Origin of the sequence: Ruminococcus sp. XPD3002, from assembly GCA_900119535.1 — a bacterium.
Lineage (GTDB): Bacteria > Bacillota > Clostridia > Oscillospirales > Ruminococcaceae > Ruminococcus > Ruminococcus flavefaciens_H.
On record FPJT01000001.1, the window covers coordinates 38,367 to 153,709 of the forward strand.

Below are 115,343 nucleotides of genomic sequence, written 5' to 3' on the forward strand. Positions count from 1 at the left end.
GGAAACATCTCCCCTCTGTCAAAATGATATAGGATAAAATTTTTGGAGGTATTAATTATGAAGATGAAACGTTTTATTGCGGCAGTGTTTGCTTTACTGATGATAGGCGGCGCAGCAGGCTACAGTGCTCCTGCGTTCAGCGACTTTTCGATAACTGCCAATGCGGAGGAAAGCTGCTATACATTCGACAGCGAAACCGGCGTACTGACGCTGAGCGGTAACGTGGTACTTGAAGAGATAACAGGCTTTAAGCAGAAAGAAGATGTCAAGAACATAAAAGCAGATCCGGGAACTGTTTTCCCTAAAAGCTGCAATTCTCTGTTCTCAGAGTATTCTAACTGCGAATCAATTGATCTTTCAAATGCAGACACAAGCAGTGTCACAGACATGGGTGGTATGTTCTACCACTGCTCTTCCCTTCAATCGCTTGATCTGAACAATTTTGATACAAGCAGTGTCACAAATATGCACAGTATGTTCGAAAAGTGTTCTGCTCTTTCATCGCTGGACTTGAGCGGTTTTGATACAAGTAATGTCACAAATATGCACAGTATGTTCGAAAAGTGTTCTGCTCTTTCATCGCTGGACTTGAGCAGCTTTGATACAAGCAAGGCCACAGATATGATAGGAATGTTCAACTATTGTTCATCTCTTGAATTCCTTGACCTGAGCAATTTTAATACAAGCACGGTCACAAATATGTTCAGTATGTTCGGCGACTGTTATTCTCTTACAGCTATTGACCTGAGCAATTTTGATACAAGCAATGTCACAGATATGAGAAGGATGTTCAAAGACTGTTCTTCCCTTACATCCCTTGATCTAAGCAGCTTTGATACAGGCAAGGTCGAAGAAATGGGGAATATGTTCAGTAGCTGCCGTTCCCTTACATCGGTTGACCTTAGCAGTTTTGATACAAGCAATGTCATAGATATGACTGGTATGTTTGAGCACTGCTATTCCCTTACATCAGTTGACCTTAGCAGTTTTGATACAAGCAGTGTCACAAGTATGCGTGGCATGTTCTGTGACTGTGATTCTGCATCCCTTGACCTGAGTAGCTTTGATACAAGCAAGGTCACAAATATGAGTTACATGTTCAGGGACTGTGCTTATACATCCCTTGACCTGAGTAGTTTTGATACAAGCAGTGTCACAGATATGGAAGGAATGTTCTACGACTGCTCTTCACTTACATCCATTGATCTTAGCAGCTTTGATACAAGCAATGTTACAAATATGAATGTAATGTTCATCAACTGCTTTTCCCTTACATCCCTTGATCTTAGCAATTTTGATACAAGCAATGTCACAGATATGAGTTTGATGTTCTACGCCTGCTCTTCACTTACATCAGTTGATATGAGCAGTTTTGATACAAGCAAGGTCACCAATATTGGTAATATGTTCACGCGCTGTTCTTCCCTTACATCGGTTGACCTGAGTAGTTTTGATACAAGCAATGTCACAGGTATGAGAGGTGTGTTCATCGGCTGCTCTTCACTTACCTCACTTGACTTGAGTAATTTTGATACAAGCAATGTCGCAGATATGGCTAGTATGTTCAACGGGTGTGCTTCCCTTACATCCCTTGATCTTAGCAATTTTGATACAAGTAAAGCCGAGGATATGAAATGGATGTTCAGTGACTGTTCTTCCCTTACATCGCTTGATTTGAGCAGCTTTGATACAAGCAAGGTCAAAGATATTAGGTGGATGTTTGAAAACTGTGATCTCCTTGCAACACTGAGCCTCGGAAAGAATTTCAATGATATAACAGGTTCTCTTGAATTGCCGAACGATGGTGGCTGGGCGAATAAGGACGCTCCCGAAGTCCTTATCAGCGGCAGCAAAGAGCACGCCGTTTTCAAAAACAAAGGCACAGGCGGCACATACATCCGCATGGTTGAACCGACCAGGACTGATGTTGTGTACGGTGACGCAAACCTCGACGGAGATGTCAGCCTTTCAGATGCGCTTCTGATACTCCAGCATGTAGCAAACGGACAGAAGTACGAGATGTCCGAACAGGCAGAGCTCAACGCAGACGTTTATAACAGGGGAGACGGTCTGACAGCAATGGACGCTCTCACAATACAGAAATACGATGCAAAACTGGTAACTACTCTTCCCGAGTCATACCAGAAATAAAGCTTAAAACAGAGGGGAAACATATCCCCTCTGTCCAAATGATATAGGATAAAATTTTTGGAGGTATTATTATGAAAATAAGAAAATTAACAGCATTCGCCCTTGCACTCGCTTCACTCGCAGGTACCGCTCCCGTAACGGGACTCGTAACACCGCAGACAAGTGTAATCGCCGCAGAGACAAAGTTTGAAAAGACAGGAAAATGCGGCGAGAACGTTACATACGAACTTTCCGATGACGGAACTCTCACTGTCAGCGGTACGGGACCGATGTACAATTACGAGCGTCCCTCGGTCAATATCTCTATCAGCGGCGAAAATATAGACGGTAAACTCATAACGGACGGTACTTCACCTTTTATGGGACAGAGCGACATAAAAAAGGTCGTTATTGAAGAAGGGGTAACTACAGTAGGTGCAGCAACTTTCCTTTATTGTGTCGGACTTCAGGAGGTTAAGCTTCCTTCTACTGTTCAGGCAATATATGACCGTGCATTTGTCAGCGCTCCGATAACTGAACTTGATATTCCCGCAGGCACAAAAATATTCGCTCCTACTGCACTGGACTGCTGTGTACTGCTTGAAAACGTGAATGTAGACGAAAAGAATGAGAACTACAGGAGTATTGGCGGAGTAGTTTTCAGCAAGGACATGAAGCAGCTGATATGCTATCCTTTCGGAAAACAGGATGATATCTATCAGATACCAACAGGCGTAGAAACTATATGCTCATGCGCTTTCGGAAGCACTCTCCCTGTAAAGGACGGGGACAATTATTACGGTCCGCTTAAGGAACTGTATCTGCCTTCCTCTTTGAAGACTATCGAGGAAGACGGTCTGAATAATATGATGAACCTTGAAAAGCTTACTTTCCCCGAAGGTATGGAGTCTGTATCTCTTTCCGGTCTCAGGGAATGCAAGGGACTTAAGGAAGTAACATTCCTGAATCCTTACTGTCAGCTTACAGGCATATCATTCTTCTCGTCGGATTATAATTTCAAGGTAAAGAGCTATGATGTATCATATGCACACGAGTTTGCGGCAGAGGAAGGACTTGAGTTCGAGTCGCTCGGCAGTTATAACGGAACAAATACCCAGCCTTTGCCCGAGATAAAAGAGGGCACTGAGGAGGTAAAGTGCGGCGACGATGTTACATGCTATGTTCTGGATGATACCCTTGTATTCAAGGGAAGCGGTCCCATGTACGATTTCAAGTCATCGGATGAACAGCCGTTCATTGACCAGTTTTTCGATTGTCCGAAGCGTATGATATTTGATGAGGGCATAACATATATAGGAAGCTACGTAGGCTACGACTGTTCAAAGCTTGAATACGTTTACCTGCCTTCTACACTTACAGGACTCGGCGAATACGCTTTCTATGACAGCAGTTCTATAATAGGATTTGAACTGCCAAAGGGCTTCACAAAGCTCGGAACAAATGCACTTGCAGACTGTGCAGGACTTACAGCTATACATGTTGCTCCCGAGAATAAGAACTTCAAGAGCGTGGACGGCGTACTCTTTGACAAGTCTGGCAAGACACTTCTTCGTTTCCCTGTGAGAAAGTGTGATAAGTACGACATACCCGAGGGTACAGAAATAATTGCGGACTATGCATTCTATAACAACATGCAGAGGTTTAAAGATGCAGACGGCAGCAGTGAAGATATGAAACAGTACGGCGAGGTTAAAGAGATAACCATACCCGACAGCGTTGTAAGCATCGGCGACGGTGCTTTCAAGGGACTTGAAATGCTCGGAAATATAGTTATTCCTGATAAGGTCACACATATAGGCAAGGGTGCGTTTTCAAACGATTCGGGACTTGTATCCATAACTATCCCCGCATCTGTGACAGAACTCGATGCTGAAATGTTCAGCGGATGCAGTGCCCTAAAGGAGATATGCGGATATAAGGGTTCAGCCGCAGAGGCATTTGCTAAGGACAACGGCTACACATTCAAGGAGCTGAAAGGCGGCAGCACTGAACCTACAAAGCCCGTATCAAACAAGGTCGGTGACGCTAACCTCGACGGCGATGTTACCCTTTCGGATGCACTGGTGATACTCCAGTACGTTGCAAACGGCAGCAAATACAAGCTTGAAGGACAGGCGCTTGCCAATGCGGACTGCTGCGATACAGGCGACGGCGTAACTGCTATGGACGCCCTTTCCATCCAGCGCCTTGACGCTAAAATAATCAAAAGTCTTCCCGACTCTACAGCAACCGACAAGAAATGACATACCTGATGTGAAACCATAAGGTCTGCTTGTATAGAATAGTTATATGTGGTTTATCGGGGAAAACCTTTCTGAGGAAAGGTTCTTCCCCGAACCCCTTTCCAAAGACTTTCTTATCCAAATTTACAGCCTTACAGTTCGTTAAACAAAAAACTGCCGCATTATTTATCTGCGGCAGAACGAACTGTAAGGCTGTAAATTTCAATAGAAGGCTTAAAAAGAAATCAGGTGGACCTTTATCAAAAAGATCCACCCAAATAAACACATATGATTTTCTATGCGATCATACTTACGGTTCCGCATCAGTATGATACTTCTTCACGGTGATACAGACGGGAATCCTCTCCGAAGAAGCGGGAAAGGCATGAATCGTCGGCTATTAGTTCAAGCTTCTGAGTTTTAGTCAGGTGCTTTATGACGTATTCAAGCTTTGATGCCGTACTTCTGTCCGAAGCGCTCCAGACTGCTTCTATACTCTCGGGAGGATGAGAACGGGTGAATTTCGCACCGCCTGCAAGTCTGCCCGAATGTTCGGCGAAGCGTCTCTCAATATCGGTGGTTATGCCCGTATAGAGAAGTCCGCCTTTGCATTTTATGATATATACATAGTACATTACTTCTGCTTGATGCGGAAGCTGCTGTTTCTGAGTCTTGAAGGATCGAATCCCTTCTGCTCACGCTTTTCCTTCTTCTTTGGACGCTGCTGACGCTGTTCCTTCTTTTCAGCTTCATCGTCAAGACGCATGGTAAGTGAGATACGGTTTCTCTTTACGTCTACATCCAGGACTCTTACCTTTACTACCTCTCCCACCTTGACAGCTTCAAGAGGGTGCTTGATGAATCTGCTGCATATCTGTGATACGTGAACAAGACCGTCCTCGTGAACGCCGATGTCTACGAATGCGCCGAAGTCGATGATGTTGCGGACTGTACCAACAAGCTCCATACCGGGCTTAAGGTCCTTTATTTCCATAACGTCGCCGCTTCTCATGAGCGGAGGAGGAAGCTCGTCACGGAGGTCACGTCCCGGCTTTTTAAGCTCTCCGATGATGTCTGTGAGGGTAGGTACGCCTATACCGAGAGAGCTGCTTATCTTTTCGATACCAATGCTCTCTGCCTTATCGTTTATTCCCGAAGCTCCGCCCTCTGCAACGTCTGCAAGGGTGAATCCGCACTCGCTGAGGAGCGAGGATGCTGCTGCGTAGCTTTCTGGGTGAACTGCTGTATTATCAAGAGGGTTCTTGCCGTCACGTACTCTCAGGAAGCCTGCACACTGCTCGAAGGCCTTTTTGCCGAGCTTAGGCACTTTCATAAGCTCCTTACGGTCTGTGAACCTGCCGTTTTCCTCACGGTAAGCGACGATGTTCTTTGCAACTGATGCATTGATGCCTGCGATGTAGGAGAGGAGGGAGTAGGAAGCTGTATTCAGGTCAACGCCGACAGAGTTAACGCAGTCCTCAACGACACCGCCGAGAGCTTCGCTCATACGTGCCTGGGGCATATCGTGCTGATACTGTCCGACACCGATAGCCTTTGGTTCTATCTTTACCAGTTCGGCAAGGGGATCCTGAAGACGTCTTGCGATAGAGATAGCGCCTCTGATAGAAACGTCATACTCGGGGAACTCCTCAGCTGCGAGCTTTGAAGCGGAGTATACCGAAGCGCCTGCCTCGTTGACTATCATGTAGCTTACCTTTCCGCCTGTTTCCTTGACTATATCGGCAGTGAAAGCCTCGGTCTCCCTTGAAGCTGTACCGTTGCCGATAGATATAGCTGTAACGCCGTACTGTTCGATGAACTGCTTGACCTTTTTCCTTGCGGCTTCAACGGCACCTGCCGAGCCTGTAGGGTAGATGATAGCTGTATCCAGCACCTTGCCTGTGCTGTCTATAACAGCGGACTTGCAGCCGTGAGCGTAACCTGGGTCCAGACCGAGGATGACGCTGTTCTTCATAGGGGGCTGGAGGAGCATCTGACGGAGGTTAGCTGCGAATACCTTTATGGATTCCTCAGCAGCCTTTGCGCTCATCTCAGAGCGTATCTCACGCTCGATAGATGGGAATATGAGACGCTTGTAGCTGTCCTCTGCGGCAGCTCTTACCAGTTCGCCGCAAGCGTTGTTGTTCTTTATGTATTTGCCGAGGATTATGTCTGTTGCACCTGATTCCTCAAGAACTACAGATACCTTGAGGGCACCCTCCTTCTCACCTCTGTCAAGAGCGAGAACACGGTGGTTAGCTACCTTCGGGATAGGCTCGCTGTAGTCGTAGTAGGTCATGTATACAGTTTCAGCCTCGGGATCGGAAGCCTTTGATACAAGTTCGCCCTTTTCGCCTGCGAGGGCACGGAGCTTCTTACGGATGTCCGCATCGTCGGAGATATCCTCTGCGATGATGTCCATAGCGCCCTGTAATGCAGTCTTTACGTCGGGAACGTTCTTTTCCTCGTTTATGAAAGCCTCGGCTTCCTTCTCGGGGTCCGTAGCGTTATCCTGTGCAAGAAGAAGCTCTGCAAGTGGTTCGAGACCGTTCTCTCTTGCGATGCTTGCACGGGTACGTCTCTTCGGTTTGAAGGGACGGTAAATATCCTCAACCTCCACAAGTGTAGCAGCTGCGCTTATTGCGGCTTCTATCTCGGGAGTCATCTTCTCCTGTTCTGTAATGGAGTTTGTTATTTCCTCCTTGCGCTTTTCAAGGTTTCGGAGGTACATAAGTCTGTCATATAGCTCACGGAGTATCTGGTCATCCAGTGAACCTGTAAGCTCCTTACGGTAACGTGCGATAAAGGGGATAGTCTTGTCGTCGTCGATGAGGGCAACGGTATTATCCACCTGTTCCTGTTTAAGTCCGAATTCTTTTGCAAGAGTTTTGTTAATATCCATTTCTTATCCTTTCATTACTGAGGCATGATGCCTGATTCTGCTGCTTCTATGAGGTCCAGAACCTCTGCGGCTGCTGCCTTTACCTGTTCCGCAGGTTCAAGCTTGGGTTCTTCCTGCGGTATATCGGTGTGGTCTGATTCGGGTACGGATTCGAGTATCTCCAGAACTTCCGAGCCGACCTTGCTTTCGGCAGGTGCTTCAGCAGGTATATCGATGTTTATGGAGGAAGGTGCAGGAGCAGCTTCCATTATAGGTGCAGTGCCGTCAGGCTGAACAGCTTCGAGGATATCGAATACATCAGCATCCGCAGGGATAGCGGTCTGTTGAGCAGGTCTCTGTTCTGCCGCAGGTCTTGCTTCGGGGACAGCCTCCTGTACGGGTGCAGGCACTCCATTTACCGCAGGTACAGCTTCGCCCTCTGTGGGCACCTGTATCTCGACAGCAAGCTCCTGAAGACGGTCTATCCACGAATAGAGAGTCTTGGCGATATCCTTGTAAACATTCATGTTGTTTTTCTCGTTGAGTATCTCGTGGCGCATACCGTCGAAGAAGCGGTGAGAGATACTTGTATATCCGACATTTTCGAGGACTGACATAGCCTCGAAGAACTTCTTCTCGCTGAGCATACAGGGGTCGTCCCTGCCCGAGATGAAGCGTATAGGCAGCTTTGGATTCGATACTCTCCAGCCTTTTTTCGAGTAGGTCTCACGCATGAGCCAGAGAAGGCTCTCATAGCCGTTAAGGGTATATCTGAAGCTGCAAAGGGGATCGCTGTTGAATGCGTTCACTACTTCTTTATCGCTGCATATCCATGAACGGGGAGTAGTTTCGCCTGCTTTGGTGAAGCGCTTGTTGAGAGTTTTTTCCGATATCTCATATATCTTCTCGCTTCTGAATCTGCTTCCGAGACGCTTTGAAACTGCGGAATCCACGCTTCTTGCGAATCCCGAGAACCTGCTGTAGCAGGGGCATCCCATTACGATAAGACCGTTTATCTCGGCATCGTGTTCCTTAAGGAAGCATCTTGCGCCCAGCGAACCCATACTGTGTCCCACAAGGAAATAGGGGTATGTAGGGTAATTCGCCCTTACTCTGCGTGTGAGCTGAGCTATATCCTCAACGAAACCCATACCGCCGTTTCGGTACATGAATCCGAGGTCCTCTTCCTTGACAATACTTTTTCCGTGACCTCTGTTATCGTGTATAACTGATACGAATCCCTCGCTTGCAAGGTAATCCATAAAGGGGAAGTATCTTTCCTTATATTCGTTCATGCCGTGAACGATCTGCACAACGCCGTTGATATTGCCCGAAGGTACAGCTATTACGGCTGATATTTCGAGTCCGTCGAATTCGGAAGTAAAGGTGAACTCACGAGTATCTGCATTCAGCATGAAAAAACCTCCTCTGAAAATTATGCTCCGCCTGAACGTTTCGCGGAAGCAATTGAAACAAATTGATTATACCACATTTTGCAGAAAAAAGCAAGTATTCCCGTCAAACGGCGTATTTACGGGAGTAAGCGGCATTTCAGAAACCGAAATCCTCATAGTCCTCGGGGATGAAGCGGTGATAGGTTATGTGGCATCCGCCGTCCATGCAGGGTTCGAGGGTAAGGCAGTAGCGGTAGTCATCGGGGATACCGTCGGCGAAGTAAACAAGGTAATCGAATTCCTCGTTGTGCAGTTCCTCGATAGTAACGCTTCCCGAGTGGCGGTTAAAGACCGCAAAGACATCCTCTATGGTATTGTGGTGATTGCGGACTGTCTCTATGAAGTCGATAAGGAAGCGGCTTTTATCGGGGTGCGAGTGGACGTAGGCAGTGCCCTCGGCAGAGACCGTTACGCAGTAGCCGTCCCTTATGGGAGAGAACGAGACCTTTCCCAGACGCGGGTAAGTGTAGGTAAGGAAGTCCAGCAGTTCGCCGCCCTCGATATCCTCAGTACCCAGCAGGTGACAGAGGGAGGAGGTAAGGTAATTGAAGCTTATGGGACGCTCCTCATAGCCGAGTTTCAGCTGACCTTCACGTATATTATCCATGATGTTTTTTTCGAGTCTCTGATGATCCATGTTGATACCTCCGTGTTATATATTGATGCTTTGCATTAATTATATCACACTTTCCCGAAATAAGCAAATTAGTGTAGGGACGGCGATTCGCCGTCCGCACAGTAATCAGAGCACAGAAAGCAGAAAGCAGTAGGGGCGCATTCCGTGCGCCCGTCATTACACGTACAACCACCTGTAACCCTGATACCGTGTAGGGGGCGATGCCTACATCGCCCCTTTAGTTTTCAGAAATCAGAAAGTAGAAAGCAGTAGGGGCGCATTCCGTGCGCCCGTCATTACACGTACATCCACCTGTAACCCTGATACCCTGTAGGGGCCGCCTTCGGCGGTCCGTTGTATATGACCGTATATATTGGATCATGCGGGCTGCCAAAGGCAGCCCCTACAATTGATTCATCATAATTTGGTTATCACGGGCGCACGGAATGCGCCCCTACAATTGTTTTACCATAAATGTACGGTTATCTGCGGACGGCCAATGGCCGTCCCTACACTGCTTTCTGATTTCTGAGTTCTTATCTCACAATTGACATTTGCAGGAAATTGAAGTATAATAGAATCACAAACTGACCGCGAACCTTTAAGGAGGTAATTAAAATGAAGAACACAAAACTCTTATCACTGGCTCTTTCTGCGTCATTCGCTGTCTGTGCAGTTTCACCTGTTACAGCTCTCGTTTCACAGGCTGAGGAGGATTCCGCAGTATCTCTCGGCGATGCAGACGGCGACGGAAAAGTCGATGCATCAGATGCTACATCCATTCTTGTAAACTACTCGATACTCTCTACAGGCGGTGAACTCGAACTGGCAGAGACACTCCTCAAAGCTGCCGACGTAAACGAGGACGGCAAGATAGATTCCTCTGATGCTTCATACGCCCTGCAATACTACTCCTACACCTCAACAGGCGGTCTGGAGACTATAGAGGAGTTTCTTGATAAGCTCCTTAACACCGATATATCGGAGCTTTTCCCATTCAATTTTGACTTAGAGTGGCCTGAGACCGAACCCTTTGACATTAATACTATCCTTAACAGTCCATTCAATCTTCCTGCATGGAACGGCTTTCCCACATGGCCGTCTATGCCTTCGGATGCAGATCCCGAGGAGTTTCATAACTGGCTTGCATCCCTTCCTCCTGTTGATTCACCCGAAGATGAGGAGGCGCTTCTTGAATGGTGGAAGACTGTTTCCGAGCAGTCACATGAAAACTTGACCGAAGAAGCAGAGCAGTAAGCAAAAATCAGTGTAGGGGACGGCGTCCACGACGTCCCGTTGGTAATCGTACATATATGTGTAGGGGCGTACTCATTGTGCGCCCTTTTCTTTTGCAGGGAACATTTCAACTGCTCAACTGCTCAACTGCTCACACTGTAAAGATGAGCAGGACGTTCATAAATCGTTAACATTTAACTTGTAGGGGGCGACTCCTAACCGTCGCCCGTCCCCTCTGTCAGCTTCGCTGACATCTCCCCACACTGGGGGGAGTCACCCACATCGCCCCGATAATTTACATATTGTAAGGCAGGGCTGATGTAGGCATCAGCCCCTACATGGTATCAGGGTTGCATGTGGATGTACGTGCGCCCTTTTCTTTTGCAAGGAACAATTCAACTGCTCAACTGCTCAACTGCTCACACTGTAAAGATGAGCAGGACGTTCATAAATCGTTCACATTTGATTTGTAGGGAACGCCACCCTTGGCGTTCCGCAGATAACCATATAATTATGGTAAAACAATCGTAGGGGCGCATTCCGTGCGCCCGATGTTAACCCTAATAATATGAATAAAACATTGTAGGGGCTGTCTTTGGCAGCCCGCATGATCCAATATATACGGTCATATACAACGGACCGCCGAAGGCGGCCCCTACAGGGTATCAGGGTTGCGGACTATTGTACGTTTGCCAATGGGACGGCGATTCGCCGTCCGTTTTCATACATATTTGCATTATACATGCGGACGACCAATGGTCGTCCCTACATGGTATCAGGGTTACAGGTGATTGTACGGTTAACACACATTCAGATTCGTCCCCGACAGGGGACACAATAATTCCGAATTCCACATTCCGAATTCCAAATTAAAAAGGGCGCACGGAATGCGCCCCTACTGCTTTCTACTTTCTGATTTCTGAAAACTAAAGGGGCGATGTAGGCATCGCCCCCTACTTATAATTTCCAGATATTCTCGGCGTAGTCAGCTATTGTCCTGTCGGAGCTGAACTTTCCTGCGTTGCACATATTGAGCCACTGCTTACGTGCAAATGCTGCACGGTCGTTGCTGTAGTCGCTTATAGCTTTGAGTTTCGCCTCGACGTATGAACGCATATCCCCAAGAAGGTAATAGTGGTCGGGTTCATGCCAGCTTGCGCCGTCCAGAAGGGCGGTATAGAGTTCACGGAAATCACCGCTTCCGCCGTCCGAGACAGTACCGTCTATCAGCGAGGAAACCACCCTGCGTATCATAGAGTTGCCTGCAAAAACGCTTCTGCTGTCATATTCGGGGACTATCTCCTTAAGCTCCTCAACTCTTGCGCCGAAGATGTAGTTGTTCTCCTCGCCTGCCTCCTGAACTATCTCGATATTCGCACCGTCATAGGTACCGAGTGTAACTGCGCCGTTCAGCATAAGCTTCATATTGCCCGTACCCGATGCCTCTGTACCTGCGGTAGATATCTGCTCTGATATATCGGCTGCGGCAACGAGTTTCTCCGCATAGCTGACATTGTAGTTCTGCACGAATACCACCTTGATAAGGTCCCTTGTATCGGGATCGGATGAGACAACTCTGCCGACTTCGTTTATATACTTGATGATAGCCTTTGCCCTGCGGTAGCCCGGGGCTGACTTTGCTCCGAAGATGAACGCTGTGGGACGGAAATTCTTTATGCTTCCGTCCTTGATGCCGTAGTATATCCACAGTATCGAGAAGGCGTTCAGAAGCTGACGTTTATACTCGTGAAGGCGCTTTATCTGTATATCGAATATCAGGTCGGGACTGAGGTCGATGCCCTCCTTGTTGTAGATATAGTGCGTAAGGAGAGTCTTGTTGTAGTTCTTTTCACGGACGAACCTGCTGAGAACTTCTTTATCGTCTGCATATTTTTCAAGCTCTTTAAGCCTGCTGAGGTCGGTCATCCAGCCGTCACCTTCAAGAAGCTCGGTTATCTGTTCCGCCAGACGTGGGTTGCAGAGCGCAAGCCAGCGGCGCTGAGTTATACCGTTGGTCTCGTTGCGGAAGCGTTCGGGGTAAAGGCTGAACCAGTCAGCAAGAACAGTGTCCTTCAGTATCTGTGTGTGTATCTCGGCAACTCCGTTGATATGTGAAGAAGCGTAGCAAGCCATATCAGCCATGTGGATGCGTCCGTCCTTTATTATGCGGATGCGGTCGGTCTTTTCCTTCGGAACTCCCGAAGCGTACATATCCGCAATGAGAGTTTCGCTAATCTGTATGATAATGCTGTATATCCTCGGAAGAAGCTCGTCAACCAGTGAGCAGTCCCACTTTTCAAGGGCTTCCTGCATAACGGTATGGTTGGTGTAGTTGAATACCTTCTTTGCGGTATCAAGAGCCTTATCGAAGCTCCAGCCCTCGTTGTCCACAAGCTGACGTATAAGCTCGGGGATAGATATAACAGGGTGGGTATCGTTGAGCTGGATGGTGATATGTTCTGCAAGGTCATCAAGACCGCCGAAAACAGCCTTGTGCTTGCGTATGATATCCGTAAGTGAAGCGCAGCTGAAGAAATACTGCTGTTTAAGGCGGAGTTTCTTTCCCTCGTTCGTATCGTCATTGGGGTAGAGTACACGTGAGATATCCTCGGCGAATATCTTCTCCTTTGAAGCTTCAAGGTAGTTCTGCTGATTGAAGATATCGAAATCGAACTCCTTTACAGGTTCAGCCTGCCAGAGGCGGAGAGTTCCGACGTTATCGGTCTTGCATCCGAAAACGGGCATATCATAGGGAACTGCCTTGACTGTCTGACCGTTATACTCAACAAGGACTGTATCCTCGTCGCAGCGCTTTGACCAGGGGTCTCCGTATCTGGTCCAGTCGTCGATATCCTCTTTCTGGAAGCCGTCCACTATGGACTGTCTGAACAGACCGTACTTATAGCGTATACCGTAGCCGTCAAGGGGAAGTCCGAGAGTTGCGGCTGAATCAAGGAAGCATGCGGCAAGACGTCCGAGACCGCCGTTGCCGAGAGCGGCGTCCTCTATAACTTCAAGGTCAGCAAGGGATACACCGAGCTGACGGAATACTTCGTCCACCTCGTGATAGATGCCAAGGCACACAAGGTTATCGTAAACGGCACGTCCCACAAGGAACTCCATTGAAAGGTAAGCGGCACGTCTGCCTGAAAGGTGCTTCTGACGGCTGTTGTTCCAGCGCTCCGAGTACATCTCCATTATGGTATCGCCCAGTGCGTTGTGAAGCTGCTGGGGCGTTGCAGACTTTATATCTTTTGGAAGTCTGCCTGTGAATTTCTCTGTAAATACTCTCTTATCCATATTATCCTCCATCATTCATTTTTGCTTTATTGATTTGCTTCTTTCATATGCTCGCGGTTGATATCTAAATCGCCGCATCCCGTAAGCATGAGTAATTCCGTCAGTGTGGGAATCAGTTTTTTCATCGGTTGTACATCCTGTTGAGTTTCTTTATTTTTCTTGCAAGCTGGGGAGTGAAGTCCTCCTTATGTGTGCGGAACTGCCAGTTATTTCCGAGGGTGGAGGGAGTATTCATCCTGCCCTCACGGGGACTTTCAAGGAAATCCTGTATCTGTGCGGCAGCCACCATTGCAACGCTGCCCCATGTCTGACGTATGACCGCCATAGGGATGTCCTTTTTCTTCTTCACGTCAAGGTACTTCATGGCGAATTTAAGGGACTTCTTGTCCATTTTCTCCACCCAGCCCCGAAGGGTATCGTTATCGTGGGTACCTGTATAGGCGTAGCAGTTGGTAGTTGTGAAGTTATGTGGGAGATACTCGTTTTCGCCGTCCGAGAAGCCGAACTGCAATACCTTCATGCCGGGGTATCCGCACTTTGCAAGCATATCACGGACTTCCTGTGTAAGGAATCCGAGATCCTCTGCTATGATATCAAGCTTGCCCAGTTTTTCCTCAGCCATGCGGAAAAGCTCGTAGTCGGGACCTTTTTTCCACTCGCCTACAGTTGCATCCTCGTTTCCGTAGGGGATAGTGTAGAAGCTCTCGAAGCCGCGGAAGTGGTCTATGCGGACGGTATCGTAAAGCTCAGAGGCTTTCCTTATGCGGTCTATCCACCATTTATAGCCTGTTTTCTTATGCTGTGCCCAGTCATAGAGAGGGTTGCCCCATAGCTGTCCCGTAGGTGAAAAATCGTCGGGAGGACAGCCTGCAACAGCTGTAGGAAGGTGTTTTCTGTCCAGCATGAAGAGCTTAGGCGAAGCCCATACCTCGACGCTGTCCAGAGCGCAGTATATCGGTATATCACCGATGATGGAGATGCCGTTGTCATTGGCGTATTTTTTCAGTGCCTTCCACTGGCGGTAGAACTCGAACTGTACGAACTTGTGGAAGCCTATTTCCTTTTTAAGTTCCTTTTTGGCCTCGGCTACAGCCTTGGGACGGTGCATGGCAATATCGTTTTTCCACTCATACCAGGGCGCACCGCCGTTCTGCTCCTTAAGAGCCATGAACAGTGCGTACTCCTCGAGCCAGTCCTTGTTGTCATTGCAGAAGCGTCTGTAGGCAGGGAATTTCGTCGCACGGAAGCGTGAATAAGCCGCCCTCAGAACTCCGAAGCAGCGGTCGTAGATAAGACTGTAATCCACCTTGTCCGCATCTGTTTCCCAGACCGTATCGGCGTAGTCCTCTCTTTCAAGGAGACCGTCACCCTCAAGCACTTCAAAGTCGATGAAATAGGGGTTGCCTGCGTTCACCGAGAAGGACTGATAGGGCGAATCACCGTAGCTTGTAGGTGAAAGGGGGAGTATCTGCCAGCACTTTGTCTCCGAGCTTTTAAGGAAGTCCACGAAAGCAAATGCGTGTTTTCCCATTTTGCCTATGCCGTACTCGGAAGGCAGGCTTGAAATATGCATCAGTATACAGCTTTTTCTCATGTTTGCACCTCGATATGTATATAGCTTCTTCCTCCGCAGATAATAGAAGCGGAGGTCTTTCAATGAAGCTTTATGAATGTGTTTTTACTTTTTTTATGGGATTTTTTCTCTATGGCCTTGTGGAGATACTTCTCCGTGGCTACACCCACTGGACTATGACTCTTACAGGGGGCATACTCCTTGCCGTACTCTACGTTACGGACCTTACAAGCAGGTTATCGCTGCCTGTGAGCTGTCTTGCGGGAGCGCTTATAATAACCTCTGCGGAGCTTCCCGTAGGCATCATAGATAATATTATAATGGACTGGAATGTGTGGGATTATTCGGATATGCCGCTGAATCTCATGGGACAGATATGTCTGCCCTTCTCCTGCTTCTGGAGCATATTATGCCTTCCTGCCTTCGGAGTATGCAGCGGTATACGCAGTATCTTCCGTCAGAATCCCTCCTGTGCAAGCCTGCGTACCATATCCACATAGAACTCACGTACATCGTAGTTCTCGATATTCTCACGCATAAGGTCGATAACATCGCCGTGGCTTATGCCTCGCTTCTGGGGAGTGGTTATGAGCTGATAGCTTCCGTGTTTAGCGGACTCCTCCCACACAAGACCGTCATTTGCACCGTTGAGCTTCTTTATCAGCATATAACTGATGTTCAGCGGAAAGCTTGCGGAACCTGCACTGCTCATGACTGACATGACGCTTCGGTAGGATACATCGGGAGAATCAGGCATTTCCTCATCGTAAGCCTTAGCACGTATCGCACTGAGGTCGTGGACGCCTGCAAGGAAATCGGGATCCTTGTCGCCGAGCTTTGAGAATATCTTATTGTAACGCCTTGCAAGGAACTCCGCAAAGCTGTCCGGGAGCTTATCAAGGAGGAAATCAACCATATCGCATCCCTTGTGCGGAGTGTTTATGGTAGTGAGGGTAGCAACGTACTTGTCCATACCGAGACAGCTGATGGCATAGCGTGAATCCAGTCCGCCCTTTGAGTGGGCGATGATGTTGACTTTCTCGGCGCCTGTTTCTTCAAGCACCTTCATGATAGCGTCCCTTACCTCTTTGCCGCAGTCCGCAACAGCACGGGCTGACTGCTGTTTGCCGTAGTATATTACAGCGCCGTTGCGCTTAAGAGATGCAGGAACTCTGCCCCAGTAGTTAAGGTACTGCCAGTCACGGAAGAATATGCCGTGTACCATGAGGACGGGGTATTTTGTCTTGCATATCTCGTTTTCCGCACGGGCGTTTTCAAGCTCTATTTTGTCCGATTCCACGATGAATTCACGCCTTGCGGTCTTATAGAACTTTCGTATCAGGAATATATTTACTATGGGGAACCACCACATCATCATCATAAGGATATGGTCGGTAAGCTTTATCTGTTTCGAGCTTGAAGCGACTCTGATACCGCCTGCAATGACGACCAGTCCCACAGCGAGTATCGGCATTATAACGGCGAAAGTCTTTGCAAGGGGAGAGGCTTCTGTAATGATGAACCACACTGTCAGTATTACGATCTCTGCGGCAGCAGCGAAGCCTCCCAGCCTGAGCTGACTGCATCCCCGTTTCATGCGTCTGAGGCGGCTGTTATCGATCTCTGTCTTTTCACGCCTTATGAGTATCCACAGGAAAGCAAGCGACAGGAATACGGTGATAAGCACCATTACGGCAGTCGGCAGGGAAGATACATTCCAAAGTGGGATAGTATTGCAGAACAGCAGAAAGAGTATCAGTTCTGCGAGGTATGACAGTTTTTTCATAGTCCCTCCTAAAAAAACAGGCTGTTCCGTATGACCGGAACAGCCTTGTGATTAATAATTCTTGTTAGAATCCGCATTGAAGAAGTTATTGCTGCTTTCGGTATAGTAATCGTTGGGTTCAAGCGACATAAAATCATCGTCCTCAACATCGGGAAGTCTTGCGCCGCAGCGCCCGCAGAACTGGAAGCGCTCGTTGACCTCGGCGTCGCACTTAGGACATATCTTGTAGCCTCTGATGCCGTTAAGCTCGAATCTCATCTTCTTTATACGTCTGCGTCTTGTATCGATATCGTCGCAAAGCACCTTAAGTGTAGCAGGATCCTCATTGGGGTTCTTGTAGTACTTTTTGCCGATATCAGTGAATATCTCAACGATTCTTTCTTCCTCGTAAAGGATCTTCCTTTTAAGGTTGTTAGCCTCTGAAATGCTTTTAGCCTTATCGGACGCACCCTTACTTACGCTGCCGATAGTATCGAGAATACTCATCTCTCATCACTCCCATTGAATATTTTTCTCGCATAAAGCTATATAATAATTAATGTCTGCTCAACAACTAAAAAATGGCTTATTATAGCTTCCAAAGCCATTTTTTAGTTGTCAAAGTGCAAGAAAATAATGATATTAAAGTTTTTTCTTGCACTTTGTTTTGCCCTTTCGGGCAAAATGAGCTTGACATAAAGAAATGTGACGCACAAATTCTTTATATTTTAGGGAATTTGCGCTCCCCGAACAAAGTTCGGGGCAGTAACCGCCCAAAGGCGGTTACTGAGTACACATTAATTATACAATCGAATAATATTATTGTCAAGCGTTTTCAAAAAATGTTCAAAATAGGGTGAACGATTTGTGAATTATTTACATTTCTGATATATCATTTTCGGTAAGCTGAATAATACCGCCCTTGTTGAGAGCAGCTGAAGCATTGTCATTGTCGTCAACACGGATAACGAAGGAAACTGCTCTGTCGGATGTACCCAGGAATGCATAGAGGTATTCAAGGTTAACTCCCTCGGCGCCCAGTATATCGAGTACACGGCTGAGCTGTCCCGGAGTGTCGGGGATAGAGATCGCAACGATCTCTGTAACTGTAACTGCATATGAAGCTTCTTTGAGAGTTTCACATGCCTTATCCGTATCGTTGACTATCATCCTGAGGATACCGAAATCCTTTGTATCCGCAAGGCTGAGGGCTCTAACATTGATGCCTGAGTCCTTGAGTATCTTCATTACACCTGTGAGCTGGTTCGGTTTATTGTCTACAAAAACCGATATCTGTCTTACATTTGACATAATATTCCTCCTTTATGCTTTATTGTGTGGTTTATCAGTCGTGGAGCTTTCTGCGGTCGATAACGCGGACAGCCTTGCCCTCGCTTCTTGTTATGGACTTTGGTGTTACAAGGTGAACCTTCGGATTGATACCGAGCATAGCCTTCATAGCTTCTGCAAGGGATCTTTCCTGAGCCTGCATGTCCTTAACCTTGTCGGAGAGCTGATCGGGGTTCATTTCAACATTGATATCGATAGTATCTGTATTGTTTACACGGTCCACCTCGATAAGGTAGTTCGGAGAATAGCCCTGTTCGATGAGAACTGTCTCGATCTGGCTCGGGAAAACGTTAACTCCGCGGATTATCATCATATCGTCGCTTCTGCCCATAGGCTTTGCCATTTTCACGAGAGTACGTCCGCATGAGCACTTTTTGCGTGAAAGGACGCAGAGGTCACGGGTGCGGTAGCGGAGAAGCGGGAAAGCCTCTTTGGTGATGCTTGTGAATACAAGCTCGCCTACCTCGCCCTCGGGGAGAACTTCGCCTGTTTCGGGGTTGATTATCTCGGCGATGAAGTTATCCTCGTTGATATGCATACCGCTCTGCTCGCTGCACTCAAAGGCAACGCCGGGACCGCTTATCTCGGTAAGTCCGTAGATATCGTAAGCCTTGATGCCAAGTGAATTCTCGATAGAACGGCGCATTTCCTCGGTCCAGGGCTCTGCACCGAAGATACCTGCCTTAAGCTTTATATCGTCGGGAGTAAGTCCCATATCGTGGAGAGTCTCGCCGATGTAAGCGGCATATGAAGGAGTACAGCAGAGAATGGTAGCACCGAGGTCACGCATAAATGTGATCTGACGGTCTGTATTTCCGCTGCTCATAGGAAGGGTGAGACATCCTACCTTGTGTGAACCGCCGTTGAGACCTGCACCGCCTGTGAAAAGTCCGAAACCGTAAGCTATCTGTACAACGTCCTCGTTAGTACCGCCTGCTGCGGTGATAGCTCTTGCACAGCACTCATCCCATATGTCTATATCGTGCTGAGTATAGAATGCAACTACTCGTTTGCCTGTTGTTCCGCTTGTCGAGTGGATCCTTACGCAGTCTCCGAGAGGCTTTGCAAGGAGTCCGTAGGGGTAAGCTTCGCGGAGGTCAGCCTTGCTGATGAAGGGCAGCTTGTGCAGATCGTCAGTAGACTTGATGTCCTCGGGCTTGACACCCTTTTCGTCCATGAGGTCACGGTAATACTTCACGTTCTCGTAAACGTGTTTTACCTGAGCCACAAGACGTTCGTCCTGGAGCTTTTTCATGTCCTCACGGGGCATACATTCGATTTCCTGGTTCCAATACTTTTCCATTGGATCTTCATACTCCTTTACATTTTAGATATTTATGTAACTTCATTCTTGTACGTTGACTGAATATACGATGCTGTTGCTGACCTGAGTTATATCATTGCCGTCGGCATCAGCAAGGTAAATTGTGAATTCGCCAGCTTTACTTGCAGTATCCGATTGCATCATTCCCTTGAGCAGATTGAACTGCTCATTGTCACTGTATGTCAGGATATACACTCTTGTGCCTTCATATTCCATTATCCAGCAAAGGTTATCATAATTGCCTTCCGCTATCTTATCGGGATCGGTACAGACTATCCTTTTCCTTTCATCCTCGCCGATGGAAAGGGGATACTCTTTATTTCCTTCGTAATAGAAGGCGCATACATTGCTGCAGGGAAGGCGGAAGCCTTCAGCTTCTGCCTCGATATAGACCGAATAACTGCCTCCCTCGGAAATAAGTTCACTGCTGAGACTGAGCGGTTCGCCCTGTATGAAGTCCTGGCGGAGTTTCTCATTTCCTTCATAGCATAATACCCACTGGGGAGCTTTGAATTCGGGTGAATGCTTAACACTCATACATCCGGCATCGTTATCCAGGTCTACGCGGAAGAATCTCTCATCATCGGGGTTCTGAAGGATATAGTCCTCACGGCTGCCGAATACGGCTCTCTCGCCGTTCAGCTCCACATAAGAGCCTGCTGATATTATATTGATCTTCGGAGCTGCTCCGAAAAATGCACCGCTGAGAACAGATGCGCCGGTGGTTATTTTTCCCGTACAGTCAAGACCTTCGCAGCCTCCTGTGCCGTCAACTTTTCCGCAGTACATTCCTGCAAGACCAGAAGGTGCATTGATCTCGGCATCAGTAATAATAACATTTTTAGTTGAAAAGGATTCGGCACGTCCCACAAGTCCATAGCAGTCGCCTGAATAGTACTTTATGCTCATATTGCTTATGGTATGGCCATTACCGATGATCGAACCGTTGAAGCGTCTGTCCGTACCGTCCTTGTCGATGCGTCCCATAGGCTCCCAAACCCAGTTTGACAGGTCGATATCATTGTAAATGTTGATCGTAAGCTGAGTATCGGGAGAATAGGTGTAAATGTTATTGACGTAGTAAACTACGCCCGCAAGCTGTTCGGCAGTTGATACATTGAAGTCGGGAGCCGAATTTTTTGCCCATTCAATGTCGCCGTCCTCGTCAATATAGTAGACAGGTTCGCCCTCTTCCTCCTCGCTTCCGTAGGAAGTATCATCTCCCGAGGTATATAAAACGGAGATACTGCTGTCTTCCTTCTCATCATTAAAGAAGGCGCCGAATAAACCGCCGACTTCACAGGAGGTCAGTGTCGCAGTGCAGAGAACTGCACATACAACAGTCAAAGTTCTTTTCATCCTTTATACCTTTCTATGGCTTTCAGCCGTCTGTATTAATATCATAAGTGATCACATTGCTCAGTCTGAGAGCCTGTATATTGCTGTTATCGCCTTTGTTTTCCGCAAGCCAGACTTTATATTCGCCTGATTCAAGATTCAGGTCGCTGAGTGCCTTTGTAAGCGAAAAAGCGGGCATATCTTTATAGTCAACTATCTTCAGCAGATCGTCATTGAGATAGATCATCCACATAAGCTTGTCCGTATCGTAATGATCGGCAAGTGAAGGATCCTCGCAGACGACATTTCCAGCCTGATCGCGTGTTATCTCCAGCGGTATCTCGTTATCACTGCCCATATGTTTTGCAAACTGCGGTATATCGCTGTCAGCATCATATTCCGAGGGATCGTAGACAAGCCGGAACTTTATAGTATTGCTGCACGGAGCATAAGTCGAATTGAGGTAAGCCTCGATGTATATCTCATACTCTCCTAAGTCATCATCGATTATGCTGAACAGATCAAGAGTCAACTCGTCATCGCAGCCTCTGCCGAGTATGCGTTCCCCGTTCCTGATTATCACCCATGAAGGGTTAATATAGTCGGGAGTTGATGAACGTGTTATGGTAAGGTCATCATTAAGGGTAAGGGTATATTGTTCGTAGTCACTCTTTGCAACGTCATCCCTCAGCTTATCCTCTCCGGTAAAAAAGTTGTATGACTGAGTATCATAGAAAACATTGCATGTGCAGTTGACGAAATCGCCGTTGGGATTGTAACCCGACAGCGCTCCCACATGCTTTGAAGGAGCAACAGACCACATAGTACCGCTAACGGTCACGTTAGTGAAGTCCTTCGGACTTGCGTCTCCGCCGCCGCAGATAATACCTGTATCTCCTCTTGCAGCGACCTTGGCATCCTTGAAGGTAATATCCTTTACAGTGACGCTTCCGCCTGCGCCGATGAAGCCTGTATCCGAGCCCGAAGGCTTGGATATATTCATGTTGCTGATAGTATGACCGTTGCCGTTTATCATGCCGGTAAACGAATGATCGGCATTAGTGCTTTGTGTACCCATAGGCTCCCATATCCAGCCGCTGAGGTCGATATCGTTCTGAAGCTCGATAGTGAGGTATTGGTAATCGCCGTAAAGATAGTTCTGGGTGACATAGCGGTTGACATACGCAGCGACACCGGCAAGCTGTTCGGGAGTTGACACCTTGAAATCAGGAGCATTTGCCTTTGCCCAGTTCAGGTCGCCTCCTGCAATGGTCTTGTATTCCGTTATGACGGATGGATCCGGCTCGCTTTCCGTATCGGCATATTTCGGATTACCTAAAAGTGCGCCCAGTACGCCCTCATTGCCAAGCTCAAAATTTCTTTTCGCACCTAAGAACACAACTGCAAGCGCACCGGCAAGAAATACCGCAGCTGCTGCGGCTTTTTTGGGATCAGACAGCATTCCTTCCCAGCTCGAAAGCCTTCTTGTTCAGTTCAAGGAATTTAGGAGGAACGCACTGCTCTATAGCCTTCTGCCAAAGTTCCTCGGGGAAGTCTGTTCTTGCGGAAAGAACGCCCATAAGTACAACGTTTGAAGCCTTTGCGGAACCTGCTTCCTCTGCGAGTTTGAGTGCGTCTACAGCTACGAGGTCTGCACCTGCAGCCCTGAGCTTGTCCTCGAGGTTCTCGGGGTACTCAGCTGCACCGATGATAACGGGCATAGGATCTATCTGCTGAGTTGATGTTATGAGATGACCGCCCTTCTTCAGGAACGGAAGACATCTTGCAGCTTCGAGAAGCTCGAATGAGATAACAGCATCAGCCTCTCCCTTTTCGATCACGGGAGAGTACACCTTATCGCCGTATTTAACGTAAGTTACAACGGAACCTCCGCGCTGTGACATTCCGTGTACTTCGCTGACCTTTACATCATAGCCCTGTGCGAGCAGAACATTTCCGAGAAGTCTTGAAGCGAGCAGTGAACCCTGTCCGCCTACACCGACTATCATTATCGATTTAGTTTCCATTTATATTTACTCCTTATTACTTGCTTTATATATAATGTTGATATCTCCGTCAACAAATCCGATGCCTATGCCCTTTGCCGAACGCAGTACACCGCTTGATCTGCCTTTTTCCAGATACTCTGCACACAGTTCGGTGAAGGCTTCTTCAACGCGCTCATAGCCTACCTCTCCCTCGTCGGAGAAATTGAGGCTGAACAGGTCTTCTTCAGAGGACCATACTTCATAGCAAGCCCAGTCGCCTTCCTCGTCATCGGGATCGAACCTGTCCGAAGCGATGAGCTGTATGCAGTACATCTTTTCGCCTGTTTCCTCGGAGCGGTCCTCGTATAGATTGAAGTTGTATGCCATTGTATCCTCGGGCATCTTATTGTTTTCAAGCAGAGCATCGAGCCATGCGGCAAAATGCTCGTAAACTTCTGTATTTACCATGCTCAGTCACCTATAGCGTCCAGTCTGCACTGCTCCTGACAGATTCCGCAGCCGACACACTGTGTATGGTCGATAACAGCCTTGCCGTCTCTCATGGATATAGCGGGACATCCGAGCTTCATGCACATTCCGCATCCTACGCACTTATCGTGGTCAACCTTAAGCGGAGGATTGTGCTTAACGTACTTAAGAAGAGCACATGGACGGCGTGAGATGATAACAGAAGCCTCGTCAGCAGCAAGCTCCTCCTTGATAGCAGCCTCTGTCTCGGCAAGCTTATAAGGATCTGTAACACGTACACGCTTGATACCGATAGCCTTGCAGAGCTCCTCGAGGTTAACTGCCGCAGCAGGATCGCCCTTGAGGTTCTTACCTGTAGTCGGGTTCTGCTGATGACCTGTCATACCTGTAATGGAGTTATCGAGAATGATAACGGTTGAATTCGAGTTATTGTAAGCGATATTCACAAGACCTGTCATACCGCTGTGCATGAATGTAGAGTCGCCGATAACTGCAACGGAATTGTGCTCGGACTCTGTACCTCTTGCCTTGTTGAAGCCGTGGAGTCCCGAAATGGAAGCGCCCATGCAGATTGTAGTATCGATAGCGTTGAGAGGTGCAGCAGAGCCGAGAGTGTAGCATCCGATATCACCTGAAACTGTTACGCCGAGTTTCTTCAGGCAGTAGAACAGTCCGCGGTGTGGACATCCTGCACACATTACAGGAGGACGTACAGGGATGTTGTCATCGAGAGCAACGAACTCCTTCTTCTCGCCGAGGAGCTTCTCAGCGATAACTGACTGTGGTATCTCACCGATATAGCCGAATATGTTCTTGCCTTCAACGTTGTTAACGCCGATGTTGCGGCAGTGTTCCTCGATGATTCCGTCCAGTTCCTCGATAACCACGATGCGGTCATACTTAGCAGCGAAGTCCTTGATGAGTTTTACTGGAAGTGGATTTACCATACCGAGTTTGAGTACGGATACCTTATCTCCGAGAGCTTCCTTTGTGTACTGGTAGCATGCACCGTTTGTGATAACACCGAACTCAGCCTTGTCGGATATCTCAACCCTGTTGAGGGGAGTTGTCTCAGCGTACTCTATGAGCTTCTTGGTACGTTCTTCAACGAAAACGTGTCTGCCCTTTGCGAAAGCAGGTACCATTACGAATTTCTGTGGATTCTTCTCATAGGGCTTAAGGTCGAGTTCATTTCTGTCCTCAAGCTCAACGATGCTCTGTGAGTGAGCTACACGGGTTGACATTCTTACGATGAAAGGAGCGTCGAACTGCTCGGAAAGCTCGAATGCAAGCTTTACGAACTCCTTACATTCGCCTGAATCAGAAGGCTCCAGCATTGGAGTCTTTGAAGCGATAGCGTGGTGACGGCTGTCCTGTTCGTTCTGTGATGAGTGCATACCCTGGTCGTCTGCAACAGCAATGACCATACCTGCGTTTACACCTGTATATGAAGCTGTATAAAGCGGATCGGCAGCAACATTGAGTCCAACGTGCTTCATTCCGCAGAAACTTCTTGCGCCTGCGATAGATGCGCCAAGAGCAGTCTCCATAGCGACTTTCTCGTTCGGAGCCCACTCTGCGTAGACCTCATCGTACTTTGCTACCTCTTCGGTTATCTCTGTTGACGGAGTTCCGGGATAGCTGGATACAACACGGCATCCTGCTTCAAATAAGCCTCTTGCGAAGGCTTCGTTTCCCAACATGATCTTCTTCATTTTATGTATTTCCTTTCGTGTTTTATAAGTCTGCGGAAGCTTATCCGCAGTTGCTGTTGTTTGTTGTAAGCCATTCCGCCACACCGTCATTATCGTTGGTGCCGATAACATAGTCGGCGGCATCTTTTACCTCGTCCCTTGCGTTGCCTACGGCTACTTTAACATCAGCCTGTTCAAACATAGGCAGGTCGTTCAGGTTATCCCCGAATGCCACGACCTTACTGAAGCCGTAATGCTCACGTATGAAACGTATGCCGTTTGCCTTTGAGGCCTTGTGTGAGAATATCTCCAGATACCATGCGCCGTTGTAAACGTCAAGGTAAAAGGCAATGTCCACACCTGCGATATGCTCGATCTCCTGCTTTACGGGAAGGAGCTTTTCGTACTCTCCCGTAGTGGTGAAGTAGACGGCCTTTTCGTCGGCGTGGTCTGCAAGGCGGCACTGTACAAATGGTTTTTTGTACTCATACTTTCGTACCTCTGCGAAGCTTCTCATGACATTCGTGGTGAGCTCGGAGTAGTAACAGGTGAGTATGCCCTTGTCGATGCGGTACATGAAGCAGTGTACCCCATGTTTTTCAAATGCACGGAGCACCCCGGCAGATGCCGCAGGATCAATGAACTCGTTCTTTACGTACTGCTCGTTTTTAATGTCATAGATGCTTACGCCGTTCATGAGGATGCAGGGGACTCTTATATCCATTTCCGCAGTTTTCGGAACTGCCGAATAGATAGATCTTGCAGTGGCAAAGGTGAAATATCCTCCGCCCTTTATGAACGAATTGATCGTTTTTACTGTTTTTTCCGATACAGCGGCATCACTGTTCATAAGAGTGCCGTCCAGGTCGGAAATGAATAAAGTACGGTCTATGAAAGTTCACCTCCGTAAAATACAACCTCTTATCATTATAACATATCAGATATAAAAAGTGAAGAAGTTATTTTTAGCAATATCGATTTTTGTTTATTCTGCTCAAAAAAGTGAATAGCGGATGTATATACTGCATAACCGTTAACGGCTGCACAAGCGTTTCACAATTTGTATAGTGGGAACTTTTCCACATTTTCCGCAGGATTTTCCACAATCATGGGCTTCTTGGAGGTTGAAACAGGCTGATTTGTAAACTATCTGTAATATTTGTTGCAGATTATCCAGATATACTGTGGAAAATACTGTTGATTAGGTGGAAAATTACAAAATTGCTCCCGACTCTTGACATCCCGTACTTCCGATTGTATAATAAAGGTGTTGAAGAGTAAAAACACGTGCGTTACACTTCGGATGAGCGTCCGGAGAGTACAGTGTCGGCTGAACGGGGAGTTGTCAGCTGAACGAAAAGCCAGAGGCTTGCGGTTCGTGTTTTGCATCCCGCTTCATAGGACAATCAAATAGAAGCTGCGCCTTCTTTTCCTTGTCGTATGATGTGGAAAAGGAGGTTTTTTTATGACAGTAAATGAACAGAAAAAAACAATGGCAGGTTCCCTTAAATTATTCGGGAGCATAAGAGTTATGGTGGCAGCCGCTCTCTTTATAGCTATGAGTATCATACTCGGTAAATTCCTTGCTATAAACGTCGGCGGAAGCATCCGTATCAGCCTTGAGAATCTTCCTGTACTTATGGCAGGCATCTTCTTCGGACCTTTTGTAGGTGCTGCTGTAGGTATCGGTGCCGATGTTATCGGAAGCCTTATGAAGGGATATGCTATAAATCCGTTCATTACACTTGGTGCGGCTTCCATAGGTCTGGTATCCGGAATAGTATCAATGAAGTTCCTCAGGGATAAGAAACTGCTCAATACTGCTGCTGCAGTAATGTCTGCACATACTATAGGCTCTATGATCATCAAATCACTCGGACTCTATATCTACTACGGAACTCCGCTGAATGTGCTTCTGCTTCGTATACCACTGTATATCTGCATCGGCGCACTGGAGTTCTACATCATATATCTGCTGCTGAAGAACAAGGCTTTTTCAGCGCAGCTGGAAAGAATGTGTAATAAAAATGCCAGACTATAACGGCTCGGTGGATTACCTTAAAAAAGCCGCCCTCAGAGGAAGCAGGCTCGGTCTCGAGCGCATATCCGAACTTATGGAGCGCCTTGATAATCCGCAGAACAGAGTCAAAACCATACACGTTGCAGGTACTAACGGAAAAGGTTCTTTCGGTGCCATGCTGACCTCTATACTCACAGAGGCAGGCTATACGGTGGGAGGCTTCTCTTCTCCTGCCCTTACGGGAATAACCGACAGCTTCCGCATAAACTGCAGGGAAATAACAAAAAAGGACTTCGCAGAGGTCATGACCGAGATCATTCCTCACTGCGAAGCTATGGAAGATAAACCAACTGAATTCGAGGTCCTTACTGCTGCCGCATACCTGCTGTTTTTCCGCAAGGGATGCAATATATCGGTAGTAGAGTGCGGAATGGGCGGAGATACCGATTCCACGAACGTTCTCTGTTTTCCGCTGCTCTCTGTCATTACCAATGTGCAGAAGGATCATACTGCCTTCCTCGGCGAAACTATCGAGGAGATAGCCCGTCATAAGGCAGGCATAATAAAGTGCAGCCGTCCCGTTATCTACGGAGGTACCGATCTTACGGTCAGCGACCTAATCCTCAGAGAGGCAAAGAAAAAGTGCTCGGAGTTCTATTCGACCGATTACTTCCGTGTTTCGGATACTTCTTCGGACCTTTCGGGTACTGAGTTCAGCTTCGACGGAATGGGAGATTTCAGGATGCAGCTGCTTGGCAAGTATCAGGTGATGAATGCTGCTACTGTACTTACGGCAGTTGAAGTCCTGCGCGGTCAGAGGATAAATATCCCCGATGAGGCAGTCCGCCGCGGTCTTGAAAAGGCAAGGTGGCACGGACGCTTTGAAGTTGTACGCCGTGAGCCATATGTTATATATGACGGCGCTCATAACCCCGACGGTATACGTTCTGCGGCAGAGAGTATCGAACTGTATTTCCGCGGCTCTGATATAGTTCTCTTGATAGGTGTAATGGCGGATAAGGAGTACGGACTCTATACCGATATGCTGGGAAGCAGGATACGCAAGGCATTTACCGTTACCCCTGATAATCCCCGCGCACTTGCTTCGGATAAGCTTGCGGAGGTATTCAGAGCGGCTGATATCGATGCCGAACCTTTCGACGACCTTGCCAAGGGAGTCTGTTCCGCATACGAGTACGCAAAGGCAAACGGCCTTCCGCTTATTGCGCTGGGTTCCCTTTATATGTACGGCGACTTTATGGACGCACTGAACAACATAACAGAATAACAGCAACAGCCCCCGGGACTGCTCGTAAGAGCGCCTTCAGGGGCTGTTTTTTAGTATATATCAAGTGTTGACAGGATAGAATCGATATCGGAGGAATACTCGCTGAAATCACCGCTTTCGCCGAAGGTGCTTGTGACAGCAGCGTTTTCCAAGTCGGGGAAGAGTATAACTGACCATACTTCGCTTCCCTTTGGAGTGTAGATCACCGACTTCATTCCGCCTGTTGTATCGGTACGTGCATCCATGTCCGCACCGAGTCCGAGTATCATGCTGTGCCAGCTTATAGTGATGCTTCCCTCTGAACCGACAGGGGAAAGTGTTATGCCGAAATCCGTAACTTCATCGCCGTCTATCGGGGGAGGGTACTCCGTGTCGCTGTATTCCCAGCCGTCAGGTACAAGCATAGAGACTGTGCAAACTCCGAGAGTACGCTCGACACAAGTGTATTCCCTGTCTGCTTTTTCGATGACTTCCAGACTTTCTCCGCCGTATATCAATGAGGGGTACATCTCCAGTATCTCACCGCTGTAGGTTATATCTGCAAGGTCGCCCGGGTGTATGTCCGCAAGAGATAACTCATCGCCGAAGCTTACGGTATACTGCGTGTTATTGTCCTCAGTGCCTATGCGGACAGCGTTTCCACTCACGATGCGGACTATTCCCCGAATGTGTCCGATATCCGCATTATTGTTTTCGGTCAGGGACTCTGCGGAGGAAGTTCTGTACTCCTCCGCAAAATCTGTTACCATGCTGACCGATGAGCTTTCCCTGCTTCCGCAGGCTGTAAGCAGCATTGCCGATGCGGCAAGTGCTGTAAGCTTAGTCCTCGTAAAAATTCTCTGTGAATTCATTTTCAAATGTTATGCTGTCTGTCTCTTCCATGGTATTCATGTCGAGAGCTGTGAATTTGCACTGTGAGAGAACGTAGATATGATCGCCGATATAGAGTGCGCGGTCGGGAGTCAGATAATAGCTGTACTTGTTCTCGCCCTCTGCTTCGGATATGGAGCCTATCTCTGTGAACTTGCCGTTTTCAAATGACAGGAACACGTATTTGTAAGCTGTATCATGGTAATCAAAATGATCGGGTTCACCGTTAACGTCTTCAAGTGTTACGTAATTTGTATCAACATAGCCAAGCTTTCCGTTGTAATCTATCTGATAGAAGTCACCCCAGTTATCAAGGACAGTAACTTCAGCGCCCTTATCGATAGTTCCGATGATCTCAGCCTCTTTGTAAGCCCATTCACGTACATTCAGCGGATCGTTCTCGGTAGTTACCCTGCCCTTGAGTGGAGTAACTTTGTCGGAGTAAAGCGGGAAGCCTATGATGTTCTTTTCGGGAGCGATAAGGAGTGCCTTGCGCTCGTATGCACCTGCTGAGTAGAAACTATCTGCGATAGTATTTCTTTCAGGTGTCCACTTGTCTATCTCGCTGAGATTTTCGGGATCGCTGTTGTCGAACATTGAAGCCTTGATGCCTGTTGTTACTCCGTCATCGTCTGCGTCTATACCGAATCCGAGGAGAGTGTTCTCGTCCCATTTCTGCATATATGTGCTGAAACCGTTGATTTTCAGTTCGCTGGTTATAACAGGGTTTGCAGGATCGGAAAGGTCTATTGCATAGAGGGGATCGGTACGTCTGAATGTTACCACATATGCCATATCGCCGTTGAAGTTTACGGACTGTATGGATTCGTCGATGCCGAAATCGGTTATGCATCCTAATTCGTTAAGGTCCATATCGAAGACGTAGAGGTAGTTGTTCTGTACGTTCTCGCTGTCCTCGCCGTTAGTCATTGTGCTTTCAGCGGCGAACAGGAAGTTGAACTGTGAATCGGTTGAAGCTACACGGAATGTGTCATTGTATTCGCTCATAGAGAACTGATCGTTGACAAATCCCTTTATAGTGCAGCTTGCAGCAGGAGTTACAGAGCCTCCGCTGATGCTGAAACGGGTGATATCTGTTGATTCCCAGCCGTAAGCGGTGTAGAGGTTCTCCTCCGAGCAGTATACGATGCCCGAATAGCCTGCAAGCGCCTTTACGTCGGAAACAGTTACGGAATCGCTGCCGTTGAGGTCCAGAGCGCCTATAACGGTAAAGGAGGGGTAATAGTAATCAGAGAATCCTTCATCGGGAAGGAGGATATTTCCTGCATCTACGCACTTTGGCTCGTCCATTCCGCACCATGGTATCATGCTTTCGTTATACTCTTCCGTTTCGGGGATATACGTGCCGAAATTGGTTATCAGGTAGAGGTAGCCTTCGGGAGATATCCTTGTATCACTGCAATAGCCGTCCTGATAGTAAACGTCAACAAGCTGAGGATCGATACCTGTTGTCAGCACAGAAACTCTTGTCAGGTCGTTGTAATACATATTGGAATCATCTTCAGCATCCGGATTTTTGGCATAGCTTAAAGTGCTTATTACTATCAGTTTGTCATTGTAGAGGAACATTTTATTGCTCCATGCATACTGGTCATCGAAGAGCGGATTATCGGGGATAAGCGAGTTTATATCAACGCTGCTGCTGTTTATGAATTTGCCGTTTTCTGTCTCGGCTATCATAAGCTCGCTGTTATCGGTCAGACGGTAGATAAAGTGTCCGTCGGTCTGGTATACATCGGATTCGAGAACGTTTTCCTCCTGATTGAATACAGTGGAGTAGTCATCTCCGCCGCCGCCCATGCCGCCTGACTGTCCGGCTGCCATGTCTAAACCATTGGTTTGTGGCATATCGGCAGAAGACTCTGCGTTGTCACCGTATTCATATTTAGTAAGATTGTCTCGTCTGTTTGTTCTGGCTTCTGACATCATGTCGTATATCTGCTGATAGCTTTCGGCACTTTCCATGAATGCGCCTTTCGGAGAAACTACCGTGTTTGCAAAGGAATCTGTCTCGGGATCTGCGGCAGTACTCATCGCAGATGAACTTTCAATTGTATCAACGCCGTTGTGAGGGGTAAGAAGTCCTGCCTTGTTTACAGCGGCAGCTCCGCCTACGATGACTGCACATGCTGCAGCTGCGGCAGTTATCCTGCCTGCTGAATGTTTTATACCGCCGCGCTTTTCTTCGGCAGCCTTTTCGTCGAGCATGAGCTTTATGTTATCGGGCTCAAGCTCTTCGGGTATCTCAACGTTGTTCATGAGCTCTTTTACTTTCTCATCGTTGTTTTTCATAAGCTCTTCTCCTTTCATCGGTCACAATTATCAAGGTCTCTCAGACATATAACATTGCCTATACCTCCGTTAGCCTTGTAGTAGTATACTGCTGAACTCTCGGTATATCTTATTGTATCCTTTATTATAAGACCTTCTTCCTCACACTTTCTGAGGACTTCACCGACCGCTTCTTTTCTTTCCTCTATGGACATGGTCTTGTATTCATCGCTGTCGAGTATTGCATTTACAGCTGTATGGATTGTTTCAAGCTGTGAGAATTCTTTCTCTGTTATCGGCTCGTAAGCCTTTACCGTAACGACCTCGGAGCGTGTACCGTCGGGCATCAGCGCACAGAAATTGAATTCCTTCTGCTCGGATACATCGGGATCTGTACCGTAATCAAGGTCTATCTTGCAAGTGCCTTTGAACTGACCGTCACCTGCGATGCCGTCGTTGCCGTCGAAAAGAACGGAAACTGTTTCGCCTGTGTCTGCGTTGATGAGCTGTATCTCGTTGAGTTTTCCTTTTGTTTCAGCCATGAAGGTTATAACTCCGTTGCTCTCGTTTGTCATTACTTCGGTGGGCTCTGCGTAAAGCGAGACCTCATAGTGTTCAAGCTCTGCACCCTCGGGGTACTCTACATATGGTATCTCATTGGGCGATTTGTTTTCTGATTCTCTTTCTGATACAGCCATTACGTTTCCTTCTTTCACGCCTTCTTCTGCAAGGAGAGCTGATGTTGTAGGAGCTTCTGTTTCAGCCTCGGTCTGAACTGACGATGCTGTTTCTGCTGAAGGTGCTGAAGTCATGGGATCGAGACGTCCGCATGATGAAAACATTACTGTTGCTGTAAGCATTATAGGGTAAACTCTCTTTTTCATATATATCATCTCCGTTATTGAAGTTCAAGTCTCAGTTTTTCTTTGATTCGCACCAGCCGTGATCTTACAGTTGATGCCTTTACAGAGCATATAGATGCGATCTCTTCACTTGTGTAGCCCTGTATCACTGCAAGTGAAAGTATAAGTCTTGAAGTGCTGTCGAGCTTGTCCATTGCCTCATGTAATTCTGCTGATTCGCAGTCGAAAGAAACTGCGGGACTGTTATCCTCGGAAAGTTCCTCGATATTTGAAAAATACTCCTTTTGTTTCTGTTTTATCTTGGCTGAGAGTATTTTCATTATCCAGCCGCGGAACGCATTTTCGTCCCTTAGATTTCCTATGCTTCTGAATGCGTCGAGAACTGTATCACTTACTGCATCAGCTGCATCGTGTGAGCTTCTCAGGCTATACAGAGCTATGTGGTACATATCTTTATAGACAAGAGAATATAATCTTGCAAAAGCAGCAGTGTCACCTTTACGGGCGAGTCGGACGTCTGCCGAGAAGCTGTTGTTGTCAGTCATGTCTGATCCCTCCTTTGATTTTTGAATCGATTCATACATAAGGTGTTATCTGAGACCTGAATTGCTGCACGGAATAATAAAAATCAGCCACATGCACAAATAACGTTATGTTTTTTTGTGCATATGGCTGTAGTAGTTAATGGGAAATATTATTTCTCGTTTGCTTTTCCGAGGAATGCTGCACCGATGATTCCTGCATCATTTCCGAGCTTAGCGATAACTATTTCGGTGTTCTTTGCGGAATTACGGGTATATACCTCCTGCTTTACGAGCTCCTTCATCGGGAGAAGGAGAGGATCGCCCTCGTTGCATACGCCTCCGCCGATGCAGAGGATATCAGGCTGGAATATATTTATAGTATTTGTGATACCTGCTGCGAGGTACTTTATGTACTTGTCAACTACAGCCTTTGCGTACTTGTCACCTGCGCGCATACAGTCGAATGATGTACGTGCTGTGACTTTGCCCTTTTCCTCAGCCTCTTTGTTCATAAGGCTGTCGGGATGTTCCTCCATAGCCTCCTTTGACATACGGATGAGACCTGTAGCAGATGAATAAGCCTCGAAGCAGCCCTTGCGTCCGCATGAGCACTGTGCGCCGTCAACCTGAACAACAGTATGGCCTATCTCTGCACCTGCGAAGTTTGAACCTGAATAGATCTTGCCGTCGATGATGATTCCGCCGCCGACGCCTGTTCCGAGTGTGATGCATACTGCATTCTTAGCGCCCTTTGCAGCACCTGCCACGTATTCGCCGTAAGCAGCTGCATTTGCGTCATTCTCGATGTAAACGGGCTTGTTGATAGTTTCCTGTATGTACTTTACCATAGGAGTGTTCTTGAAGCCGAGGTTGTTTGAATACTCAATGATACCTGTTTCGCTGTTTGCGATACCCGGAGTTCCAACGCCTATCCACTCGATATCGTCGATAGTGAGCTTAGCGTTCTTTACAGCTTCAAGAGCCATTTTTGCCATATCGTCAGCGATCTCCTTTTCGGGACGCGGACAGTTGGTCTTTGTGCTTGCCTTAGCGATGATGTTGTATTCCTCGTCAACTACACCTGCAACGATGTTGGTGCCGCCGAGGTCGATGCCTACATAATATTTCATTGAATGATCCTCCTTATATTAAACAGCAGTTATTATCATGCTGCATTTGCCTGTGATAGTGAATGGTTCGGTGCCTGCGGGTACGAACAGACTGGAACCCTTTGTAAGCTGAGTCATAGTGCCGCCGCATGTAAGGATGCAGCTTCCGTCTATGACCAGTATATGCTGGAAAGTGCGGTATTCCTCGTTGAACCAGAGCTCGCCGTCCTCTTCCTTCATGTCAAAGCTGAAAACGCGGAAGAACTCGCAGTCCGCAAGATTCTGTATAACGAGTTCGTCTCCCTGACCGAAGGGTTCGGGGAGAATATGCTTCTCGGCAGGTGTTAGACTTGTTACCTCCAGAGCCTTTTCAATGTGGAGGGGACGGGGTTTGCCGTCCGTACCGAGCCTGCCGTAGTCATATACACGGTAGGTAACGTTTGAGCTCTGCTGTATCTCGGCAATGAGTATGCCCTTGCCGATAGCGTGGAGAGTGCCGGGTTTGATGAAGAAAACGTCGCCCTTCTTTACGGGTACCTTATTGACCTTGTCCATAAGAGTATTTTCCTCGATAGCTTTGCGGAATTCCTCTATCGTTATATTCTCTTTGAAGCCGTATACCAGTTCAGCGCCTTCTTCGGCGTCGATGATGTACCACATTTCGGTCTTGCCGTTGTCGCCCTCGTACTTATGAGCGTACTCGTCATCGGGATGCACCTGAACAGAAAGGTCGTTCTTGGCGTCGATTAGCTTTACCAGTACTGGGAAGCTGTCTCCGCTTCTGAATGTGGTGCTTACTGCTTCGGGGTGGAGCGATACGAATTCGCTGAGCTTCATGCCGCTGAATTCACCGCTTGCGATAATGCATTCTCCGTCGGGATGGCAGCTGAGCTCCCAGCTTTCCGCAAGGCGTTCAAGGTCGCTTTCCTTGCCGAAGAGTTCACGCAGTTTGGTTCCGCCCCATATATAGTCCTTTATTGGAGCATTAAGTAAAAATGGTGTCATATATCCTCCGTTATCAGATAAATTCTTTTTCAAACTCTTCCTCGCTTCCGCAGTACACATTGAGATCTATGTACTGCTCGTCACCCGAATAGCCTTTCAACAATCCGTGGTCGCTATACTGCCAGAACTTCCACTCTATCAGGTCGGGCTCGAACTTTACGCTTCTTATCCACAGGGGATAGTCGGAGTAGTTCTTTCTGACGTATCTCAGATATACGGGAAGAGTTGTATAAATTATCGGCTTTTTGCCGTAATGTTCTTCAAGACGCTGAAGAAGGGGAGAGAGTATCTCCTCCGCCTCGGCAGGTGAGGGTTTGTTTATTGCCTTGTCGCCGTAGTATTCTATATCTACCACAGGGGGCATATCTATCTCGTCTTTACCTACAGATGCAATGAAGTTATCAGCCTGAGTCTCTCCGGGACTGTCGAAACTGAAGAAATGGTAGCATGAGAGTTTTATATCAGTTTCAGCACCGTTTGTAAGGTTATCCCTGACCGATTCATCGATATGTCCGCTTCCCTCGGTAGCCTTGATAAAGGCGAATCTAACGCCCTGATCTTCAAGTTCTTTCCAGTTTATGTCGCCCTGATAATGTGAAACGTCAACGCCGAATACGGGATACTGTGAAGTATTCACTACAGCGTCCGACAACAGGCAGGAGCTTCCTGCACAGAAAAGCGTCATCATCGTACCGATGGCTGCCGCCGCAGCTCGTCTGAATCTACTCATTATAAATTAACTCCATTTACAAACTCTCAAAAAATGTTACTACTATATAATACATTATAAATCGGGATTAGTCAACAGTTTTTTTGAGATCAGTTCTGGTGGCGGACTACTCCGTATTCGTCGTCGAGTCTGTAATAGGGACAGGCGTAGTTGGTTCCCTGAAGGAAACGTGCCATTTCGTCCTCGTCGAGGTTCACCATACAGACATAGCAGTCGTAATCATCATCATACACGTAATTTGTACATGTTTCGCAGTTTGTAGCACTTTTTCCGTACATATTATCCTCCGTTATGTAACCCCGCAGGGGGCACTCAGATCACTGTATTTCCGCAGAAGCCTTCATCGGAGACAAGAGGCACATAAGCTTCACCGTCACGGATGAGCGAGGAAAGGACTGTTATTATGTCGCATTTTTCCGTCAGCTTCTGTTTTTCTGCCTGTTTTACCGAACCTTCAAGCTGTTCGGCTGAGCATTTCCGCAGGTCGGGACTTCCGCAGGCTGTGAGACAATCGGGCGATACTTTTAACTCGTTGAACATATGCACGAGGGTTTCGCGGTCATCGCAGTTATCGAGAACTATAAGCTCGGTATAGCCTGTGAAAATCTCATTGCCCAGTAAGAGCTCCGCATTGCCGAAAGCATCGTCTATATCGTATCCGCAGGCGGATATGCTTTCTTCATTGCCGAAGAACTCCATAGTCAGGCAGACTTTTTTACTGCCGTTTACGGTCAGGGCTCTCAGGTAGCTTTTATCGTTTACCTTTCCCGAGCTTTCGCAGCCTGTAAGCGTAAAGGCAGTCAACATTACTATTATACCACGTTTTATCTTCATATTTCAATCCTTTTTTTCTGAATGGGGCAGGGCATTTATATCATTACAGGTCGAGATGAGAACTGACGATATAAAATTAATTAAGAAACGAATAAGCGGGGTGCAGGGTTACTCCCTGTTGTACAGGGAGATGTCAGCGAAGCTGACAGAGGGTACGGGCGACCGTTGGGAGCAGCTCGCTTCCTGCCGGAGTCCAGAGGCAGAGCCTTTGGTGGGGTGTGGGGCAAAGCCCCGCGAACCGAAGGCGCTCTGCAATGGGTGAATCTCAAAACAGTCCGGTGGACTGTTTTGGGAGAGGGAACGCTCTGCAAGAGAGAGCGTTCCCTTTTAACAGCTAAAGAACAATTATCCTGCGGACTGTGTTCGGTTCAAATTAAATGCCCTTATCTTTGTGTACGGCAGGAACTTTTGCGGAAAATGTGTGCTGTGGGGATAACAAGAAGTATCAGCAGTGATGCGGCGGCTGTAAACATCACAGGGATGCGGTAAGCTGTAACTGCGGCGGCAGTCATCAGGACGGAGACAGTCAGGTGTCGGTACTTTTTAAAAACAGGGAAGATACTGCACAGCAGTTCCCCTCCGAGTACAGTGTGGAGGGAAAGTGCAAATACCGCAAAGCATGAGAATACTATCAGGAACAGGGCATCTGTACGCTGTGAAGAGAAAGGCTGAATCAGCCGTGCGGCGGTCAGTACGGGGAAATCCGATATATCCATTATCCCTCCTGCCGCAAGGAGCGAAGCGGCAATTACTGCAAGTGAGAGGACGAGTCTTCCCGTAAAGTAAGCTGCCGTATTCCGCAGAGGTCTACCCCTGACGCATGATATCATCAGCGTGAAACAGCCTGTTTCTCCGCTTAGTGCAAGTCCACGGGCGGTCTCACCGAGAAAGGTGCCGTTGCTGTGTGAAAGCGTTATACTGTTGAGTGGATGTCCGAGAAGAGCTATTATAAGCATAACTGCGATGCATACTGCACCTGCGGCGGCAGTTATTACAGCTGAACGTGCAAGAGCCTTGTATCCGAGAAAGGCGATATATATGCATACTGCGGCGATTAGTGCAGCTATGAGGAGCTTTCCCGTGATACCACGGCTTTCGTATGGGATGTATACTGCCGATGAGGTTTCCCATAATGTACCGAACAGCAGTCCGCCCCTTACTATTATATATATAAGGAGAACTGCTTTTACAGGTGCGCCGAAGCTGTCGGTACCGATGCCCCTGCCGCACAGCCTTACAAGGGGCAGTGCAAAAACCAGCTGTATAAGTGTACCCAGAAGGAAAGCGGCGGCAGTTTTAAGGGAGATACTGCCGCGTATGCAGATAAGCGAGAAAGCATCGTTTATCAGGAGCAGAGAGAGGAATTGTCCCCTTGAAAGTCTATTCATGGTAATCCTCCACTGTGAATCCACGGGACTGCATCCGCCTTATGCCTGCACGGAAAGCTGTATCCTCCATTCCCGAGGACGAAAAGGGCGACAGCGGCGCTGTGAAAGGGAATCTGTAGGTCTCTGTGGCGCAAATGTTTGCGAGTACGGCGCAGGCTGCGAGACTTATACCGAAGAGTCCGAGAAAAGCTCCCGAGACGAGAAATGCAAGGCGGAGTACGGTTATCTGCGGAGACAGGTCGGGGACCACAAGTCCGCTCAGTACCGAAAGTGCGGCAACGGTCAGCAGGGGAGTGCTTACAAGTCCCGATTTTACGGCGGCGTCACCTATTATGAGTCCGCTTATTATCCCCACTGCACCGCCTGCGGGCTTCGGCATCCTTATGCCTGCCTCACGTATCATCTCGTACATTATCAGCACGAAAAAGGCTTCTGTGACTACGGAGAGAGGTGCTTCCTTTTCCGCATCTGCAAGGAGCGTGAGAAGGGTACTGTTCAGCAGTTCGGGGTGATACATGATTATGGCAAGATATACGGCAGGAAGGAGTACCGCAGTAAGGAATGAAGCGTATTTCAGCCAGCGGATGAAAACGGCGTAGTAAGGCTTGTAAGCGTAGTCGTCAACAGTCTGGAAGCTCTCGCAGAAAAGTCGGGGAACTGTTATTGCGTAAGGGACTCCGTCCACAAGTAGTCCTGCACGTCCCTCAATGAGCCGTGAGCATAGTACGTCGGGACGCTCTGTAGTGCCTGTGGAGCTGAAAAGCTCGCCCCTGTCCCTTTGCAGGAAGGGACGGATGTAGCCTGTGGTCAGTACCGCTTCGGTATCGAGTTCATCAAGGGAACGGCGGATGTCCCTCATAAGCTGTGGGGGGACTCTGTCCTTCATGTAGCAAAGACAGATGTCCGTACTGCTCTTACTGCCCTTTGTGATAAGCTCCATTACCAGTTCGGGGGACTTCATCCGCCTTCTGAGCATGGACATGTTCACACGTACTGTCTCCGTGAAACCCTCATGGCTTCCCATGATATTGCTTTCGCCTGAAGGCTCCTGTATTCCCCGTGAGGGGTAGCCCTGTATGCCGAAACCCAGTGCCGTTTCCGAACCCTCTGCGATTAGTACGGCGAATCCCGAGTATACAAGGCGGAACAGTGTGTCATAGTCTCTTGCTTCGGGACGGTCCGTTGAGAGGAGCAGATAGCTGTTTATATGGTGGAAAAGCTCCGACGGGGAGGACTTCCGTTCAATGTCCGTTATGGGAGAAAGTACCATTTCCGCAAGCGTCTGTGAGGATATCATCCCTTCACAGCATATCAGCGCACAGGGGATGCCTCCTGCGGTGAATTCGTTTATCAGTATGTCCGATGAACCGCCTGAGATGCGGCGTATCGTGTTTATGTTTTCTTTCAGATCGGTTAAAAGACTCTTTTCCATTTACTCACCTCGCTAATATTATGTGCAGAATTGAGTTTTTCATTCAGAAAGCAGTTATCAGAACCAAGAGCTCAGAGCGCAGAAAGTAGTAGGGAACGCCGCACTTTACACGTGCCCTTCCCCTCTGTCAGCTTCGCTGACATCTCCTAACAGGAGCGATGACCCTCTGTCAGCTTTGCTGACATCTCCCTACACTGTAGGGAGTTACCCCACACTGTGGGGAGTCACCCGGCGTTCCGTTGGCACACGTACATCCACCTGTAACCTTGATATTGTAGGGACGACCATTGGTCGTCCGCATAATTCAATACATACGGTCAAATGCAACGGACCGCCAAAGGCGGCCCCTACACGGTATCATGTTTGCATGTGGATGTACGTGTATTAAAGGACGGCCAATGGCCGTCCCTACAATGTTCTATTCATATTATTAGGGTTACCAACGGGCGCACGGAATGCGCCCCTACAATTGTTTTACCATAATTATATTGTTATCTGCGGAACGCCGAGGAGGCGTTCCCTACAAATCAAATATGAACAAATCATGAACATCCTGTCCATTCTTACAGTGTAGACAGTTGACATAAAATGCCGAACATATTATAATATATATGCAGGGGATCATCTGCGGAAAAAAACGGTCTCACTCATCAGGGGACGGAAATGAGGAAATATGAATACATCGGCTGTTATCGTATGTGCAGGAAGTTCTTCAAGAATGGGCGGAGTAAACAAGATTCTCCTTCCGCTGGGTGACAGACTGGTAATCGGCGTTACCATGCAGGCTTTCCAGAACTGCGAAAGCATAGGGGAGATAGTGATAGTTGCCCGTGAGAGCGACATACCTGTCATAAAAGCTGAGGCAGAAGCCGCAGGCATCACCAAGCTTGCTTCCTGTACCACAGGCGGAGCTACAAGACAGGAAAGCGTTATCAACGGTATACGCTGCATCTCAAAGGATGCTGAGCTCGTAGCTATCCACGACGGCGCACGTCCGCTGGTAAAGACCGAACATATAGAGCAGGTAATAAAAGATGCATCAGTGTTCGGCGGCGCTACTCTCGGAGTTCCCGTCAAGGACACTATCAAGACAGTGGACGACGGACTTATTGTTGATACTCCTCCGAGAAGCTCACTGTATATAACTCAGACTCCGCAGATATTCAGACGTTCGCTTTACTTCGAGGGCATAGACTTCGCCCTTGAACACAGACTCGATTTCACCGACGACTGCCAGCTCGTTGAAGCGATAGGCGGCAAGGTGTATATGACAAAGGGAGATTATACCAATATCAAGATAACAACTCCCGAGGATATAAGACTTGCGGAAACACTTCTCGCAATGGAGAAAGAAAAGAGGTAAATATGTTCAGAATTGGTCACGGTTACGATGTACACAAGCTTACCGAGGGCAGAAAGCTCATTCTCGGCGGTGTTGAAGTTCCTCACACTGTGGGACTTCTCGGACATTCCGATGCGGATGTTCTCGCACACGCCATAATGGACGCAATGCTCGGCGCTCTTGCACTGGGTGATATAGGGCATCTGTTCCCCGATACAGACGAGCGCTTCAAGGGTGCGGACAGTATGAAGCTCATGGCGGAAGTTGTGAGGGTTTGCGGAGAGAATGGCTATGCTATCGGAAATATAGATGCTACAGTTATCGCTCAGGCTCCCAAGCTTGCACCTTTTATACAGCAGATGAGGGAGAATATAGCAAGGGTATGCGGATGCGACGTTTCACAGATAAGCGTTAAGGCAACAACAGAGGAGCATCTCGGCTTCACAGGTGAAAAGCTGGGAATGTCCGCCCATGCAGTCGCACTCATGGTCAAGAGCAGTCAGTGAGCAGAAAGTAGAAAGCAGTTATTAGAAATCAGAAAGCAGTGTAGGGGCGCATTCCGTGCGCCCGTGATATCCCCGATAAATATGAATAGAACATTGTAGGGACGGCCATTGGCCGTCCGTTTTCATCCATATTTGCATTATACATGCGGACGACCAATGGTCGTCCCTACAGGGTATCAGGGTTGCAGGTGATTGTACGAATTCCCACATTCAAATCCGTCCCCGACATGGGACACATTAATTCCGCATTCCGAATTCCGAATTAAAACGGGCGCACGGAATGTGCCCCTACATGGTATCAGGGTTGCATGTGGTTTTACGTGTAATGACGGGCGCACGGAATGCGCCCCTACACTACTTTCTACTTTCTGATTTCTGAAAACTAAAGGGGCGATGTAGGCATCGCCCCCTTTCTGATGATCGATAATTTAAGTTCAATTTAAGCGACATTTTACTTGTTTAAACAAATCCTGACCTGACGTTTTGTCAATGAGGACGAAATTCTGTTTTTCATGAATATTTCGCTGTTTTATTCTTGAAAAGTTCATAATTCGGAGGTATAATTAAAGTGAAGTAATAGAAATATTACAGATAGAAGAAAACATGGTAAATATTACAAAGGAGGATAATTAATATGAACAGTAAACTTAAAAGAAGCGTTTCTGCAGCTGCGGCTTCAGTCCTTGCAGCAGTTTCTATGACGGCTGCTGTACCTGCTGCAACAGTCAATGCTGCCGATACTTCTTTCCCTTACACGATAGAGGGTGAAGATATGGAAGGTGCAGAGCTCTGGGAGAAGATCTACGAGAACGAACTCCCCGGTTATTCGGGAAAAGGCTTCGCTTACCTCACAGGCGGAGAGCTTTCTTTCACCGTAACTGTCCCCGAGGACGGTATGTATACAGTATCAGCAAGGGCGGCTCAGATACTGAACGAAGAAGGACGTTTCCAGACTATGGCGGTCAACGGAAGTGAATTCTCCAAGACCATACCCTATACAAAGGAGTGGAAGGACTTTGAATTCGGTGTTGTACGTCTCAACAAGGGCGAAAATACCATTTCTTTCCTTAATAAGTACGGATACATGGCTATCGATTCAGTAACCGTAAAGGTCGCTGAACCCCATGATTACTCCAAGGCTACCGATGTATGCGTTGATCCGAAGGCTACTGCCGAGACTCAGGCTCTTATGAAGTACCTCAAGAGCGTTTACGGAAAGCACGTTATCGCAGGTCAGCAGGAGATATACGGCGGCGGTCACAAAAATAACTACGAGTGGGAGAATGAGTATATCCAGGATCTTACAGGCAAGCTTCCTGCTATCCGTGCCCTCGATTTCATGAACTATAACCCACTTTACGGCTGGGACGACAATACCACAGAACGTGCTATTGCATGGGTTAAGGAGAAAAACGGAATCATTTCCGCTTCATGGCATATCAATGTGCCTATCGATTTTGAAGGCTACGAACTGGGCGACGAAGTGGACTGGCAGAAGTGTACATACAAGAACTATCAGGCTTCAAACAGCACTTTCAATACAGCAAACGTACTCAAAGAGGGTACCAAGGAGAGAGCTTATTTTGATGAGGCTATGAAGATGCTTGCTGAACAGCTTAAGCGCCTTCAGGATGAGAATGTGCCGATAATCTTCCGTCCTCTCCACGAGGCTCAGGGTAATGACGGACTCTACGGTGACGGTACCGCATGGTTCTGGTGGGGCGACAGAGGTCCCGAGGTATATAAGGGACTCTGGAAGCTGCTTTACACCACACTCACCGAGAAGTATGAGCTCCACAACATAATCTGGGAGTTCAACAGCTACGACTATGAGACTTCTCCGCTGTGGTATCCCGGAGACGAGTATGTTGATATAGTTGCATACGATAAGTACAACGTTGAATATAACCGCGGCGACGGCAAGACAAGCGGTCCTAACCTGCTTGCTATCCCTGCAAAGTTTGATTACCTCTTCAATCTCACAAACGGTAAGAAAATGGTATCAATGTCCGAAAACGACACTATCCCTGCTGTTGACAACATGATAGTTGAGGACGCTTACTGGCTTTACGTCTGCCCGTGGTATGACGGCGGCGAGGACGGCGGAACTGCTTTCCTCAGCGAGAAGTATCAGGACCTTGACGAGTTCAAGAAGTTCTATCAGAGCGACCTTGCAATAACTCTTGATGAGCTTCCCGAGGACCTCTACAAGGGCGGTTCAGCAACTCCTGCACCTGCAACTACAGCTCCTGCAACAAAGCCTGCCGAGACCAAGCCGGCTGTAACTACTGCTACGGCTGTCAGTAGCACTACTGCTCCTGCTGACGGTGATATACGTTACGGTGACGCGAACCTCGACAAAGATGTAACTCTTGCAGATGCGCTTCTGATACTCCAGTATGTTGCTAACTCGAAGAAATACCCAATAGAACCGCAGGGAATCATCAATGCCGACTGCTTCAACAGCGGCGACGGTGTAACTGCAAAGGACGCCCTTTCAATACAGCGCCTTGATGCAAAGGTGATAAGCTCACTTCCCGAAAAGGCATAAACAATACTCTTAAAGCTGTATAGAATAATTTACGTGTGTTATTGAGGAGAACCATTCTGAATATGGTTTTCCTCAATTTCTTTTTAAAGCCTTAACTTTAAATTTTAAGCCTGACATGACACTCCTGTAAAACTACTGTTTTAGTGATACTGTGAGTGAGTGCCATGTCAGGCTTAAAATTTGGGGCATAAAGTCTTTGAAAGGGGGGAAACCTTTCCTCAGAAAGGTTTCCCCCGATAATACATGTAAAGTTGTTTATCCCATTGTAACAACGAAGCAGATGCCCCTGCCCTCGTTGTTCTCGATATGCACCTTGAATTTGTGTCTGTCGATTATTGATTTTGCTATTGCAAGTCCGAGTCCGTAGCCGCCTGTTGAACGGTTTCTCGACTCGTCGCTTCTGTAGAATCGCTCGAATACCTTTTCCTTCTCGGATTCCTTTATGCCCTTGCCCGAGTTATATACATAAAGCATCTTTTTATCGCCCTGCTTTGCAAGCGTTACACGTACTATACCGCCTTCGTTGGAGTATTTCAGTGCATTGTCGATGAATATTGCAGCCATTTGCTTGATGTGCTGTTCGCTTCCGACTATGTGCAGTCCCTCGACTATATTCAGCTCGAAGGTCTTGTTGCTTTCAAAAGCCTGACACTCGAAGGGAAGGGCGGTGTTCGTTATTGCCTGACTGAGGTCAAAGTCCGCCATTATGAAATTGGAAGTATTGTTTTCGAGTCGTGTAAGGTTGAGAAGCTCGTTTACAAGAACGTTCATACGTTCGGTCTGATCCTGTATGTAGTTCAGCCACTTGTTTTCGCCTATCTCACCTGATAGAACGTCTGCATTTGCAGATATTACGGTAAGCGGAGTTTTAAGCTCGTGGCTCGCATCGGATATGAACTGCTTCTGCTTGTTGAAGGCTTCCTGTATCGGTCTTACGATGAGTCCGCTGAGGAAGTATGAAGCCGCCGAAAGAGCGATGATGCTGAGTATACCGATCATTATTGTGGTACGCATCAGCTTGTTGAGCATATCGATCTCTGCGCTCTTGTCGGTGAAGACCATAAGTGTACCGTTGCTTTTGGGTTCACTGCAGAACTGGTAGTTGTTAAGGGTACCGCTTGGCTCGTTCTTTTTGAGTATCTCGGTTATGTAGACCTGAGCGACCTCGTTTTCAAGGTCGTCGTTATTGCGCTTTGCAACGAATTTGCCGTTCTTGTCGGACATGATTATGAAGAATTCGATAGAATCAAGCGACTTCGGAACGGGTTCGCGTATTATCCTGCTGTCTGCGGGACGTGGTTTTGTAGCTTCGGGGACTGCTTCTTCGGTATCTTTCTTTTCGGAAAGAGTCACTATCGTGAAACCGTCCAGAACGGGAGCCATTTCGGTGTTGGCTGTACGCATTATAGCGCCTTGCTGGTTGCCCCAGTCATAGCCGCCGCCGTTGCCCCAGCCTGCGCCCCAGGAGTTGTCCTTTGAGCCCTGGCTGTTCATCCACCACCACCACCAGTAAGGATCCACAGGTCCCATTGGATAGGGAGGTATCTGATACTGACCGTTATCGCCGTGGTGATGTTCGCCCTGATCGCCTTCATTGCCGCCTTCGGAAGGTTCGTTGCCCGGTACTTCTCCGCCGCCTGTTTCGGGAACGGTAGGTTCAGGCTGAACAGGTTCCTGAGGTGCAGGATTCTCCGGCTGAGGAGTTTCCGGTTCGGGTGCAGGCTGATCGGGTATTTCTTCCTGAGGAGTTTCGGGTTCCTGTACAACGGGTTCTTCGGGAACTTCTTCAACAGGAGCCGCAGTTTCTTCCTGAACTGTCGGAGCTTCTGTCTGCGCGGAAGTTGAAGGTGCAGCAGTCTCGGCAGCAGTTGCCTGTGTCTCGGTATCTTCCTCTGTAGGAGGATCGGTAACAGCAGCATCCGTTTTGGTCGGAGGTTCGGGAGGTGCGGTATGGTTCTCCGGACGCTTCCTGATCTCTCCGTCGGGAGGCATATAGGTGAAATCGTTTAGGTTCTCGTCGTACTCTATCCCTGCGGCAATCTGCTTCAGAGCGACTTTGGAAGTACGCTCCATGATGTGATCCATTATCAGGTTGATAGAGCCCAGCACAGCGATAAATATAGCTATCAGGGTGCCGGTTATGATAGCAAAGAATTTAAGCTGAACTTTTCTGAACAAAGGATATCACCTCCTATTCGAGTGAATAACCTATGCCGCGGGCAGTCTTGATCTGCACGGGCGCAGATATAACAGCAAGTTTCTTTCTGAGGAATGATATGTATACCTCTATATTATTGTATTCAACGTCGCTTTCATAGCCCCATATCTTCTCGATGATCCTCTCTTTCGGGAGTATCTGCTTCGGGTTTGCTATGAGAAGTTCCATTATCTGGTATTCCTTAAGGCTGAGCTTAACATCGTTTCCGCCCCAGCTTATGGAACAGGTGTTCTTCTGGAGGGCGAGTCCGTTGAAATCCATTTTGTTTTCGTTTACTATTTCACCCTTGCGGCGTGTAAGCGCTCTTACGCGGGCAAGAAGCTCACCTGTAACAAAGGGCTTGGTAAGGTAGTCGTCGGCGCCTATATCGAGTCCCTTTATCTTGTCCTCTACCTCACTTCGTGCGGTAAGCAGCAGGACAGGTGTATGTATCTTGGCTGCGCGCATATTCCTCAGAACATCGAGTCCGTTCATTCCCGGAAGCATGATGTCGAGTATGATACAGTCATAAAGTCCCGTAAGAGCGTTATCGAGTCCTGCAATGCCGTCGTAAGCGGTATCCACGGAATACATGTTTCGTTTAAGTATTTCAGTGAGGGCGTCTGCAAGCTGCATTTCGTCCTCAACAACAAGAAGCTTCATAATATAATAACCCCTTTCTGCCATAACGAGGTATTCACCGTTCATGTCAGAAATATCCCCATTTGAATAATAATACAAAGCGGTGAAATGATACAATTACCTCATCTTACTTTCATTATATCACATATTATTGAAATAATCTTAAAGGAAATAAAAGGTATGATATTTAATTAATAAAAAAAGAAGTAAGATTTTTGTGCATTTCAACAGTTTTAAACTAAACTTTCTCGGGAATATTGACTATGTTTCAGATTTATGCTAAAATATTTTGTAAGAAGTATAATCTATTGTAAAGGGGGCGCTGGTCATGCAGTCGACACAGGAATACAGGAAAAACCGTTTTGCAAAGGTGCTTCTGCCTGCACATAATTCAGACCTTAAAAGATATGATTCGCTTTATCAGCTTTTCTGCGATAACGGCTATACAAAGGAATTATGCGATCTCTATGCAGATGCTTTTGTAAATGATCAGAAAAAACCTTCTGCCTGCGATATTGTCCAGCTTTGTCATTTATATGATCGTATACATGATCTGAAAAGTGTAACTTTCTACCTTGAAACTCTCAAGGACAAAAAGCTCAGCGGAGACGAAAGATTCGGGTATTGTATCGAATCGCTGAAGAATATGAGCAAGATAGGTCACTGGCGTGATGCTGTGGATTTCAGAACGGATAATATCAATTTCATGCAGAACCACTCTTCAAAGGTCTCTGCTCAGAGAAATGCTGATCTTTATATTGCCCTTGCACTGACCGACTGCGCTTCAAAGAAATACGATCAGGCGTTCAGACTGCTTACAGGAATGGGATATAAGCCTAAGGGCAAGAGCGATACAAAACTCATCGAGATACTGATAACAGGCGTGTATATATGGGCATGCAAAGGAGATCAGGAAGGACTTGAAGATGCTGTACAGAATGCTTACAGCGGACTTAAGATAATAAGTTTTCCTCATAAATGGAACAAGGAGTATTATGAACAATGCATCGAGGATGCAATAAATAAGATCATATGAGCTTATTCAGGGACTGTTTACGGTCCCTGAAATTTTTTAAAATGATATTTTTTTCGCAAATCGAATTGATAAATAAATTTAATCCAACTTTTCAACATTTAAAGTGTACATAATGACTATAAAATCGCAAAAAATGATTATTTAAGCAAGAAATGCCAAGATATAGGGACTTCGTCGGCATTTGCCAACTCGTAAACTTGGGATTGAATACTACTTTTTGTATATTTAATCTTCTGCAAAAACCGTACAACTCCAATCCGTATATGTCAAAACAAAATTTATGTTAATCAAATATTAATATAAATATTATGCTTTAATAAAGCAATATAGTTCGGCATCTTAGCAATATAATCAATTGATTGTGGGACAAGTTTAGATTATAATACAATTGTTGAAGGCTTTATATTCCGATTTATCGGTGTTTGGCTTTCATCACACAATTTGTATTTAATATTGTGTCCTGTGAAAACGGCAATTATAGTCTGTTGTGCTTGACGCGGTTTAAACTCCGCCGTGTCCGAATCCACCCTTCGTCGCACCAATCGTTCCAGATCTTGGACTGTTTATCAACATTAATGCCTATAATATGTTTGATCGCCTAAACTCAGTCCATTAACATGATTTAAGCGCCTTTTACCGGTCTCACTTCAGCATACAGCTATAAGACACTTCGTATAGTGTCTGCCGTAGGTACAAGCGTATAGAGGGTGCGCTTGTGCTTAACGAAATAGCGTCCTTTACCAACTATTGAGAGGGTGTTGGTGAGGGCGTTATTTTTTTGTCCATTTTTACGTATATACAGCCATTTCCCGGGAATAGTACTCTCAGGGAGTTGATGAAAATGAATATATCACCAAAGGAATACAGCGAAATGGAACGCCGTGCTGCACCTGCTTCGGGAGTTGCCGCAGATACCCTCGCCGCTTTCGTATCGGGAGGGTGCATCTGCCTTATCGGACATATCATCCGTTCGATTCTGCTTGCCGCAGGTGCAGAGTCCGATGCCGCAGGTACATGGACCTCCGTTATACTCATAGCTGCAGGAGCGCTTCTTACGGGACTCGGCTGGTATCAGCGCCTTGCAAAACATGCGGGTGCAGGTACTCTTGTGCCGATAACAGGCTTTTCAAACGCTATAAGCTCATCCGCTGTGGAAGCGCAGACGGAAGGTCTCGTTCTTGGAGTTGGCACAAAGATATTCACCATTGCAGGACCTGTCATACTGTACGGCTGTGCCGCTTCTGTGGTCTACGGACTTATCTATTATCTGCTTAAATCCATGTAAGCGGGGTGCAGGGAGCAGCTCGCTCCCTGCCGGAGTCCAGAGGCAGCGCCTCTGGTGGAGTGTGGGGCAAAGCCCCACGAACCGAAGGCGCTCTGCAATGGGTGAATCCCCAAACAGTCCGGTGGACTGTTTGGGGAGAGGGAACGCTCTGCAAGAGAGAGCGTTCCCTTCTAATATCTGTAAAACATTATTTTTAAAAAATTCATTCAGACCAAAGTTAATGCTTTTAATGTGCGATATTCAGCGCTTTGCGTTGACAAACAACAGCGTGTGGTATATAATTAATGTAGGACGAAAGTCCGAATAACAGCAAAGGATGAGAAAAACATGAAAAACAGAAAAATTGCTGCATTTGCAGCGGCTTTATGCCTTATGGGAGGAGCACTTCCTCTGCAGACATTCAACCTTCAGGACATCACAACAGCCTGTGCAGCAGATGAAAGTTCAACTGTTATCAAGGTAGAACTTGAACAGGCAGGGGACATTTCGGAAGTATCTGTAGGCAATACGACTGAAACTCCGCAGTGGTACAGCGATGACGAAAAAATAGCTACAGTCAAGTCAGTTGGCGGACTGAAAGCGCAGATAACCGCTGTAAGCAAGGGTACTACTACCGTATATGCAGTTCTCAGCAGTCAGCTCCTCAAATTTGAGGTAACTGTAAAGGCTGACGCAGATACAACCCCGAAAGAGGTACATATCGGCGATATCAAGCTTACAAACAGCAGTTCGGCAGCACAGCCGGAGCTCAACGGTGTTGACAGCTCTAAGGCAAAGTGGACTTCCTCGGATGAGAAGGTTGCAAAGGTCAGCAGTGACGGTATCATAACCGCTGTCGGAAAAGGCACCTGCACCGTGTTCGTGGAATATAACGGAACAAAGTATACGATAGGAATTACATCCACTTACGATCCACAGACCGCTGCTGAGGCGACTGCCGCAGGTGAGACTCCTATAGGCGAGATAAAGCTGACTAATTCAGAGCCTAAGCGCAAGATAGAAGCTACTCTTCCTGCCGGAGCGAAAATAACATGGAGCTCCACAGATGAAACTGTTGCAACAGTTGACAGTGACGGAACAGTTACCGCAGTAGGCAAGGGAAAATGCCGTATTTATGCAGTCATCGCAAAGCAGAGGTACTTCGCAGAAGTAGTTTCCGAGTATGATCCCGCAGAAGTTGTAAAGCCTTCGGTTATCGGAACTATAAACCTTTCGGATGAGTCTCCTTCACAGGCAATAACTCTCAAAAATGTAAATACCGACTCGGGAGTTGAGTGGAGCTGTTCCGACGAAAAGGTAGCAAAAGTCGATGATAAGGGAATCGTTACAGCAGTCGGAAGCGGCAGTGCAGTAGTGACCGCAAAGGTTGGGACTACCGAATACCTTATAAATATCAACTCCACATACACCGCAAAGAGCAGTGAACCAAAGGAAGTTACCATAACAGGCATCGGAAACACAACACAGCTCTCTTCCGCAGGACTGGGCGACAAGGTAGAATGGATATCCATGAACAAGAAAGTTGCAACAGTCGATGACAAGGGACTCGTTACAGCTGTATCAGAGGGCGAGGCTCTTATCGTAGCAAATTCGGGCAAGGTCTCCACATCTATAAAGGTCACGGTCAAGGCAAAGGAGATTGTGGGAGATGCTAACTGTGACGGCGAGGTTTCGCTTACGGATTCTCTGCTGATACTTCAGCATGTTGCCAACGCTTCAAAGCATCCGCTTTCTGAACAGGGTAAGAACAATGCCGACTGCTTCAACAGAGGTGACGGTATAACCGCCAAGGACGCTCTTGCTATCCAGATGCTGGATGCAAAGGTCATCACCGCTCTTCCTGTTACCGAGAAATAACTCAGTCATAAATTCAAGGAGAAGACTATGAAAAACATAGCTTTTGACCGTTCTTCTGCAAAGATAACAGGCAGAAATTACTCAGAAAACAACATCCTTTATCTTTTGCACTCGGGTTCGGGAGCGGAATTTGATTTCTTCGGAAAGGAACTCTTTATTTCCGTAGGCTGTGATGCGGATTCACTCAGCGGCGGCAGGGTTTGCAATTATCCGAGGATAGCTGTGCTTGTGGACGGCAGACCGATTGTCAGGAAGGTCGTTTTCAAAGAAAGGGAACGCTATAAGGTCATTTGTACAGATGAGGCGTCAAAACACAGAGTCAGCATAATAAAGCTTTCGGAAGCCGCTTTCTCAATGGCGCTCCTTTACGAAGCTGAAACGGACGATGATGCGGTAATGACTCCCACAGATGAGAATAATCTGAAGATAGAGTTCATAGGTGATTCCATAACCTGCGGATTCGGTGTGGACGATAACAACGTTGAGGGAGAATTCTCCACCGCGGCAGAAAACTTCATGAAATCCTACGCCTATCTCACCGCAAGTCAGCTTGATGCGGATTACAGTGTATTTTCCTACAGCGGATACGGACTCATCAGCGGTTATACTGCCGACGGAGTACGCAATACCGACGAGATACTTCCGCAGTATTACGAAAGTCTCGGATATTCCCACTGTTCGGCAGATGGTGTAAGGATGCAGGACATACCGTGGGATTTTTCCTGCTTCAGACCTGATATCATCGTAATAAACCTCGGTACAAACGATAACAGCTTCTGTATAAAGAACGAAGGCGCTTTTGATGAACTGGAGAAAGAATATCTTCGTTTCATCGGTACAGTCAGGAAAAATTCACCGCAGGCAAAAATAATCTGCGCTATAGGACTTATAGATGTCGAGACGTCTGAGAGCGTAAAAAAAGCCGCAGAAAGCTTCGGCGGAGAAAATGTATACACCTTCTTCTTCCGACCGCAGGACGGACTTCTCGGATACGGCGCACAATGGCATCCTTCCGAGGATACACACAGCTACGCAGCGGATGAGCTTTCGGACTTCATAAGAAGTATAGTATCTGAATGAATAATGCCGTACACGACTCGCAATGAGCTGATGTACGGCATTTTGTTATAACTTAGTTATGCTCGAAGTATTTGTTTACACGGCTTCCAAGCTTTGTGACACATTCCTCAACGGAGGACTGTCCTGTGCAGAAAAGGTCACATTCCTCAGCTACGATACGTTCGAGAGCGTCATCGTGCCACGGATCAACGGGCACTGTGCGGATGTACTCTACAAGCTGATCTACAGCCTCGGGAGTTATGGTGTATTTTTCGCTGCTTGAAGGGAAATCGCATACAGTTCTTATTGAGCCCTCAACTGTGTCGGGAGTATCATAGGCAAGCTTGTCTATTACTTTGTTAAGGACAGGTATCTTTCCGCCTGTAAGTCCGAGCTGTACCTGTGAATCCTCATTGAACAGGGTGTTCACGAACATCCACGCTGCTGATTTTTCCTTGCATGCTGCCGAGATGCCTACCATAGTCTCTACGTTTGTCTTGATACCGCATCCGTTATACGAGGGGAATCCCACGAAGGTTATATCGCTTCCGCCGAAGCGTGAAAAGTCAACAGGATACCACTGGTTCACGCCGTTTATTGTTATGCGTTCCACAAGTGCCTGATCGTTCGCCAGCTTGCTCTGCAATGTCTTGAGAAACTCATCCGACTCCTCGGGAGTCATTGAAGCCATTTCTGTAGTTCTGTCACCAATGTGATCCATGCCCTTAAGAAATACCAGTACACTGCGGAGCTGACTGAAATCACAGGTCTTTCCTGCACGGTCCACACACTCCATAGGTACGATATTCGTCATGTATCGGAATGCTTCTTCATCGTTCCACTGTTCGCACATAAGATCGCTGTGATAGGGACGATTATTATAGGCATCTATAGCCTGTTCGGGAGTCCAGTTAGTGAAATCGGAGCCGTATCTGCTCGCCTTGACTGCCGCAGTATCGATAGTGAAACCGTTGAACAGGGTGTAAACTGCGCCGTTTTCGGTAAAGCTTGCAGCTACATTTTCCATGAAGTCCGACATTTTAACGCCGTCCTCACGTTCCATTATGGGGGCAAGGTCTGTGAAGAAGTCCTTGGCCTTGAGCTCGGCAGCCTTTGCAGGCGGAGCGATGACTATATCCGCTTTGAAACCTGCTTCAAGGTCGCTGTTGAAGGCTTCAAAAGCCGAATCACCGTAAGTATCGGCAGGATCGCCGTACTGTTTGTAAGAGAGCTGGAAAAGCTCCTCCTTGCTGTTGAAATCCTGTACAAGTTCTTCGTAATTTGTGTCAGAAGTGCCTATCTGCACAACGGTAAGGAACTGTTTTTCGGCAGATGATGACGATGATCCTGATTGATCATTCTGTCCGATAACTCCTGAATTTCCGCAGGAAACGAGACTTCCGCACATAATTGCCGAAGAAAGTAAAACTGCGACTGATCTTTTCATATTTTCCTCCTGAATCAATTCTGTTATATATATTATACGATAAAAAGTGATGCTTGGTCAAGTGCTGAACAAAAAAAGAGCAAAATTTGCTATGATATACAGAACAATGCCGTAATCAGTCGCAATTTTGGTCAGACTTTTGACATTATAAAATTCGTTTCAACTGCTGTGAATATGACACTTCAATATATTTTTTTCTTTTAAATAAATATATCGTCTTGTTATGGGTAAATGGCTGTGGTATAATAAAAATGTCCGCATTTTTTGATACTATATAATGAATGGAGGCTTGTATGGAGATAACGGGCATCGAACTTAACTGCCACAGTACGGGAAATGTCAATTCAGAGAACCTGAACGAATTCCAGCTCGTTTTTTTCAGGTCTCCTATAGTTTATTCGGCTTCAGGAAGCGACAGAGTCATACGAAGCAGCTCTGCAATTATTTTTACAGGCGGACATAAACACGTTTACCGCTCTGCAAACGGCAGACCTATAAAGTATGATTCCGTCACATTCATTCCCTCGAATTCGGATAAGCAGTACATCACTTCGCTGGAAATACAGCTTGATACTCCGCTGGAGGTAAGTGACGATCATATAATGTCGAATACGCTGAAAAGCATGAAGCTTTACTCGATGAAAAAAAGTGTGCACACCAAAGACTTTATGAGCAGTGCCATGAAGATGCTGTTCATCTGTCTTTCGGGAAAGGTCGACAGCGGGAACGATCAGTCCTCAGCTGTACCGAAGTATTCACGTCTTAAAGCACTGCGGGACAGTGTATTTGATGATCCGCTGAACGACTGGTCCGTGGATTGGATTTGCAAGGAAATGCATATCAGCAAGACCTATTTCCACCGTATCTACTTCAATGCCTTCGGTGTTACCTTCCTTCAGGACGTTATAGAGAGCAGACTCGTTTATGCGGCTGAACTCCTTGTAAATACGGACCTTTCTATAAGTAAAGTCGCCGAGCGGTGCGGCTATGAAAGCGATTCGTATTTTATGAGACAATTCAAGAAGCAGAAGGGCTGCACACCCACCGAATACAGGCGGAAGATGCTTGAAGAAAAAGAAAATAATGAAAATCCGGGAAAAAAACAGTAAAAAAGCTTTACATAAAATATTGTTTGTGGTATAATACATAATGAGAAAAACTGCGTGAAAAATAAAGAAAACATGCCGCGGTTTACAAAAGGTCATCTCTTAAAACCTCTTTTGAGAAAAATCAGCTATATACAGCATCTGCTGCACCGATCTGTTTTTTCTTTGACCAAACAGGCTTTCAGAGATGCTCAAAAGAAAAGGAGCAAATAAAATGAACAAAGGAGAAAAACGCAGAAACCGCAGACGTTATAAGATACGTTATGACCGTATCATAACTGCTGTACTTCTTGCGGCTGTCATTGTTGTGCTCGTAACTTCCTGTGTAAAGGGCATTTCGGGCGATAAGAAAAAAGATGACAAGCCGAAGAACCAGACATCCGAAAGCGGCACACCGGATACTACCGATGCAAACGAACAGAACGAGCAGTCCGAGGTTCAGCCTACCGAAGCCGCAGAACCTGCTACAGAAGCTCAGATGGACAGCTTCTATACTACAGAAAAGCATTCAAAGGAAGAGGTCAATATGGGCGACCTTATCCTTATCAATGCAGAGCATGAGTACACCTTCCCCGAAGGCGACCTCAACCTCATTAACGTCAACGACGGCAGAAACAGCTGCTATGGCGTAAGCGACCTTGTAAAGCGTCTTGACACAGATGTTGTTGCACAGATAAATAATATGATGCAGGCGTTCATCGAGGAGAATAACCGCACAGATTCCTACATATATGTTGTTGACTGCTTCCGTACATATGATGAGCAGGTCGAAAGACACAACAACGGCAACTCTATCTTCGAGCCGGGACATACTGACTACCACTCGGGACGTACTTTCGACCTCATTACTATCAATGAAGAGTCCGAGTCCGCAAGATTCGAGCCTGTAGGCGATTATGTATGGTTCAAGGACAATGCCGAGCGCTTCGGCTTCATAGTTCGTTTCCCCGAGGATAAGTCCGAGTTTACAGGTGAAAAGCCAAGAGAGAATACATACCGTTATGTCGGCGTTCCACATGCGGCTTATATGAATTCCCACAACCTCTGCCTTGATGAGTATATCGAGGAGCTGAAGGCGTATACTAAGGATAAGCCTCTTGAAATTTCAGACGCAAGCGGTAATTACATCGTATACTACGTTCCCGCAGCTTCATCGGGTGATACCGATGTACCTGTTCCGCGCGCAGCAAGATACACCATATCTGGCAACAACGTGGACGGCTTCATAGTTACGGTTATTTCGGGAGCTAACAGCTCTACTCAGGCTGCTGAGTAAAACCATCATAAATATACGGGCGGACAAGTTCCGCCCTTGACTTTGTTCATACGGCTGAGTCAGCCGCCCTGTGCCGCAGGGGACCTGTGCGGCAGAATGGAGACAAATGTGAAAAAGCCTGCGCTTTTATTGAGTTTGATAATGTTTACGGCAATGCTGTCATCATGCGGAAATCCCGACAGAGGAAGCGGTCTTAACCATATGTACGATGCTCCGCTTCTCGGAAATCCGCAGAGCCTTGATCCGCAGTTTGCCGATGATCCCTCGTCGAATACCGTTATAAAGAACCTCTACAGCGGACTTATGACTACCGACAAGAGCGGCGGACTTGTCTGCTGCAATGCATCCGATTACAGCGTTTCCGAGGACGGTACCGCTTATACCTTCCACCTGAGAGAGGATAATTACTGGTTTTTCGATGAGAATGATGACGATGTAATTGACGATGAGGAGTGCATCCCTGTAACCGCTGATGACTATGTTTTCGCTTTGCAGCGTATACTCGATCCGAAGATGCATTCTCCATATGCCGAGTCCTTCTCATGTATAAAGGGAGCGAAAGTTGTTCTCAGGGGACTTGAGCCGCCTGATGCTGCCGAGGTCTATGCAGCCGATGATTCTACCCTTGTTATCGTCCTTGAAGAGCCCGATGCGGAGTTCCTTAACCTTATGGCAACTTCTGCTGCCTGCCCCTGCAACCGCGAGTTCTTCTATTCCACCAAGGGCAGATACGGACTTGATGACAGGTCTGTAATGTCCAACGGTCCGTTTTACGTAAGACAGTGGTTCTATGATCCTTACGGCAATAATAATATTCTCTATATGCGCCGCAATGAGAAGAACTGGACCGATTCCTACGATATATGTCCATCGTATCTCAGCTTTACTATCGAGAAGAGCGAGGAAGCAATACGCAAGAAGTTCAAGAATGACGAGGTTGAGTGCTTTACAACTTTGAACAGCAGTACCTATAACCGCAAAAAATACCTCGTTGAGGGAAAAGCAGCCGAGACTCTCGGACTTGTTTTCAATCCTGAGGACAGGTATTTCTCCAATGAGGCACTTAGAAAGGCATTTGCATGTTCTATAGACCGTGAAGGCATGAAAAGTCAGCTTAACAGCGACGATTGCATCACAGCTTATGGAATGATACCGCCTGCGGTAAATCTGCTTGGAAGAAGCTACAGGGAACTTTCGTCCGAAAAGCAGTTCGATATGTACGACAGCGGTAAAGCTTCGGAACTGTTTGAACAGGCAAAGGGCGAGCTTGAGACCGAAACTCTTGATAACGTGAAGATAATAGTAAGTCCCGATACTGCCGATGCGAGAGTACTTCACTATCTCACCCAGAGCTGGCAGGAGCTTTTCGGCTGTTATGTAGCTATAGAAGATGTTACGGAAGAGGAGTTCGAGGAGCGTATCGCAGAGGGCGACTATAACATTGCTGTATATCCACTCAAAGCGAATATGAACAGCGGTCTTTCTGTCATCAAGGCTTACGAGGATACACCTTGTCTACAGTATACTCTTCCCGAGGAAAAGATATCTGACTCGATAAAGAATATACCTACAGCTTCGGAGCTTGTTGAAAGCTATACCGCAGCTGAAAAGAAACTCATAGATACCTGCGGATTCGTGCCGCTGTTCTATAAGAACTCCTACCTTATAGCTGACAGGGATAACGAGGATATAATATATGATCCTTTCAGCGGTGCTGTTGACTATCGTCTCGCACTTAATTTTGACTGATAATGTCTCCATTTCATTCAGGGCGTTTCGTTCAGAAATGCCCTTTTTTATATTATACATGTATTTATCTGTGAACACACAAATCAGTTCTATTGATTAAAAATATTGATCTGTAGGGAACGGCGCCCTCGCCGTTCCTTCCTGTTTTTTCGTCAAAATGTGGAACGCCGAGGGCGGCGTTCCCTACAAAAAGTTCTCGTTTCGCGACATAAAATATTGAAACTTGATTTGTATGATCGGTGAAAGCATTTCTGATGTCGGTATAATAAAAAGCACAGTCCGTAATGAACTGTGCTTTTGATGCTTTTTAGTCCCTGATACCGGGATCGGTGTATATCAGTGCGATAACGGATATGTTATCGTTGCATTTCCTTTCAAGTGCAAGGTCTACCATCATTTCAAGACGGCTGAACAGACTTTTCGGCAGTTCAAGTATCTCCTGCATATCCATAGATGAAACGTAGTCCGAAAGACCGTCGGTGCACATTATAAGTACATCTCCGTACTCCATACCGCCTTCAAGCGGTGCGGCATCGACTGTGGGATCTGAACCTGCATTGCCGAGAACAGGGAAGATGATGTTGCGTCGGGAGTGAGTTTTTTTCTCCTCACGGGTGATGCTTCCCTCTTCGTAGAGAAGCTGTACAAGGGACTGGTCCCTTGAAAGCTGACGGACCTGTCCGTCACGGAAACGGTAAAGCCGTGAATCTCCGACGTTGTATGTTACTATGTTGTGGCTGCTGTCAACTGCGATACCGCAGAGGGTAGCCTGCATATTCCTTGCATCGGCGTGGGAGCGGCTGTATTCTGCAAGATCGTGATGTATATTCATTATGCCTTCTTTAAGTCCTTCGGTGTCGTATGTTCCGAGACTCCGAAGACTGTTGAGACACAGCATGGAAGCGAGTTCGCCTGATAATTCACCTGAAACTCCGTCCGAAACTGCAGCGATGAAGGGGACATCAAGGTGCATTTCCGCAACGCCCGAGTTCATCACTCTTTCTCCGATGATAATTGCGTCCTCGTTATGGGGCATAACGCCCTTTTCGGTTATTCCGCAGCAATAATACATACTTTGTGACCTCTATAAACTAAACTATACCGTAGAAACGCTTTGCATTCCCGCAGGTTATATCGACGAGCTCCTGCACGGGCAGACCTTTTATCTCTGCTGCTTTTTCGGCGGTATACGCTATCATTGAACTGTCGCAGCGTTTGCCTCTGAATGGAACAGGCGCCATATACGGGCAGTCTGTTTCAAGGAGGAGCCTGTCCATCGGTACTTCTTCCAGCGCTCTGAGCGCTTTTTTTGCATTCTTGAAGGTAAGAACTCCCGTGAATCCGATGTACATACCGAGCTTTATAACTTCCTTTGCAGTCTCGGCTGAGCCGCTGAAGCAGTGTACAACACCTCTTGGGCGGTACTTTTTAAGGATGTTCATTGTGTCCTCTGTGGCATCACGGGTGTGGATGATGACGGGCATATCTATCTCACTGGCAAATTCAAGCTGTTCCTCAAACAGACGTATCTGTTTTTCCTTGTTGTAGCCTTCGTAGTGGTAATCAAGTCCTATCTCGCCGACTGCTCTGACTTTCGGATTGGAACGGATAGTATCCCTGAGGGTGCCCATATAGTTATCGGGATTGGTGTCTGCAAACTCGGGGTGTATACCTGCGGCGCAGTAGATGTAGTCATATTTTTCCGCAAGCCGTGAATTCTCAACGGTGTCCCTTATGGATGAAGCGGCGAGAACGACGTATCTGACTCCCTTATCGGGAAGTGAAGCAAGCATTTCATCCCTGTCCTCATCAAAGGCACGGTCTGCATAATGTGCGTGAGTATCGAAAATATTACGGATCATATCGCTCATTCTGTAGGATCTTTGAAATACTCGTCAACTAAGTTGTTTATAGCAGATGTGCTTGGGATGAAATCGGCATCTGCATCTGCACCGTCAAGAGCGATGCATGAAGCGATAGAGCTTCCTCTTTCGAGCATATTCTTTATAGCTACCTTGCGCTTTTTGTAGTCAACACCTGTGATATCTGTCTTTATTCCGCTCATATTGATAACTGTATTGAAGCTTGCATCGAGACTGTCGGCAACACGTCCGCCGTCAGCAACAGCCTGATTCATCATTTCTGAAACGATAGAGCTTGCCTCGAATGCTCGCTGTACCTCTCCGCCTCTGTACATTGAATAGGTAACGAGAGTCTTTATCTGCTCTGCGTTGAGGAACTGCTCATCGCTGTCGCTCTTGAATCCTGCTATGTCCTCGCTTACGGGGTAGGTAACACCGCCGAGTATCTCGCAGGTCTTGATGAATGCTTCGGGATCGAATTTAAGGTATCTGTCGATCTTTATGTTGAAAAGTGCCTGAGTGAAATCAACGGCTGCGGAAGGACCTCCTCGTTCGTATGAACCCTTTATGCTCTGCTGAGCGTCATCGATAAGTGCGATCGTGTTGGAAGGGATGCCGATGAAGGTGAGTTTCTTGTCCTTCGGAACAGAACGCATCAGCACAAATGTTGACGAGCATTTTGTATCGGGATCGTCGAGGATGAAGAGGATAGTGTGGCTGTCCTCGTAGGTTGAAAGCGTTACCTGGCGTGGTATAGGCTTTTTCAGGGTGTCGTCACCGCCGAGACCGAAGTACTTGTATATGCCGAATGCGGCACCTCCGACGATGATAAGTCCGATGAAAATAGTAACGAGGAATGGTACAGCGATGCTTCCGCTTTTCTTTTTAGCCATGATAATATCTCCTTTCGCACATGCGTTGTAACTTTTATGTAAACTATTCGTATAAATCATGTAATATTTAATATTCAGTTATACATGAATAAAAAATATTTTCCATATTACGACGTCAAATTCTTTCTGCGTAATATCTGTTATCAACAGACTTTTCCACATTTTCAACATATGTTGAATGTTGGATAATGTTTAAACACAGGATTCAACAGTCTGTTGAATTATCAGAAGATGTCATCTTTGCAGAAGGTTTTGTTTAAAACCACTTGCAAAATCCTGTGATTGTGATATAATAGTTTATAGCGCTTTCACTCTTTATCGAAAACATTTTCAAGAAAGGCTATTTCACGCGATATACTGCGTAAATCGGTTCCTGCTCTGTCAATGAGCGAGAAGATGTCTTCAAGTCCGAAGCTGCATATTTTCCGCCCTGTGCGGTATGCGTAGCTCAGTGTCTGCGAAGTTCCCGAGAAGGATGAACCGCTGTTGAAAAACGCTATAACTGCCGAAGATCTGTCCACCATGTAGTAGTTCCTGTTGCGGTAAAGCTGTCCCGAACCCTTCTTGTCTGCTTTGTTGTAGACGATATCAGGATCAGGATCGACTGTAACAAGAAAGTCGGCTTCCCGTTCGATATCTGCAAGCGCCTTGCGTTCGGATGACGGAAACAGGTCGGCATGTCTCAGGTAAGGCATCGCGCCGATGAGCTTTATACTGCTGTTCAGTTTCTTTTTCTGCAATATATATTCCGCAGCCCACAGATCGGTACCCGTGGCAAGTCCGCTTATGAACGTATCGTATCCGCGCTCGGCTGCCATATCGATATAGCGTGCAAGCATTAGCTTGACGGACTGAACGGTAATGTTCCTGAAAACAGGATCACCGTGGTAAGGCGTTATACTCTTTTCTCTGTGCCCCGATATACATATCGTGCGCTTAGGATCTGTCGATACCTGGTCGGCACTGTATACAGGCATGGATGAAACCAATGAAGAAAGCATAATTCACCTCCGCATTTGTGGATCGCTTTAATTATAACATAGAACAGCCTTCATTTCAAGGCAAATTTTAACCTGTAATTAAATTTTAACATATATCTGAACTGAGCCTGCGGGCTCTGAGAAAAAGAAAGGATATGATGACACGATGAAGCCATACCTTAAAAGAGCGTGGGCAGAGATCTCACTCGGAAGGCTTAAAAAGAACGCTGAGTACATAAAGAAATGTAACTCCTCGGAAGTAATGGCGGTAGTAAAGGCTGATGCCTACGGTCACGGCGACGAGCATATAGTCCGCTGTCTTGCAGAGGAATGCGGTATAAAGTACTTTGCTGTCTCTAACCTCGACGAGGCTATTGCTGTGCGTAATTTCGCCCCTTCGGCAGAGATACTGATACTGGGATATACTCCGCCTGAGTATGCTCACGAAATAACAGTATATAACATCATCCAGGGCGTTGTGTCGATGGAGTATGCAAAGGCACTTACGGAAAATACTTCCGAACCTATACGCTGTCACGTTGCCATAGACACGGGTATGGGAAGAATCGGCCTTAAGCACGATACTCCAGAGGAGTGCGCTGATGAGCTTCAGGAGATGCTGAAGCTGGAAAAGCTGAACGTGGAAGGCATATTCACTCACTTTGCCGTTGCGGACAGTGATGCTCCCGATAATGTGGAGTATACCAATAAACAGCAGGAATTCATCACAAAGACCTATGATGTCCTTGCAAGCCGCGGAGTAAAGCTTCAGCATGTTCACTTCATGAACAGCGCCGCTATCTGTTATCACAATTCTGAGAGAAGCACTCTTGCCCGTGCAGGTATCATCCTCTACGGTCTGCATCCTGATGTGAGCCTTGATATACCGGCTGAACTCGCTCCCGTAATGGAGCTTAAAGCGGTCATATCACACGTAAAGACAGTTGAAAAAGGCGACTCGATAAGCTATGGACGTACTTTCACCGCAGACCACACAATGCGTATCGCTACCGTTACTATCGGTTATGCGGACGGCTATTCCCGCCAGCTTTCCTCAAAGGGCGAGATACTCGTACACGGAAAGCGCTGCAAGATAACGGGACGTGTCTGCATGGATCAGCTGATGATAGACGTCAGCGATGTTCCCGAGACAAGGGCAGGGGATATAGTCACCCTTATAGGCAGGGACGGCGATGACTGCATAACTGCCGATGACCTTGCACAGATATACGGTACTATCGGATACGAGGTAGTCTGCGGCATATCCAAGCGTGTACCGCGTATCTATATTGATTGAGCAGAAATCAGTAGGGGACGGCGCGCTTTACACGTGCCCTTCCCATCTGTCAGCTTTGCTGACATCTCCCTACAGTGTAGGGAGTCACCCAACATCCCGTTGCAGGGGGCGGATCTCATCCGTCCATAAAAAGGAGGATATATATATGGCAAAAGCAATGACGATATCCTATGAGGTGGGAAATAACCTCTATCTTAATTTCACAAATAAATGTCCGTGCGCTTGTACATTCTGCATAAGGAACCATGCGGACGGCGCTTACGGTTCGGATCCGCTTTGGCTGGAGCATGAGCCAACTATGGACGAGATAAAGGCAGACCTTGAAAAACGTGACCTGACTAAATATGACGAAATAGTGTTCTGCGGTTACGGTGAGCCTACGGAGAGACTTGATGCAGTTATCGAAGCTGCGGACTTCCTCCGCAAAAAAGGATGCAAAAAACTCCGTATCAACACCAACGGCCTCGGCGACCTCATCCACGGCAGAAGCATTGCCGAAGAGCTCTGCGAAGCTATGGACGTTGTATCCATAAGCCTTAATGCTCCCACAGAAAAGGACTATATGGACGTAACACGTCCCAGATTCCCCGAGGCTTTCACCGCACTTCAGGACTTCACAAGAGACTGCGTAAAGACAGGCAAAGCCGAGATAATCATGTCGGTCGTGGATGTTATACCGCAGGAGCAGATAGATGCCTCCCGTGTGCTTGCTGAAAAGCTCGGCGCTAAACTCCGTGTACGTACTTTTGATGATTGATTTTGTTAGGGTTCAATAAATATCAACATATATATTTGTGCAGTATTTTGGAGCTGCATTATGGAAAAATTATTGAAAATATGGTATAATCATATTGTATCATCAGTTTATCAACTCAGCCGACCTATTCGGTAAGGAGGATTATATGACAAAAAAAGCTAAGATCATCCTCGCTGTATCACTTTCAACAGTCGCTGTTGCCGCAAGTGCCGCAGCTGCTACAGTGGTGATATGTAAAAAGATCTACGAGAAGAATTACTTCTCTGTAAACTAAGCTGATCTATTCGCTCCGCAATGATGCGAAACGAAAATATATAAAAGAAGGTAGAAAGAAATGGAAATCAAATTCACAAAAGCAGAAACTCTGAAAAAGAAGCCGCAGCCAGGCGATAAGCTCGGTTTCGGCCATATCTTCACAGACTATATGCTCGTTATGCCTTATGACGAGGGACAGGGCTGGCATGATCCCGAGATCAAGCCTTATGCTCCTATTGATCTCTCACCTGCTGCTATGTGCTTCCACTACGGTCAGGAAGTTTTCGAGGGCCTTAAGGCTTACAGAACTGCTGAGGGCAAGGTTCAGCTTTTCCGTCCGCAGGAAAACTTCAAGAGACTCAACAAGTCAAATGAGCGTCTTGTTATCCCTGAACTCCCTGAGGAGCTCGGTATGCAGTGCCTTATGGAACTCATCAAGGTTGAAAAGGACTGGGTTCCTTCAAAGGAAGGCGAGTCACTCTACATCCGTCCGTTCATCATCGCAGTTGATCCGTTCCTCGGCGTTAAGCCAGGTGAGCATTACCTCTTCATCATCATTCTCTCACCTTCAGGCGCTTACTATGAGAGCGGTCTCAACCCTGTAAATATCTATGTTGAGAGCAAGTATGTCCGCGCTGTAAGAGGCGGTATGGGATTCGCTAAGACAGGCGGTAACTACGCTGCTTCACTTATCGGTCAGGACGAGGCTCACAAGCAGAACTACTCACAGGTTCTCTGGCTCGACGGTGTTGAGCAGAAGTACATAGAAGAAGTAGGCGCTATGAACATCTTCTTCGTTATTGACGGAAAGGTAGTTACACCTATGCTTCAGGGCTCTATCCTCCCGGGTATCACAAGAAAGTCTGCTATTGAAGTCTGCAAGGCTAAGGGACTCGAGGTAGAGGAAAGACGTATCGATATCCAGGAGATCGCTGATGCTTACGATGCTGGCAAGCTCGATGAAGTATTCGGTACAGGTACTGCTGCTGTTATCTCACCTGTTGGTCACCTCAAGTGGGGCGATAAGGTTATGGAGATCAACGGCAACAAGATCGGTAAGATCTCTCAGATGCTTTATGATACAATGACAGGTATCCAGTGGGGCAAGGTTGAAGACAAGTTCGGCTGGGTAGTACCCGTTGAGTAATGAAAAAAGGAACATTGATACAAATGCTCGTCGGCTTTGCTTTAGGCATAGCCGGCGGCATTGTTTTAATAAAAGTTTTAGACGCACATTCGCTTATTAAAGCGCTTTATGCAATGTTATGGCTGTTTATATTATTTTTGCCTTCAATAATCATCCATGAAGGCGGTCACTATGTTATGGGCAGACTTACGGGTTATAAGTTCGTTTCTTTCCGCATAGGCTCGAATACATGGGTGAAACAGGACGGCAAGCTCGTCAGAAGAAAGTTCAAGCTTGCAGGTACAGGCGGACAGTGTCTGCTTATGCCTCCCGAATCGGACACTCCCGAGGATGTGCCGTTTTTCTGGTATAACTTCGGCGGCGGATTTTTCAACCTGCTTACTGCACTGATATGTATACCCATTGGCTTGCTCATAAACAACTTCTGGGTTTCCGCACCGTTCCTGATGTTCGGTATCATGGGTATAATGTTTGGTATCATGAACCTCGTGCCGTTAAGCACTACTGTAAGCAATGACGGTATGAATATCTTAAGGATGATGCGGGACAAGAGCCTGCGTACAGCTTTCTATAACTCAATGGCAGTAAACGGTATGCAGAGCGAAGGAGCTATGTTATCGGATATTTCCGAGAGATATTTCGTGCTTCCCGAAGATGCAAGCAAGGATGCTGTCGATATGAATATGCTGCTTAATGCTCAGCGCTTAGAGGAGAGATTTCAGTTCAGGGAAGCCGATGAAATGCTCAGCCGTTTTATAAATGACGGCTCAAAGGTACAGCTTTATATCAGCGAAGCAAAGTGCGAGAGAATGTTCTGCCGTATGGCTCATGGCGCGGATAAGTCCGAAATAGAGTCCCTCTACGATAAGGAAGTCAAGGACTACGTCAAGCTTACGGAGAAATTCTTTGTGACCAGACGCAAGCTGCTCTATCTTTATGACCTCTTATACAAAGAGGATAGAGAAGCAGCTGAAAAAGAGTATCAGAAAGCCGTTGATATGAAGGGCAGTTACCCGAATATCGGCGAATATAAAACAGAAATGCTGATCCTTGAGCATATCAGGAATGAGCATGGAATGAAATAAAAGCGGAGTCCTGTTCAGGACTGTGCTTATACGGAAGTTTATATGTATTTATCGGGGAAAAACCTTTCTGAGGAAAGGTTCTCCTCTTACGGAGGCGGTCCCCTCTACCTCACTTTGTTCGGCATCTCCCCGCACTGCGGGGAGTCACCCCGAACCCCTTTTCCAAAGACTTTTTGCCCCAAATTTTCAGCCTTACAGGGTGCTCAGTTATAGTAATCACTAAATTGTTTGTTTTACATGAGCACCCTGTAAGGCTGAAAATTTAAAGTAAAGGCTCTGAAAAGAATTGAGGAAAAACCTACTCAAAGAGTTTATCTCAATAACACATATAAAAACATTCTGTATGAGCAGAGTTCCGAACGGGACTCTGTTTTTGTATCTTCATGGAATATTGTCCGCATGGTGTGAATATCATTGTACAAAGCATTTTTCAAGGAGGTACGAAAATGGAATTAAAACTGATAAGAGAGACCATACCTGCTGCCGAGAAAATATTCGACGGTATACAGGAACAAGGTGTGGAACTTGATTATATCCTTCCCGACTATTATCCCGATATATTCCGCCTTGTGCGCTGCGAGGCGGTGCCCGTGGTAACAGGCTATTCAGTTATAGGCGACAAGCTCTCATATGAACTGAGGTGCGATATCCGCATACTCTACTGCGGAGAAAACGGCGATAATGTACAGTGTATAGTACAGCAGCAGAGCTTCTCAAAGACCGCTGAACTCGGCAGAAACGTTACAGGTAATGCAGATGTACGTATATCCGCAAAAACGGGACATATAAACTTCCGTGCAGTGAACAAACGCAGACTTGATATACGTGCAGCGGTATCGGTCAAGCTTACTGTAACAGGCGAAAGGGAACAGGAGTTCATATCCGATGCTGAGGGAATGAACATCCAGCTCAGGAAGATACCTGTAAGATACGCCGCACAGCGTCTTAATGCCAACAAGAACGTTCAGGTCTCGGAGGATACCGAGATAGCAGCATCACAGCCTGATATCATATGCATAGCCGCTTGCAGATGTACCGTGTCGCAGTGCGACGTAAAGACTGTGTCGGGAAAACTGCTTGTCAAGGGTGAGGTTACAGCGGATATACTCTATTCCTGCCAGAAGGACGGTTCTTCCGCACTTGAACCTGTTTCATTCCCTGTATCCTACAGTCAGGTCGTCGATATGGACGGTATAGACGATTCATTCGAGCATAACGTTACTGCCGAGGTGGTCTCCTGTGAGGTTTCACCCATTGCGGACCGCTCAGGCAGCAACAGGACTATCCACTGCGACCTTGAACTGCATCTCATCTGCAATTCGGTGAGGATAGCTTCCGCAACTGCCGTAAGTGATGCATATTCCACGGTATATCCATGTGAAGTTACCTTCTCGGAGATACATGCGGAGCAGCTTCCCGAGGTGTACACAGAGAACTTCCGCAGAACTGCGGTGCTTGCGCAGGGAGAAAGTGTTCCTGCGGCGGTATACTCTGTATGGTGCAGTCCGAAAAACATAAACGCAAGGATAGCAGAGGACGGCAGGTCCGTGATGCTTTCTGGGATGCTGACTTATTCCATGGCTGCAAAGGACTCTTCGGGAATGATCGTAATGCCTGACAAGGATGATGCCTTCGAGGAGAAAATAGCCGTAGGAAGCGATATTTCTGGAAAGGATGTTTCTGCCGATATCAGGGTATCGGGCGTATCCTACAATATCTCTTCGGACGGAGTCCTTACCGCAAAGGCGGAGCTTGCGGCGGATATCACTTCCGGCGGTTCTTCTTCCATAACCGCTGTGACCGATATCGTCGTTGACGCCTCATCAAAAAAACAGCGTGACGGAGACTATGCTGTGAAGCTGTATTTCGGCATCGAGAACGAGAACGTCTGGGATATAGCCAAAAGATACAGCACCTCTGTTGACGCGGTCATGGAAGAAAATGAACTGAACGGCGAAAAACTCGAAAACGGCGGTATGCTGCTGATACCAATAAAGGAATAAACGATAAGGAGCAGATCATGGCTAAAGATATTTACAGCAATATCGCCGAACGTACAGGCGGCGATATCTACATCGGAGTGGTTGGTCCCGTCAGGACGGGCAAATCGACTTTTATCAAGCGGTTCATGGAGTCGCTGGTGATACCCAATATAACAAGCGAGTTCATGCGTGAAAGGGCAGTTGACGAGCTTCCACAGTCCGCCGCAGGCAGGACTATAATGACCACCGAACCCAAGTTCATCCCCGAGGAAGCAGTGGAGGTCAGTCTCGGCAGCGGTGCCTCATTCAACGTGCGGCTGATAGACTGCGTTGGTTACATTGTACCGAGTTCCATAGGGTATATCGAGAATGAAGCTCCACGTATGGTCATGACATCGTGGTTCGATGAGGAGATACCATTCAATATGGCGGCGGAGATAGGTACTCAGAAGGTCATATCCGACCACTCCACAATAGGTCTTGTGGTGACTACAGACGGCACTATCTCCGATATTCCGAGGCAAGAGTATGAGGAGTGCGAGGAAAGAGTTATCCGCGAGCTTAAGGAACTGGGGAAACCCTTTGTAGTAGTACTGAACACTGTGAATCCTTCATCGCCCGAGGCTAAACAGCTTGCTGCGGAGCTTTCGGATAAGTACGATACCAAAGTCATACCCATAAATGCCACGGGACTTGATGAAGGCGATATACGGGACATAATGCGTGAGATACTCTACTCTTTCCCTGTACGTGAGATCAATATACGTGCCCCGAGGTGGATACATTCACTTGAAAAGGGACACTGGCTCAGGTCCGAGATACTGGACTGCATACGTGATGCGGCTAAGGACATAAAGCTCGTAAGAGAGGCAGAAAACGCCGCCGCAGCAATGTCGGACTGTCCCCATATAATATCCGCAGCAGTATCATCTATCGACCTCGGCAAGGGCGTCGTGACTATCTCCGCAGAGCTTGACAGCAGTCTGTTCTATAAGATACTGGGCGAAGCTACAGGCATCGAGATAGAGAGTGAGGGCGACCTTATGCCGCTTCTCATGGAGCTTAACGATATCAAGAAAAAGTACAGCCGTATTGCTCCTGCGCTGGAGGAAGTTGAAGCTACGGGTTACGGTATAGTCATGCCCGAACTGGAGGAGCTTACTCTTGAAGAACCGAAGATAATCAAGCAGGGCGGAAAATACGGCGTTAAACTTAAAGCCGCAGCGCCTTCCATACACCTTATGAAAGCCAATATCAATACGACTGTATCACCTATAGTGGGTACGGAGAAGCAGTCCGAGGAGCTTGTTATGTACCTTCTGGACGGTTTCGATGACGATCCCACTAAAATATGGGAGAGCAATATCTTCGGCAAGTCACTCCACGAACTTGTGAACGAGGGACTGCACAATAAACTCTACAAGATGCCTGTAGATGCAAGAATGAAGCTTCAGGAGACTCTTGAACGTGTCATAAATGACGGCTGCAGCGGACTAATCTGCTTTATCCTGTGATATGGATATTTACTTGTGTTATTGGGAAAGCCTTTTGAAAGAAGTGCTTTTCTCAAATTCTCTTTAAAGTCTTTACTTTAAATTTTCAGCCTGACAGGGTGCTCATGTAAAACTACTGGTTTAGTAATACTATGAGTGAGTACCCTGTCAGGCTGAAAATTTGGGGCAGAAAGTCTTTGGAAAAGGGGTTCGGGGAAAAAACTTTCCTCAGAAAGGTTTTTCCCCGATAAAACATATAATAATTCCTGTATCAGTCATGAAGTGTGAATCTTCTGACGTCGCCTGCCATGCCTACGAACATAGCCTTCGGTCTTGCCCACACCTGACCGTCCTTAAGTGACTTGTAAATCACAAGCTCCTCGTTGTTCTCGCTGTGACGTGCTACGGACAGAAGCTCGTACTCTCCGCCCTTGAAGTGACGGTATTTTCCACCGATGACTATTTCGGTCTCTGTTGTATCAGGTATTTCCTGAACCTCGGGCGCGGCTTCTGCGGCACTGTTAACTATATCGTCCGATACGATGATCATAGATGAGAAAGGCGGCATTTTGACGTATGCATTGCCGTTATTCACAGATATCTCTGATGCACTGAGGACGTCCACAAGTGCAGGGAGATGCGTACCGAAGTTAAGGTCATATTCATATTCGCTGAGGTTGAGCGCTACATATACGGTCTGGTCGCCCTGTATCTTCTTGAAGAGAAGCTGCTGGTTTGTGATGATGATACGCTCATAGCTGCCTGTTCTTACAGCAGGGTAAGCGCGGTAAATGCGTCCGAGCTTTACAATGTGCCTGTATAAATCGGTGTTTTCCTTTTCCATATCTGCAAGGAAAAGGCACGGACGAAGATTATCATCGGAGTTATTTTCCTTGCGTCCCTGTATGCCGTATTCGCTTCCGTAGTAGATAGAAGGTATACCGGGCATGCAGTACATAAGAGTATATACAAGGGGCAGGTAAGCAGGGTTAACAAGAGTGCTTGCAAGGCGGTTTACATCGTGATTGTCCACGAAGTTATAGAGGTTTATATTGCGGTAGATTCCGCCGTTTGCGCCTGACTGGCGGTTTATCGAGTAGTCTATCTCGAAGTAGTTCTTGTCGTTATGGGAGGAATAGAGTCCCTTATAGCACTCGTAGTTTGTAACGCTGTCCAGCATTTCCGGGTTAGCCCAGCGGTTGTAGTCGCCGTGGATTATCTCGCCCATGAGCCAGAAATCGGACTTCTTTCCCTTGCAGAAATTGCGGATGCGCTTGAAGAAATCAAAGTCGATGCAGTCTGCGGCATCGAAGCGTATACCGTCGATGTGGAATTCCTCTATCCAGTAGTTCACCGCATCGATAAGGTGGTCGCAAACGCCCACATTGCGGAGGTTCAGCTTTACGAGATTATAGTGTCCGTTCCAGCCTTCGTACCAGAACGGATCGCCGCAGGGTGAGGGACCGCCGAAGTTCAGGTTCTGGAACCAGTCACAGTATCCCGAACCCTGTCCCTTTTCCTGTATATCAACGAACTGAGGGAACTTTCTTCCTACATGATTGAAAACGCCGTCGAGGATGACGCGGATGCCGTTCTCGTGGAGCGTATCACATATCCTTTTGAATGAAGCATTATCGCCGAGTCTGCGGTCTATCATCTTGTAATCGGTAGTATCGTAGCCGTGTTCGACAGACTCGAATACAGGTCCGAAGTAAACTGCATCCACGTTCATTTCCTTGAAATGAGGTATCCATTCGAGTACCTTGTCAAGACGGTGGACAACTTCGCCGCCGTCGTTATACTTAGGCGCACCGCAGAATCCGAGAGGGTAGATGTGATAGATTATGGCATTATCGTACCAGTTCATATTAATTAACTCCTTTATAAAAAAATGATGTGCTTTATAATGCCGGGGGACTATTTGCCGCTGCTTCCCTCAAGGAAGTATGTAGCTTCCATATCTGCAACGTGGAGGGCAAATGCGAGAGGGTACATTTCAAGTGCCTTGCCGATAGTATTCTTGTCCTCGATGCCTGAGAAGCCCATATGCCAGCGGATAGCGAAAGCCTCGTCACGGGTGAGTCTTCCATCGCCGTAGAGGTAGCCTGATATGATGTATACCGACTTTTCTCCGTGACCGTAAGGCAGTGTATCATTTATGGTATAGCAGGGGACTTTTTCCCACACGCCTGCATCGTTCTTTTTGTTGCGGTACTCTATCGCGTAGAAATTGACCTTGCATATATCGTGGAGAAGCGCAACAAGGGCGATAGTTTCTTCAGAGAAGTCCATGCCGTATACTTCCTTTGTTCTGGGACGTGAGAGGTAGTCCTTCAGGCAGTGGTATACATTAAGGCTGTGCTGTACGAGACCGCCTTCATACGAACCGTGATAGCGTGTGCTGCTGGGAGCGGTGAAGAAGTCGCTTTTTTTGAGGAATTCCAGCAGTTTATCTGCGCCCTGACGCTTGATATTTTCGGTATATATAGAAATAAATTCTTCTTTTGGTGTCATATTACAGCTCCTTTCGGTGGAATGACGAAATGCAGGGACAATAACCGCCTAATGGCAGTTATTGAGTACACATTAATTATACCACCTATGATTTTTTTATTCAATAGCGGCGGCGAAAGTTTACAAAAAAGTTGAAAAAACAGGCGGATGCTGAATATTGTAATTGCTCCGCAAATGGTGAATTAAAAAACAGTCCTACGGACTGCTTTTTAAGAAGGAACGCCCTGCAAGTGAGGGCGCTTCCTGAAATTATAATTCTGTAAACGATTCTTTTACTGTTTTGCATACTGCCGAGAAGAATCCCATTTTTCTGAGCTTCTCCGCACACAGTTCCGCCTGTTCAACAGTCTCAAAAAGACCGAATACTGCCGAACCGCTTCCCGTCATATTGGCTTTCAGTGCATCCTTGTTCAGCATGATAGATATAATGCTGTCCACCTCTTCAAGCTGTACTGCCTGCTGGAAAAGGTTGCCGAAAAAGCGGTACGCTTCATCAGGAGATACCTTTATATTCTCTGCAAGCTTTTCGGCTTCGGGATGTACGGGTGCTTCAAGTGAGTCCACTGCACGGTATGCCTCAGCAGTTGATACGCCCTGACTGCCCTTTGCTATGACCAGTATCCTGTCCGAATAATCGGCAATGGGAGTTATCTTCTCGCCGATGCCCTCAACATAGGCAGTACCGCCTGTAAGGAAGAAAGGAACGTCCGCACCGAGTCTCTCGGTATGTTCCAGCGATTTGCCTGTAAGTCTGCTGAGACAGTAGATAACTGCGGCAGCATCTGTACTTCCGCCGCCCATGCCTGCCTGAGAGGGGATACCCTTCTTTATGCTGATATTGCAGCCCGAGGTCATACCGTTCTCTTCAAGAAAGAGCTTTGCGGCTTTATAGGCTATATTCCGCTCATCACAGGGGATAGGATCAGCGGCGGCGAACTCCTCTGGTACTTCACAGGTAAGGGAGATTCCCTCATCGGTAAGCTCTACGGTTACCTCGTCGTAGAGTCCTACGGTCTGAAAAACGCTTTTTATGTTATGATAGCCGTTCGGGAGCTTTTCCGTAACGTCCAGAGCAAGATTTACCTTTGCGGCTGTTTTAACCTTCATGTTTTTCAGCCTCCAGCTTTTTCAGGAATTTCTCGATACGGCCCATAGCTTCCATAAGGTGCTTGAAGGAGTATGCGTAGGAAATACGGATATATCCCTCTCCGCTGTCGCCGAATGCGCTTCCCGGAACTGCGGCTACCTTTTCCTCATAGAGAAGGCGTTCGCAGAACTCCTCACTGGAAAGTCCAGTGCTCTTTATGCATGGGAACACATAGAATGCACCCTCGGGATTGAAGCAGGTAAGTCCGAGACGGTTGAATTCGCCCACAAGGTAGCGGCGGCGGACGTTATACTCCGCAACCATTTTCTTTACCTCTTCATCGCATGAGGTAAGAGCTTCAACAGCGGCGTTCTGGCTTATGAACGGACTGCACATGATGCCGTATTGATGTATCTTGGCTATCTGAGTTATTATCGGTTCGGGTGCGGCTACGTATCCGAGACGCCAGCCTGTCATGGCATAGGCCTTTGAGAAGCCGTTCACGTATATTGTACGCTCACGCATTCCCTCCAGTTCAATTATAGAGAAGTGCTTCCTGCCGTATGTAAGCTCGGAGTATATCTCGTCTGAAAGGACTATTATATCTGTACCGCGGAGGAACTCTGCAATAGGTTCAAGATCCTCCTTTGTCATTATAGCGCCTGTGGGATTGTTAGGGAAAGGCAGTATAAGGAGCTTTGTACGCTCTGTGACCTTGTCCCTAAGGTCGTCAACAGTCAGCTTGAAGTTGTTTTCAAGGCGTGTGGGGACAGGTACCGCAACTCCGCCAACAAGCTCTACCAGAGGAGCATAGCATACGAAGCAGGGCTCAACTACGAGAACCTCGTCGCCCGGATCGATAAGACCGCGCACTGCAAGGTCGATAGCCTCAGAACCGCCGACAGTTACTATCATTTCCTTGTCTGGATCATATGTGATACCGTGCTTTTTGGCGATATTATCGCTTATAGCTCCTCTCAGCGGAGCGAGTCCCTTATTCGGTCCGTAGACGATGTGTCGGCGTTCAAGGACCTGTATAGCGGCTTTTCTTATTACCCACGGTGTATTGAAATCAGGTTCGCCGACACCAAGTGAGATAACGCCTTCCATAGTGCCTGCGATATCGAAGAATTTTCTTATGCCTGAAGGCTTTATCTTTTTGATCTTGTCCGAAAGGACCTTATCGTAATCTATCACGCTTAACCCAGTCCCCTTTCGTCCTTATCCTCACCATCGATGAAGATGCCCTTCTCCTTGTATTTCTTAAGGATGAAGTGTGTTGATGTTGAGAGAATACCGTCTATTGTAGCAAGACGCTCTGAAACGAAGAAAGCAACATCTTTGAGGTTGCTGCCCTTTACCTCTACTGCAAGATCGTATGCGCCCGAGGACATAAGGCTTACGCTTTCTACCTCGTCATACATCATGATAGTCTTTGCGATATCATCGAATCCGCAGTCTCTCTGAGGTGTTACCTTAAGCTCGATCGTAGCGTAAACGATTGATTTGTCAAAAAGGTCATCGTCCAGTATTACGCTGTAGCCCTTGATAATTCCGCTGTCCTCGAGCTTTTTTATCTCTGCGGCAGCTTCATCGGCTGAGATGCCGAGCATTTCGCCCAGTGCATGATTTGATATGCGGGCGTTCTGCTGTAATATATTGATTATCTCGTTTTTCATGGTATCATATCCTTTCGTATAATTTGTATCAGACTATATCTGTAAACTGCGGCTTTCTTCCCTTGAAGAATGCAAGACGTTTGAAGCCTGCGGCATATGCTGTTTCAGCGCCTTTTTCCACGTCCTTGCCGATGTCCTCAACAGTATGCGAATCCGAACCGATAGAGAGTATCTCTCCGCCGAGGTCACGGAACATCTTAACGTATTTGAGATCGGGGAAAGTATCACCGAAGCCCTGACGGAGTCCCGATGTGTTTATCTCGATACCTCTGCCGTTCTGAGCGAGATTGCGGAAGGTGTCGGCTATTATATCATCGAATCTGCTTATATCAGGACAAATGCCGTGTCTCTGCTTCATATAGCGCAGGCAGTAGGTGATATGTCCGATAACGTCAAAGAGGTCCGTGCGGCTCATTTCGTTAACTTCCCTGAAATAGCGCTCCAGAAGGTCGTAGATCTCGTCCATTGTCAGCTTCTCATAGTCGATATAGTAGAAGTCCTTCTCGCCCAGCACCTGATGAACAGAACCGACAATGAAATCCACTCTTTTGTCAGCATTTACTATTCTGGCGACCTCTGTATCGTGTAGTATCTGTCCCAGTTCAACTCCGCAGATGAGGTTGAGCTTTCCGCCGTACTGCTCTTTCAGCTTTGTTACAGCTTCGACCGAACCGTAGAAATCGTCCTTATAGTTGAAATGGTCAACATCGGGAGGAGCGGAGGTGTAGTGCGCTTCATCGTACCATGCATTGCATTCGCAGTGGTCAGTAATGGCGTAGGCGGCAAGTCCGAGCTCCGCGGCTCGCATGATGCATTTATTTATATCAGCTTCCGAATCGACGGAAAATTGTGTGTGAGTGTGACAATCGATAAGTTTCATAGTATGTCGTATCCTTTCGTATAATGACAGCTCAGTGCTGCCGATGCATTCATTGTACCACATAAGCGGAGCGATGTGGTATAATTACCCGATATGCAGGGAGCAAATCAAGGATTTGCGTATCTGCAAGGGCATTTAGACTAAAGTATAATGAATGTGTACATTCATTATACCACATAAGCGGAGCGTTGTGGTATAATTACCCGATATGCAGGGAGCAAATCAGAGATTTGCGTATCTGCAAGGGCATTCAGATAAAGTATAATGAATGCTCCAGCATTCATTATACCACATTAACGAATCTGTTTCCATAGTTTTTAAGATTTTTTACTGTTTAAAAATAAAAATTAAATATAGGACTTTATTTTTATCGCAGGATATGGTATAATTAAATGTAAATGTGCATCGGCAGGACTGTTTCTGTATCAGCTGCCGTGGACAAAAATCTATTTGCGGAGGTCAAATATATGAGAGCAGTTGTAACTGTAATTGGTAAGGATAACGTAGGCATCCTTCATAAGGTAAGCGGTATATGCGCTGAAATGGGTGCGAATGTAATAGAGGTGACACAGAGCGTTCTTCAGGATATGTTCGCTATGATTATGCTCATTGACATAACTGCTATGGACAGAGATTTCGCAGAGCTCGTAGACCGTATGACAAATCTCGGCTCTGAGCTTGGTCTTTCGATACATACTATGCACGAGGATATCTTCAACTCGATGCACACTATATAATCGAAACTATCAGAATGAAAGGATCTTTCCAATGCTTAACGTATATAATATACTCGAAACTATACGAATGATACAGGACGAGTGCCTTGATATAAGAACCATAACAATGGGTATATCGCTTCTGGACTGTATCGATACCGATATCGACAAGGCGTGTGATAAGGTATACAACAAGATAGTGGACCGTGCAAAGAACCTCGTTTCAGTAGGTCAGCAGATCGAAAAGGAGTATGGTATCCCGATAATCAACAAGAGAATATCGGTAACTCCTATAGCACTTCTTGCTGCTGCATGCCCTAACGAAAATCCTGTTAAGTTCGCAAAGGCTCTTCAGAGAGCGGCAGATACCTGCGGAGTTAACTTCATCGGTGGATATTCGGCACTTGTGCAGAAGGGCTTCAGTGCAGGCGATGAGGCGCTTATCCGCTCTATCCCAGAGGCTCTTGCTGTAACCGATAATATCTGTTCATCTGTAAATATCGGCTCTACAAAGTCGGGAATCAATATGGACGCTGTAAAGCTCATGGGACAGATAGTTAAAGAAACTGCCGAGCGTACAGCTGACCGCGACTGTATCGGTGCTGCAAAGCTTGTTGTATTCTGCAATGCGGTAGAGGATAACCCCTTCATGGCAGGAGCTTTCCACGGCGTTGGCGAGCCTGACTGTGAGATACACGTAGGTGTATCGGGACCGGGTGTTGTACGTGCTGCACTCAGCAAGTACCCCGATGCTTCAATAAATGAGCTTGCGGATATTATCAAGAAGACCGCATTCAAGATAACACGTATGGGACAGCTTGTAGGCGCAAGAGCTTCAAAGCTTCTCGGAGTGCCTTTTGGTATAGTTGACCTTTCACTTGCTCCGACTCCTGCTATCGGCGACAGCGTTGCCCATATCCTTGAGGAAATGGGACTTGAACAGTGCGGAACTCACGGAACTACAGCATGCCTTGCAATGCTCAACGACGCTGTAAAGAAGGGCGGAGTTATGGCTTCTTCCACTGTCGGCGGACTTTCGGGTGCATTCATCCCTGTTTCAGAGGACGCAGGTATGATAGATGCCGCTGTTGCAGGTACTCTCAGCATCGAAAAGCTCGAAGCTATGACTGCCGTATGCTCTGTGGGACTTGATATGATAGTTGTTCCCGGAGATATTGCTCCCGAGACTATTTCTGCTATAATCGCTGATGAAGCAGCTATCGGTATGGTAAATACAAAGACAACTGCTGTTCGTCTCATCCCTGCTATCGGCAAGAAGGAGGGCGAAACTCTCGAATTCGGCGGTCTGCTTGGAAGCGGCCCTGTAATGCCGATACGTGACAAGTCTGCGGCTAAGTTCATAAACCGCGGCGGACGTATCCCTGCACCTATGCACAGCCTTAAGAACTGACGTCAAAAAGTTTTAGTACAATATCTGATACAACAGGAACTGATGTTCCTCATAATAGAAAATGATCATGTTTCACGCTTAGCCGCTCATAGAGAGCGGCGCGTGACAAATATAAGGGTGAAAATAAAATGAATATTGATAACAGACCTACTATGGCAGAAAAAACAGCTCACGCTGTGGGACTTGTTTGCTCTGTCGGCGTTTTACTAACTGCTGCATTATACTTTGCAAAACTACTGCCTGAGAATGTAGACGGATTTTTCATTATGGAACCGCTCCTTTCCGTTCTCATGCTTTCACAGGGCATAAGGCTCTGGAGAAGATCCCGTGTTACGGCTTTTTTCTCATTCGCTGCGGCTTTATTTATAGCCGTTGTAACGTTCATCATGCTGTTTTCCGACCGCTCGGCATAAGATCGGAGATATAAAGATTATTCTGTGAGGTGCAGGTATGGAGATAGTTGATATACTCCGCAGATTCGGCATAGAAAACTGCGGCAGTATCTCAGGACTTGATAACGGACATATAAACCGTACATTTCTTGCGGAAACGCCCGAAGGCAGATATATAGTCCAGTCACTTAACAGTGAAGTGTTCTGTGTGCCCGAAGCGGTAATGGAGAATATCTCCGCTGTCTGCGGTGCATTCATGAAGCATCCTGACGAGTATGTATCTGTTCCGCAGTTCCTGACTGTCGGCGAGGACAATTTTATCCTTTGTGATGGTGAACTGTGGAGGGTTTATCCCTTTACCTGTGAATCAGGGGAGTATTCCCGCACAGAGAAGATCTTTTGTTCCGGACGTGCCTACGGATCATTTATCCGTATAATGTCCGAAGAGAAGCCTAAGCTGAAAACAGTCTGTGAGGGCTTTCATGACATCAAAAGGTATTTCGGCAGACTTCAGGCTGCAATGGCAGCTTCTCCGATGAAGAAGATAGACAGCGGTATAATTGCACGTCTCGGCAGTATCTGTGATACACTTGACCATGTATTTCCGGCCTCTTTCAGAAAGCGGATAATACATGGTGATGCAAAAGCGGATAATGTGATATTGGGAAACAAGTGCTCTGTTATCGATCTTGATACGGTGATGTACGGATATGCGGCTATCGATTTCGGCGACCTTATCCGTTCGGTCTGTCGCGGAAGTGACTATGACTACAGTGTGGTAAGAAATGCGGTAAAGGGTTTCGCCGAGGGACTTGGAGGTATTCTTTCCCCGGATGAGACCGATTCGCTGTATTACGGTATACTTTGGGTGACAGCAGAGCTTGCCATAAGGTATCTTACGGATTATATCAGTGAGGAGCATTATTTCCGTGACAAGACTCCTTCGGAATGTCTTGTAAGGGCGAATGAGCTTATTGTACAGCTGAATAATTTCATATTGCATGGTGATGAGATAACTGAAATGATATATGCTGCCTTCAGGAAAGCGCAGTAAATAATAAGCCATAAAGGAGAGTGATTCTTCTTTATGGCTTAAATTTTTTTGTAACGTAGTATTTCACCAATTTTGGATTCTAAATGGGTTTCACATCTTTAGCGGAGTCCGGAGGCAGTAACCGCCAAAAGGCGGTTACTGAGTACACATTAGTTATTATTTGAAGTAAGCTACGCCGCTCTCAAAGATCTTCTGATCCTTGTTTCCTTCAACGTTCTTGCAGATGTAGCTTCCCTTACGCTCTGAGTGTCCCATTTTACCGAGAACTCGTCCGTCAGGAGAAGTTATACCCTCAATAGCCTCAATAGAGGTGTTCGGATTGTAACGGATATCCATTGTCGGATTGCCGTCAAGATCAACGTACTGTGTTGCGATCTGACCGTTGTTTGCAAGACGCTGGATAAGGCTCAGAGGAGCTACGAAACGTCCCTCGCCGTGTGAGATCGGAACTGTGTGGATGTCGCCTACGTTAGTACCGTAGAGCCATGGGCTCTTGTTTGATGCGATACGTGTGTTTACCATCATGGACTGGTGACGCGCAATGGTATTGAATGTAAGTGTAGGTGACTCGTCAGTCATGTCAACTATCTCGCCGTATGGTACAAGACCGAGCTTGATAAGTGCCTGGAAGCCGTTGCAGATACCGAGCATAAGACCGTCACGGTTCTTAAGGAGATCGTGAACAGCGTCCTTTATCTTAGGATTGCGGAAGAATGCTGTGATGAACTTACCGCTTCCCTCGGGCTCGTCACCGCCGCTGAATCCGCCGGGGATCATGATTATCTGTGATTCCTTTATTGCCTTCTCGAAGTAGTTTACAGAGTCCTCAAGGTCAGCTGCGGAAATATTCTTGATAACGACTGTCTCGGCAGTTGCGCCTGCCTTCTCGAAAGCTCTTGCTGTATCGTATTCGCAGTTAGTTCCGGGGAATACAGGGATGAGTACTCTTGGCTTAGCGAATTTCTCGGAAGAAGTTATCTTCTCTGTAACAGGCGAAGAGAATGTAGCAGGAGTTGAGTCTGTAGTTCTTATGCGGCATGGGAATACAGGTTCGAGCTTGCCTTCCCATACTCTCTGAAGTGCATCGAGGTTAACTGTGTAATCGTATGTGAATATCTTGTAATCCTTGATAGTCTTACCGATGACCTTCTCATCGTCGGAAGCTTCACCTGTGAGCTCGATGATGAAAGCACCGTAGCAAGGCTTGAAGAGCTGTTCTGCTGTAAGTCTTGAAGTGAACTCGAAGCCGACCTTGTTACCGAAGCACATCTTAGCGATACCTTCTGCTGCACCGCCGTAGCCGAGAGTCCATACAGCATTTGCACGGCCTGCGGAGATTATCTCCTCAACCTTGTCAAAGCATGCCTTTATGCTGGAGAATACAGGGAGACCGTCCTTGTCGTATTCGGGAGCGATGTAGATAACGTTGTCGCCCCAGCGCTTGAATTCGGTTGATACTACCTTATCAGCCTTAGCTGTTGATACTGCAAAGGAAACGAGTGTAGGAGGAACATCTATGTTCTCGAATGTACCTGACATAGAGTCCTTACCGCCGATAGAGCCGCATCCCATTTCGAGCTGTGCCTTGAATGCACCGAGAAGTGCTGCAAGAGGCTTGCCCCAGCGCTTGGGATCGTTCTGAGTTCTCTCGAAGTATTCCTGGAATGTGAGCCAGCATTTCTTATATGTACCGCCTGCTGCAACTACCTTTGCGATAGACTCAACAACAGCGAGCATTGCGCCGTGGTAAGGGCTCTTCTCGGAAATATCAGGGTTGTAACCCCAACCCATGAGTGAGCAGGTATTTGTTTCGCCTTCGAGGACAGGTATCTTGGCTGCCATAGCCTGTGAAGGAGACATCTGGTAAACGCCGCCGAAAGGCATGAGAACTGTGCCTGCGCCGATAGTCGAGTCGAACTTCTCGATGAGTCCCTTCTGTGAGCATACATTCAGGCTGCCCATGAGCTCTGTCCATGATTCAGCGCTGTCAGCCTTGTCGTTGTAAGAGTACATCTCAGGCTGCTCAACAGTGATATCTGTGAACTTTGGAGCACCGTTTGAGTTGAGGAACTCACGTGAGAGGTCAACGATAGTATTGCCGTTCCAGTTCATTTTCAGTCTTGGTTCAGCAACAACGTCAGCTACAACAGTAGCTTCGAGGTTTTCCTTCTTTGCTTCTGCAAGGAATTTATCAAGATCCTCGGGAGCGATGACTACAGCCATTCTCTCCTGGGATTCGGAAATAGCTATCTCAGTACCGTCGAGACCGTCGTACTTCTTTGGTACTGCGTTGAGGTTGATGATAAGACCGTCAGTCAGCTCGCCGATAGCAACTGAAACGCCGCCTGCACCGAAGTCGTTGCAGCGCTTTATCATCTTTGTAACATCAGGATTGCGGAAGAGTCTCTGGAGCTTTCTCTCCTCGGGCGGATTACCCTTCTGTACCTCTGCACCGCATGATTCCAGTGATTCAAGTGTATGTGACTTTGATGAACCTGTAGCACCGCCGCAGCCGTCACGTCCTGTTTTACCGCCGAGGAGTATAACGATATCTCCCGGAACAGGTCTTTCACGGCGGATGTTCTCAGCAGGAGCAGCACCGAGTACAGCACCAATCTCCATACGCTTTGCAACATAGCCCGGGTGGTAGACCTCAGCAACATGGCCTGTAGCAAGACCTATCTGGTTACCGTATGAGCTGTAGCCGTTTGCAGCGCCGACAGTTATCTTTCTCTGGGGGAGCTTACCTGTGATAGTGTCCTCAACGGGAACGAGAGGATTAGCTGCACCTGTGACACGCATAGCCTGATATACGTATGAACGTCCTGAAAGCGGATCACGGATAGCGCCGCCGAGACATGTAGCAGCACCGCCGAAAGGTTCGATCTCAGTCGGGTGGTTATGAGTTTCGTTCTTGAACATGAGTATCCAGTCTTCGAGCTTGCCGTCGATATCAACCTTGATCTTTACGGAACATGCATTGATCTCTTCACTCTCGTCAAGGTCGGGGAGAAGTCCGTCAGCCTTGAGCTTCTTTGCCGCAACTGTAGCAAGATCCATGAGAGTTACAGGACGGTCATTTCTGCCAAGCTCCTCGCGGACGTTTATGTAAAGCTCGAAAGCTTCTCTTATATAAGGTGTATCTATATTTACGTGCTCTACATTTGTAAGGAATGTAGTGTGACGGCAGTGATCCGACCAGTATGTATCGATCATGCGTATTTCAGTGATAGTGGGATCGCGGCGCTCTTTTGTACGGAAGTAGTCCTGGCAGAACTTTATGTCGTCGTAATCCATAGCAAGACCGAGCTTGTCAACGAGTGCGTGAAGTCCCTGCTCATCCAGTGAAGTGAAGCCTGTGAGAGTATCAACTGTAGTAGGGATATCGTACTTTGTATCAAGTGTCTCGAACTTTTCAAGTGAAGCTTCACGGCTCTCAACAGGGTTTATTATGTAAGCCTTAAGGCGGTCGATGTCAGCATCGCTGAGGCTTCCGCTCACAATATATATCCTTGCGTTTCTTACACGGCAGCGCTCGCCCTGGCGGAGTATCTGTATACACTGCTCACAGCTGTCTGCACGCTGATCGAACTGACCGGGGAGATATTCAACTGCAAATACGTGCTCGTCATCACGGAGCTTAGGAAGCTCGTCGTAAACAACGTCAACAGCAGGCTCTGAGAAGACTGTGCTTATAGCAGCCTTGAAATCTTCTTCGCTGAGCTTATCTGCATCGTAGCGGTTGAGTATCCTGACGTTCTTAAGGTCAAGACGAAGTGCTGTCCTGACATCGCTCAGGACTGACTGTGCTTCAACTGCAAATTCAGGTTTCTTTTCAACATAAATTCTGAATACGGACATAAATCTGTTCTCCTGTTCTCCTCGTTATGAGGTTCAGTGTTCTTTTATCTCTCCGATACAGTGATCGGAGCGGTTCTCTTTTATTATAACACTAAATATGTGATTACGCAAACTTTTTTCGGAATTTTTTCTGTAAATTTTTATGAGAGTGTGATCGGGAGCGCATCCCTGATGGAATTCAGGCGAATTTTCGCGCTCGAAAAGCACTTTCACAGTTTTTCCAACCTGACGGGCAAGGTAACTGCTCTGAAGCTTTGCGGCAGCCGCTTTCATCCTGTCGGCACGTTCAGCTTTCACGGCGGAGGGGATCTGCTTCATTGAAGCCGCAGGAGTTCCCTTTCTCGGGGAGTACTGGAATACGTGTATCTTGGCAAATCCGACCTTCTCTGCAAATCTCAGGGATTCCTCAAAGTCCTCGTCAGTCTCTTCGGGAAAGCCTACCATTATATCGGTGGTGAACGCCGCATCGGGGAAGTGCTCCAGTATCCGGCGTGTGAGAGAATAGTACTCATCGGCGGTGTAGCGGCGGTTCATGGCTTTGAGAGTCCTGTCGCAGCCTGATTGCAGTGAAAGATGAAACTGCGGACATAGTTTCGGCTGTGCGGCGAGTCTGCGGAGGTCATCTTCAAGCAGCATTTCGGGTTCGAGAGAACCGAGACGTACACGCTCTATGCCTTCGATACTACAGCAGAGCTCAACTGCATCCGCAAGCCTGAGACCGCTTTCCATGCCGTAGAATGCAAGGTTTATGCCTACAAGTACGATCTCCTTGTGTCCCGAATCCGCAAGCATCTCCACTTCCTTTTTAAGTATATCTGGGGATTTGCTCCTGCATCGTCCGCGGGCATAGGGTATCATGCAATAGCTGCAGAAACAGTTGCAGCCGTCCTGTATCTTCACGAAAGCCCTCGTTTTGCTGAATGAACTGCGGTATTCCATAGACTCGAATGTATCGTGGTTCGTGTAGGGGACTATGTCCACGAGTCTGCCGTGTTCGGATATGAACCTGCTTACAAGCTCGGGGATCTTTTTTCGTTCATTGGTGCCTGTTATGACGTCTGCTTCGGGAATTTTTGCCTGTATATCGGGATCTGCCTGTGGCATACAGCCTGTCAGGACTATAACACTGTCAGGGTGATCCTTGCGGAGCTTCCTGACCGAATACAGCGATTTGCTGTCGCCGCTTCCTGTGACAGTGCAGGAATTGACTACTATAATGTCGCTTTCCTCTGCACTATTACATATTCCGAATCCGTTATCCTCGAAGCAGCTTTTCAGAGCTTCTGTTTCGTACTGATTGACCTTACAGCCAAATGTAATAAAATATACTTTATACATATTTCTCCTTAATTTAAAAATTGCTATCAAAGAGTTTTAAAAGCATCCATGTAAATACTGCACAAAAAACACTGTTTGCTTTTGTGGACATTAAATACTCTCTTTTCTGAATAAATTATCAAATTCAATGTCTCTTATATTATACTAAATTGACGAAAATATTTCAAGTGGCTTGACATTGGGTTTTTTTAGTGCTATGATGTAAGTGCGGTAAGGAAAGCCGCAGAAAAAGAAATAAACGATAAAAAACCACACATCCACACGTTATGGGAGGTATGAAAACAATGACAAAGACTACAGTTTCACTTCAGGCTATCAATGATGTAAAGGAATTCGTGAATATCGTAATGAAGTATGATTTCGATATCGATCTGGTTTCAGGCAGATATGCCGTAGACGCAAAGTCTATCATGGGTATTTTCAGTCTTGACCTTTCAAAGCCTATCGAGCTCAACGCTCACACAGATGACGCAGACAAATTCTTCAAGGAAATCGACAAATTCATCGTAAAGTAAGATAAAGATATCAATAAAAACACACCTGATAAACGCTGTCACTTTTGGCAGCGTTTCTTTTTTTGCCATGATTTGCCTGTATATCGCAGGGATTTGATGATATAATACCAACAGACGGTTTTCCGATGAAAACGTCAAATCCCGAAAGAAGAGGTGTTCTCAATGTGGGACAAGATCGCGCTTATCCTTCTCATTGTCGGAGGGATAAACTGGGGATTGGTCGGTATTTTTGAGCTGGACCTTATTGCGTGGCTTTTCGGCGGCGCAGGCAGCCTTATCGCAAGAACTCTCTACATCCTTGTGGCGATTTCTGCTGTGTGGTGCATTTCTTTCCTTTTCCGGAAGGAAGAGTCACTGGCTTACGATTCACCGAACCGATAAGACAATAAACGCTCCCGATGATGCCGCGGGAGCGTTACATATTTTGGAATGAAATCAGCAATATATGGGGAGAAGGAAGAAATTGACAGAAATACAGCATATACAAACAGTATTATTCTTGTGAGAATTTACTAAACCAATAACTTTGCAAGTATATATTTTTTATATGAAGGTATAAATATTTTTAAAAACGCCTATAGATAGCAAAAAAAATATTGACAGTAAATGTAAATGATGTTAAAATTAACACACGCGGAATAATTTTTGGTAAATGTTTTTAGGAGGTTGAAAAATGAAACTGAAAAGATTAATTGCAGCTTCGGCTGCGGCGGCGATGATGGCAAGCAATTCTGCTGTCATTACAGGCGCTTCCTTTGCAGCTGAGACCGCTGCTGAAAGCAAAGTCACCTACGGAGATGCCAATCTTGACGGAGATGTTTCTCTCGGTGATGCGCTGGCGATATTACAGTTTATAGCTAACAAGGAAAAATACCCTATGGATGAACAGGCTCAGCTCAATGCGGACTGCGTTGATCCCGGTTCGGGTATAACAGGTCTTGATGCGATCGCTGTACAGCTTATCGATGTGCAGTACATAAGCAGGGATGATCTTCCGCTGACAAGCGAGAAGCTTGAATCATTCTTCAAAAAGCCTTCAGACAGTGATACACCCGAGGAACAGGGCAATGCCACAGTTTCAGACGGTATCTACGCTTTTGGCGTGTATAACGAAGAGACAAAGTCCGTCGACATCGAATGGCTCGTGAACGAAGATGTAAAAACTGTTGAGCTCTTTGTTTCTGATGACAATAAGAAGTATGTATCCGCTGCTAAGGTTGAAGATGCAGACAGCTACAGCTATGCTCTTGAAGATATCAACGGTACAGTATACTTCAAGGTCGGCTATACTGACGACAAGGGAAATAGTTACGAATCATTCCCGTTCTTCATCACCAAGGAAGAGGATACATATATAACAGATTTCTTCGATGCTGATGAGGACGGCATTGCTGATATGTTCGAGTCCGCTTACGGCAGCGATATTGATTCCAAGGATACTGACAAGGACGGACTTACCGATTATGAGGAAGTGTATATCACAGGTACCGATCCTGCTGTTTCCGATTCGCACAAAAAGGGTGTTTCGGATGCAGAGGCTGACTGTGATGATGACGGCATCCCGAACAAGAAGGAAATGGAGCTTGGTACCAATCCTCTTGATAAGGATACAGACGGCGACGGCCTTACTGACGGTGAGGAAGTTAACGATCTTAAGACTGATCCTCTTGTTAAAGATACAGATGAGGACGGACTTTCGGACTATGCAGAGCATAAAATGGGTACTGATCCTGTTAATCCGAAATCCGTCGGAAATAAAGACGGAGATGTTTTCATTTCTCAGGCAGTAAGAGTTGATGCTCCTGTTCTCGACTTGGTTAATACTGAAGAAAATGCATATAAGCTTGCTGTTGATATGAACGTAGTGGGATTCGCTGAGGAGAAACTTACCGTATCTAAAAGCAGATACACCGATGTTATCGATGAAGAGGCTATTGTCGGAGACGTTATCGATGTTGTTGTTGATAAGGATGCAAAGCTCGATTCGATGAAGCTCAGATTCAATATCAAGGATGAATACAAGGACAATAAACTCGGTACTTATGAGGGACTTGAAGGCATAAAGCGCTTTTCTGTTTTCCAGTATAACGAGGATATCCATATGTTCATCCCGCTTGATACTTATTACTCCGAGTCTGAGAACAGTGTTATCGCTTACATAGACGGTACAGGCACATACTGCATAATGGACTCTGAGATCTGGTTCGATTCACTTGGCATCAAGCCTGAAGAAGAGGAGGATATTCCCGAAAAGTCGGAGGAAACAGGTACTGTTGAAAGTCCTGCGATGAACGGTGCGACTGATGTAAGTATCGAAGCTCAGGATGAGAGCTCGGCTCCGACAGTAAGAAACGAGGCATTCGAGCTTGCTTTTGCTATCCAGATGTCAGGTTATAACGGTGATGAAAATTTTGAATCTCAGAAGAAGCTGATCCATGATATGGGTGCGTATCTCTTCAAGAATTACGACGGTGTTGTTATCCATCTTATTCCATATGATATTCAGACAAAGGCTATGCAGCTTAAGGAAACTTCAACCACTAACGACTTCTCTGATCTGAAATCCCTTGATGCAGCTCTTGAAAAACTTGAATATCACGCTATGTGGGGGCCGGCAAACAGACTTATTGCATACAAAAAAGTGTATGATGAGCTTTTGGCTTCTTATAGATTTGTTAATAAAATATTTGTAGTAAATCTCATGAATGCAGGAACTCAGCCTACAAGTTTTAGAAGCGATGATTATACTGATGCTGATTATGTCTATACTTATTTTTGGGAAAATAATATGGATTTCTCAGAAATATACTATAAAGAGAAACCTGATGAAAATCTGAGTTATTACATGGAAAACGAGTATGGCGGACTGGATATTGAATTCGATCCGGATGCTAACTACAAGGCGCTTCTCAAACGAATCGAAAATAATGTTGAAAAGTACGCTTCATATGATATAGAGACCATAAACGGCAATATCAAGGTGGTCCTCAAAGGTGCACTGGGACCGAATTCCGATAATGATACCGACGGAGACGGAGTTCTTGACTGGGAGGAGCTTGACAGAACTTATATGATAATCTATCCCGACGGTACATACGAATTCCCGACATATACTGAACTCTTCGAGAAGGCTGATATCACTGTCGGCAAGAAGAAGGATGAAAATGACGTTCCTTACGGCCCTTACCAGTGGCATGATACTCCTTACGGACCAAAGCTTAAGGATTTCTATGATAACACAGATGTAGCTGTATGGGAATCAAATCCTACAAAGTCTGATACTGATAATGACGGAATCCGTGATGTATGTGATAATTCTCCGTTTGAAGCTCTGGATGATCATTTCCAGGTCGTTGATGACTACACTGCCGTTAAATACAGAGATCTTCTTTCAAACGGCTATGAGAAGGTAATACATGATTCGGAAACTTCATATCTTACAAAACCGATGACCGCTAAGATGTTTGCTGATAAAGCAAAGCTCAGGATTATGGCAGTAGGCGGAAAAACTAAACTGTCATCACTTCTGAATGGTACAGGCTTTGTTGAAGACATTCCTTCTTTTGTTGATGTAGTCGGAAGTACACCGAATGCTTCAAAAGCGCTTAGCCATTTTCTTAATGGAAAGGGTACAGATATGTGCTTTGATGATTTTAACTATGCTATCGGACTTACAACAGTCGGAAGAAGCAGATATTATGATAATATGAACTCCTTTATGGATATGGTCGAAAAGAATGTGAAATTAAACCATAAGTTTGATTTTTCTACTGTAAAGGACATTGAAAAGCCAAGAGATGTACATAAAACAGGTACACTTTTAGCATCTTCATGGAAATGTAATTATCATGAACTTGTATGTTCGTACGATTTGAATGCATCCATTGACTGGTGGCTTGCAGTAGGCGGCGGACAGAATGCACTCGCAGCAACGGTCGACTGCTCTAAAAACGCAGCAGGAGAAACAGTATACACAGCTAAGATAAAATATTATCTGCTTGATTATTATGACTGGTCCAATGACGGAGAGGCTGCTGCTTCTGATCTTCATTCAAGCGGACTTGCAAGATCATTCCTGTCCTATGGTTGTTATGAGACAGAGTTAGAATGGAAGAAGGGTTCGAGATATCCCGGAGATCAGTGGGGCAATTCAAGCCTTTGCGCTGATACAAAACTCGATGGTATCACTGATTCGGCATTAGGAGAAAGCCACTTAGCTGCAAGTATTTACTATAACGCTGTTACAAAAGCTTAATTATTCAAGAAATAATATAAAACAAATGATCAAAAAACGAAAGCTCCTGAATCGCTCAGGAGCTTTCTTTATGCCTTGAAAAAACTGAAGAATTGCTGTTATCCATGTTGGTTTGTCTATAATAGGAGCGGTGCTTCTCAAAGACTTCAAGATAGCGGAAATGTGAGTATTTATCTATGTCTGTATACTGGTAAAACTTGCGTCATTCGGTGCATCTCACAGCATATCAGCGGCAAACAACGACTGATACTTCATGATCGTTTGATAAACCTCTTCGTAATCAGCAATATTTTCAATTATGGTTTTGCGATAACGAGGTATACGGTGCTTTCCAGAATACATGATCTCGTCAAGCTTCAGAATAACATCACCCGTAGAAGTGTGTTTGTTAAAAAATGATTGTTTCGTATCAACGGAGATAATTTGCTGATAGGGAATGCGCTTAGTAGTCGTATTGAAAATTCCTTGCTGTATATAAACTGCCTGATCGGTGATGCAGTAGTTTGTTTTTTTGACACTCGGAACAGCGGTCAGCACGCCGCCAAGGTACAGCAAGACTGGCATAAGGGGACCTAAAAAAAATGGAATTAGGATTAAAAAGACGCTTTTATCTGTATTAGATGACGAATCAGAATGGGAAGATATTATCACCAACAAGATGAATCCTAATTCAACTATCCCCCATAACACCGCCTTCGGAAGCATCGGATTAAAGATTGATTTCATAACAGAAACCTTTTTATTTTGCGTTCCGGACCAGAGAATGTGCTCATACGGTTCAATATGTGATGTCAGTGACATAGTACTCATCCTTTCGTGTGAGAAATTTTGTTAACAGTATAGCATGACTTCGCTTAGTTGTCAAGGCAGCCATCACGGTTCACATGCAAATCAATTATCAATATTATATGTCATGAAATGAGCACATTTTGTAGTGGGCAGGCACGATCAAGTGCGCCGTCCCTACAGATTAATTATTCTAATCAACAAAATTGAACCCTGTAAATGCTGAAATTGATGTATTGACTTTGCGGAAGGGTTCGTGTATAATAAATAATGTATACCTTTGCGGACTCGGTGCATAATAAAAGTACGAAGTCAAGTGAGGTGTATACAATGGAAAACGATAAAAAGGACCGTAAGGACGAGGCGGAAAAGACAGACTCCATAGTTAAAACGGGAGAGACTGAGCCTTCAAACTCGAAGCATCTTATACACTGCCTTACGGTAATTGGACAGATAGAAGGGCACTATGTACTGCCCGAACAGAACAAGACAACCAAGTATGAGCACATTATCCCTTCCCTTGTGGCTATAGAACAGGACAGAAGCGTTGAGGGACTGCTGATAATCCTTAACACCGTCGGCGGCGACGTTGAGGCAGGACTTGCTATTGCTGAACTGATATCGGGGATGAAGACTCCTACGGTATCTCTTGTGGTGGGCGGAGGTCACTCTATAGGAGTTCCTCTTGCAGTAAGCGCAAAGAAGTCTTTTATAGTTCCGTCGGCATCTATGACCATACATCCCGTAAGGATGAACGGTACACTTATCGGCGTACCCCAGACCTTCTCGTATTTTGACAGGATGCAGGACAGGATAGTCCGCTTTGTCACAGAGAACAGTTCGGTGGACGAGAATGAATTCCGCAGGATGCTCATGAATACTGATGAGCTGGTAACGGACGTGGGAACAGTGCTTGAAGGCGAAAAAGCTGTTGAGTCGGGACTTATCGATTGTCTCGGCGGACTTGGTGATGCTGTTAGCTGTCTGTATGAGATGATAGAGAATACAGACAGAAGATATGCTGATGATGAGGTCAGTTAACGGGAAAAACTCCCGATATTGCTTCCGTAACGACGGTGATGCGTCTTGCGGAGCTGTACATATGCAGAACAAAATGGAGGATAGCAATGTCAGACAAAAAAAAGGCACAGATGTCAGAGCCTACGGCTCCGATAGAAGTGGTGGCAGGCTATGAAAAAAAGAAGCCTGCGCAGAAAAAAGTCAGAAAAAAGGCTTCGGGAAGCAGGACAGCTTCTTCACCGAAGGCTGCAAGTGCCAAGGAAAAGCTTGAGCAGAAACAGAACGAGCGCAACAGAACCACATCTGTTGTATTGTTCGCTTCAGGAGTTCTTATGGCTGCGATGGCTCTCATACCGGGAACATCGGGCTGGCACAGTATACACAGAGCATTTCTCGGTATATTCGGAGTATCTGTTTTCATAGTACCCGTTATACTTATTTATACATCCATACTTATAAGCAAGAACAAGACCGAAGAGGATATTTCTGGACGTGCTGCATGGGCAGTTGCACTTCCATTCGTAGTCAGTGCGGCCATAGAGATATTCTTCGTGGGAAAGCTTCCGGGACTCGGTTTCTTCAAGAACATTCCCGAGCTTTACAAGGAGGGCGTTGCACTTAAGGGCGGCGGAGTCATCAGCTACCTTATCGGCGGAACCCTGCTTAAGATATTCGGCGGGCTCGGCGCAAAGATATTCACTCTTGTGGTATTCTTCGTTATCATACTCCTTCTTACGGGCAAGGGTATAAACGAGTTCCTTGATATACTTTTCCGTCCCTTCACATTCCTTATGCAGTGTGTTGCAGGAGTTAAGGAAATGCTTGTGGACGGCGATTTCGACAGCGGCTTCTACGGAGTTGTCGGCGGTGACGATGAAGAGGACGATGCGGACGGGGAAGAGACTGAAGATGAAGTCATACAGACAGGCATCTCCTATCCCGACCGTGAGGAGATAGAGGCTATAAGTCTCCTGAACGGCAATATGTCCATGTCACAGCCTGTCAGAAAGCCTGAAAAGCCTGCTGTACGACGCGGCATCCCCGATGAGAACGGCTTTGTCATGGACGTTCCGCTTCCTGGCGAATCGGAGATAGCCTATGACGATCCCCTTGATGTGCCTATATTCATCGATAATCCCGACCTTGGGGACGAGCTTCCGCCTGCTGATCCTGTGGATCACAGCCTTGATGCTCTTATCAATAAGGCTGCGGAGAATCTTCCCGAAAAGACTGAAGAGGCTTCTGCGGAAGCTGTTGACGAGGAAACTCCCTCTGCACCTGTCAAGGACAAGACTCCGCTGTACATACTTCCGGGTATCGACCTGCTTACTCCTCCCGATATACGTTCCAACAGTTCGGATGCGGTAAAGGAGATGCACGACAAGGCAGAGACCATAGTAAACACCTTCAAGAGCTTCGGCGTTGAAGTAAAGATAAGCAACATATGCAGAGGACCTTCTATCACCCGTTACGAACTCCAGCCGGGAGCAGGCGTTAAGGTATCGAAAATAAGGGGACTTGAGGACGATATCGCCCTTAGTCTTGCGGCGCAGGGAGTGCGTATAGAGGCGCCTATCCCGGGTAAGCCTGCTGTAGGTATCGAGGTCCCGAATATAAACAAAGATACGGTAACTCTCAGGGAGATACTGGAATCCAAGGAATTCAGGAATTCCGCCAGCAAGCTGACATTTGCAGTCGGCAAGGACATCACGGGCAACGCTATAGTCGGCGATATAACCAAGATGCCCCATGTTATCATAGCAGGTACTACGGGTTCGGGTAAATCAGTCTGCACCCGTTCAATAATCATGAGCATACTCTACAACGCAAAGCCTGAGGAGGTAAAGCTCATACTCATCGATCCGAAAATGGTCGAATTCAAGGTGTTCGAGGGCATCCCTCATCTGCTCATCCCCATAGTCATCGATCCGAAAAAAGCGGCAGGTGCGCTTAACTGGGCAGTTAACGAGATGATGCGCCGCTACTCCACATTTGCGGATGTGGGTGCAAATGACCTTAAGTCCTATAACGAGCTTGCGGAAATGGATGACGAATTGCAGCCAATGGCTCAGATAGTCGTTTTCATCGACGAGCTGGCTGATATGATGCTGGTCGCAGGCAAGGAAGTCGAGGACTCTATCTGCCGTCTTGCACAGATGGGACGTGCCGCAGGTATGCACCTTGTTGTAGCTACACAGCGTCCTACCACGGACGTTATCACAGGTCTTATCAAGGCCAATATCCCGAGCCGTATCGCACTTTCTGTTATGTCGCAGGTGGATTCACGTACTATCATTGATATGGCAGGCGCGGATAAGCTCCTCGGAAACGGTGATATGCTCTATATGCCGATAGGTATGAACAAGCCTGTGAGAGTTCAGGGATGCTTTGCATCAAGCAAGGATATAAGCGCAACTCTGAACTTCATAAGAGCTCAGAGTCAGGTAGAATACGATGCCGCTATAACCGAGGCTGTGGACAGCTTCGTTCCCCAGAGCAAGGGAAATGACCGTGATGACAGCGATACTCCTGCTGTTGCTACGGATGAGGATTACGTTGAGCGCGCTATAGAGCTGGCAGTAAACAACGGTCAGCTTTCAACGACTATGCTCCAGAAGAAGCTGAAGCTTGGCTATGCAAGAGCTTCACGAATAATGGATGACCTGGAGGAAATGGGAGTTATCGGACCAAGCGAAGGCTCAAAGCCGAGAAAGGTCTATATGTCGAAAATGCAGTTTGACGAAAGACGAATGAGAATGGAAAACTGACGCAGGCAGGTGATATGCATGTATGAGGGGTTCCTCCCGACTACAAAAAAAGAGATGGACGAGCTGGGAATAGAGCAGTTCGATTTCATATACATAACGGGAGACGCTTACGTTGACCATCCGAGCTTCGGGGCGTCTATAGTTACCCGTCTTATCGAGGCAATGGGGTTCACGATAGGTATAATCGCCCAGCCTGACTGGCATACCGACAGGGACTTCCGGCGCTTCGGCGCTCCGAAGTACGCATTCCTCGTAACTTCGGGAAATATCGATTCTATGGTGGCTCACTACACCGCCGCAAAGAGAAAGCGCTCGGACGATGCCTATTCTCCGGGAGGTCTTGCGGGAAAGCGTCCAGACCGTGCGGTGATAGTCTATTGTCAGAAGCTGAGAGAATACTTCGGCGACATACCGATAGCTATTGGCGGACTTGAAGCTTCACTCCGACGTTTTGCACACTATGACTACTGGGACGACGATGTCCGTCCTTCAATACTGCCCGACAGCGGTGCGGATATACTCATGTACGGCATGGGCGAGCATCAGATACAGGAAATATGCAGGCGTCTTGCAGACGGCGAGGATATCCATGATATCCACGATGTAAGAGGTACCTGCTATATGACCGAACCTGTGAATACTCCCATAGGTGCGGCGCAGTGTCCCTCCTTTGAACAGGTCAGGGAAAGCAAGACCGAGTACGCAAAGGCTGTAAAGATACAGTATGACTGGCAGGACGAGGTCTACGGAAAGACTGTCATCCAGCGTCACGGCAGGATGATGCTTGTGCAGAATCCGCCTGCACTCAGCCTTACTACAGAGGAACTGGACTACATATACAGCCTTCCTTATACCCGTGCAGTTCACCCGAGCTATGATTCTCAGGGAGGTGTGCCCGGCATCGAGGAAGTACGCTTCTCCATAACCCATAACCGTGGATGCTTCGGCTACTGCAACTTCTGCTCCATTGCTCTGCATCAGGGCAGAAGGGTAACCGTAAGAAGTGAGGAATCGGTACTTAAAGAGGCTGAAAGAATAACAAAAATGCCCGATTTCAAGGGTTACATACATGATGTTGGAGGTCCTACAGCCAATTTCAGGCATACCTCCTGCGAAAAACAGCTCAGCAAGGGACTCTGTATGGGCAAGAAATGTCTTGCGCCGACTCCTTGTCCTGCGCTGAAAGCCGACCATACGGAATACCTTGCACTTCTCAGGAAGATACGTCAGGTAAAGGGCGTAAAGCGAGTGTTCATCCGTTCGGGAATACGCTACGACTACCTTATGGAGGACAAGAACGACGAGTTCATGCGCGAGCTTATAAAGCATCACGTAAGCGGTCAGCTCAAAGTAGCTCCCGAGCATTGCTCAGCGGTGGTGCTTGACAAAATGGGCAAGCCCCATATTGAGGCTTACAAGGCGTTCCAGAAGCGATTCTACGAGATAACAAAGGGCATCGGCAAGGAGCAGTATCTTGTTCCGTATCTCATGTCCTCGCATCCGGGAAGTACGCTGAATGAAGCCATAGACCTTGCTGTGTTCCTGAAGGAGAACAAGATACGTCCCGAACAGGTGCAGGATTTCTATCCTACTCCGGGAACTATCTCTACAGCCATGTTTTATACAGAGCTTGATCCGTATACTATGGAAAAGGTCTATGTGCCCAAGACTCCTAAGGAAAAAGCTATGCAGAGAGCGCTTTTGCAGTATTTCCGTCCGCAGAACAGGGAGATAGTCCTTGAAGCACTGAAAAAGGCAGGCAGACGTGATCTTATCGGAAGCTCGCCTAAGTGCCTTGTAGAAGATATCGCTCCGAGGGGCGGAAACAGAAAAGGCGGTGAAGGCTCTTGGCAGAAAAAGAACGGCGATCGGGACAGAAAACAGTCCTCACCGAAGAACAGGAAGAGCTTTACGCACAGCTCAGTGCAAGGGCAGCAGAAAAAAGGAAAGAAAAGCTCAGGCGGAAAAGGTCGCTGAGGAATCTGCTGGGGAACATTGCGTTCCTTCTGGTGCTTGCAGGTGCTGCGGCACTGTTTATCTACCTCAGACGTCCTCCGGTATATACCGCCGAGGGAGAGCTTTATGTGCATTATATAGATGTGGGACAGGGTGACTGTACCCTGATAACCGCAGGAAGAGAAGCTATGCTCATCGACAGCGGAGAGTACACCGAAGTCGGAAGCGTAGAGAACTATCTTGAAAAATACGGCATATCACGCCTCGACGTGATAGTATGTACGCATCCTCATTCCGACCACATGGGCGGAATGGCAGATATTATAGAGAGATTCGATGTGGGTGAAATATATATCCCGCATGTAAAAAGAGAGAAAATACCAACAGCAGTCTATTATGATAAGTTCCTTGACGCAGTGAACAGGAAAAGAGTAAAGCTTTCAGAAGTAAGTGCAGGAGAAAGTTTTACCGTCGGCGACGGACACTGTACCGTTGTAGCTCCCTGTTCAGATGACTACGAGGGCCTGAATGACTATTCCATAGGCATACTCATGCGTCACGGCAAAAAGAGCTTTTTGTTCACAGGTGATGCGGAGGAGGCTTCCGAGACGGAAATGATCCTTTCGGGAAGGCTTTCTTCCGTGGATGTGTACAAGGCAGGTCACCACGGAAGCAGTTCGTCCTCAACAGAGGGATTCCTTGCGGTGATACGTCCCGAATACGCTGTGATATCCTGCGGAAGAGATAATCCTTACGGACATCCTTCCGATCAGGTCATAAAGAGACTGCAAAGATATACAAAGAATATTTTCCGCACTGATCTGTGCGGCGATATAATTATTTGTTCCGACGGAGAAGAAATATCCGTCCGGACGGAAAGGGATGAAATAATATGAGGATCGACAGATTTGAAGGAGAGTTTGCAGTTATCGTAACTTCTGAAGGCACAATGAACATCCGCAGAGACATGCTTCCTGCGGCAGCACAGGAGGGCGACGTTATCCGTTATGAAAACGGTCTGTGTACCCTCGACAACGTAAGGACAAACGAATTAAGGGAGGGTGTTGAAGAGAAGATACGAAGGCTTCTCAGAGGAGAATATGACTGATACCATTATTGTAGGTGCAGGTGCGGCAGGCTGTATGGCGGCAGTACAGGCAGCAAGGTTCGGCAAGACCGTTTTGCTGTTCGAGAAGAATCAGCAGACAGGCAGAAAGCTCAGGATAACCGGCAAGGGACGTTGCAATGTGACGAATAATTCAACTATGCAGGAGCATATGAACAATATCCCCGTGAACCCGAGATTCCTTTACAGTGCATTTTCCAACTTTGATTCCTCGGATACCATGGCTTTTTTCGAGGAGTTGGGAGTTCCGCTGAAGACCGAAAGGGGAAACAGAGTCTTTCCCGTAAGCGATAAGGCTGAGGACATCGTAAACGCCCTTAACCGTGAAATGGAACGTCTTGGCGTTGAGATAGTAAACAAGCGTGTTTCAGCGCTCATCATAGAGGACGGCGTCTGCAAAGGAGTAAGGGCAGGAGGAAGGGAATACCTGAGCAATTCGGTACTTATAGCCTGCGGAGGATGCTCCTATCCGAAAACAGGTTCGGACGGTGACGGTCATACCCTTGCAGAGAGCGCAGGTCACACAGTTACTGAACTGAAGCCGAGTCTTGTACCCCTTGTATCTCCCGACAAGTACTGCGCCGAGCTTATGGGACTGTCGCTGAGAAACGTAACTCTCAGCCTTTACGACGGCGATAAGCTGCTTTACAGCGAAATGGGAGAGATGCTGTTCACTCATTTCGGAGTTTCGGGACCGCTCGTGCTCAGCGCAAGCTCGCATATACGCAGTATAGCGCCGGACAGATGCAGGATAAGCATAGACCTTAAACCTGCACTTTCGCCCGAACAGCTCGATGCACGTATTCAGCGCGACTTCGCCGAGAACCTTAATCGTGACTTCATAAACGGCATAAGGAAGCTGCTCCCTGCGAAGCTGATACCCGTTATCACAAAGCTTTCGGGAATAGCTCCCGAACAGAAGATAAACAGCATAACAAGAGAACAGCGCCGCAGGTTCGGTGAACTGATAAAGGCTTTCCCTGTAAGGATATCGGGATTCCGTCCTTTGGACGAGGCTATAATCACCAGCGGAGGAGTTTCCGTCAAGGAGATCGATCCGAAAACTATGGAGTCCAAACTGGTGAGCGGACTCTACTTTGCAGGCGAGGTCATCGATGTGGATGCCTATACAGGCGGATTCAACCTTCAGATAGCCTTTTCTACGGCTTATACCGCTGCGCTCTACATGTGAGGACAGTCTATGACAGATAAACGTATAAGGAATGTGTTCCGCTATGTTTTCGAGTTCGTTGCCGCAGGCTTTGCAGGCTGGATATACGAGGTCATAACGGTATGGGTGATGTGGCACTACTTCGATAACCGAGGTATGCTCCACCTGCCGATAATACCCATATACGCTGTCGGAGCCTTTATACTTCTTGCTGTGCTGAGGAAAAAACGGCATCCGCTGTTCATATTCCTGTTTTCGGCAGCAATAACCACTGTTTTCGAGCTTGGTGCGTCCTATCTGCTGGAGTTCATATTTCACCAGCAGTTCTGGACCTATGAAACGTGGCCGTTTTCGATACTCGACAGGTCCTCGCTGATATCAAGTGGTATTTTCGGTATACTTGCAGTTGCGTATTTCTACGGACTGCATCCGATTTCGGGCAGGCTCAGCGAGAAACTTCCGAAGGGTGTATGCATCGGGTTCAGTGTTCTGGCGTCCGCAGCGATACTGACTGACCTTGCTGTATCGGTGACGGAGCTTCTTAAGGCAAGATGAGGCTGACAAAAAGTTAAAACAAAGGAGAAAATGATAATGAGCAATATCAATATAGCTATAGACGGCCCTGCAGGTGCAGGAAAAAGTACTATCGCAAAAATGGTCTCAGCAAAGCTGGGATTCATCTACGTTGATACGGGAGCACTTTACCGCACGGTAGCTCTCTATATAACCGAGAACAACATAGCAGACGAGGATATAGAGAAGTCGCTTCCTTCCGCAGACGTTTCACTGGGATTTGCGGACGGCGCCCAGAGAGTTTTCCTCGGAGACAGGGACGTTTCGGACCTTATCCGTACTCCCGAGATATCTATGGCTGCTTCACGTACTTCCGCTATACCTGCTGTAAGAGCCTACCTTTTTGAGACTCAGCAGAAGATAGCAAGAGAGAACAACATAATTATGGACGGCAGAGATATCGGTACGGTTGTTCTCCCGAACGCTGATGTAAAGATATTCCTTACCGCTTCCGCAGAGGAACGTGCGAACCGCCGCTACAAGGAGCTCGCCGAGAAGCCTGACTGTCCCACATATCAGGAGATACTTGACGACATCATAAAGCGTGACTATCAGGACATGCACCGTGAGATAGCTCCGCTGAAGCAGGCTGAGGACGCTGTACTCGTTGATACCACGAATCTGGACCTTGAAGGCTCTGCAAATGAGATAATCCGCATAATCAAGGAGAAAACAAATGTACAGTGTGATTAAGTTCCTGCTGAGACTTGCTTTCAGAACAGCTTACAGCCTCCACTACGAGGGACGTGAAAATATACCGAAGGGAACGGCAGTAATATACGCTTCAAATCACCGTACAAACGCTGATCCGCCCCTTGTGGGTGCAGGTGCGAGAGGAAAGCACTCCTTTATGGCTAAGGAGGAGCTTTTCCGCAATAAGCTTTTCGGGTGGCTGATACGTTCTCTGGGCGCTTTCCCCGTGGCGCGAGGAAAGGGCGATACTGCCGTGATAGATACCGCAGTTGAATGTCTTAAAAGCGGCAGGAACCTGATGATATTCCCCGAGGGCACACGCTCCAAAACGGGAAAGGTCGGCAGGGGACACTCGGGAGCCGCGCTTATCGCCGCCAGATCGGGCGCGCTGATAGTACCCGTTGGTGTGTGCTTCGGCGAAAAGCTGAAATTCCGAACGAGAATAACCGTAAAATATGGCGAACCAATAGATCCGAAGGACTATGTTGAGATATCCGACGAGCCGAATCCACGTCAGCTGGTCAAGCTTAAGAACAAGTACATGGAGGAGATAAAAAAGCTCGTTGAGGGTGAACCCGAAAACGCCGCGGCAGAGGAGGTAAAAGAGGATGAGTAAGGTGCGTGTTGCCAAGTCCGCAGGCTTCTGCTTCGGGGTTGACAGGGCTGTTAAAATGGTGTATAATGAACTAAATACCAACACTAAAGTTGCGACTCTCGGACCTATCATACACAATCAGGACGTTGTCAGCGATATGCAGGCAAAGGGTGCAAGAGTCATCGAATCGGTGGAGGAGCTCCTTCCCGATGAGACCGTCGTTATCCGTTCGCACGGTGTAGGCAGGGACGTTTATGAGGCTATAGAGCGCAAAGGCAACCGTATGCTGGACGCTACCTGTCCCTTCGTTTCGAGGATCCACAAGATCGTGGCGGAGAAGACAAAAGAAGGCTATTTCATACTTATTGCAGGTGACGAGTCTCATCCTGAAATACAGGGGATTGTTGGTCATTGTGCACAAAATTACTGTGTTTTCAAAGATGATGTTGAGCTAAAACACGTTTTTCCGAATTATTACGGAAAAAAGCTTGCATTTGTAGCCCAAACTACTTATAATATATTATTATGGGATAAATGTTTAAAGGAGATTCCAAAGGACGATCCGAATATTGTAATTTTTGATACTATCTGCAATGCTACCGACGCGAGACAGTCGGATGCTGCGAAGCTTGCCAGGGAGTCAGATATCATGCTGGTTGTCGGAGGCAGACATAGTTCTAACACCGTCAAACTCTATGAGGTGTGCAGCCGTTACTGCAAAACGTATCATATCGAAAATGCGGACGAGCTTTCTTCACTCAGACTTCCCAGTACTGATAATATCGGTATAACTGCCGGCGCTTCAACCCCGGCTTATATAATCAAGGAGGTAGAAACCACTATGACAGAGAATACAAATCTCACAGCTAATCCGGATGAGGAGATCGATTTCGCAGAAGCTCTCGATCAGTCATTCAAAAAAATACATACAGGAGAAAAAGTCAAGGGCATCGTTGTAGGCATAGACAATGCAGAGATCACAGTTGATCTCGGTACTAAGCATACAGGTTACGTAAAGCTTGAGGACCTGACAGACGATACAACCAAGAAGCCTTCAGACCTCGTAAGCATAGGCGATGAGATCGAGCTCATCGTTATCAAGGTTAACGATGCAGAGGGTACAGCTGCTCTTTCCAAGAGAAAGGTTGACGAGCAGGCCGGTTTTGACAAGGTTGTTAAGGCTTATGAGGACGGCGAAGTTCTCGAGGGCGTTGTTCAGCACGTTGTTCCTAAGGGCGTTACACTCACATACCTCGGCGTAAGAGTATTCATCCCTGCTTCACAGACAGGTCTCCGCAGAGGTGAGGACCTCGAGCAGCTTCTCAAGAAGCCTGTACAGTTCAAGATCATCGAGGTTACAGAGGGCAGAAAGAGAGCAGTCGGCTCTATCAAGGCTGTTGAAAATGATAAGAAGGAAGAGGCTAAGGCTAAGTTCTGGGAGACTGCTGAGGTTGGCTCAACTTACACTGGCAAGGTTAAGTCTCTTACAAGCTTCGGTGCATTCGTTGATCTCGGCGGCATCGACGGTATGGTTCACATTTCTGAACTCTCATGGAAGAGAATCAAGCACCCAAGTGAAGTTGTCAATGTAGGCGACACTCTTGAGGTTTACATCAAGGATCTCAACCGTGAAGAGAACAGAATCTCACTCGGCTTCAAGAAGGCTGAGGACAATCCTTGGGAGATCTTCAAGGCTAATTACAGTGTAGGCGATGTTGTTAAGGCAACTATCGTTTCTATCACTTCATTCGGTGCTTTCGCTCAGATCATCGACGGTGTTGACGGCCTTATCCACATCTCACAGATCGCTGACAAGAAGGTTGAGAACGTTAAGGACATCCTTTCTGTAGGCGACGAGGTTGACGTTAAGATCATCGATATCGATACAGACGCTAAGAGAATCAGCATTTCAATGCGCGCTCTTCTCGATGGTTCAGAGGATGAGGCAGAGGCTGACGAGGCACCTGCTGAGGAAGATGCTGAGTAATTCAGTATACTATTATAAATAATATAAAGGCTGTACCGTACAAGGTACAGCCTTTTTAAAAAATGGAGGAACAATGAAAAAGATCTGTCCGTATTGCGGAGCTGAATACAGCGGCAATGAATGTAAAGAGTGCGGCATGAGGTTCTATGAGGATGACGGAGATTCGGGATATTCTACCGACCGTGACAGCGGTAAGACTGTTCAGAACTGGAAAAAATCGTCAAGGCCTGAGCCTTCCGTGAAAAAGCCGCTCAATAACAATAATACCCGTACTACAGCCATTACTGTTATAGCTTCACTGTGTATAATAGCTTTGATAACTGCTTTTGCATTGATAAGAAGCCTTATGACTGACATGTTTGTGGAGAAGATGGAAAGCTCGCCTGCTTTTTCCGAACTTGCAGATCCTGAGAGAGCTTCTGAAAAAGACGAGGAAGCGAAGAAGGATATAAACGAGGAACTTGGAATATATTCTGCGGGAGATTACCACATAGGAGAGGATATGCCTGCGGGAACATATCTTTTTGTTGCGAGCCTTGAAGATCAGATGTTCTATCAGGGAATCTACAAGGATCCTTATCAGCGTGAGCCTATATCGGAAGGCTGGCGCACGAAGTCCTATATAGCGGAGCTTCCCGAGGGTGCGTATTTACACTTCTCGTGGTCGAACGCTTATGACCTCTCCAAGAATGACATAACCAACGATCCTCATAAGGATCAGGGAATGTTCAGAGTCGGAAAGGGCCTCGACCTTGAACCCGGTACGTATCAGGTAGTTAAGGGTGATTTCAGTACTCTTATGTACGGCCCTGCCTGGACGATCTACAGTGACCTGAACCCTGTTGCGCCTGTTATCGCTGATTCGGGAGATGCAGGCGCTGAGATAACTGTATATGAAGGCGATTATCTTCAGCTTAATGGCTGTATCATAAAAGAATGATAATTAAGTGCGTTTGTTGTGAATTGGAACAATAAACGCACTTGCTTTTTGTGTGCATTAATGGTTTTTATGGCGAATATTACATGTTTTCTTGACTTTTTCCCAAAAATGATGTATCATTAAAATGTATAGGTGTGGAAGGACCATGCCTAAAGTATTATTAATGAGAGGGGAAATCATTATGAAACTCAAAAAATTAGCAGCAGCAGTTTCTGCATTACTGCTTGCATCAGGTACAGCATCTGCAATGCCTGTCGCTCCGACAGCTGATGCAGCAGGTACTTACAACTATGCGGAAGCTCTGCAGAAATCAATGTTCTTCTATGAAGTACAGCAGTCAGGCGTTCTTCCTGAATGGAATGAGGTAAGCTGGCGCGGTGACTCTATGGAGAATGACGGCGTCCCTGGCGGCTGGTACGATGCAGGTGATCACCTTAAGTTCACTCTGACAAACGCTTATTCAGCAACTCTCCTTGGCTGGGGACTTATCGAGTACGGCGATGCAGTAGACAAGGCAGGACTTGGCGATCTTTACAGAAACAATCTTAAGTTCGCTCTTGATTATATTGTTGCATGCGACAGAGGATCGGACATAGTTTACATGATCGGCGACGGCAATTTCGACCATGTATGGTGGGGAAGCGCTGAGGTTTACATGAGAAAATACAAGCTCAAGGAAGGCGCTGATAAGAGACCTGTATACACTTGTCAGGACAGCTGTATCGAAGGCCAGATGGCTGCTGCACTTGCTGCCGGCTATATGATCTATAAGGACGAGAATTATCTTAAGCACGCTAAGGACCTGTTTGAAAGAGCAGATGCTGAAAAGGCGCTCGGCGAAGATGCTAAGGAACATGCTTATTATAAGCCTTCAAGCTATATCGATGATCTGTTCTTTGCTGCAAACTGGCTTTACAAGGCTACAGGCGATAAGACTTATCTTGATAAGGCAACAAGCTATGTTCCTAATCTCGATAAGGAACAGCAGTCCACAGAGCTGAAGTTCACATGGGGACACTGCTGGGATGATACAACTCAGGGCGCTATGCTTCTGTATGCTCAGAATACAGGCGATCAGCAGTGGATCGATCAGGTATCTCATCACCTTGATTACTGGACAACAGGCTACGGCGGAAAGGTGATCGATAAGACTCCTAACGGCTTCTCATGGCTTTTCCAGTGGGGTTCACTGAGACACGCCACAACTACTGCTTTCTTAGCTTCGCTTGCAGCAGATACTATCTATAAGGATGCACCTGAGCTTCAGAAGAAGTATAACGACTTCGCTAAGTTCACAATGGATTACTGCTTCGGTGATAACGAAAATAAAATGAGCTATGTTCTTGGTATGGGCGAAAACAATCCGAAGGCTCCTCATCACAGAACAGCCAGCGGTATCCATGATGACCACTGGAACGAACTCGGTCAGAAATCAGGCGGCGACGAGGGATATCAGACAGAGTATGCACATACTCTCTATGGCGCTCTTGTCGGCGGTCCGAGCAGAGACGGCTCTTATAAGGATGTTGTTTCATCCTACGAGAACTCCGAGGTTGCTATCGACTACAACGCAGGATATACTGCTGAACTGTGTGCTCTTATGGCTGATTACGGCGGAACTCCTCTTGCTGACTTCCCCGAGATCGAAACTCCTAAGTGGGATGAGTGGCAGGTTGCTGCTGTACTTAACGGTCAGCCTGCAGACAGCTATACAGAGGTAAAGGCATGGGCAATGAACCATACAGCATGGCCTGCAAGAGTTGTAAAAGACTTAAAATACCGCTACTACTTTGATGTATCCGAACTCCTTGAGAAGGGTATGTCAATCGACCAGATCACTGTAGAGACCAAGTCTCAGCAGTACAGTGAGGGCGAACCAGGCTACGGCGTTGCATCAGGTCCTTACAAGTATGAGGGAGATCCTACAGGCAACACATACTACGCTGAGATCGCTTTCGAGGACGGAAGAGCTATAATGCCTACAGGTCAGAGCGAGCACAGAGACGAGGTTCAGTTCAGGATCTCTATCCCTGATGCTATTGACGGAGTTTCAACAAAGGGCGCATGGGATTATACCAACGACTGGTCATATCTCGGAGGACTTGCAGACGCTTCAGACCTTAAGAAGTCTGATTCACTTAACAAGCATATAACAATGTATGCTGACGGTGTGCTTGTATGGGGCGAAGAGCCTGACGGTACTACACCAACAGTCTCAACTCCTGTAAGACCAACACCTACTCCTGTAACTACAACAGAGGCTGCTCCTGCGCCTGTTACTACTAAAGCTGCTCCTGCACCTGTTACTACAGCTGCTCCGACAACAGCCGCTCCTTTACCTGCAACTACAACAACGGTTACACCTACAACTACTGCACCTGTTACTTCACCCGGAGTTCCCGGAAATCCCGGAAGCCAGGATATTGGCGGAAACGATGTGATCGTATGGGGCGATGCTACATGCGACGGAGATGTAAGTCTTTCCGATGCTCTTCTCATCCTCCAGTACGTTGCAAACAGCTCTAAGTATCCTATCACAGAAAAGGGACTGAAGCAGGCTGACGTTGACGGCGTACCGGGAGTTACAGGCATGGATTCCCTTGAAATACAGAAGAAAGATGCACGTCTTATATCTAAATTCCCGGTTGAATAAAACGAATTAATATTCTGTTCACAATTCGACTTTTGGATGTCTTTATTAATTTTACTTTTTTGCTGAAATGCACAAAAATGAAAGGACTGTATTAGAGAAATACACGAATTTCTGGAAAACTATTTACTTTTTTAAGCGGATATAATATAATATGAATGATGAGAAAAGGTAAGTGCAAGTCCTGTCAGGACGCCTCTCTCATCATTCCTATCAACACTGCTATAACCGCAATGTATGCACTGGCATTGCGTTATAATTACAATTCTTATTATATCAGGGAGGGTATAAAAATGCACAAGAAAATGGCAAAAGCTATTACTGGCAGCCTGATGGCTGCATCAATGCTGGCATCTACAGCTGCTCTGTTTGCTCCTATGTCAGCAAGTGCTGGTAGCCTGCTCGGTCAGAGTGACTTCGAGGAGGGTATCGGTCTTCCTTGGCACTGCTGTGAAACACAGCCTGCTAAGCAGAAGTTTGATATCGACAACGGTGTTTATAAGGTAACTATCGTAAAGGACGACGGTCCTGAGTCAAGATGGGACCTTCAGTTCCGTCACAGAGGTCTTAAGATCACTGCTGGCGATAAGTACAAGATCTCATTCGATATCACTGCATCTGCAGACGGTGAGCTTGCTACTCATATCGCTGACCTTAAGGGTGAGAATCCTGTATGGCTCAGTGGCTGCGCAGGAACAGAGGCTTGGAACTATGCAGGCAAGGAAGATCCTGACGGACACGAGCATACAAAGAACTCCGGTAACCTCGTAATCAAGAAGGGTAAAAACCACTTCGAGGGCGAGTTTACTGCTAAGAACTCAATCGATGTTGCTGAGTGGGCATTCCACTACGGCGGTGCTGGTGAATACCAGGATAACGACTGTTTCGCAGACGGAACAACTCTTGAGTTCGATAACATGGTTCTTGAGAACCTTTCAAGCGATAAGGACGACTTCGATGTTACAAACGAGTTCGGCGTTATCCGTCCAAGAAGCAACGTTCGTCTTAACCAGGTTGGTTACTATCCAAACCTTACAAAGAGAGCTTCTTACTGTACAGATAACAGCTCACCTTGTGAATTCGAGATCCGCGACAAGAGCGGTAAGGCTGTTAAGACATATACTGCTTCAAAGGTAGTTGAGGATCCAGAGTCAGGTAACAACGGTTCAGATCCTAAGAAGAAGAAGGACTCCGGTAAGTACGTTCAGATCCTCGACTTCTCTGACTTCACAACACCTGGTGAGTATACAATCTTCGTAAAGGATACAGTTGGTGTATCTGATACAGTCAGCGGTCTTCTTAAGGGCGCTTACGATACAACGCTCAGCGGCGATAAGCTCATGTGGACAAATCCTAAGTCCAAGCTTGAGTGGTGCATGAACGAGTCTCATAAATTCCGTATCGACGAGAACATCTATGATGATAAGCTCGTTAAGGACTCTATCAACTACTTCTATCAGAACCGTTCTGGTATCGATATCGAGTCTAAGTACATCACTTCAGGTGATGCTTCTACACTTGCTCATAAGGCAGGTCATACAACAGATACAGCTTACGTTCAGTCTAAGTGGATCAAGTTCTACGAGGGCGACTTCAGCGATGGCGATAAGAAGTACACAGTAGATGGCCCTGGCGGCTGGTACGATGCTGGTGACCACGGTAAGTACGTTGTTAACGGCGGTGTTTCTGTATGGACACTCCAGAATACATATGAGCTTTCTAAGAAGCTCGGCACAGATGCTAAGTGGACAGGCGATCTCGTTTCTATCCCTGAGGCTGGCGATAAGAACCCTGATATCCTCGATGAGGCAAGATGGGAACTTGAGTGGATGCTCAAGATGATCGTTAAGTCTGACGATCCTTACTACGGCAAGGAATTCGAGAACTTCGCTTACCACAAGCTCCACGACCACAAGTGGACAGGTCTTGCTACAAAGGCTTGGGACTACAAGACAGAGTGGGGTACAGAGCGTCTCGTTAAGCCTCCTACGTATGCTGCTACACTGAACGTTGCTGCTTGTGCTGCACAGGCTGCTCGTCTCTGGGAAGGCATTGATGATGCATTCGCTAAGGAGTGCCTCGATCAGGCTAAGAAGTGCTATGAGGCAGTTAAGAACTCCGGCGACGGCTACAAGGTTGATGCTGGTGAGTTCGAGAAGGCTGACGATACAAAGGGCACAAACGCTACAAAGGGCGATGCTCGTTTCGCACCTATGGATCAGGCTATCGGCGGTGGTCCTTACGGTGACTCTTATGTACTTGATGACTTCTACTGGGCAGGTTGTGAGCTCTATGCTACAACAGGCGATGAGGAGTACTACAACGATATCAAGGAATACAAGAATAATAACGACCGTTCAGGTAATGATAAGGCATTCAGCATAACTACTAACCTTGGTGGTGGTGAGAACAAGGGATCATTCAGCTCATTCAACTGGGGCTGTACATCAGGTCTTGGAACACTCACACTGTTCCTCAACAGCGACAAGCTTTCTGCTGATGAGTATAAGACTGTTGTAGATTCTATCGCTGCTGCTGGTAATAAATATATCGAGGAAATGAACGCCGATGACAACGGTATGGGTATCCCATATGTTGGTTCAACATTCACTGATCCTAACAACATCGGTAATGATGAAGAGACTGGTAAGCCTATCGAAGTTACAGGTTATGAGTGGGGTTCAAACTCATTCGTAATCAACAACGCAATGGTTCTTGCTTATGCATACGTTGCTACAGAGGACGGCGCTTACCTGAACGGTGCTGCTGAGGCTATGGACTACATCTTCGGACGTAACGGACTTGGCTTCTCATACGTATCAGGCTACGGCAGCTACTTCCTCCAGTACCCACACCACAGATGGTGGGCAAACGGCGTTGATCCTGAGTTCCCGAAGGCTCCTGCAGGAGTTCTCTCAGGTGGTCCTGGCGCTGGTATGCAGGATCCATACATCGGCGGACTTGGCTATAAGAGAGGCACACTTGCTTCACAGAAGAGCTACGTTGATAACGCTGAGGCATGGTCTGTAAACGAGGTTACAATCAACTGGAACGCTCCTCTCGTTGCAATGTCATCCTTCATGGAAGATGTTGTTGCTAAGGCTGGCGATCTTACAGCTGCTAAGACACCAGGAGAGAACACAACTCCTATTCAGCAGCCTACAGCTGCTACACCTACAGGTGCTACACCTACAGGTGCTACACCTACAGTTGATACACCTACAAATCCTGGTACTAATGTAGAAGCTGAGCTCTGGGGCGATGCTACATGCAACGGCGTAGTTGATCTTGCTGACGCTCTCCTCATCCTCCAGAACGTTGCTAACGCTAATAAGTACCCAATCACAGCTCAGGGTATTGCAAACGGTGACGTTGTTGACAACGGCGGCGGACTCACAGGTCAGGATGCTCTTGCACTCCAGATGATCGATGCTAAGCTTCTTAAGCAGTCAGATCTCCCTGTTAAGGCATCTGCTCTTACAAAGTAATCTGATTACTTGAATTGCACAAACGATATAAAGGACCGCTTCGGCGGTCCTTTTTGTTGTGTATAAATGAATTGCAGGGGAGAGCTGTGAAGCTTCGTTCCTGCCGTAAAAAGGGTACAAAAAAAGCTATACCGCTTGCGGTATAGCTTTTAATTTTACATCGGTCAGCCGATCAAACTCCGTACTTAGCTGTAGCAACCGGAACACCGGGGCCCATTGTAGAAGTTACTGTGCAGCTCTTGAGGTAAGTACCCTTTGCAGCTGCCGGCTTAGCCTTAACGATAGCTTCCATAAGTGTGTTGAAGTTCTCTTCGAGCTTAGCAGCACCGAATGATGCCTTGCCGATAGGGCAGTGTATGATGTTTGTCTTGTCAAGACGGTACTCGATCTTACCAGCCTTAGCCTCTGTAACAGCCTTAGCTACGTCAGGAGATACTGTACCAGCCTTTGGGTTTGGCATAAGTCCACGAGGACCGAGAACCTTACCGAGACGACCAACGAGTCCCATCATATCAGGTGAAGCGATAACAACATCGAAATCCATCCAGTTTTCCTTCATGATCTTATCAACAAGATCCTGACCGCCAACGAAGTCAGCGCCTGCTGCCTGAGCAGCCTCATACTTGTCTTCCTTGCAGAATACGCAAACGCGAACAGTCTTACCTGTTCCGTTAGGAAGGATAACAGCGCCTCTGACCTGCTGGTCAGCGTGACGTGAGTCAACACCCAGACGGATGTGAGCTTCTATAGTTTCATCAAACTTAGCCTTAGCGTTCTTGCAGACTAAGTCAAGAGCCTCAGCAGACTCATAGAACTTTGCAGAATCAACAGCCTTAGCGCTGTCAACATATTTTTTGCCGTGTTTCATTATATTTCCTCCTATTTAAGTGGTAATACCGGACGCCTATAGCGAACCGATTAGCGGAATTTTCCTCCCACCAATAGAACTCTGAAGGGGAAAGACCCTTTCATCATTCAAGTGATTAGTCTACAACTACTACGCCCATGGAACGAGCTGTTCCTGCGATCATGCTCATAGCTGCTTCGAGTGAGCCTGCGTTCAGATCCTGCATCTTAGTCTCTGCGATCTTCTGAACCTGCTCCTTTGTGATATTAGCGACCTTAGTCTTATTTGGAACTCCTGAACCGCTGTTGATATTGCAAGCCTTCTTGATAAGAACAGCTGCAGGTGGAGTCTTAGTGATAAATGAGAATGAACGGTCAGCATAAACTGTGATAACAACAGGGATGATCATACCGATGTCGTTCTTAGTTCTCTCATTGAATTCCTTTGTGAATGCCATGATATTAACACCGTGCTGTCCGAGTGCAGGACCAACAGGTGGTGCAGGAGTAGCCTTTCCTGCTGCGATCTGAAGCTTGATATAGCCTACTACTTTCTGTGCCATGTGTGCACACCTCCATAAATGTGGTAAATGGCGAGGCAAGACTTATATTTTACCTCTCCCACTGAAGCTCCTTCCGAGCTTCTTTTTTGACCTGAGTTGAGCTGATGTAGAATCAGCGGTTAATCCTCCACAGTAACGACCTGGCTTATAGGCAGGGTAGTGGGGGTCTCTCTGCCGAACATTGATACAAGAAGATCAACTGTACGGTCTTCGAGATTGATGTTCTGAACGATACCGATAAAGCCGTCCATAGCTGTGCCCGAGATCTTAACTCTGTCGCCCACTTTGAAGTTGACTTCAACAGTAGAAACGTCGATTCCGAAGAGCTTCTGAACTTCCTCATCGGAGAGAGCTGTTGGCTCTGAAGCGGGGCCGACAAATCCAGTACAGCCTCTGGTATTTCTTACGACATACCAGGAATCGTCGGTAACGATCATTTTGACCAGAACGTAGCCCGGATAGGTCTTACGCTTGATCTCTTTGCTTTTTCCGTCGGTAATCTCTGTTACCATTTCGGTAGGAACTCTGACCTCCTGGATAAGATCATGAAGCTTACGGTTTTCCACAACTTTACCTATATTCTGTGCTACCTTATCTTCATAGCCTGAATAGGTGTGGATTACATACCACTTTGCTCCTTCTGACATAATAATCCTCCTCAGATTTCCTTACTGCTGGTAGATCAGACGCATCAATGTGAGGAATCCCTCATCGAGTAAACCAACTAAAACTGCCGAGGCAACTACTACAGCAAGAACAACTGAAGTGTTATTGATAACAGTCTTTTTTGATGGCCATACTACCTTTTTGAATTCGATTTTTAAGTCCTTGAACCACTTAGCAACCTTGTTAGGTTCTTTCTTAGCCGAGTCTTTCTTTTTGGACTTTTTCTCTGAAGTTGTATCCTTAGCCATAAAAATACTCCTTCCGATTACTTTGTTTCCTTGTGAAGAGTATGCTTGCGGCAGAACTTACAATGCTTCATCATTTCGATTCTGTCGGGGTCGTTCTTCTTGTTCTTCTTGGAAACGTAATTACGCTGCTTGCACTCTGTGCACGCTAATGTAATCTTGACTCTCATATCGGCACCTCCTGAAAAAATTACTTCCTCCGTCGTGCGGAGGTAGGTTGTTTGCCTCCCTCAGACGGGGCAAAAAAATAAACCCCTAATGAGGTAACATAATTATAACATATAAAAACCTGTTTGTCAAGGCTTTTTTTCGTATTTTTTCGCGATTTTCCGTAAAAAGAACAGGCTGTCGGGGGGCAGCCTGTTCTGTGGAGAATTATATAATGTCCGGTCAGATCTTTGCAGTATATGTCATGCAAACCCAGCCTGAGTGTCCGCCGTGGAGAACGTTGCCCCAGATAGTACCGTCAGCCTTGCGTGCAGTTGATCTAACGTAGATCTGTGTTCCCTTTGAAAGGTAGTAGTAATTTGAGAAATTAGTTCCTGCACCTGATCTGAAAGCGAGACCGCTGTTAGCAGTTACCTTATAATTGCAGGGCTTTGTGTAGTTTGTAAGGCAGATCCAGCCTGTTTTTCCGCCGTAAGTTATCTTGCCCCAGTAATTGCCGTCGGGCTTGCGTGTCTTTGACTTTACAGTAAAGTTAGCAGCAAATGGGATCGTTCCTACCGATTTGAACGAAGTATCTGCACCTTTTCTGATGTTAAGACCGCTTGGTGTTGTAACAGCGTAGTTGCTGCTGCTTACAGCTGAAGCATCGAGAGTGCTTACTATAGAAAGCTTAGCGAGGAGTGGATTGTCTGAAACAGCAGGAGCAGCTGCTGAAGCGAAGATAGTTAATGCTGCGAGTGTTGATGCGATGAGTTTCTTAGTATTCTGCATTATAAGCCTCCGTTTTTTAGATTGTGTATGTTTTGTTAGTAAGGGTGTGTTGTACAACAATTAAATTATACATAGGACGGGAAGAAAGTACAAGCCATAAAGAGTGAACGGGAGAAAAAACGGAGCGAGCAGAAAATGAACGATCGCGCAAGAATTTAAGATTTAAAAGCACAATGTATCAGTACACTCGTATGATTAATCATTGAAAAAGCCGTAAAACAGCGATATAATATAGACAGTGGATAACAAATGCCGATGAAGGGGAAAACATCGGCGAGTTTAATTTGGAGGGATTCAGAATGAGAAACGTGTTGATGAAGAAGAGGATCGCAGCTGCTGCGGCTTCAGCACTCATATCGGTTACAGGTACAGTCGGAACACTTGGCAGCGGCTATATGTTCCCTATGAACGGACTGATAACAGCTTCTGCGGCAGAAAGCAGCGTGAAGTTCATCACAAGTGCAGGCTTCGGCGAGGGCGTGTACGCTGAATGGTCGGCAGTATCGGGCGCAGGCGGATACAATGTATACGTGGACGGAAAACAGCTCGATACCATGCTGATAAGACAGTACAGCGGCTACATGAGAGCAGATGCAGTTGGTCTCAAGGCAGGAAACCATACTATTAAAGTAGTACCTGTTATCGGCGGCAAGGAGGACTCCTCAAAGGCTGCGGAGATAACTGCTGAGGCTTATGCCCACGACAGAAGCGGCTACGGCTTCGTGAACGGAAGCTCATCGGGTGCTTACAACGATGACGGTACACTTAAGAGCGGCGCAACAGTAATTTACGTGACCAATGCAAATAAGGACAGTGTATCCGTTACACTCCCCGATAAGAAGGGCAATGATGTGAAGCTTACAGGCATACAGAACATACTGCTCAACCTTAAGAGCAATACAAAGGCAGGTCCTGTAGATGTAAGATTCATCGGAAACATCACAGATCCTTCTGTGCTTACAAAGGGCGACCTCTATCTCGACACGGTCACATGTGGTGTTACTATCGAAGGAATCGGAAATGACGCTACTTTCAACGGCTTCGGACTTGTTATGAAAAACAGCTCAAACGTTGAGGTAAGAAACATCGGCTTTATGAACTGCGACAGCTCAGAGGGCGATGACTGCGGCTTACAGCAGGGAAACAATCATGTATGGGTACACAACTGCGATTTCTTCTACGGCGATGCAGGAAGCGATGCCGACCAGGTCAAGGGCGACGGAGCACTTGATACAAAAACATCCTCATATGTAACTCATTCTTACAATCACTTCTGGGATAACGGAAAGTGTAATTTACAGGGCATGAAGTCCGAATCGGTCGAAAACTGCATTACCTACCACCATAACTGGTATGACCATTCGGACTCACGCCACCCGAGAATAAGAACATGTACTGTTCATATCTATAATAACTATTACGACGGAAATGCAAAGTACGGTGTAGGCGTTACAATGGGAGCATCTGCTTTCGTTGAGAACAACTATTTCAGAAACTGCAAGTACCCTATGCTCATTTCGGGACAGGGCAGCGATGTTGCTACAGGCGGTACATTCTCAGGTGAGGCAGGCGGAGTCATCAAGTCCTACGGTAATCATATCGAGGGCGCAAAGGCTTGTCTTACACAGAATGACAGTGCTGCCGATTTCGATGCTTACGAGGCATCTTCAAGAAATGAAGCTGTACCTTCCTCAATAAAGTCCAAGTCGGGCAGCACAGGCTACAGCAATTTCGATACAGCAGGCAGCTTCTACAGCTATACTCCCGATAATGCCGAGGATGTTCCTGCTATCGTTACTGCAAAGGCAGGCCGTGTGGACGGCGGAGACTTCAAGTGGACATTTACCGCAGAGGATGACGAGAGCTACGCCGTAAATGACGGACTCAAGAGCGCACTCGTTTCCTATAAGGACTCTATTACAGCTATAGGCAGCGGCTTCAAGGAGGATAATGCTCCTGCGCCGACTCCTGTAGTTACAACAGCAGCGCCTGCACCTGTAGTTACAACTATACAGACTACAGCTGCACCTGTTCAGACTCAGCCTGCTGCAACTCAGGCATCTGCTGCGCCTGTAAGCGGCGGAAACGTTATCTACGCTTCACCAAATGGAGGCGGCGACGGAAAGTCCGCAAGCACCCCTACAGACGTACTTTCCGCAATAAAGGCAGTTCCTGCAGGCGGTACTATCTATCTGCTTGAAGGCAACTACAGCTTCAAGGAGACTATCAAGATAGAGGAGAGCAACTCGGGCGCTTCGGGCAAGTATAAGACGATATCCGCATACCCGGGAGCAAAGGTAAAGTTCGACTTTACAGGTCAGGCAGTAAGCAATTCGAGCTACGGAATCCTTATGGCAGGCTCTTACTGGCACTTCTACGGCTTCGAGATCTGCAATGCAGGGGATAACGGTATGCTCCTTTCGGGCAACAACAATATCATTGAAATGATGGTGTTTAACGATAACGAGGATACGGGACTTCAGGTATCACGCTCCAACACATCGTACAGCACTATCGATAAGTGGCCTTCAAACAACCTCATAAAGAACTGTACCTCAAAGAACAACTGCGACGAGGCTACAATGGAGAATGCGGACGGCTTCGCTGCAAAGCTTACCTGCGGCAATGGAAACGTATTCGACGGATGTATGTCCTACAACAACTCAGATGACGGCTGGGATCTCTATGCAAAGGAAGCTACAGGACCTATCGGCGTTGTTACTATAAAGAACTGCATCGCATTCCGCAACGGCTTCACAGAGGACGGCAGAGGCTACGGAAACTGCGACGGAAACGGCTTCAAGCTTGGCGGCGGCGGAGTAGGTACCCGTCATAAGGTCGAGAACTGCCTTGCTTTCGAGAACCTCAACTGCGGTTTCACAGACAATAATAACCCGAAATTCGGCGATATGAAGAACTGCACAGCCTACAACAACGGCGTAGGCGGAAGCGGTAAGGGCAACTATTTCGTATATCGCTGCGATACATCAGCAACATTCAACGGACTGATGTCCTATTACAATACAGGCAAGGTCTCAAAGACCAATGCCCCCGGAATCAAGATAGCAAACGACAAGTTCGTAGGCGAT

93 protein-coding genes and 1 riboswitch (1 of these 94 only partly in view) are annotated in these 115,343 nt (G+C 46.9%); of the genes, 44 read left to right on the top strand and 49 right to left on the bottom strand.

Annotated features, from left to right (window positions below; genetic code table 11):
• Positions 1-57: 57 nt before the first annotated feature.
• Both BT127_RS00140 and BT127_RS00145 read left to right on the top strand, forming a co-directional pair.
• On the top strand, positions 58-2,151 hold the full coding sequence (locus BT127_RS00140) for a BspA family leucine-rich repeat surface protein (RefSeq protein ID WP_075423001.1): 2,094 nt from the start codon (positions 58-60) through the stop codon (positions 2,149-2,151).
• 71 nt (positions 2,152-2,222) lie between these two features.
• Positions 2,223-4,394 (top strand): leucine-rich repeat protein, encoded by a 2,172-nt coding sequence (locus tag BT127_RS00145; RefSeq protein ID WP_075423002.1) that lies wholly within the window; start codon positions 2,223-2,225, stop codon positions 4,392-4,394.
• A gap of 302 nt (positions 4,395-4,696) precedes the next feature.
• On the opposite strand, the gene BT127_RS00150 is transcribed toward BT127_RS00145, so the two are convergent.
• From BT127_RS00150 to BT127_RS00165, 4 genes are all read right to left on the bottom strand, one after another.
• A complete protein-coding gene (locus tag BT127_RS00150) occupies positions 4,697-5,008 on the bottom strand; it encodes a GIY-YIG nuclease family protein (RefSeq protein ID WP_075423003.1) in 312 nt (103 codons plus the stop codon).
• Positions 5,008-7,275: a Tex family protein gene (locus BT127_RS00155; protein WP_075423004.1), complete on the bottom strand. Its 2,268-nt coding sequence runs from the start codon at positions 7,273-7,275 to the stop codon at positions 5,008-5,010. The genes BT127_RS00150 and BT127_RS00155 overlap by 1 nt, the downstream gene beginning before the upstream one ends.
• A 14-nt stretch (positions 7,276-7,289) precedes the next feature.
• A complete protein-coding gene (locus BT127_RS00160; protein ID WP_075423005.1) occupies positions 7,290-8,669 on the bottom strand; it encodes an alpha/beta fold hydrolase in 1,380 nt (459 codons plus the stop codon).
• A gap of 136 nt (positions 8,670-8,805) precedes the next feature.
• Positions 8,806-9,345, bottom strand: a complete 540-nt coding sequence (locus tag BT127_RS00165) for a DUF3877 family protein (RefSeq protein ID WP_075423006.1) — start codon at positions 9,343-9,345, stop codon at positions 8,806-8,808.
• A gap of 597 nt (positions 9,346-9,942) precedes the next feature.
• Between BT127_RS00165 and BT127_RS00170 the strand changes: the two genes are divergently transcribed.
• Positions 9,943-10,581: a dockerin type I domain-containing protein gene (locus BT127_RS00170; RefSeq protein ID WP_075423007.1), complete on the top strand. Its 639-nt coding sequence runs from the start codon at positions 9,943-9,945 to the stop codon at positions 10,579-10,581.
• Positions 10,582-11,517: 936 nt separating this feature from the next.
• Here the strand turns inward: BT127_RS00170 and BT127_RS00175 are convergent.
• Positions 11,518-13,860 carry a glycogen/starch/alpha-glucan phosphorylase gene (locus BT127_RS00175; RefSeq protein ID WP_318257071.1) on the bottom strand — a complete coding sequence of 781 codons (2,343 nt, stop codon included), beginning with the start codon at positions 13,858-13,860 and terminating at the stop codon, positions 11,518-11,520.
• Between the two features lie 121 nt (positions 13,861-13,981).
• A complete protein-coding gene (malQ, locus tag BT127_RS00180) occupies positions 13,982-15,454 on the bottom strand; it encodes a 4-alpha-glucanotransferase (RefSeq protein WP_075423009.1) in 1,473 nt (490 codons plus the stop codon).
• Positions 15,455-15,516: 62 nt separating this feature from the next.
• On the opposite strand from malQ, the gene BT127_RS00185 reads away from it, so the two are divergent.
• Positions 15,517-15,933 carry a putative ABC transporter permease gene (locus BT127_RS00185; RefSeq protein ID WP_318257072.1) on the top strand — a complete coding sequence of 139 codons (417 nt, stop codon included), beginning with the start codon at positions 15,517-15,519 and terminating at the stop codon, positions 15,931-15,933.
• On the opposite strand, the gene BT127_RS00190 is transcribed toward BT127_RS00185, so the two are convergent.
• The 10 genes from BT127_RS00190 to BT127_RS00235 all read right to left on the bottom strand — a co-directional run bounded on the left by BT127_RS00190 (position 15,891) and on the right by BT127_RS00235 (position 26,273).
• Positions 15,891-17,219: an esterase/lipase family protein gene (locus BT127_RS00190; protein ID WP_139275332.1), complete on the bottom strand. Its 1,329-nt coding sequence runs from the start codon at positions 17,217-17,219 to the stop codon at positions 15,891-15,893. The two genes, BT127_RS00185 and BT127_RS00190, sit on opposite strands and share 43 nt — an antisense overlap.
• 51 nt (positions 17,220-17,270) lie before the next feature.
• A complete protein-coding gene (locus BT127_RS00195) occupies positions 17,271-17,705 on the bottom strand; it encodes a zinc ribbon domain-containing protein (protein WP_075423010.1) in 435 nt (144 codons plus the stop codon).
• Positions 17,706-18,074: 369 nt separating this feature from the next.
• Positions 18,075-18,509, bottom strand: coding sequence for an ACT domain-containing protein (locus BT127_RS00200; RefSeq protein WP_075423011.1), 435 nt, complete (start codon positions 18,507-18,509; stop codon positions 18,075-18,077).
• Positions 18,510-18,543: 34 nt separating this feature from the next.
• Positions 18,544-19,851, bottom strand: a complete 1,308-nt coding sequence (locus tag BT127_RS00205) for a phenylacetate--CoA ligase family protein (RefSeq protein WP_075423012.1) — start codon at positions 19,849-19,851, stop codon at positions 18,544-18,546.
• Between the two features lie 42 nt (positions 19,852-19,893).
• On the bottom strand, positions 19,894-21,231 hold the full coding sequence (locus BT127_RS00210) for a hypothetical protein (RefSeq protein ID WP_139275334.1): 1,338 nt from the start codon (positions 21,229-21,231) through the stop codon (positions 19,894-19,896).
• A 22-nt stretch (positions 21,232-21,253) separates the two neighbouring features.
• Entirely contained in the window at positions 21,254-22,672 is a 1,419-nt protein-coding gene (locus tag BT127_RS00215; RefSeq protein WP_075423014.1) for a hypothetical protein, read from the bottom strand.
• On the bottom strand, positions 22,662-23,237 hold the full coding sequence (locus BT127_RS00220) for an indolepyruvate oxidoreductase subunit beta (protein WP_075423015.1): 576 nt from the start codon (positions 23,235-23,237) through the stop codon (positions 22,662-22,664). The genes BT127_RS00215 and BT127_RS00220 overlap by 11 nt, the downstream gene beginning before the upstream one ends.
• 6 nt (positions 23,238-23,243) lie before the next feature.
• A complete protein-coding gene (locus BT127_RS00225; protein ID WP_075423016.1) occupies positions 23,244-23,666 on the bottom strand; it encodes a hypothetical protein in 423 nt (140 codons plus the stop codon).
• A gap of 2 nt (positions 23,667-23,668) precedes the next feature.
• Positions 23,669-25,402 carry an indolepyruvate ferredoxin oxidoreductase subunit alpha gene (gene iorA / locus BT127_RS00230; RefSeq protein ID WP_075423017.1) on the bottom strand — a complete coding sequence of 578 codons (1,734 nt, stop codon included), beginning with the start codon at positions 25,400-25,402 and terminating at the stop codon, positions 23,669-23,671.
• Positions 25,403-25,442: 40 nt separating this feature from the next.
• Entirely contained in the window at positions 25,443-26,273 is an 831-nt protein-coding gene (locus BT127_RS00235; RefSeq protein ID WP_318257094.1) for an HAD family hydrolase, read from the bottom strand.
• Between the two features lie 379 nt (positions 26,274-26,652).
• Positions 26,653-26,779, top strand: a riboswitch (THF riboswitch).
• A 67-nt stretch (positions 26,780-26,846) separates the two neighbouring features.
• Here BT127_RS00235 and BT127_RS00240 point away from each other — a divergent pair.
• Both BT127_RS00240 and BT127_RS00245 read left to right on the top strand, forming a co-directional pair.
• Positions 26,847-27,422, top strand: a complete 576-nt coding sequence (locus tag BT127_RS00240) for a folate family ECF transporter S component (RefSeq protein ID WP_075423019.1) — start codon at positions 26,847-26,849, stop codon at positions 27,420-27,422.
• Entirely contained in the window at positions 27,409-28,689 is a 1,281-nt protein-coding gene (locus BT127_RS00245) for a bifunctional folylpolyglutamate synthase/dihydrofolate synthase (protein ID WP_075423020.1), read from the top strand. The genes BT127_RS00240 and BT127_RS00245 overlap by 14 nt, the downstream gene beginning before the upstream one ends.
• 50 nt (positions 28,690-28,739) lie before the next feature.
• Here BT127_RS00245 and BT127_RS00250 read toward each other — a convergent pair whose 3' ends face one another.
• The 11 genes from BT127_RS00250 to BT127_RS00300 form a co-directional block, all read right to left on the bottom strand.
• The gene (locus tag BT127_RS00250) at positions 28,740-29,540 is read right to left on the bottom strand and encodes a hypothetical protein (RefSeq protein WP_075423021.1); all 801 of its coding nucleotides are present in this window, start codon (positions 29,538-29,540) and stop codon (positions 28,740-28,742) included.
• Positions 29,509-31,872, bottom strand: coding sequence for a beta-propeller domain-containing protein (locus tag BT127_RS00255; protein WP_075423022.1), 2,364 nt, complete (start codon positions 31,870-31,872; stop codon positions 29,509-29,511). Before BT127_RS00255 ends, BT127_RS00250 begins: the two co-directional genes overlap by 32 nt.
• A gap of 14 nt (positions 31,873-31,886) precedes the next feature.
• A complete protein-coding gene (locus BT127_RS00260; RefSeq protein ID WP_075423023.1) occupies positions 31,887-32,735 on the bottom strand; it encodes a hypothetical protein in 849 nt (282 codons plus the stop codon).
• Between the two features lie 14 nt (positions 32,736-32,749).
• Positions 32,750-33,259, bottom strand: coding sequence for an RNA polymerase sigma factor (locus BT127_RS00265; protein ID WP_075423024.1), 510 nt, complete (start codon positions 33,257-33,259; stop codon positions 32,750-32,752).
• A 149-nt stretch (positions 33,260-33,408) separates the two neighbouring features.
• On the bottom strand, positions 33,409-34,368 hold the full coding sequence (locus tag BT127_RS00270; RefSeq protein ID WP_075423025.1) for an ROK family protein: 960 nt from the start codon (positions 34,366-34,368) through the stop codon (positions 33,409-33,411).
• Between the two features lie 18 nt (positions 34,369-34,386).
• Positions 34,387-35,352 carry a type I phosphomannose isomerase catalytic subunit gene (locus tag BT127_RS00275; RefSeq protein WP_075423026.1) on the bottom strand — a complete coding sequence of 322 codons (966 nt, stop codon included), beginning with the start codon at positions 35,350-35,352 and terminating at the stop codon, positions 34,387-34,389.
• Positions 35,353-35,365: 13 nt separating this feature from the next.
• A complete protein-coding gene (locus BT127_RS00280) occupies positions 35,366-36,082 on the bottom strand; it encodes a GH25 family lysozyme (protein ID WP_082334830.1) in 717 nt (238 codons plus the stop codon).
• Between the two features lie 89 nt (positions 36,083-36,171).
• The gene (locus BT127_RS00285; protein WP_075423027.1) at positions 36,172-36,360 is read right to left on the bottom strand and encodes a DUF6472 family protein; all 189 of its coding nucleotides are present in this window, start codon (positions 36,358-36,360) and stop codon (positions 36,172-36,174) included.
• 34 nt (positions 36,361-36,394) lie between these two features.
• Positions 36,395-36,916 (bottom strand): hypothetical protein, encoded by a 522-nt coding sequence (locus BT127_RS00290; protein ID WP_075423028.1) that lies wholly within the window; start codon positions 36,914-36,916, stop codon positions 36,395-36,397.
• 383 nt (positions 36,917-37,299) lie between these two features.
• A complete protein-coding gene (locus BT127_RS00295) occupies positions 37,300-38,304 on the bottom strand; it encodes a hypothetical protein (RefSeq protein WP_075423029.1) in 1,005 nt (334 codons plus the stop codon).
• On the bottom strand, positions 38,297-39,736 hold the full coding sequence (locus BT127_RS00300) for a spore germination protein (protein ID WP_075423030.1): 1,440 nt from the start codon (positions 39,734-39,736) through the stop codon (positions 38,297-38,299). The genes BT127_RS00295 and BT127_RS00300 overlap by 8 nt, the downstream gene beginning before the upstream one ends.
• A gap of 673 nt (positions 39,737-40,409) precedes the next feature.
• Between BT127_RS00300 and ispD the strand changes: the two genes are divergently transcribed.
• From ispD to BT127_RS00315, 3 genes are all read left to right on the top strand, one after another.
• Positions 40,410-41,099, top strand: a complete 690-nt coding sequence (gene ispD / locus BT127_RS00305) for a 2-C-methyl-D-erythritol 4-phosphate cytidylyltransferase (RefSeq protein WP_075423031.1) — start codon at positions 40,410-40,412, stop codon at positions 41,097-41,099.
• Positions 41,100-41,101: 2 nt separating this feature from the next.
• On the top strand, positions 41,102-41,584 hold the full coding sequence (gene ispF / locus BT127_RS00310; RefSeq protein ID WP_075423032.1) for a 2-C-methyl-D-erythritol 2,4-cyclodiphosphate synthase: 483 nt from the start codon (positions 41,102-41,104) through the stop codon (positions 41,582-41,584).
• 634 nt (positions 41,585-42,218) lie between these two features.
• The gene (locus BT127_RS00315; RefSeq protein ID WP_075423033.1) at positions 42,219-44,135 is read left to right on the top strand and encodes a glycosyl hydrolase; all 1,917 of its coding nucleotides are present in this window, start codon (positions 42,219-42,221) and stop codon (positions 44,133-44,135) included.
• Positions 44,136-44,390: 255 nt separating this feature from the next.
• Here BT127_RS00315 and BT127_RS00320 read toward each other — a convergent pair whose 3' ends face one another.
• Both BT127_RS00320 and BT127_RS00325 read right to left on the bottom strand, forming a co-directional pair.
• Entirely contained in the window at positions 44,391-46,313 is a 1,923-nt protein-coding gene (locus BT127_RS00320; protein ID WP_075423034.1) for a sensor histidine kinase, read from the bottom strand.
• A 13-nt stretch (positions 46,314-46,326) separates the two neighbouring features.
• Positions 46,327-46,995 (bottom strand): response regulator transcription factor, encoded by a 669-nt coding sequence (locus BT127_RS00325; protein ID WP_075423250.1) that lies wholly within the window; start codon positions 46,993-46,995, stop codon positions 46,327-46,329.
• Between the two features lie 307 nt (positions 46,996-47,302).
• On the opposite strand from BT127_RS00325, the gene BT127_RS00330 reads away from it, so the two are divergent.
• The 4 genes from BT127_RS00330 (at position 47,303) to BT127_RS00345 (ending at position 52,232) form a co-directional block, all read left to right on the top strand.
• Positions 47,303-48,010: a hypothetical protein gene (locus BT127_RS00330; protein WP_075423035.1), complete on the top strand. Its 708-nt coding sequence runs from the start codon at positions 47,303-47,305 to the stop codon at positions 48,008-48,010.
• Positions 48,011-48,851: 841 nt separating this feature from the next.
• Positions 48,852-49,295: a SpoVA/SpoVAEb family sporulation membrane protein gene (locus BT127_RS00335; RefSeq protein WP_075423036.1), complete on the top strand. Its 444-nt coding sequence runs from the start codon at positions 48,852-48,854 to the stop codon at positions 49,293-49,295.
• 327 nt (positions 49,296-49,622) lie between these two features.
• Complete coding sequence (locus BT127_RS00340; RefSeq protein ID WP_075423037.1) at positions 49,623-51,152, top strand: Ig-like domain-containing protein; 1,530 nt, start codon at positions 49,623-49,625, stop codon at positions 51,150-51,152.
• A 27-nt stretch (positions 51,153-51,179) separates the two neighbouring features.
• The gene (locus BT127_RS00345) at positions 51,180-52,232 is read left to right on the top strand and encodes an SGNH/GDSL hydrolase family protein (RefSeq protein WP_075423038.1); all 1,053 of its coding nucleotides are present in this window, start codon (positions 51,180-51,182) and stop codon (positions 52,230-52,232) included.
• A gap of 52 nt (positions 52,233-52,284) precedes the next feature.
• On the opposite strand, the gene BT127_RS00350 is transcribed toward BT127_RS00345, so the two are convergent.
• Positions 52,285-53,658 carry an ABC transporter substrate-binding protein gene (locus BT127_RS00350; RefSeq protein ID WP_075423039.1) on the bottom strand — a complete coding sequence of 458 codons (1,374 nt, stop codon included), beginning with the start codon at positions 53,656-53,658 and terminating at the stop codon, positions 52,285-52,287.
• Positions 53,659-53,951: 293 nt separating this feature from the next.
• Here BT127_RS00350 and BT127_RS00355 point away from each other — a divergent pair, with 293 nt between their 5' ends.
• The 3 genes from BT127_RS00355 to BT127_RS00365 all read left to right on the top strand — a co-directional run bounded on the left by BT127_RS00355 (position 53,952) and on the right by BT127_RS00365 (position 57,789).
• Entirely contained in the window at positions 53,952-54,767 is an 816-nt protein-coding gene (locus tag BT127_RS00355) for a helix-turn-helix domain-containing protein (protein WP_075423040.1), read from the top strand.
• Positions 54,768-54,978: 211 nt separating this feature from the next.
• Complete coding sequence (locus BT127_RS00360) at positions 54,979-56,040, top strand: M15 family metallopeptidase (protein WP_075423041.1); 1,062 nt, start codon at positions 54,979-54,981, stop codon at positions 56,038-56,040.
• 141 nt (positions 56,041-56,181) lie between these two features.
• Positions 56,182-57,789: an ABC transporter substrate-binding protein gene (locus BT127_RS00365; RefSeq protein WP_075423042.1), complete on the top strand. Its 1,608-nt coding sequence runs from the start codon at positions 56,182-56,184 to the stop codon at positions 57,787-57,789.
• A gap of 307 nt (positions 57,790-58,096) precedes the next feature.
• Here the strand turns inward: BT127_RS00365 and BT127_RS00370 are convergent, their stop codons facing one another.
• The 4 genes from BT127_RS00370 to BT127_RS00385 form a co-directional block, all read right to left on the bottom strand.
• The gene (locus tag BT127_RS00370) at positions 58,097-58,861 is read right to left on the bottom strand and encodes a PP2C family protein-serine/threonine phosphatase (RefSeq protein ID WP_075423043.1); all 765 of its coding nucleotides are present in this window, start codon (positions 58,859-58,861) and stop codon (positions 58,097-58,099) included.
• A gap of 19 nt (positions 58,862-58,880) precedes the next feature.
• Positions 58,881-59,651 carry a TatD family hydrolase gene (locus BT127_RS00375; RefSeq protein ID WP_075423251.1) on the bottom strand — a complete coding sequence of 257 codons (771 nt, stop codon included), beginning with the start codon at positions 59,649-59,651 and terminating at the stop codon, positions 58,881-58,883.
• Between the two features lie 5 nt (positions 59,652-59,656).
• Positions 59,657-60,544 (bottom strand): LCP family glycopolymer transferase, encoded by an 888-nt coding sequence (locus BT127_RS00380; RefSeq protein WP_075423044.1) that lies wholly within the window; start codon positions 60,542-60,544, stop codon positions 59,657-59,659.
• Positions 60,545-60,852: 308 nt separating this feature from the next.
• Complete coding sequence (locus tag BT127_RS00385) at positions 60,853-61,545, bottom strand: SLOG family protein (protein WP_075423045.1); 693 nt, start codon at positions 61,543-61,545, stop codon at positions 60,853-60,855.
• A 145-nt stretch (positions 61,546-61,690) separates the two neighbouring features.
• Here BT127_RS00385 and alr point away from each other — a divergent pair, with 145 nt between their 5' ends.
• The 7 genes from alr to spoIVA all read left to right on the top strand — a co-directional run bounded on the left by alr (position 61,691) and on the right by spoIVA (position 69,561).
• Positions 61,691-62,821, top strand: coding sequence for an alanine racemase (gene alr / locus BT127_RS00390; RefSeq protein ID WP_075423046.1), 1,131 nt, complete (start codon positions 61,691-61,693; stop codon positions 62,819-62,821).
• Between the two features lie 145 nt (positions 62,822-62,966).
• The gene (locus BT127_RS00395; protein ID WP_075423047.1) at positions 62,967-63,578 is read left to right on the top strand and encodes a TIGR04100 family radical SAM protein; all 612 of its coding nucleotides are present in this window, start codon (positions 62,967-62,969) and stop codon (positions 63,576-63,578) included.
• A 145-nt stretch (positions 63,579-63,723) separates the two neighbouring features.
• Positions 63,724-63,852 carry a hypothetical protein gene (locus BT127_RS17095; protein WP_318257073.1) on the top strand — a complete coding sequence of 43 codons (129 nt, stop codon included), beginning with the start codon at positions 63,724-63,726 and terminating at the stop codon, positions 63,850-63,852.
• Between the two features lie 60 nt (positions 63,853-63,912).
• On the top strand, positions 63,913-64,980 hold the full coding sequence (locus BT127_RS00400) for a branched-chain amino acid aminotransferase (protein WP_075423048.1): 1,068 nt from the start codon (positions 63,913-63,915) through the stop codon (positions 64,978-64,980).
• A gap of 113 nt (positions 64,981-65,093) precedes the next feature.
• A complete protein-coding gene (locus BT127_RS00405) occupies positions 65,094-66,065 on the top strand; it encodes a M50 family metallopeptidase (protein ID WP_350339269.1) in 972 nt (323 codons plus the stop codon).
• Positions 66,066-66,511: 446 nt separating this feature from the next.
• The gene (locus BT127_RS00410) at positions 66,512-68,068 is read left to right on the top strand and encodes a DUF3794 and LysM peptidoglycan-binding domain-containing protein (RefSeq protein ID WP_075423050.1); all 1,557 of its coding nucleotides are present in this window, start codon (positions 66,512-66,514) and stop codon (positions 68,066-68,068) included.
• A gap of 17 nt (positions 68,069-68,085) precedes the next feature.
• Positions 68,086-69,561, top strand: a complete 1,476-nt coding sequence (gene spoIVA, locus BT127_RS00415) for a stage IV sporulation protein A (RefSeq protein WP_075423051.1) — start codon at positions 68,086-68,088, stop codon at positions 69,559-69,561.
• Between the two features lie 250 nt (positions 69,562-69,811).
• Here spoIVA and BT127_RS00420 read toward each other — a convergent pair whose 3' ends face one another.
• From BT127_RS00420 to BT127_RS00445, 6 genes are all read right to left on the bottom strand, one after another.
• On the bottom strand, positions 69,812-71,407 hold the full coding sequence (locus BT127_RS00420) for a DUF1653 domain-containing protein (protein ID WP_075423052.1): 1,596 nt from the start codon (positions 71,405-71,407) through the stop codon (positions 69,812-69,814).
• 50 nt (positions 71,408-71,457) lie between these two features.
• Positions 71,458-72,054 carry an HD domain-containing protein gene (locus BT127_RS00425; RefSeq protein ID WP_075423053.1) on the bottom strand — a complete coding sequence of 199 codons (597 nt, stop codon included), beginning with the start codon at positions 72,052-72,054 and terminating at the stop codon, positions 71,458-71,460.
• Between the two features lie 249 nt (positions 72,055-72,303).
• The gene (gene ispE, locus BT127_RS00430; RefSeq protein WP_075423054.1) at positions 72,304-73,161 is read right to left on the bottom strand and encodes a 4-(cytidine 5'-diphospho)-2-C-methyl-D-erythritol kinase; all 858 of its coding nucleotides are present in this window, start codon (positions 73,159-73,161) and stop codon (positions 72,304-72,306) included.
• Positions 73,151-74,338 (bottom strand): aminotransferase class I/II-fold pyridoxal phosphate-dependent enzyme, encoded by a 1,188-nt coding sequence (locus BT127_RS00435; protein WP_175541889.1) that lies wholly within the window; start codon positions 74,336-74,338, stop codon positions 73,151-73,153. The genes ispE and BT127_RS00435 overlap by 11 nt, the downstream gene beginning before the upstream one ends.
• Positions 74,339-74,340: 2 nt before the next feature.
• Complete coding sequence (locus BT127_RS00440) at positions 74,341-74,820, bottom strand: Lrp/AsnC family transcriptional regulator (RefSeq protein WP_075423055.1); 480 nt, start codon at positions 74,818-74,820, stop codon at positions 74,341-74,343.
• A gap of 28 nt (positions 74,821-74,848) precedes the next feature.
• Entirely contained in the window at positions 74,849-75,700 is an 852-nt protein-coding gene (locus BT127_RS00445) for a histidinol-phosphatase HisJ family protein (RefSeq protein ID WP_075423056.1), read from the bottom strand.
• 467 nt (positions 75,701-76,167) lie between these two features.
• Between BT127_RS00445 and BT127_RS00450 the strand changes: the two genes are divergently transcribed.
• The 4 genes from BT127_RS00450 (at position 76,168) to BT127_RS00465 (ending at position 79,273) form a co-directional block, all read left to right on the top strand.
• Entirely contained in the window at positions 76,168-76,437 is a 270-nt protein-coding gene (locus BT127_RS00450; RefSeq protein WP_075423057.1) for an ACT domain-containing protein, read from the top strand.
• Between the two features lie 31 nt (positions 76,438-76,468).
• On the top strand, positions 76,469-77,827 hold the full coding sequence (locus tag BT127_RS00455; protein WP_075423058.1) for a PFL family protein: 1,359 nt from the start codon (positions 76,469-76,471) through the stop codon (positions 77,825-77,827).
• A 128-nt stretch (positions 77,828-77,955) separates the two neighbouring features.
• Positions 77,956-78,240 carry a hypothetical protein gene (locus BT127_RS00460; RefSeq protein WP_075423059.1) on the top strand — a complete coding sequence of 95 codons (285 nt, stop codon included), beginning with the start codon at positions 77,956-77,958 and terminating at the stop codon, positions 78,238-78,240.
• Positions 78,241-78,277: 37 nt separating this feature from the next.
• Entirely contained in the window at positions 78,278-79,273 is a 996-nt protein-coding gene (locus BT127_RS00465) for a phosphotransferase enzyme family protein (protein WP_075423060.1), read from the top strand.
• A 156-nt stretch (positions 79,274-79,429) separates the two neighbouring features.
• Here the strand turns inward: BT127_RS00465 and BT127_RS00470 are convergent, their stop codons facing one another.
• Together BT127_RS00470 and mtaB are read right to left on the bottom strand one after the other, a co-directional pair.
• The gene (locus tag BT127_RS00470) at positions 79,430-83,134 is read right to left on the bottom strand and encodes a phosphoribosylformylglycinamidine synthase (RefSeq protein WP_075423061.1); all 3,705 of its coding nucleotides are present in this window, start codon (positions 83,132-83,134) and stop codon (positions 79,430-79,432) included.
• Positions 83,135-83,167: 33 nt separating this feature from the next.
• Positions 83,168-84,472 (bottom strand): tRNA (N(6)-L-threonylcarbamoyladenosine(37)-C(2))-methylthiotransferase MtaB, encoded by a 1,305-nt coding sequence (mtaB, locus tag BT127_RS00475; RefSeq protein ID WP_075423062.1) that lies wholly within the window; start codon positions 84,470-84,472, stop codon positions 83,168-83,170.
• Positions 84,473-84,756: 284 nt separating this feature from the next.
• On the opposite strand from mtaB, the gene BT127_RS00480 reads away from it, so the two are divergent.
• From BT127_RS00480 to BT127_RS00490, 3 genes are all read left to right on the top strand, one after another.
• On the top strand, positions 84,757-84,987 hold the full coding sequence (locus tag BT127_RS00480; RefSeq protein WP_075423063.1) for an HPr family phosphocarrier protein: 231 nt from the start codon (positions 84,757-84,759) through the stop codon (positions 84,985-84,987).
• A gap of 162 nt (positions 84,988-85,149) precedes the next feature.
• On the top strand, positions 85,150-85,368 hold the full coding sequence (locus tag BT127_RS00485) for a DUF378 domain-containing protein (protein ID WP_075423064.1): 219 nt from the start codon (positions 85,150-85,152) through the stop codon (positions 85,366-85,368).
• A 292-nt stretch (positions 85,369-85,660) separates the two neighbouring features.
• Positions 85,661-89,242 (top strand): hypothetical protein, encoded by a 3,582-nt coding sequence (locus tag BT127_RS00490; protein ID WP_075423065.1) that lies wholly within the window; start codon positions 85,661-85,663, stop codon positions 89,240-89,242.
• 216 nt (positions 89,243-89,458) lie between these two features.
• Here BT127_RS00490 and BT127_RS00495 read toward each other — a convergent pair whose 3' ends face one another.
• A complete protein-coding gene (locus tag BT127_RS00495) occupies positions 89,459-90,043 on the bottom strand; it encodes a PH domain-containing protein (protein WP_075423066.1) in 585 nt (194 codons plus the stop codon).
• A gap of 315 nt (positions 90,044-90,358) precedes the next feature.
• On the opposite strand from BT127_RS00495, the gene BT127_RS00500 reads away from it, so the two are divergent.
• The 13 genes from BT127_RS00500 (at position 90,359) to BT127_RS00560 (ending at position 108,995) form a co-directional block, all read left to right on the top strand.
• Positions 90,359-91,069: a ClpP family protease gene (locus tag BT127_RS00500; RefSeq protein WP_075423067.1), complete on the top strand. Its 711-nt coding sequence runs from the start codon at positions 90,359-90,361 to the stop codon at positions 91,067-91,069.
• A gap of 86 nt (positions 91,070-91,155) precedes the next feature.
• Positions 91,156-93,816, top strand: a complete 2,661-nt coding sequence (locus BT127_RS00505) for an FtsK/SpoIIIE family DNA translocase (RefSeq protein WP_318257074.1) — start codon at positions 91,156-91,158, stop codon at positions 93,814-93,816.
• Positions 93,817-93,834: 18 nt separating this feature from the next.
• Positions 93,835-95,793, top strand: a complete 1,959-nt coding sequence (locus BT127_RS00510; RefSeq protein WP_075423068.1) for a YgiQ family radical SAM protein — start codon at positions 93,835-93,837, stop codon at positions 95,791-95,793.
• Positions 95,794-95,915: 122 nt separating this feature from the next.
• Entirely contained in the window at positions 95,916-96,668 is a 753-nt protein-coding gene (locus BT127_RS17100; RefSeq protein ID WP_318257095.1) for a ComEC/Rec2 family competence protein, read from the top strand.
• Positions 96,665-96,880 (top strand): DUF3006 domain-containing protein, encoded by a 216-nt coding sequence (locus tag BT127_RS00520; RefSeq protein WP_075423070.1) that lies wholly within the window; start codon positions 96,665-96,667, stop codon positions 96,878-96,880. The genes BT127_RS17100 and BT127_RS00520 overlap by 4 nt, the downstream gene beginning before the upstream one ends.
• The gene (locus BT127_RS00525; protein WP_075423071.1) at positions 96,873-98,090 is read left to right on the top strand and encodes a BaiN/RdsA family NAD(P)/FAD-dependent oxidoreductase; all 1,218 of its coding nucleotides are present in this window, start codon (positions 96,873-96,875) and stop codon (positions 98,088-98,090) included. The genes BT127_RS00520 and BT127_RS00525 overlap by 8 nt, the downstream gene beginning before the upstream one ends.
• A 9-nt stretch (positions 98,091-98,099) precedes the next feature.
• Positions 98,100-98,624 carry a putative ABC transporter permease gene (locus BT127_RS00530; RefSeq protein WP_075423072.1) on the top strand — a complete coding sequence of 175 codons (525 nt, stop codon included), beginning with the start codon at positions 98,100-98,102 and terminating at the stop codon, positions 98,622-98,624.
• Between the two features lie 36 nt (positions 98,625-98,660).
• Positions 98,661-99,335 carry a (d)CMP kinase gene (gene cmk, locus BT127_RS00535; protein ID WP_075423073.1) on the top strand — a complete coding sequence of 225 codons (675 nt, stop codon included), beginning with the start codon at positions 98,661-98,663 and terminating at the stop codon, positions 99,333-99,335.
• Complete coding sequence (locus BT127_RS00540) at positions 99,319-99,951, top strand: lysophospholipid acyltransferase family protein (RefSeq protein ID WP_075423074.1); 633 nt, start codon at positions 99,319-99,321, stop codon at positions 99,949-99,951. Before cmk ends, BT127_RS00540 begins: the two co-directional genes overlap by 17 nt.
• Positions 99,944-101,917, top strand: a complete 1,974-nt coding sequence (locus tag BT127_RS00545; RefSeq protein WP_075423075.1) for a bifunctional 4-hydroxy-3-methylbut-2-enyl diphosphate reductase/30S ribosomal protein S1 — start codon at positions 99,944-99,946, stop codon at positions 101,915-101,917. The genes BT127_RS00540 and BT127_RS00545 overlap by 8 nt, the downstream gene beginning before the upstream one ends.
• A gap of 73 nt (positions 101,918-101,990) precedes the next feature.
• A complete protein-coding gene (locus tag BT127_RS00550) occupies positions 101,991-102,857 on the top strand; it encodes a hypothetical protein (protein ID WP_075423076.1) in 867 nt (288 codons plus the stop codon).
• A gap of 181 nt (positions 102,858-103,038) precedes the next feature.
• Entirely contained in the window at positions 103,039-105,510 is a 2,472-nt protein-coding gene (locus BT127_RS00555; protein WP_075423077.1) for a glycoside hydrolase family 9 protein, read from the top strand.
• Positions 105,511-105,800: 290 nt separating this feature from the next.
• On the top strand, positions 105,801-108,995 hold the full coding sequence (locus tag BT127_RS00560; RefSeq protein ID WP_075423254.1) for a glycoside hydrolase family 9 protein: 3,195 nt from the start codon (positions 105,801-105,803) through the stop codon (positions 108,993-108,995).
• A gap of 172 nt (positions 108,996-109,167) precedes the next feature.
• Here the strand turns inward: BT127_RS00560 and rplA are convergent, their stop codons facing one another.
• The 6 genes from rplA to BT127_RS00590 form a co-directional block, all read right to left on the bottom strand.
• On the bottom strand, positions 109,168-109,863 hold the full coding sequence (gene rplA, locus BT127_RS00565; RefSeq protein ID WP_075423078.1) for a 50S ribosomal protein L1: 696 nt from the start codon (positions 109,861-109,863) through the stop codon (positions 109,168-109,170).
• Positions 109,864-109,978: 115 nt separating this feature from the next.
• Positions 109,979-110,404 (bottom strand): 50S ribosomal protein L11, encoded by a 426-nt coding sequence (gene rplK, locus BT127_RS00570; protein WP_075423079.1) that lies wholly within the window; start codon positions 110,402-110,404, stop codon positions 109,979-109,981.
• Between the two features lie 119 nt (positions 110,405-110,523).
• On the bottom strand, positions 110,524-111,051 hold the full coding sequence (gene nusG / locus BT127_RS00575; RefSeq protein ID WP_075423080.1) for a transcription termination/antitermination protein NusG: 528 nt from the start codon (positions 111,049-111,051) through the stop codon (positions 110,524-110,526).
• 21 nt (positions 111,052-111,072) lie between these two features.
• A complete protein-coding gene (secE, locus tag BT127_RS00580; protein WP_075423081.1) occupies positions 111,073-111,318 on the bottom strand; it encodes a preprotein translocase subunit SecE in 246 nt (81 codons plus the stop codon).
• A gap of 17 nt (positions 111,319-111,335) precedes the next feature.
• Positions 111,336-111,485, bottom strand: coding sequence for a 50S ribosomal protein L33 (gene rpmG / locus BT127_RS00585; RefSeq protein ID WP_031562231.1), 150 nt, complete (start codon positions 111,483-111,485; stop codon positions 111,336-111,338).
• Positions 111,486-111,705: 220 nt separating this feature from the next.
• On the bottom strand, positions 111,706-112,254 hold the full coding sequence (locus tag BT127_RS00590; RefSeq protein ID WP_075423082.1) for an SH3 domain-containing protein: 549 nt from the start codon (positions 112,252-112,254) through the stop codon (positions 111,706-111,708).
• Positions 112,255-112,553: 299 nt separating this feature from the next.
• Here BT127_RS00590 and BT127_RS00595 point away from each other — a divergent pair, with 299 nt between their 5' ends.
• Positions 112,554-115,343 carry the 5' portion of a right-handed parallel beta-helix repeat-containing protein gene (locus tag BT127_RS00595; RefSeq protein WP_075423083.1) on the top strand. It continues 978 nt past the right edge of the window, so the window shows 2,790 of its 3,768 coding nt (coding positions 1-2,790); the start codon lies at positions 112,554-112,556; its stop codon lies beyond the right edge, outside the window.

Bases quoted from the DNA above. Each gene is read 5' to 3' on its own strand.
- BT127_RS00525 (WP_075423071.1), top strand. From the start codon at position 96,873: ATGACTGATACCATTATTGTAGGTGCAGGTGCGGCAGGCTGTATGGCG.
- BT127_RS00270 (WP_075423025.1), bottom strand. From the start codon at position 34,368: ATGAAATATTATGTAGGCATCGACCTCGGCGGCACCAACATCGTTGCA.
- BT127_RS00490 (WP_075423065.1), top strand. From the start codon at position 85,661: ATGAAACTGAAAAGATTAATTGCAGCTTCGGCTGCGGCGGCGATGATG.
- BT127_RS00440 (WP_075423055.1), bottom strand. From the start codon at position 74,820: ATGAAAAACGAGATAATCAATATATTACAGCAGAACGCCCGCATATCA.
- ispF (WP_075423032.1), top strand. From the start codon at position 41,102: ATGTTCAGAATTGGTCACGGTTACGATGTACACAAGCTTACCGAGGGC.
- BT127_RS00405 (WP_350339269.1), top strand. From the start codon at position 65,094: ATGTTATGGCTGTTTATATTATTTTTGCCTTCAATAATCATCCATGAA.
- BT127_RS00495 (WP_075423066.1), bottom strand. From the start codon at position 90,043: ATGTCACTGACATCACATATTGAACCGTATGAGCACATTCTCTGGTCC.
- BT127_RS00560 (WP_075423254.1), top strand. From the start codon at position 105,801: ATGCACAAGAAAATGGCAAAAGCTATTACTGGCAGCCTGATGGCTGCA.
- BT127_RS00275 (WP_075423026.1), bottom strand. From the start codon at position 35,352: ATGACACCATTTTTACTTAATGCTCCAATAAAGGACTATATATGGGGC.
- BT127_RS00590 (WP_075423082.1), bottom strand. From the start codon at position 112,254: ATGCAGAATACTAAGAAACTCATCGCATCAACACTCGCAGCATTAACT.
- BT127_RS00445 (WP_075423056.1), bottom strand. From the start codon at position 75,700: ATGAAACTTATCGATTGTCACACTCACACACAATTTTCCGTCGATTCG.
- alr (WP_075423046.1), top strand. From the start codon at position 61,691: ATGAAGCCATACCTTAAAAGAGCGTGGGCAGAGATCTCACTCGGAAGG.
- BT127_RS00220 (WP_075423015.1), bottom strand. From the start codon at position 23,237: ATGGAAACTAAATCGATAATGATAGTCGGTGTAGGCGGACAGGGTTCA.
- rplK (WP_075423079.1), bottom strand. From the start codon at position 110,404: ATGGCACAGAAAGTAGTAGGCTATATCAAGCTTCAGATCGCAGCAGGA.
- BT127_RS00185 (WP_318257072.1), top strand. From the start codon at position 15,517: ATGAAGCTTTATGAATGTGTTTTTACTTTTTTTATGGGATTTTTTCTC.
- BT127_RS00340 (WP_075423037.1), top strand. From the start codon at position 49,623: ATGAAAAACAGAAAAATTGCTGCATTTGCAGCGGCTTTATGCCTTATG.
- BT127_RS00500 (WP_075423067.1), top strand. From the start codon at position 90,359: ATGGAAAACGATAAAAAGGACCGTAAGGACGAGGCGGAAAAGACAGAC.
- BT127_RS00355 (WP_075423040.1), top strand. From the start codon at position 53,952: ATGGAGATAACGGGCATCGAACTTAACTGCCACAGTACGGGAAATGTC.
- cmk (WP_075423073.1), top strand. From the start codon at position 98,661: ATGAGCAATATCAATATAGCTATAGACGGCCCTGCAGGTGCAGGAAAA.
- BT127_RS00460 (WP_075423059.1), top strand. From the start codon at position 77,956: ATGAATATTGATAACAGACCTACTATGGCAGAAAAAACAGCTCACGCT.
- BT127_RS00265 (WP_075423024.1), bottom strand. From the start codon at position 33,259: ATGACTGACAACAACAGCTTCTCGGCAGACGTCCGACTCGCCCGTAAA.
- BT127_RS00380 (WP_075423044.1), bottom strand. From the start codon at position 60,544: ATGGCTAAAAAGAAAAGCGGAAGCATCGCTGTACCATTCCTCGTTACT.
- BT127_RS00245 (WP_075423020.1), top strand. From the start codon at position 27,409: ATGCCAGACTATAACGGCTCGGTGGATTACCTTAAAAAAGCCGCCCTC.
- BT127_RS00165 (WP_075423006.1), bottom strand. From the start codon at position 9,345: ATGGATCATCAGAGACTCGAAAAAAACATCATGGATAATATACGTGAA.
- BT127_RS00375 (WP_075423251.1), bottom strand. From the start codon at position 59,651: ATGATCCGTAATATTTTCGATACTCACGCACATTATGCAGACCGTGCC.
- BT127_RS00250 (WP_075423021.1), bottom strand. From the start codon at position 29,540: ATGAATTCACAGAGAATTTTTACGAGGACTAAGCTTACAGCACTTGCC.
- rplA (WP_075423078.1), bottom strand. From the start codon at position 109,863: ATGAAACACGGCAAAAAATATGTTGACAGCGCTAAGGCTGTTGATTCT.
- BT127_RS00555 (WP_075423077.1), top strand. From the start codon at position 103,039: ATGAAACTCAAAAAATTAGCAGCAGCAGTTTCTGCATTACTGCTTGCA.
- ispE (WP_075423054.1), bottom strand. From the start codon at position 73,161: ATGAAGGTTAAAACAGCCGCAAAGGTAAATCTTGCTCTGGACGTTACG.
- BT127_RS00190 (WP_139275332.1), bottom strand. From the start codon at position 17,219: ATGAAAAAACTGTCATACCTCGCAGAACTGATACTCTTTCTGCTGTTC.
- BT127_RS00530 (WP_075423072.1), top strand. From the start codon at position 98,100: ATGACAGATAAACGTATAAGGAATGTGTTCCGCTATGTTTTCGAGTTC.
- BT127_RS00450 (WP_075423057.1), top strand. From the start codon at position 76,168: ATGAGAGCAGTTGTAACTGTAATTGGTAAGGATAACGTAGGCATCCTT.
- iorA (WP_075423017.1), bottom strand. From the start codon at position 25,402: ATGAAGAAGATCATGTTGGGAAACGAAGCCTTCGCAAGAGGCTTATTT.
- BT127_RS00470 (WP_075423061.1), bottom strand. From the start codon at position 83,134: ATGTCCGTATTCAGAATTTATGTTGAAAAGAAACCTGAATTTGCAGTT.
- secE (WP_075423081.1), bottom strand. From the start codon at position 111,318: ATGGCTAAGGATACAACTTCAGAGAAAAAGTCCAAAAAGAAAGACTCG.
- BT127_RS17095 (WP_318257073.1), top strand. From the start codon at position 63,724: ATGACAAAAAAAGCTAAGATCATCCTCGCTGTATCACTTTCAACAGTC.
- mtaB (WP_075423062.1), bottom strand. From the start codon at position 84,472: ATGTATAAAGTATATTTTATTACATTTGGCTGTAAGGTCAATCAGTAC.
- BT127_RS00540 (WP_075423074.1), top strand. From the start codon at position 99,319: ATGTACAGTGTGATTAAGTTCCTGCTGAGACTTGCTTTCAGAACAGCT.
- BT127_RS00225 (WP_075423016.1), bottom strand. From the start codon at position 23,666: ATGGTAAATACAGAAGTTTACGAGCATTTTGCCGCATGGCTCGATGCT.
- BT127_RS00520 (WP_075423070.1), top strand. From the start codon at position 96,665: ATGAGGATCGACAGATTTGAAGGAGAGTTTGCAGTTATCGTAACTTCT.
- BT127_RS00155 (WP_075423004.1), bottom strand. From the start codon at position 7,275: ATGGATATTAACAAAACTCTTGCAAAAGAATTCGGACTTAAACAGGAA.
- BT127_RS00480 (WP_075423063.1), top strand. From the start codon at position 84,757: ATGACAAAGACTACAGTTTCACTTCAGGCTATCAATGATGTAAAGGAA.
- ispD (WP_075423031.1), top strand. From the start codon at position 40,410: ATGAATACATCGGCTGTTATCGTATGTGCAGGAAGTTCTTCAAGAATG.
- BT127_RS00290 (WP_075423028.1), bottom strand. From the start codon at position 36,916: ATGAAGATAAAACGTGGTATAATAGTAATGTTGACTGCCTTTACGCTT.
- BT127_RS00170 (WP_075423007.1), top strand. From the start codon at position 9,943: ATGAAGAACACAAAACTCTTATCACTGGCTCTTTCTGCGTCATTCGCT.
- BT127_RS00295 (WP_075423029.1), bottom strand. From the start codon at position 38,304: ATGAATAGACTTTCAAGGGGACAATTCCTCTCTCTGCTCCTGATAAAC.
- BT127_RS00140 (WP_075423001.1), top strand. From the start codon at position 58: ATGAAGATGAAACGTTTTATTGCGGCAGTGTTTGCTTTACTGATGATA.
- BT127_RS00455 (WP_075423058.1), top strand. From the start codon at position 76,469: ATGCTTAACGTATATAATATACTCGAAACTATACGAATGATACAGGAC.
- nusG (WP_075423080.1), bottom strand. From the start codon at position 111,051: ATGTCAGAAGGAGCAAAGTGGTATGTAATCCACACCTATTCAGGCTAT.
- BT127_RS00510 (WP_075423068.1), top strand. From the start codon at position 93,835: ATGTATGAGGGGTTCCTCCCGACTACAAAAAAAGAGATGGACGAGCTG.
- BT127_RS00465 (WP_075423060.1), top strand. From the start codon at position 78,278: ATGGAGATAGTTGATATACTCCGCAGATTCGGCATAGAAAACTGCGGC.
- BT127_RS00285 (WP_075423027.1), bottom strand. From the start codon at position 36,360: ATGTACGGAAAAAGTGCTACAAACTGCGAAACATGTACAAATTACGTG.
- malQ (WP_075423009.1), bottom strand. From the start codon at position 15,454: ATGAGAAAAAGCTGTATACTGATGCATATTTCAAGCCTGCCTTCCGAG.
- BT127_RS00160 (WP_075423005.1), bottom strand. From the start codon at position 8,669: ATGCTGAATGCAGATACTCGTGAGTTCACCTTTACTTCCGAATTCGAC.
- BT127_RS00150 (WP_075423003.1), bottom strand. From the start codon at position 5,008: ATGTACTATGTATATATCATAAAATGCAAAGGCGGACTTCTCTATACG.
- BT127_RS00200 (WP_075423011.1), bottom strand. From the start codon at position 18,509: ATGTCAAATGTAAGACAGATATCGGTTTTTGTAGACAATAAACCGAAC.
- BT127_RS00325 (WP_075423250.1), bottom strand. From the start codon at position 46,995: ATGAAGCTTCTTGTTGTTGAGGACGAAATGCAGCTTGCAGACGCCCTC.
- BT127_RS00550 (WP_075423076.1), top strand. From the start codon at position 101,991: ATGAAAAAGATCTGTCCGTATTGCGGAGCTGAATACAGCGGCAATGAA.
- BT127_RS00425 (WP_075423053.1), bottom strand. From the start codon at position 72,054: ATGACACCAAAAGAAGAATTTATTTCTATATATACCGAAAATATCAAG.
- BT127_RS00365 (WP_075423042.1), top strand. From the start codon at position 56,182: ATGTTTACGGCAATGCTGTCATCATGCGGAAATCCCGACAGAGGAAGC.
- BT127_RS00205 (WP_075423012.1), bottom strand. From the start codon at position 19,851: ATGGAAAAGTATTGGAACCAGGAAATCGAATGTATGCCCCGTGAGGAC.
- BT127_RS00195 (WP_075423010.1), bottom strand. From the start codon at position 17,705: ATGAGTATTCTCGATACTATCGGCAGCGTAAGTAAGGGTGCGTCCGAT.
- BT127_RS00260 (WP_075423023.1), bottom strand. From the start codon at position 32,735: ATGAAAAAGAGAGTTTACCCTATAATGCTTACAGCAACAGTAATGTTT.
- BT127_RS00240 (WP_075423019.1), top strand. From the start codon at position 26,847: ATGACAGTAAATGAACAGAAAAAAACAATGGCAGGTTCCCTTAAATTA.
- rpmG (WP_031562231.1), bottom strand. From the start codon at position 111,485: ATGAGAGTCAAGATTACATTAGCGTGCACAGAGTGCAAGCAGCGTAAT.
- spoIVA (WP_075423051.1), top strand. From the start codon at position 68,086: ATGGCTAAAGATATTTACAGCAATATCGCCGAACGTACAGGCGGCGAT.
- BT127_RS00315 (WP_075423033.1), top strand. From the start codon at position 42,219: ATGAACAGTAAACTTAAAAGAAGCGTTTCTGCAGCTGCGGCTTCAGTC.
- BT127_RS00255 (WP_075423022.1), bottom strand. From the start codon at position 31,872: ATGAAAAACAACGATGAGAAAGTAAAAGAGCTCATGAACAACGTTGAG.
- BT127_RS00545 (WP_075423075.1), top strand. From the start codon at position 99,944: ATGAGTAAGGTGCGTGTTGCCAAGTCCGCAGGCTTCTGCTTCGGGGTT.
- BT127_RS00215 (WP_075423014.1), bottom strand. From the start codon at position 22,672: ATGCTGTCTGATCCCAAAAAAGCCGCAGCAGCTGCGGTATTTCTTGCC.
- BT127_RS00335 (WP_075423036.1), top strand. From the start codon at position 48,852: ATGAATATATCACCAAAGGAATACAGCGAAATGGAACGCCGTGCTGCA.
- BT127_RS00145 (WP_075423002.1), top strand. From the start codon at position 2,223: ATGAAAATAAGAAAATTAACAGCATTCGCCCTTGCACTCGCTTCACTC.
- BT127_RS00505 (WP_318257074.1), top strand. From the start codon at position 91,156: ATGTCAGACAAAAAAAAGGCACAGATGTCAGAGCCTACGGCTCCGATA.
- BT127_RS00420 (WP_075423052.1), bottom strand. From the start codon at position 71,407: ATGAACTGGTACGATAATGCCATAATCTATCACATCTACCCTCTCGGA.
- BT127_RS00395 (WP_075423047.1), top strand. From the start codon at position 62,967: ATGGCAAAAGCAATGACGATATCCTATGAGGTGGGAAATAACCTCTAT.
- BT127_RS00485 (WP_075423064.1), top strand. From the start codon at position 85,150: ATGTGGGACAAGATCGCGCTTATCCTTCTCATTGTCGGAGGGATAAAC.
- BT127_RS00370 (WP_075423043.1), bottom strand. From the start codon at position 58,861: ATGTATTATTGCTGCGGAATAACCGAAAAGGGCGTTATGCCCCATAAC.
- BT127_RS00360 (WP_075423041.1), top strand. From the start codon at position 54,979: ATGAACAAAGGAGAAAAACGCAGAAACCGCAGACGTTATAAGATACGT.
- BT127_RS00350 (WP_075423039.1), bottom strand. From the start codon at position 53,658: ATGAAAAGATCAGTCGCAGTTTTACTTTCTTCGGCAATTATGTGCGGA.
- BT127_RS00280 (WP_082334830.1), bottom strand. From the start codon at position 36,082: ATGAGTAGATTCAGACGAGCTGCGGCGGCAGCCATCGGTACGATGATG.
- BT127_RS00410 (WP_075423050.1), top strand. From the start codon at position 66,512: ATGGAATTAAAACTGATAAGAGAGACCATACCTGCTGCCGAGAAAATA.
- BT127_RS00400 (WP_075423048.1), top strand. From the start codon at position 63,913: ATGGAAATCAAATTCACAAAAGCAGAAACTCTGAAAAAGAAGCCGCAG.
- BT127_RS00385 (WP_075423045.1), bottom strand. From the start codon at position 61,545: ATGCTTTCTTCATTGGTTTCATCCATGCCTGTATACAGTGCCGACCAG.
- BT127_RS00300 (WP_075423030.1), bottom strand. From the start codon at position 39,736: ATGGAAAAGAGTCTTTTAACCGATCTGAAAGAAAACATAAACACGATA.
- BT127_RS00330 (WP_075423035.1), top strand. From the start codon at position 47,303: ATGCAGTCGACACAGGAATACAGGAAAAACCGTTTTGCAAAGGTGCTT.
- BT127_RS00210 (WP_139275334.1), bottom strand. From the start codon at position 21,231: ATGAAAAGAACTTTGACTGTTGTATGTGCAGTTCTCTGCACTGCGACA.
- BT127_RS00345 (WP_075423038.1), top strand. From the start codon at position 51,180: ATGAAAAACATAGCTTTTGACCGTTCTTCTGCAAAGATAACAGGCAGA.
- BT127_RS00175 (WP_318257071.1), bottom strand. From the start codon at position 13,860: ATGGATAAGAGAGTATTTACAGAGAAATTCACAGGCAGACTTCCAAAA.